The organism is Brevibacillus fluminis (assembly GCF_052072235.1).
GTDB classification, from domain to species: Bacteria; Bacillota; Bacilli; order Brevibacillales; family Brevibacillaceae; genus Brevibacillus_D; species Brevibacillus_D fluminis_A.
Genome location: NZ_CM125436.1, coordinates 2,250,001 through 2,365,343, shown reverse-complemented (window position 1 = coordinate 2,365,343; position 115,343 = coordinate 2,250,001). Strand labels below are relative to the sequence as shown.

Annotated in this window: 105 protein-coding genes, 9 tRNA genes and 1 rRNA gene (2 of these 115 only partly in view); 36 read left to right on the top strand and 79 right to left on the bottom strand. The window is 52.9% G+C overall.

Annotated elements, in window-relative coordinates; all coding sequences use genetic code 11:
- On the top strand, positions 1-265 hold the end of the coding sequence (locus ACTID9_RS11665) for an iron-containing alcohol dehydrogenase (RefSeq protein WP_441071411.1). 917 nt of this gene lie to the left of the window's left edge; only the last 265 of its 1,182 coding nucleotides appear in the window; its start codon lies beyond the left edge, outside the window; it ends in the stop codon at positions 263-265.
- 62 nt (positions 266-327) lie between these two features.
- Here the strand turns inward: ACTID9_RS11665 and ACTID9_RS11660 are convergent, their stop codons facing one another.
- Both ACTID9_RS11660 and ACTID9_RS11655 read right to left on the bottom strand, forming a co-directional pair.
- Positions 328-636 carry a LysM peptidoglycan-binding domain-containing protein gene (locus ACTID9_RS11660; RefSeq protein ID WP_441071410.1) on the bottom strand — a complete coding sequence of 103 codons (309 nt, stop codon included), beginning with the start codon at positions 634-636 and terminating at the stop codon, positions 328-330.
- Positions 637-815: 179 nt separating this feature from the next.
- Positions 816-2,348 (bottom strand): fumarate hydratase, encoded by a 1,533-nt coding sequence (locus tag ACTID9_RS11655; protein WP_441071409.1) that lies wholly within the window; start codon positions 2,346-2,348, stop codon positions 816-818.
- Between the two features lie 171 nt (positions 2,349-2,519).
- On the opposite strand from ACTID9_RS11655, the gene ACTID9_RS11650 reads away from it, so the two are divergent.
- Together ACTID9_RS11650 and ACTID9_RS11645 are read left to right on the top strand one after the other, a co-directional pair.
- The gene (locus ACTID9_RS11650) at positions 2,520-4,517 is read left to right on the top strand and encodes a beta-propeller domain-containing protein (RefSeq protein ID WP_441071408.1); all 1,998 of its coding nucleotides are present in this window, start codon (positions 2,520-2,522) and stop codon (positions 4,515-4,517) included.
- Positions 4,518-4,598: 81 nt separating this feature from the next.
- A complete protein-coding gene (locus ACTID9_RS11645) occupies positions 4,599-5,282 on the top strand; it encodes a tetratricopeptide repeat protein (protein WP_441071407.1) in 684 nt (227 codons plus the stop codon).
- 62 nt (positions 5,283-5,344) lie between these two features.
- Here ACTID9_RS11645 and ACTID9_RS11640 read toward each other — a convergent pair whose 3' ends face one another.
- From ACTID9_RS11640 to ACTID9_RS11630, 3 genes are all read right to left on the bottom strand, one after another.
- Positions 5,345-5,632: a YciI family protein gene (locus tag ACTID9_RS11640; protein ID WP_441071406.1), complete on the bottom strand. Its 288-nt coding sequence runs from the start codon at positions 5,630-5,632 to the stop codon at positions 5,345-5,347.
- Positions 5,633-5,650: 18 nt separating this feature from the next.
- Entirely contained in the window at positions 5,651-6,025 is a 375-nt protein-coding gene (locus ACTID9_RS11635) for a DUF423 domain-containing protein (protein ID WP_441071405.1), read from the bottom strand.
- Between the two features lie 181 nt (positions 6,026-6,206).
- A complete protein-coding gene (locus ACTID9_RS11630) occupies positions 6,207-6,548 on the bottom strand; it encodes a carboxymuconolactone decarboxylase family protein (protein ID WP_441071404.1) in 342 nt (113 codons plus the stop codon).
- 117 nt (positions 6,549-6,665) lie between these two features.
- Between ACTID9_RS11630 and uvsE the strand changes: the two genes are divergently transcribed.
- Positions 6,666-7,577: a UV DNA damage repair endonuclease UvsE gene (gene uvsE, locus ACTID9_RS11625; RefSeq protein ID WP_441071403.1), complete on the top strand. Its 912-nt coding sequence runs from the start codon at positions 6,666-6,668 to the stop codon at positions 7,575-7,577.
- A gap of 323 nt (positions 7,578-7,900) precedes the next feature.
- On the opposite strand, the gene ACTID9_RS11620 is transcribed toward uvsE, so the two are convergent.
- The gene (locus tag ACTID9_RS11620) at positions 7,901-8,185 is read right to left on the bottom strand and encodes a hypothetical protein (protein ID WP_441071402.1); all 285 of its coding nucleotides are present in this window, start codon (positions 8,183-8,185) and stop codon (positions 7,901-7,903) included.
- Positions 8,186-8,530: 345 nt separating this feature from the next.
- Here ACTID9_RS11620 and hutH point away from each other — a divergent pair, with 345 nt between their 5' ends.
- Together hutH and ACTID9_RS11610 are read left to right on the top strand one after the other, a co-directional pair.
- Positions 8,531-10,045: a histidine ammonia-lyase gene (hutH, locus tag ACTID9_RS11615; protein WP_441071401.1), complete on the top strand. Its 1,515-nt coding sequence runs from the start codon at positions 8,531-8,533 to the stop codon at positions 10,043-10,045.
- 80 nt (positions 10,046-10,125) lie between these two features.
- On the top strand, positions 10,126-10,644 hold the full coding sequence (locus ACTID9_RS11610; RefSeq protein WP_441071400.1) for an acyl-CoA thioesterase: 519 nt from the start codon (positions 10,126-10,128) through the stop codon (positions 10,642-10,644).
- Positions 10,645-10,761: 117 nt separating this feature from the next.
- Here the strand turns inward: ACTID9_RS11610 and ACTID9_RS11605 are convergent, their stop codons facing one another.
- From ACTID9_RS11605 to ACTID9_RS11595, 3 genes are read right to left on the bottom strand one after another with little or no spacing between them, the layout of a single operon-like run.
- Complete coding sequence (locus tag ACTID9_RS11605; RefSeq protein ID WP_441071399.1) at positions 10,762-11,544, bottom strand: DUF3109 family protein; 783 nt, start codon at positions 11,542-11,544, stop codon at positions 10,762-10,764.
- The gene (locus ACTID9_RS11600; protein ID WP_441071398.1) at positions 11,541-11,861 is read right to left on the bottom strand and encodes a hypothetical protein; all 321 of its coding nucleotides are present in this window, start codon (positions 11,859-11,861) and stop codon (positions 11,541-11,543) included. The genes ACTID9_RS11605 and ACTID9_RS11600 overlap by 4 nt, the downstream gene beginning before the upstream one ends.
- Before the next feature lie 11 nt (positions 11,862-11,872).
- Positions 11,873-12,457 carry a methyltransferase domain-containing protein gene (locus ACTID9_RS11595; RefSeq protein ID WP_441071397.1) on the bottom strand — a complete coding sequence of 195 codons (585 nt, stop codon included), beginning with the start codon at positions 12,455-12,457 and terminating at the stop codon, positions 11,873-11,875.
- A gap of 210 nt (positions 12,458-12,667) precedes the next feature.
- Between ACTID9_RS11595 and ACTID9_RS11590 the strand changes: the two genes are divergently transcribed.
- A complete protein-coding gene (locus tag ACTID9_RS11590; RefSeq protein ID WP_441071396.1) occupies positions 12,668-13,357 on the top strand; it encodes a sulfite exporter TauE/SafE family protein in 690 nt (229 codons plus the stop codon).
- A 19-nt stretch (positions 13,358-13,376) separates the two neighbouring features.
- Here ACTID9_RS11590 and ACTID9_RS11585 read toward each other — a convergent pair whose 3' ends face one another.
- Complete coding sequence (locus tag ACTID9_RS11585) at positions 13,377-13,781, bottom strand: FixH family protein (protein WP_441071395.1); 405 nt, start codon at positions 13,779-13,781, stop codon at positions 13,377-13,379.
- 122 nt (positions 13,782-13,903) lie between these two features.
- Between ACTID9_RS11585 and ACTID9_RS11580 the strand changes: the two genes are divergently transcribed.
- Both ACTID9_RS11580 and ACTID9_RS11575 read left to right on the top strand, forming a co-directional pair.
- Entirely contained in the window at positions 13,904-16,108 is a 2,205-nt protein-coding gene (locus ACTID9_RS11580; protein ID WP_441071394.1) for a heavy metal translocating P-type ATPase, read from the top strand.
- A gap of 42 nt (positions 16,109-16,150) precedes the next feature.
- Positions 16,151-16,390 (top strand): hypothetical protein, encoded by a 240-nt coding sequence (locus ACTID9_RS11575; protein ID WP_441071393.1) that lies wholly within the window; start codon positions 16,151-16,153, stop codon positions 16,388-16,390.
- Between the two features lie 103 nt (positions 16,391-16,493).
- Here ACTID9_RS11575 and ACTID9_RS11570 read toward each other — a convergent pair whose 3' ends face one another.
- The 4 genes from ACTID9_RS11570 to ACTID9_RS11555 form a co-directional block, all read right to left on the bottom strand.
- Positions 16,494-16,781, bottom strand: coding sequence for a 4a-hydroxytetrahydrobiopterin dehydratase (locus tag ACTID9_RS11570; RefSeq protein ID WP_441071392.1), 288 nt, complete (start codon positions 16,779-16,781; stop codon positions 16,494-16,496).
- 117 nt (positions 16,782-16,898) lie between these two features.
- Complete coding sequence (locus ACTID9_RS11565; protein ID WP_441071391.1) at positions 16,899-17,639, bottom strand: class I SAM-dependent methyltransferase; 741 nt, start codon at positions 17,637-17,639, stop codon at positions 16,899-16,901.
- Between the two features lie 160 nt (positions 17,640-17,799).
- Positions 17,800-18,477, bottom strand: coding sequence for an MgtC/SapB family protein (locus ACTID9_RS11560; protein ID WP_441071390.1), 678 nt, complete (start codon positions 18,475-18,477; stop codon positions 17,800-17,802).
- Positions 18,478-18,755: 278 nt separating this feature from the next.
- A complete protein-coding gene (locus ACTID9_RS11555; protein WP_441071389.1) occupies positions 18,756-20,408 on the bottom strand; it encodes a peptide ABC transporter substrate-binding protein in 1,653 nt (550 codons plus the stop codon).
- 504 nt (positions 20,409-20,912) lie between these two features.
- Between ACTID9_RS11555 and ACTID9_RS11550 the strand changes: the two genes are divergently transcribed.
- On the top strand, positions 20,913-22,670 hold the full coding sequence (locus tag ACTID9_RS11550) for a Rieske (2Fe-2S) protein (protein WP_441071388.1): 1,758 nt from the start codon (positions 20,913-20,915) through the stop codon (positions 22,668-22,670).
- Between the two features lie 64 nt (positions 22,671-22,734).
- Here the strand turns inward: ACTID9_RS11550 and ACTID9_RS11545 are convergent, their stop codons facing one another.
- From ACTID9_RS11545 to ACTID9_RS11515, 7 genes are all read right to left on the bottom strand, one after another.
- Positions 22,735-23,133 (bottom strand): DoxX family protein, encoded by a 399-nt coding sequence (locus tag ACTID9_RS11545; protein ID WP_441071387.1) that lies wholly within the window; start codon positions 23,131-23,133, stop codon positions 22,735-22,737.
- 213 nt (positions 23,134-23,346) lie between these two features.
- Positions 23,347-24,351: an ABC transporter ATP-binding protein gene (locus ACTID9_RS11540; protein WP_441071386.1), complete on the bottom strand. Its 1,005-nt coding sequence runs from the start codon at positions 24,349-24,351 to the stop codon at positions 23,347-23,349.
- Complete coding sequence (locus ACTID9_RS11535) at positions 24,348-25,331, bottom strand: ABC transporter ATP-binding protein (protein ID WP_441071385.1); 984 nt, start codon at positions 25,329-25,331, stop codon at positions 24,348-24,350. The genes ACTID9_RS11540 and ACTID9_RS11535 overlap by 4 nt, the downstream gene beginning before the upstream one ends.
- Before the next feature lie 40 nt (positions 25,332-25,371).
- Complete coding sequence (locus ACTID9_RS11530; RefSeq protein WP_441071384.1) at positions 25,372-26,184, bottom strand: M55 family metallopeptidase; 813 nt, start codon at positions 26,182-26,184, stop codon at positions 25,372-25,374.
- Between the two features lie 23 nt (positions 26,185-26,207).
- Positions 26,208-27,077 carry an ABC transporter permease gene (locus ACTID9_RS11525; RefSeq protein ID WP_441071383.1) on the bottom strand — a complete coding sequence of 290 codons (870 nt, stop codon included), beginning with the start codon at positions 27,075-27,077 and terminating at the stop codon, positions 26,208-26,210.
- A 9-nt stretch (positions 27,078-27,086) separates the two neighbouring features.
- Positions 27,087-28,010 carry an ABC transporter permease gene (locus tag ACTID9_RS11520; protein WP_441071382.1) on the bottom strand — a complete coding sequence of 308 codons (924 nt, stop codon included), beginning with the start codon at positions 28,008-28,010 and terminating at the stop codon, positions 27,087-27,089.
- Between the two features lie 33 nt (positions 28,011-28,043).
- Entirely contained in the window at positions 28,044-29,663 is a 1,620-nt protein-coding gene (locus ACTID9_RS11515; RefSeq protein ID WP_441071381.1) for an ABC transporter substrate-binding protein, read from the bottom strand.
- 285 nt (positions 29,664-29,948) lie between these two features.
- Here ACTID9_RS11515 and ACTID9_RS11510 point away from each other — a divergent pair, with 285 nt between their 5' ends.
- Positions 29,949-31,040, top strand: a complete 1,092-nt coding sequence (locus ACTID9_RS11510) for an ABC transporter substrate-binding protein (protein ID WP_441071380.1) — start codon at positions 29,949-29,951, stop codon at positions 31,038-31,040.
- A gap of 206 nt (positions 31,041-31,246) precedes the next feature.
- On the opposite strand, the gene ACTID9_RS11505 is transcribed toward ACTID9_RS11510, so the two are convergent.
- The 8 genes from ACTID9_RS11505 to ACTID9_RS11470 form a co-directional block, all read right to left on the bottom strand.
- Entirely contained in the window at positions 31,247-32,698 is a 1,452-nt protein-coding gene (locus ACTID9_RS11505) for an IS1182 family transposase (protein WP_441071379.1), read from the bottom strand.
- Between the two features lie 229 nt (positions 32,699-32,927).
- Entirely contained in the window at positions 32,928-33,455 is a 528-nt protein-coding gene (locus tag ACTID9_RS11500; RefSeq protein WP_441071378.1) for a CPBP family glutamic-type intramembrane protease, read from the bottom strand.
- 398 nt (positions 33,456-33,853) lie between these two features.
- Complete coding sequence (locus ACTID9_RS11495) at positions 33,854-34,522, bottom strand: hypothetical protein (RefSeq protein WP_441071377.1); 669 nt, start codon at positions 34,520-34,522, stop codon at positions 33,854-33,856.
- 11 nt (positions 34,523-34,533) lie between these two features.
- Entirely contained in the window at positions 34,534-35,445 is a 912-nt protein-coding gene (locus ACTID9_RS11490) for a DUF4367 domain-containing protein (RefSeq protein WP_441071376.1), read from the bottom strand.
- Positions 35,446-35,447: 2 nt separating this feature from the next.
- Complete coding sequence (locus ACTID9_RS11485) at positions 35,448-36,026, bottom strand: sigma-70 family RNA polymerase sigma factor (protein ID WP_441071375.1); 579 nt, start codon at positions 36,024-36,026, stop codon at positions 35,448-35,450.
- Between the two features lie 440 nt (positions 36,027-36,466).
- Positions 36,467-36,922: a CoxG family protein gene (locus ACTID9_RS11480; protein ID WP_441071374.1), complete on the bottom strand. Its 456-nt coding sequence runs from the start codon at positions 36,920-36,922 to the stop codon at positions 36,467-36,469.
- Between the two features lie 128 nt (positions 36,923-37,050).
- Entirely contained in the window at positions 37,051-37,845 is a 795-nt protein-coding gene (locus tag ACTID9_RS11475) for an HAD family hydrolase (protein WP_441071373.1), read from the bottom strand.
- A 194-nt stretch (positions 37,846-38,039) separates the two neighbouring features.
- Entirely contained in the window at positions 38,040-39,095 is a 1,056-nt protein-coding gene (locus ACTID9_RS11470; protein ID WP_441071372.1) for an alpha/beta fold hydrolase, read from the bottom strand.
- 192 nt (positions 39,096-39,287) lie between these two features.
- On the opposite strand from ACTID9_RS11470, the gene ACTID9_RS11465 reads away from it, so the two are divergent.
- Positions 39,288-40,094 carry a putative protein N(5)-glutamine methyltransferase gene (locus ACTID9_RS11465; RefSeq protein WP_441071371.1) on the top strand — a complete coding sequence of 269 codons (807 nt, stop codon included), beginning with the start codon at positions 39,288-39,290 and terminating at the stop codon, positions 40,092-40,094.
- Positions 40,095-40,259: 165 nt separating this feature from the next.
- Here the strand turns inward: ACTID9_RS11465 and tyrS are convergent, their stop codons facing one another.
- The 5 genes from tyrS to ACTID9_RS11440 form a co-directional block, all read right to left on the bottom strand.
- A complete protein-coding gene (gene tyrS / locus ACTID9_RS11460; RefSeq protein ID WP_441071370.1) occupies positions 40,260-41,519 on the bottom strand; it encodes a tyrosine--tRNA ligase in 1,260 nt (419 codons plus the stop codon).
- A gap of 381 nt (positions 41,520-41,900) precedes the next feature.
- Positions 41,901-42,023, bottom strand: a complete 123-nt coding sequence (locus ACTID9_RS11455) for a hypothetical protein (protein WP_441072557.1) — start codon at positions 42,021-42,023, stop codon at positions 41,901-41,903.
- Between the two features lie 22 nt (positions 42,024-42,045).
- Positions 42,046-42,837, bottom strand: a complete 792-nt coding sequence (locus ACTID9_RS11450) for a hypothetical protein (protein ID WP_441071369.1) — start codon at positions 42,835-42,837, stop codon at positions 42,046-42,048.
- A gap of 94 nt (positions 42,838-42,931) precedes the next feature.
- Positions 42,932-43,498 carry an SLOG family protein gene (locus ACTID9_RS11445; protein WP_441071368.1) on the bottom strand — a complete coding sequence of 189 codons (567 nt, stop codon included), beginning with the start codon at positions 43,496-43,498 and terminating at the stop codon, positions 42,932-42,934.
- 92 nt (positions 43,499-43,590) lie between these two features.
- Positions 43,591-44,442: a helix-turn-helix transcriptional regulator gene (locus tag ACTID9_RS11440; RefSeq protein ID WP_441071367.1), complete on the bottom strand. Its 852-nt coding sequence runs from the start codon at positions 44,440-44,442 to the stop codon at positions 43,591-43,593.
- Positions 44,443-44,648: 206 nt separating this feature from the next.
- On the opposite strand from ACTID9_RS11440, the gene fabF reads away from it, so the two are divergent.
- Positions 44,649-45,890, top strand: a complete 1,242-nt coding sequence (fabF, locus tag ACTID9_RS11435) for a beta-ketoacyl-ACP synthase II (RefSeq protein ID WP_441071366.1) — start codon at positions 44,649-44,651, stop codon at positions 45,888-45,890.
- An 85-nt stretch (positions 45,891-45,975) separates the two neighbouring features.
- Here fabF and ACTID9_RS11430 read toward each other — a convergent pair whose 3' ends face one another.
- The 4 genes from ACTID9_RS11430 to ACTID9_RS11415 are packed head-to-tail and all read right to left on the bottom strand — an operon-like array spanning position 45,976 to position 51,573.
- Complete coding sequence (locus ACTID9_RS11430) at positions 45,976-46,830, bottom strand: ATP-binding cassette domain-containing protein (protein ID WP_441071365.1); 855 nt, start codon at positions 46,828-46,830, stop codon at positions 45,976-45,978.
- A gap of 2 nt (positions 46,831-46,832) precedes the next feature.
- Entirely contained in the window at positions 46,833-49,712 is a 2,880-nt protein-coding gene (locus ACTID9_RS11425; protein WP_441071364.1) for an ABC transporter permease, read from the bottom strand.
- A gap of 12 nt (positions 49,713-49,724) precedes the next feature.
- Positions 49,725-50,888 carry an efflux RND transporter periplasmic adaptor subunit gene (locus tag ACTID9_RS11420; RefSeq protein WP_441071363.1) on the bottom strand — a complete coding sequence of 388 codons (1,164 nt, stop codon included), beginning with the start codon at positions 50,886-50,888 and terminating at the stop codon, positions 49,725-49,727.
- The gene (locus ACTID9_RS11415; protein WP_441071362.1) at positions 50,872-51,573 is read right to left on the bottom strand and encodes an ABC transporter ATP-binding protein; all 702 of its coding nucleotides are present in this window, start codon (positions 51,571-51,573) and stop codon (positions 50,872-50,874) included. The genes ACTID9_RS11420 and ACTID9_RS11415 overlap by 17 nt, the downstream gene beginning before the upstream one ends.
- A 339-nt stretch (positions 51,574-51,912) precedes the next feature.
- Here ACTID9_RS11415 and ACTID9_RS11410 point away from each other — a divergent pair, with 339 nt between their 5' ends.
- From ACTID9_RS11410 to ACTID9_RS11400, 3 genes are read left to right on the top strand one after another with little or no spacing between them, the layout of a single operon-like run.
- Entirely contained in the window at positions 51,913-52,992 is a 1,080-nt protein-coding gene (locus ACTID9_RS11410) for a hypothetical protein (protein WP_441071361.1), read from the top strand.
- A gap of 11 nt (positions 52,993-53,003) precedes the next feature.
- Positions 53,004-55,007 carry an McrB family protein gene (locus ACTID9_RS11405; protein ID WP_441071360.1) on the top strand — a complete coding sequence of 668 codons (2,004 nt, stop codon included), beginning with the start codon at positions 53,004-53,006 and terminating at the stop codon, positions 55,005-55,007.
- Positions 54,991-56,805, top strand: a complete 1,815-nt coding sequence (locus ACTID9_RS11400) for a DUF2357 domain-containing protein (RefSeq protein WP_441071359.1) — start codon at positions 54,991-54,993, stop codon at positions 56,803-56,805. The genes ACTID9_RS11405 and ACTID9_RS11400 overlap by 17 nt, the downstream gene beginning before the upstream one ends.
- Before the next feature lie 121 nt (positions 56,806-56,926).
- On the opposite strand, the gene ACTID9_RS11395 is transcribed toward ACTID9_RS11400, so the two are convergent.
- The 3 genes from ACTID9_RS11395 to ACTID9_RS11385 all read right to left on the bottom strand — a co-directional run bounded on the left by ACTID9_RS11395 (position 56,927) and on the right by ACTID9_RS11385 (position 58,961).
- A complete protein-coding gene (locus ACTID9_RS11395; RefSeq protein WP_441071358.1) occupies positions 56,927-57,538 on the bottom strand; it encodes a hypothetical protein in 612 nt (203 codons plus the stop codon).
- A gap of 89 nt (positions 57,539-57,627) precedes the next feature.
- Positions 57,628-58,320 (bottom strand): deoxynucleoside kinase, encoded by a 693-nt coding sequence (locus ACTID9_RS11390; RefSeq protein WP_441071357.1) that lies wholly within the window; start codon positions 58,318-58,320, stop codon positions 57,628-57,630.
- A gap of 8 nt (positions 58,321-58,328) precedes the next feature.
- Positions 58,329-58,961 (bottom strand): deoxynucleoside kinase, encoded by a 633-nt coding sequence (locus ACTID9_RS11385; RefSeq protein ID WP_441071356.1) that lies wholly within the window; start codon positions 58,959-58,961, stop codon positions 58,329-58,331.
- Between the two features lie 165 nt (positions 58,962-59,126).
- Between ACTID9_RS11385 and cysK the strand changes: the two genes are divergently transcribed.
- Complete coding sequence (cysK, locus tag ACTID9_RS11380) at positions 59,127-60,047, top strand: cysteine synthase A (protein WP_441071355.1); 921 nt, start codon at positions 59,127-59,129, stop codon at positions 60,045-60,047.
- On the opposite strand, the gene dpsA is transcribed toward cysK, so the two are convergent.
- The 3 genes from dpsA to ACTID9_RS11365 are packed head-to-tail and all read right to left on the bottom strand — an operon-like array spanning position 60,040 to position 61,937.
- On the bottom strand, positions 60,040-60,579 hold the full coding sequence (gene dpsA, locus ACTID9_RS11375) for a DNA starvation/stationary phase protection protein DpsA (RefSeq protein WP_441071354.1): 540 nt from the start codon (positions 60,577-60,579) through the stop codon (positions 60,040-60,042). The two genes, cysK and dpsA, sit on opposite strands and share 8 nt — an antisense overlap.
- 45 nt (positions 60,580-60,624) lie before the next feature.
- The gene (splB, locus tag ACTID9_RS11370; protein ID WP_441071353.1) at positions 60,625-61,692 is read right to left on the bottom strand and encodes a spore photoproduct lyase; all 1,068 of its coding nucleotides are present in this window, start codon (positions 61,690-61,692) and stop codon (positions 60,625-60,627) included.
- A gap of 38 nt (positions 61,693-61,730) precedes the next feature.
- Positions 61,731-61,937 (bottom strand): hypothetical protein, encoded by a 207-nt coding sequence (locus ACTID9_RS11365; protein WP_441071352.1) that lies wholly within the window; start codon positions 61,935-61,937, stop codon positions 61,731-61,733.
- A 138-nt stretch (positions 61,938-62,075) separates the two neighbouring features.
- On the opposite strand from ACTID9_RS11365, the gene ACTID9_RS11360 reads away from it, so the two are divergent.
- Positions 62,076-62,888 carry a sensor histidine kinase gene (locus ACTID9_RS11360; protein ID WP_441071351.1) on the top strand — a complete coding sequence of 271 codons (813 nt, stop codon included), beginning with the start codon at positions 62,076-62,078 and terminating at the stop codon, positions 62,886-62,888.
- Entirely contained in the window at positions 62,885-63,529 is a 645-nt protein-coding gene (locus ACTID9_RS11355) for a response regulator (protein WP_441071350.1), read from the top strand. The genes ACTID9_RS11360 and ACTID9_RS11355 overlap by 4 nt, the downstream gene beginning before the upstream one ends.
- A gap of 6 nt (positions 63,530-63,535) precedes the next feature.
- Here ACTID9_RS11355 and ACTID9_RS11350 read toward each other — a convergent pair whose 3' ends face one another.
- Together ACTID9_RS11350 and ACTID9_RS11345 are read right to left on the bottom strand one after the other, a co-directional pair.
- Complete coding sequence (locus ACTID9_RS11350) at positions 63,536-64,873, bottom strand: APC family permease (protein WP_441071349.1); 1,338 nt, start codon at positions 64,871-64,873, stop codon at positions 63,536-63,538.
- A gap of 25 nt (positions 64,874-64,898) precedes the next feature.
- On the bottom strand, positions 64,899-66,023 hold the full coding sequence (locus ACTID9_RS11345) for an aromatic ring-hydroxylating oxygenase subunit alpha (protein ID WP_441071348.1): 1,125 nt from the start codon (positions 66,021-66,023) through the stop codon (positions 64,899-64,901).
- A 234-nt stretch (positions 66,024-66,257) separates the two neighbouring features.
- Between ACTID9_RS11345 and ACTID9_RS11340 the strand changes: the two genes are divergently transcribed.
- Genes ACTID9_RS11340 through ACTID9_RS11330 form a run of 3 tightly spaced genes read left to right on the top strand, consistent with a single transcriptional unit; the run spans position 66,258 to position 68,193 of the window.
- Positions 66,258-66,821 carry a TetR/AcrR family transcriptional regulator gene (locus tag ACTID9_RS11340; RefSeq protein ID WP_441071347.1) on the top strand — a complete coding sequence of 188 codons (564 nt, stop codon included), beginning with the start codon at positions 66,258-66,260 and terminating at the stop codon, positions 66,819-66,821.
- A complete protein-coding gene (locus ACTID9_RS11335; RefSeq protein ID WP_441071346.1) occupies positions 66,818-67,159 on the top strand; it encodes a DMT family transporter in 342 nt (113 codons plus the stop codon). The genes ACTID9_RS11340 and ACTID9_RS11335 overlap by 4 nt, the downstream gene beginning before the upstream one ends.
- A gap of 35 nt (positions 67,160-67,194) precedes the next feature.
- Positions 67,195-68,193, top strand: coding sequence for a sigma-54 interaction domain-containing protein (locus tag ACTID9_RS11330; protein WP_441071345.1), 999 nt, complete (start codon positions 67,195-67,197; stop codon positions 68,191-68,193).
- Between the two features lie 76 nt (positions 68,194-68,269).
- Here the strand turns inward: ACTID9_RS11330 and ACTID9_RS11325 are convergent, their stop codons facing one another.
- Entirely contained in the window at positions 68,270-69,574 is a 1,305-nt protein-coding gene (locus ACTID9_RS11325) for a protoglobin domain-containing protein (protein WP_441071344.1), read from the bottom strand.
- A gap of 205 nt (positions 69,575-69,779) precedes the next feature.
- On the opposite strand from ACTID9_RS11325, the gene ACTID9_RS11320 reads away from it, so the two are divergent.
- Both ACTID9_RS11320 and ACTID9_RS11315 read left to right on the top strand, forming a co-directional pair.
- Positions 69,780-70,673 carry a MerR family transcriptional regulator gene (locus ACTID9_RS11320; protein WP_441071343.1) on the top strand — a complete coding sequence of 298 codons (894 nt, stop codon included), beginning with the start codon at positions 69,780-69,782 and terminating at the stop codon, positions 70,671-70,673.
- Between the two features lie 44 nt (positions 70,674-70,717).
- Entirely contained in the window at positions 70,718-71,737 is a 1,020-nt protein-coding gene (locus ACTID9_RS11315) for an EAL domain-containing protein (RefSeq protein WP_441071342.1), read from the top strand.
- An 89-nt stretch (positions 71,738-71,826) separates the two neighbouring features.
- On the opposite strand, the gene acsA (ACTID9_RS11310) is transcribed toward ACTID9_RS11315, so the two are convergent.
- Positions 71,827-73,542, bottom strand: a complete 1,716-nt coding sequence (gene acsA, locus ACTID9_RS11310) for an acetate--CoA ligase (protein ID WP_441071341.1) — start codon at positions 73,540-73,542, stop codon at positions 71,827-71,829.
- A gap of 199 nt (positions 73,543-73,741) precedes the next feature.
- Positions 73,742-75,379, bottom strand: coding sequence for an acetate--CoA ligase (gene acsA, locus ACTID9_RS11305; protein ID WP_441071340.1), 1,638 nt, complete (start codon positions 75,377-75,379; stop codon positions 73,742-73,744).
- A 167-nt stretch (positions 75,380-75,546) separates the two neighbouring features.
- Between acsA (ACTID9_RS11305) and ACTID9_RS11300 the strand changes: the two genes are divergently transcribed.
- From ACTID9_RS11300 to ACTID9_RS11290, 3 genes are all read left to right on the top strand, one after another.
- Positions 75,547-76,368: a metallophosphoesterase gene (locus tag ACTID9_RS11300; RefSeq protein ID WP_441071339.1), complete on the top strand. Its 822-nt coding sequence runs from the start codon at positions 75,547-75,549 to the stop codon at positions 76,366-76,368.
- 72 nt (positions 76,369-76,440) lie between these two features.
- Positions 76,441-77,469: a PucR family transcriptional regulator gene (locus tag ACTID9_RS11295; RefSeq protein WP_441071338.1), complete on the top strand. Its 1,029-nt coding sequence runs from the start codon at positions 76,441-76,443 to the stop codon at positions 77,467-77,469.
- Positions 77,470-77,604: 135 nt separating this feature from the next.
- Positions 77,605-78,720 carry an ABC transporter ATP-binding protein gene (locus ACTID9_RS11290; RefSeq protein ID WP_441071337.1) on the top strand — a complete coding sequence of 372 codons (1,116 nt, stop codon included), beginning with the start codon at positions 77,605-77,607 and terminating at the stop codon, positions 78,718-78,720.
- A gap of 104 nt (positions 78,721-78,824) precedes the next feature.
- Here the strand turns inward: ACTID9_RS11290 and ACTID9_RS11285 are convergent, their stop codons facing one another.
- Entirely contained in the window at positions 78,825-80,828 is a 2,004-nt protein-coding gene (locus ACTID9_RS11285; RefSeq protein ID WP_441071336.1) for a c-type cytochrome, read from the bottom strand.
- A gap of 31 nt (positions 80,829-80,859) precedes the next feature.
- A complete protein-coding gene (locus ACTID9_RS11280; RefSeq protein WP_441072555.1) occupies positions 80,860-82,932 on the bottom strand; it encodes a hypothetical protein in 2,073 nt (690 codons plus the stop codon).
- A 253-nt stretch (positions 82,933-83,185) separates the two neighbouring features.
- Here ACTID9_RS11280 and ACTID9_RS11275 point away from each other — a divergent pair, with 253 nt between their 5' ends.
- The gene (locus tag ACTID9_RS11275; RefSeq protein WP_441071335.1) at positions 83,186-84,601 is read left to right on the top strand and encodes a S8 family peptidase; all 1,416 of its coding nucleotides are present in this window, start codon (positions 83,186-83,188) and stop codon (positions 84,599-84,601) included.
- 26 nt (positions 84,602-84,627) lie between these two features.
- Positions 84,628-85,224, top strand: a complete 597-nt coding sequence (locus tag ACTID9_RS11270; protein WP_441071334.1) for an NAD(P)H-dependent oxidoreductase — start codon at positions 84,628-84,630, stop codon at positions 85,222-85,224.
- Positions 85,225-85,299: 75 nt separating this feature from the next.
- On the opposite strand, the gene ACTID9_RS11265 is transcribed toward ACTID9_RS11270, so the two are convergent.
- The 4 genes from ACTID9_RS11265 to ACTID9_RS11250 form a co-directional block, all read right to left on the bottom strand.
- Entirely contained in the window at positions 85,300-85,809 is a 510-nt protein-coding gene (locus ACTID9_RS11265) for a DUF3907 family protein (protein ID WP_441071333.1), read from the bottom strand.
- Between the two features lie 198 nt (positions 85,810-86,007).
- Positions 86,008-87,201, bottom strand: coding sequence for an ABC transporter permease (locus ACTID9_RS11260; RefSeq protein ID WP_441071332.1), 1,194 nt, complete (start codon positions 87,199-87,201; stop codon positions 86,008-86,010).
- A complete protein-coding gene (locus ACTID9_RS11255) occupies positions 87,198-88,391 on the bottom strand; it encodes an HlyD family secretion protein (RefSeq protein ID WP_441071331.1) in 1,194 nt (397 codons plus the stop codon). The genes ACTID9_RS11260 and ACTID9_RS11255 overlap by 4 nt, the downstream gene beginning before the upstream one ends.
- 30 nt (positions 88,392-88,421) lie before the next feature.
- Entirely contained in the window at positions 88,422-88,997 is a 576-nt protein-coding gene (locus ACTID9_RS11250) for a TetR/AcrR family transcriptional regulator (RefSeq protein ID WP_441071330.1), read from the bottom strand.
- A 151-nt stretch (positions 88,998-89,148) separates the two neighbouring features.
- Here ACTID9_RS11250 and ACTID9_RS11245 point away from each other — a divergent pair, with 151 nt between their 5' ends.
- A complete protein-coding gene (locus ACTID9_RS11245) occupies positions 89,149-89,520 on the top strand; it encodes a cupin domain-containing protein (protein ID WP_441071329.1) in 372 nt (123 codons plus the stop codon).
- A gap of 67 nt (positions 89,521-89,587) precedes the next feature.
- On the opposite strand, the gene ACTID9_RS11240 is transcribed toward ACTID9_RS11245, so the two are convergent.
- From ACTID9_RS11240 to ACTID9_RS11230, 3 genes are all read right to left on the bottom strand, one after another.
- Positions 89,588-92,809 carry a BTAD domain-containing putative transcriptional regulator gene (locus ACTID9_RS11240; RefSeq protein WP_441071328.1) on the bottom strand — a complete coding sequence of 1,074 codons (3,222 nt, stop codon included), beginning with the start codon at positions 92,807-92,809 and terminating at the stop codon, positions 89,588-89,590.
- Between the two features lie 131 nt (positions 92,810-92,940).
- Positions 92,941-93,561 (bottom strand): sporulation protein, encoded by a 621-nt coding sequence (locus ACTID9_RS11235; protein ID WP_441071327.1) that lies wholly within the window; start codon positions 93,559-93,561, stop codon positions 92,941-92,943.
- A gap of 73 nt (positions 93,562-93,634) precedes the next feature.
- Complete coding sequence (locus ACTID9_RS11230) at positions 93,635-94,717, bottom strand: HD-GYP domain-containing protein (protein WP_441071326.1); 1,083 nt, start codon at positions 94,715-94,717, stop codon at positions 93,635-93,637.
- A gap of 292 nt (positions 94,718-95,009) precedes the next feature.
- Between ACTID9_RS11230 and ACTID9_RS11225 the strand changes: the two genes are divergently transcribed.
- From ACTID9_RS11225 to ACTID9_RS11210, 4 genes are all read left to right on the top strand, one after another.
- The gene (locus ACTID9_RS11225) at positions 95,010-96,197 is read left to right on the top strand and encodes a CaiB/BaiF CoA transferase family protein (protein WP_441071325.1); all 1,188 of its coding nucleotides are present in this window, start codon (positions 95,010-95,012) and stop codon (positions 96,195-96,197) included.
- 16 nt (positions 96,198-96,213) lie between these two features.
- Positions 96,214-97,407, top strand: a complete 1,194-nt coding sequence (locus ACTID9_RS11220; RefSeq protein WP_441072553.1) for an acyl-CoA dehydrogenase family protein — start codon at positions 96,214-96,216, stop codon at positions 97,405-97,407.
- A gap of 365 nt (positions 97,408-97,772) precedes the next feature.
- The gene (locus ACTID9_RS11215) at positions 97,773-99,800 is read left to right on the top strand and encodes an exo-beta-N-acetylmuramidase NamZ domain-containing protein (protein WP_441071324.1); all 2,028 of its coding nucleotides are present in this window, start codon (positions 97,773-97,775) and stop codon (positions 99,798-99,800) included.
- 198 nt (positions 99,801-99,998) lie between these two features.
- A complete protein-coding gene (locus tag ACTID9_RS11210; RefSeq protein WP_441071323.1) occupies positions 99,999-100,523 on the top strand; it encodes a DinB family protein in 525 nt (174 codons plus the stop codon).
- Positions 100,524-100,619: 96 nt separating this feature from the next.
- On the opposite strand, the gene ACTID9_RS11205 is transcribed toward ACTID9_RS11210, so the two are convergent.
- The 7 genes from ACTID9_RS11205 to ACTID9_RS11175 all read right to left on the bottom strand — a co-directional run bounded on the left by ACTID9_RS11205 (position 100,620) and on the right by ACTID9_RS11175 (position 105,610).
- The gene (locus tag ACTID9_RS11205; protein WP_441071322.1) at positions 100,620-100,796 is read right to left on the bottom strand and encodes a hypothetical protein; all 177 of its coding nucleotides are present in this window, start codon (positions 100,794-100,796) and stop codon (positions 100,620-100,622) included.
- 225 nt (positions 100,797-101,021) lie between these two features.
- Positions 101,022-101,204: a hypothetical protein gene (locus ACTID9_RS11200; RefSeq protein WP_441071321.1), complete on the bottom strand. Its 183-nt coding sequence runs from the start codon at positions 101,202-101,204 to the stop codon at positions 101,022-101,024.
- A gap of 150 nt (positions 101,205-101,354) precedes the next feature.
- A tRNA-Ser gene (locus ACTID9_RS11195) sits at positions 101,355-101,443 on the bottom strand.
- Between the two features lie 125 nt (positions 101,444-101,568).
- Positions 101,569-102,852: a peptidase gene (locus ACTID9_RS11190; RefSeq protein ID WP_441071320.1), complete on the bottom strand. Its 1,284-nt coding sequence runs from the start codon at positions 102,850-102,852 to the stop codon at positions 101,569-101,571.
- A 21-nt stretch (positions 102,853-102,873) separates the two neighbouring features.
- Positions 102,874-103,551, bottom strand: a complete 678-nt coding sequence (locus ACTID9_RS11185; RefSeq protein WP_441071319.1) for a 3-oxoacid CoA-transferase subunit B — start codon at positions 103,549-103,551, stop codon at positions 102,874-102,876.
- A complete protein-coding gene (locus ACTID9_RS11180) occupies positions 103,533-104,234 on the bottom strand; it encodes a CoA transferase subunit A (protein ID WP_441071318.1) in 702 nt (233 codons plus the stop codon). The genes ACTID9_RS11185 and ACTID9_RS11180 overlap by 19 nt, the downstream gene beginning before the upstream one ends.
- A 23-nt stretch (positions 104,235-104,257) precedes the next feature.
- Positions 104,258-105,610: an aspartate aminotransferase family protein gene (locus tag ACTID9_RS11175; RefSeq protein WP_441071317.1), complete on the bottom strand. Its 1,353-nt coding sequence runs from the start codon at positions 105,608-105,610 to the stop codon at positions 104,258-104,260.
- Between the two features lie 151 nt (positions 105,611-105,761).
- Between ACTID9_RS11175 and ACTID9_RS11170 the strand changes: the two genes are divergently transcribed.
- Positions 105,762-107,309 (top strand): PucR family transcriptional regulator, encoded by a 1,548-nt coding sequence (locus ACTID9_RS11170; protein WP_441071316.1) that lies wholly within the window; start codon positions 105,762-105,764, stop codon positions 107,307-107,309.
- Between the two features lie 11 nt (positions 107,310-107,320).
- Here the strand turns inward: ACTID9_RS11170 and ablB are convergent, their stop codons facing one another.
- Positions 107,321-108,139, bottom strand: coding sequence for a putative beta-lysine N-acetyltransferase (gene ablB, locus ACTID9_RS11165; protein ID WP_441071315.1), 819 nt, complete (start codon positions 108,137-108,139; stop codon positions 107,321-107,323).
- A 145-nt stretch (positions 108,140-108,284) separates the two neighbouring features.
- Here ablB and ACTID9_RS11160 point away from each other — a divergent pair, with 145 nt between their 5' ends.
- A complete protein-coding gene (locus ACTID9_RS11160) occupies positions 108,285-109,016 on the top strand; it encodes a glycerophosphodiester phosphodiesterase (protein WP_441071314.1) in 732 nt (243 codons plus the stop codon).
- Positions 109,017-109,093: 77 nt separating this feature from the next.
- On the opposite strand, the gene ACTID9_RS11155 is transcribed toward ACTID9_RS11160, so the two are convergent.
- The 13 genes from ACTID9_RS11155 to ACTID9_RS11095 form a co-directional block, all read right to left on the bottom strand.
- Positions 109,094-110,053, bottom strand: a complete 960-nt coding sequence (locus ACTID9_RS11155) for a TIGR01212 family radical SAM protein (RefSeq protein ID WP_441071313.1) — start codon at positions 110,051-110,053, stop codon at positions 109,094-109,096.
- Between the two features lie 406 nt (positions 110,054-110,459).
- Positions 110,460-111,689 (bottom strand): glycosyltransferase family 2 protein, encoded by a 1,230-nt coding sequence (locus tag ACTID9_RS11150; protein ID WP_441071312.1) that lies wholly within the window; start codon positions 111,687-111,689, stop codon positions 110,460-110,462.
- Positions 111,690-112,035: 346 nt separating this feature from the next.
- Positions 112,036-112,227 carry a hypothetical protein gene (locus ACTID9_RS11145; RefSeq protein WP_441071311.1) on the bottom strand — a complete coding sequence of 64 codons (192 nt, stop codon included), beginning with the start codon at positions 112,225-112,227 and terminating at the stop codon, positions 112,036-112,038.
- A gap of 542 nt (positions 112,228-112,769) precedes the next feature.
- A tRNA-Leu gene (locus tag ACTID9_RS11140) sits at positions 112,770-112,851 on the bottom strand.
- 818 nt (positions 112,852-113,669) lie between these two features.
- Entirely contained in the window at positions 113,670-113,894 is a 225-nt protein-coding gene (locus ACTID9_RS11135) for an MFS transporter (RefSeq protein ID WP_441071310.1), read from the bottom strand.
- Positions 113,895-114,136: 242 nt separating this feature from the next.
- Positions 114,137-114,213: transfer RNA gene (locus ACTID9_RS11130), tRNA-Arg, on the bottom strand.
- Positions 114,214-114,222: 9 nt separating this feature from the next.
- Positions 114,223-114,296, bottom strand: a tRNA-Cys gene (locus ACTID9_RS11125).
- 3 nt (positions 114,297-114,299) lie between these two features.
- Positions 114,300-114,375: transfer RNA gene (locus tag ACTID9_RS11120), tRNA-His, on the bottom strand.
- A gap of 43 nt (positions 114,376-114,418) precedes the next feature.
- Positions 114,419-114,492 (bottom strand) — tRNA-Trp (locus tag ACTID9_RS11115).
- Between the two features lies 1 nt (position 114,493).
- Positions 114,494-114,570: transfer RNA gene (locus ACTID9_RS11110), tRNA-Met, on the bottom strand.
- 14 nt (positions 114,571-114,584) lie between these two features.
- A tRNA-Ser gene (locus tag ACTID9_RS11105) sits at positions 114,585-114,675 on the bottom strand.
- Between the two features lie 5 nt (positions 114,676-114,680).
- Positions 114,681-114,755, bottom strand: a tRNA-Asn gene (locus ACTID9_RS11100).
- Positions 114,756-114,817: 62 nt separating this feature from the next.
- Positions 114,818-115,343 (bottom strand): 23S ribosomal RNA (locus ACTID9_RS11095); it runs 2,494 nt beyond the window's last position.

Genomic DNA, 115,343 nt, shown 5'->3' with positions numbered 1-115,343 from the left:
TGCGCTTGGCGGCAATTCAGCTTATGTATCGGAAGAAGACGCCTCCATTCGCTGTATTGAAGCCATCAAGCGGCTTGTCGCGGAGGTCGGCATCCCGACTACGTTACAACAGTTTGGTATTCCTGAATCAGCGCTTGATGCGCTCACCGATGACGGCGTTCTGCAGAAACGGCTGCTCGCCCGCAGTCCAATGCCGCTTGCACGCGAGGACATCCGTGCCATTTATCAAGCTGCTTTCGACGGTGTCATCGCAGAGGCGCCATAGGTGCCGGTTTTCCCAAAAAAACACGCCATCCACACGTTTTGCGCGGATCGCGTGTTTTTTTCTTATCGGCTTTCCAGACGGGTGACGCGGCGCTCCAGACGATCCATGCGATTCGTCAATCGGTCGACTCTGTTTTCCAGGCGATCGAGGCGGCGCTCGACGCTTCCAGGTCCTGGTCCCGGCCCCGGCCCCGGCCCTGGTGCTGGCCCTGGCCCCGGTGCTGGTCCCGAAACCGGGATGTAGAGGGTTTGCCCGACATAAATGTAATAAGGCGGCGCGATCCGGTTGACGCGAATCAGCTCCTGCACCGGAATCCCGAAACGGGCGGCGATGCTGTTCAGCGTATCGCCAGGTCGAACGGTATAGTTCACTTCCACCACTCCTTTTCTGAGCACTCGATACTAACCTATGCCCGGATGAGGGCTGATGGCATGCGTCACTTGCCCATTTTTGCAGAAAATCGCGCCGCTTCCGCGATTACACACGAAAAAAGGGGCTGTCCCCCGTCTTTCCAGACGTGCGGGACACCCCTTTTCATTTTTGTTTCACCTTATTTAAAAACAGGTTCAGCAAACTCAGCCAAACGCTCTTTGGAGCTTTTTTCTACATCGGCATGCAGGCTGTTGCCGTGCGAATCCATCGTCACGATCGCCGCGAAGCCTTTGACGCGCAGATGCCACATGGCTTCCGGAATGCCGAACTCCATGAAGTCAACGCCTTCGACTTTTTCCATGCATCGCGCATAGTATTGCGCTGCGCCGCCGATCGCGTTCAAGTATACCGCACCGTGCTCACCGAGCGCTTTCAACGTTTTCGCACCCATGCCGCCTTTACCGATCACCGCGCGGATGCCGAACTTTTTGATAATATCGCCTTGGTACGGCTCCTCGCGAATGCTCGTGGTCGGACCTGCCGCTTTCACGTGCCACTCGCCTTCCTGGTCTTTGAGCATAACCGGTCCGCAATGATAGATGATGCCGCCGTTCAAATCAACCGGGCAATCGTGATCCATCAAATATTTGTGCAGCGCATCGCGGCCTGTGTGCATTTCGCCGTTGATGATGACCACATCGCCGACTTTCAGGCTGCGGATTTGCTCTTCGCTGATCGGTGCTTGCAGCACGATCTCGCGGCGCTCTTCACCCTCGGCAGCCGCAACCGGCGCTGCTTGATCCATTTTCACTTCTTCATCTTTATACACGTATTTGATGATTTCGCCGGTATTGACATCCACTTGCACGCCTTGGCGACGGAACGCCCAGCAGTTGTACGCAACGGAAACGAAGAAACTCGCTGGCAGGCGATTTTCCACGCCGATCTTACAGCCGAGCAGCGTCGTGTTGCCGCCGAAGCCCATCGTACCGATCCCGAGCTTGTTGGCGTTTTCCATAATGTATGCTTCCAGCTTGGCCAAATCTTCGTTCGGATTCACATCGTCGACGCGGCGGAACAGCTGATGCTTCGCCAGCGCGTAGCCGGATGTGCGATCGCCGCCGATACCGACGCCGATGAAGCCTGCGCTGCAGCCCTGGCCTTGCGCTTGGTATACCGCATGCAGGATGCATTTGCGAATGCCGTCCAGATCGCGGCCCGCTTTGCCCAAGCCTTCCAGTTCGGTTGGCAGCGAATACTGGATGTTCTTGTTTTCACAACCGCCGCCTTTGAGAATCAGCTTCACTTCCGCATAGTCGTTTTCCCATTGCTCGAAGTGAATGACCGGTGTTCCTGCTCCCAGATTGTTGCCGGAGTTTTCGCCTGTGAGCGAATCAACCGAATTGGGGCGCAATTTACCGGTTTTGGTCGCTTCCACGACCGCTTCGAGAATCGCTTTTTTCATCTCGATTTGGTTTGCGCCTACTGGCGTCTTGATTTCAAAAGTCGGCATTCCTGTATCCTGGCAGATTGGGGATACGTTTTCTTCCGCCATCACGATGTTTTCCGCGATCGTCGCCAAAGACAGCGCAGAACGGGTGCCCGCATCCTCATTTTGTTTGGCAGCGTTGATCGCGACGCGCACGTCAGGTGGCAAATACGTAGACGTTTCGGTGATCAGCGCAAGCATGCTCTCTTTAAACTTTTCCATCTATGTCGCCTCTTTCAATCTAGTAAGTGTAAAGTCTCACGAAACGTCTACTATTATAGCACACCTGCACGTTTGGTGAGCGCCAAGTTTTTTTACAGGGTGGCGGAAACAAAAAGGAGGATGTGCCGTCAAAGAAGTAGAAAACCTTGCCAATCGGAAAGGAAGGTCCCCATGAAAAAATTACGTTGGCTAACCGGCACGCTCAGCGCCTTGATGATCACCGCTGCCGCTTTTCTCTTTTTTCCCCCGGATTCGTTTGCTACCGATGTATCCAACGCAAAGAGCACGGTATCTCCCCCTTCAACCGAGCCTCTTCCCGTCATCGGAACCGAAGAAAAACTGCGGCAATTGCTGAAAAAAGCGAGCGAGCAGCAACAGGCATTCGGCCGCGGTGTCATGGTGTTTGAGCAGGCGACAGCCGCTCCTGCTGCAAAAGCTGAGGCGCCCGCAATGGCCGAACAGCGCGACTACTCGGCAACAAATGTGCAGGTCCAAGGCGTGGACGAGGGCGATGTGATCAAAACGGACGGAACCTATCTGTACCAAGCGTCCGGTGAAAACGTAGTCATTACCCGCGCTTATCCTGCAACAGACATGAAAATTGTGAAGACGCTCCGTTTCGATGGCGGCACGTTTATGCCAAGCGAGCTGTACGTGGATGACAGCCACCTGGTCGTCATCGGCACCTCGTCCACGAGAACGATTCCATCCAAAAAAGCATCCGCTGCTGAAATCGCCCAGCCCACCTATTCGCCGACGGTGCACGCCTATGTGTACGATATTCGCGACAAGGCCCACATCGCCAAAGTACGCGAGCTGGAGCTTGACGGCAGCTATGTCTCGTCACGCAAGATCGGTTCGTCGCTGTATCTGGTCAGCAGCAAATATTTGGACTACTACCCGTTTGTGGAGCGCAAAGAGCCGATGGAAATGCCGGTCTTTCGCGACAGCAAGCAATCGGAAGAGTATCAGTCCATCAGTCTGAAGGACACCCGCTATTTTCCTGATCGCGTCGAGCCCAACTATTTGCTGATCGGTGCGGTCAATCTGGATGCGAACAAGGAGATGAAGGTGTCCTCCTATCTTGGCTCCGGCGAAAATGTGTACGCCTCTACCGACCATCTCTATGTCACATTGACCCAATGGGAGCAAGCGCCTGTCCAGCCGATGGCGAAAATGGCGGGGGATTCGTTCTTCCGCGTGATGCCGCCCTCGAATCAAACAAGCAGCATTTACAAATTTGCCTTGAAAGCCGATGCCGTCTCCTATGAAGGGAAGGGGGAGGTTCCCGGCACGATCCTGAACCAGTTTTCGCTCGATGAGCACAATGGCTACCTGCGCATCGCCACCACCAATGGCGACTTGTTCCGGACTGACGAGCATACGTCCAAAAACAACATCTACGTGCTCGATGAAAAGCTGACGATCGCGGGAAAGCTTGAAGGAATTGCGCCCGGCGAAAAAATTTATTCCGCCCGCTTCATGGGAGACCGCGCCTATATGGTCACCTTCAAAAAAGTCGATCCGCTGTTTGTCATCGATCTGAAACAGCCGCGTGCGCCCAAAATACTCGGCGCGCTGAAAATCCCAGGCTACAGCGATTACCTGCATCCGTACGATGAAAACCATGTCATCGGCTTCGGCAAAGACACGATTGAGGCGATGGACAGCAAGCGCAATTTCGCCTGGTACCAAGGGATGAAGATCGCGCTGTTCGATGTCACCGATGTCACGCATCCGGTTGAACAATTCAAAGAGATCATCGGCGACCGCGGTACCGATTCCGAGCTGTTGCGCGACCATCGCGCATTGCTGTTCTCCCGCGAGAAAAACTTGCTTGCCTTCCCCGTCACCGTCATGACGCTCAAACCGGAGGACAAAGAGAAAAATACCGCTTCAACCGACTTTCCAGCCTACGGGGAGTTTTCGTTCCAAGGGGCCTATGTTTATTCGCTCGATCTGAAAAACGGCTTCCAGCTGCGCAAAAAAATTACCCACCTCGCCCCCGATGCAGCGCAAAAGGCGGGTGCCAACTGGTATGACAGCAACGACAACATCCAGCGAATCTTGTATATCGATGATGCGCTCTATACCGTCAGTCCAACGAAAATCAAAGCGTTCTCCATGACGACGCTCGCCCAGCAAGGAGAACTCGATCTCGCAAAATAGCCCGGTTCGCGCCTCTGTTCGCCTTGTGCAAACTGTGCTACTATGGTACCAATTGCTTCAACGTGAGAGGATGTTGCCGACGTGGGCCTGCTACAACTGAATTGGATTTCCGTCGTTTCCGGTTTGGCGGCTGTCCTGGTTGCCGTCTTCATTCGGCTGCATTGGCCATTCCGCTTTCAATACATGGGGGCGCTGTTCAAGCGGCCGGAGCGAATCATGCGGCTGCTGGAAGCTTCTTATCGGCGAAACGGCTCGCGCATGGTCGCCATCCTGGACAAATCCAGCCGGGAAATCATGTCGGGCAACTATGACGGCGCCGAGCATTTTATCGCCAAAGGGTTGACCCTTTGCAAACATACGCCATCGCTTTTCAATCAAGCGATGGCACAATACTTGTTCTGCAATTTGTCGGCCATTTATTATTTTCGCGGCAACTATGCGGAAGCGCTCGATCTTGCTGTACGCGTCTACGAGCGCGACCCTTCCTCCATCAACGCGCTGACCGTCATCGTCTGCTCGCAAGCCCGGCTTGGGGATTTGCAGGGAGCAGTTGAGGCGTATGGCCTGCTCAAGAAGAAGGCACGCAGCGAAGTCCACCTCTTTTGCCAAGCCGAGATTGAGGCTTGCAAAGGGAATTTTTCCACCGCTCTCGCCCATCTTCACCGCTTGACGTGCCTGCGCTACTTTTACACCATGCACGTCGGCCGTGTCGAACTGGAGAAACGGCGCGAAGAATGGTCAAAAGCAGCGAGTCATACCGGCTGACCTCCCTGTGCGGTCACATAAAACAGCCCCAGCTACGAACGCGCTGGGGCTGTTTTTGTGCCTTATGCAAGAAAGCTGGCAAACCGCTCATCATACTTGGATGGGGTAAACTCGATCAATTCATACGCGGCAATTTCGTGCTTTTGGAAGGGGTCATCCTGCAAAATACGCAGTACCTCTTCCCGCGAAGTGCTGTTGACCAAAATGACGCCGCCGACCCGCGGATTGCGCCGTCCGGAGAAGATGAATTTTTTCGCCGCATACTGCGCGTCCAGAAAGCAGATATGCTCCTCCAAATGCTTCTCGACTTCCTCAATCGGTTTTTGATACGTAAGCACAACGAAAAACATGGCAAACTCTCCTCTTCCCTAGCGCCGTTTCAGCGCAAATACAAACAGCATCAGCCAGCCGTACAAAAAGCTCACGCCACCAAGCGGCGTGATCGCGCCGAGGACTTTGATCCCGGTGACAGCCAGCACGTACAAGCTGCCTGAAAACAGGATAATCCCGATGAACAGCGCCCAGCCTGCCTGTACAAGCTGCTTGCTTGTGCCGAATTTTTCCGCAAGAATCGCGATCAGCAAAATGCCGAGCGCATGCATCATATGATAATGGACGCCGGTTTCAAAAACCGCCATCATCTCAGCCGACAGATGCGGCTTGAGCACATGCGCGCCAAAAGCGCCGAGGGCCACCGCCAAAAAGGCGCAGATGCTACCAATCATAATGAAACGTCGGAACATGAAGGAATGCTCCCCTTTCCTGCTAGCGTGATCGATAACGAATCTCTTCCATTTAACTGTACAATAGCTGCCCGCCTGCCATCAAAAAAAGAAGTGAACGAACGATGACATTTTTCAAAAAACACCGCTGCCAACAGCAAACACCCCCGCCACTCCGACGGGGGCCGCTTGCGCCGCGTGATCATTGCAAAGCGTTTTTATTCATCACTTCATTGATGAGAATGACCCCGTGCGACAGCGTGGTACCTCCCCCGTAGGCGCCGGCGACCGCCACCGTCTCCGCCAGCTGCTGGTGGCTGACACCTTCCCTGCGCAACGCCTCAAGATGATAAACGATGCAATGCTCATTGCCGGCGAACAGCGATATTCCAAGAGCGATCAAATGCTTTTCCTTTGTGCTGAGGTCCCCGGGAGCGAAGCATTTCGTTGTAAACAGGTTATAGGCGTCCATGACACCCGGCATGACTTGTCCAAACGCGCGCAATCCATCCAAATATTGTGCGGCTAATTCATGCGTAGCCATCTGATCCTCCTTGCAATTCCTGCGTTTCCTCTATCTTCCCACGAAATCCCGCCCTTCATGCAGCGCCAAAACGCGGGTTTGGGGCAATACTAGCTATGAGTGAAAGGAGGCGTGTGGATGATTCGTTTGGGCTATGCATGTATCAGTATGGCGACTCCCAACAACCCTAACAAAAAGACGACCATCGCCCAGTTGAACAAGCTGGATCAAGCGGGCCAGCTGAAAAAATTGCGGCAAATCCTGCAGACCAATTTTTTCAACCTGATGGATCTTCTTGAATATAATGCAAAGCATCAAATCTTTCTATACCGCCTGCCCTCCGAGTTTGTGCCGTTCGCTACCCATGACATTGCAAAAGAATGGGACTGGGCCAAGGAATTCGTCTGGGACTTTGAAAAGGCGGGCGATTATATCCGAAAAACAGGCATGCGCCTTACCTCGCACCCCGGGCATTACAGCATCCTTAATACACCCAAGCCCAATGTGCTGGAAGCCACGATCAAAGATTTTGATTACCATGCCAAAGTGTTTGACCTGATGGGGCTTGACCACAATTCGGTGCTGGTTACGCATGTCGGTGGCTTATACGATGACAAGGAAACGTCGCTGGAGCGGTTCGCCGCCCATTTTGACTTGCTTCCTGACCATGTGAAAGCGCGCCTGGTCGTGGAGAACGACGACACCTCCTTCACCATGGTCGATGTGCTCGGGTTATGTGAGAAGCTCGGCATTCCGATGGTGCTCGACGTCCACCACCATCACTGTGTAAACAACGGGGAAAACTGGGTGGATTATCTTCCGCGAGTCATCAAGACGTGGGGGGAGCGCACGCCGAAATTGCATTTTTCCTCGCCCAAATCGGACAGCGAGTTCCGCAGCCATGCGGATGAGATCGTGTTGGAAGATTTTGAGCGGTTTGCGGCGGCTCTCGCCGATTATGACATCGATGTCATGCTGGAATGCAAAAAGAAAGACGAAGCGCTGCTGAATTTGCGCAAAAAATGGGCCGATGCGTCGGTTCGTCCGTAAACGATTGACACATCGGCGCTGGGCACGCCCTTTAAGATGAGGACGATCCGCTGCATCGCCCACCGCAACCGCAGCCGCAAGAGCTTTCCGCCATTGTGCTGGTGCTGCCGAAGCAAGAGCTTGATTCCATCATGTGGTGATGGTGATGCATGTGCGGTCCGCACAATCCGTGATAGTGCTGCATGCGGCTTTTGTGGAACATGTAATGGCGGTAATATTTGCGATACCGCTTGCGATTGCCGTAATGCTGGTCACACTTATGTCTGTAGTAACGCATGCGCTCCATATGGAACTGGAATTTGAAAATATAGATCTGTATGGATTCATGTTTCGGCGCTGGCTGCGGAATCGGCAACGGCATTGGCATTGGACGTTCTTTTGGTTTTACGAATACCGGCGGCCGCGGATGTTCTTTTTTCGGCATCATGGGCCGGTTCGGTGACGGCATCATGGGCGATGGTCGGTTCGGCGACGGCATCATGGGCGACGGCCGGTTCGGCGACGGCATTATGGGCGATGGCATCATGGGTGACGGCCGGTTCGGTGATGGCATCATGGGTGATGGCATGACATGCGGATGTCTTCTTTCCTTTTCCAAGTACACTCACGTCCTCTCTTTCGTTACAAGACACAGTACATGGTATGACATTCACCCGCCAAGAGAGACGACGCTTGCCTAGATTGGGCCTGTGAAAGGCGCCCGATTTTTAGGTACCTGTCTAAATTCGCAAGCAGCGTCACATTGTCGTTGACTCCGGGCCAAAAACAGCTACAATAAAGTTGAATACCATTTCAGCTGTTGAAGCGGAGTGTACACATATGAGCGGATTCGGATGCAAGCGGCATGTAAGCGGTGCCATGATAACGATAAAAGGATACGGTGCAAGGGGCTAGGAAAATTTTCCTGGCCCCTTTCCTTTTGCGCTCTTTGCTATGCTAAAGGAGGAAACGATATGGAAAAAACAGCAATGATGCAAACTGTATTTTTAAACGGTGAGCAATTGACCATCGAGCAAGTGACAGAGGTAGCGCGGAACGTGGGCGCAACCATCGACTTGACGGAAGAAGCACGCGAGCGCGTGAAAGTGTCTCGCAGCATGGTCGAAAAGATGGTGGAGGAGCAGCGGGTCGTGTATGGCATCACAACCGGCTTCGGGAAGTTTTCCGATGTCGTGATTTCCAAAGAAGATGTCAGCGATTTGCAGGAAAATTTGATTATCAGCCATGCGTGCGGCATGGGTCAACCTTATCCGCAGGAAGTTGTCCGCGCCATGATGGTGCTGCGTATCAATGCGCTGTCCAAAGGCTTTTCCGGCATTCGTCCCGAGACGCTTGAGCTTCTGCTCGCGATGGTCAACAAAGGTGTGCATCCGATCATTCCGCAGCAAGGCTCGCTCGGCGCAAGCGGCGATTTGGCACCGCTTGCCCACATGGTTCTGGTTATGCTGGGCAGAGGCGAGGCAGAATACAAAGGACAGCGTCTCCCCGGCAAGGACGCGCTGCAAGCAGCAGGTCTTTCCCCGATTCGCCTGCAGGCGAAGGAAGGCTTGGCGCTGATCAACGGGACACAGGCGATGACCGCGCTGTTGTGCCTCGCCCTCTATGATGCCCGCATCGCGATGGAAAGCGCCGAGGTCATTGCCGCGATGACCGTCGAGGCGCTGCGCGGAATCCCGAAAGCATTCGATCCGCAGCTGCACGCCGTGCGTCCGCATCCGGGCCAGCAGGAGTCAGCCCGCATCCTGCTTTCCCATCTTGAAGGCAGCGAACGCACGACCGCACAAGGCCAGCTGCGCGTGCAAGATCCGTACAGCCTGCGCTGCCTGCCGCAAGTGCATGGTGCTACGCGCGACACGCTCAACTATGTGTGGCAAACGGTCAGCCGTGAATGCAACAGCGTCACCGACAATCCGATCCTGTTTCCGGAAACGGGCGATGTGATTTCCGGCGGCAATTTCCACGGCCAGCCGATGGCGTTGGTCGCAGACTTTCTCGCAATTGCGATGGCGGAGCTGGCCAACATTTCCGAGCGGCGCACCGAACGGCTGGTGAATCCGCAGCTGAGCGGGCTGCCTGCTTTCCTGACGCCAAATGGCGGCCTGCATTCCGGCTTTATGATCACCCAGTATGTGGCGGCTTCGATTGTCTCGGAGAACAAAGTGCTCTGCCACCCGGCATCCGTCGACTCGATTCCATCGTCCGCCAACCAGGAAGACCATGTCAGCATGGGCACAACCGCTGCCCGCAAGCTGCGCTCGGTGATCGACAACGTGTGCAAGGTGCTTGGCATCGAGTATTTGGCAGCCGCACAAGCGATCGATTTCGGCACAGGCGCATTGGGCAAAGGAACGGCAAAAGCGTATGAGAAGCTGCGCCAAGTCATCCCTCGCCTGGTGGAGGACCGTGAAATGCATCTCGACATGGCGAAAGCGGAGCAGCTGATCAAAGATGGCGTTTTGGTGAGATAGTTGTGGCACGGAATGCTTTGCGTTACAATAAGATTCGTTTCAAGGTCGCATTTAACGCAAATGAAGGATGGGAGTTACCTATGCAAGCCAAACCGATGAGCGCTTCACGAACATACATGACAGACATTGTGCTTCCTCCTGATACCAATTTTCACGGCACGATTTTCGGCGGCAAAGTGATGGCCTACATCGACAAGGTGGCCAGCGTGACGGCGATGCGGCACGCCCGCGCGATGGTGGTCACCGCTTCGACAGACAGCCTTGATTTCCTCAAACCGATCCGGGTCGGGCAGGCGATCTGCCTGGAGGCCTATGTGACGTGGACGCATAAGACATCCATGGAAGTGTTCGTACAGGTGGAAGCGGAAGATTTAACGACAGGGGAGCGCCATTTGACCGGCACGTCTTACCTGACCTTTGTCGCGGTCGATGATAATGGCAAAGCGATCCCGGTACCGCCGGTGTATCCGGAAACCGAGGAAGAGAAGTTCCATTTCAACAGCGCTCATGACCGTTACCGGATTCGCAAGGAACGCCGCGAGCACCGGCAAAATTTCCAGGAATTTTATGAAGCGCAGCAAGGCGAACCCGTATCTTGATGCTCCTTTGAGCGGAACATACGGCTTGGTACAAGAGGCGGTCCGTTGTGCGGAACCGCCTCTTGTTGCGTTTTGAAAACCTGGCTGCCCTACTACTGGAAAAAACGACCGCCTCCCTTACATCGGGATGCGGTCGTCTTCTTCCATTTTCATTTGTTCGACAAGCGTCCGGATCGCGTGTACAACCTCTGCTCCGAATGCATGGTGGATGATGAATTCGTTCCATTCGTATGCCGGCCGGTAGCCTTCCGGCGAAAACAGCGAATGATCGAGATGTTTGGCGAGCTTGCGCCGATCCAGGCTTGCACAGTAAAACTGTTCCAAATAATCAAAGCCCCAGCGTGAAAAATGCGCTGTCTCCTCCGTCAGAGCCGTGATCAAGACGGTATCGCCCATCTCGATCAGCTCCAGCGGATAAAGCATGCAGCTGAATGGCTTCAGCTGGTACACCTCTTTACCCTCGTGTTCCGCAAAAGCATGGATCGCGCAGCAGTTGCGCCCGTTGATTTCTTTAAAAAACACGCAGTTGCCATGCTGGCTGCGCAGCGAGCCGACCGTATTGAACGTGTCCCAGATGCCGTGCCGCACGACGCTTTCTTTCGCCTGCTGCGGGAAATACCGCTCCACGATCTCGCCTGCTGCCGCATCGAGAATCGGCTTTTGCCAGTCAGCGACCGCATACGGCTGTCCATTTTCACAGCAAGTCTCGCGATGCGCCTTTCTGCATTGCCAGCAGTCCAAGTGAAACGGGCGCATCAGTGCCGGCATATCGAGCAAAAACCGCCCATAGACGTACAGATTCGCTTTCTGCCGCTTTACGTACCGGTCGCATTGGTACGCTTCCTTGCCCGACATCGGGTCGGTCGTTCCGTAATAGCGGTATGATTCCAGTTTGCTCATTTCTGCAGCACGAGTTCCGCTTCCGTTCCGTAAAGGGACAGGCGTCCGTCCGCAAAAGAACCGAGATCTTCCTCGACGCCAGGCAGTTCCATCAAAAGCTCCAGCTCTTCGCCCGCTTCGTTTTCCAGCGCAAGCAGCAAGTCTTTTTCTTCAAACTCGTTGTCGGACAACGATACTTTTACCAGGCGCGCCGCAAAGGTGCTCTCCTCTTCGTCTTCTCCGTCGGTATCCCATTGGGTGAAGATGAACTGTGCTTGCACTCCCACGAATTCGCTCTCCAAAATGCGGAGTAGCTCCGCATGCGTCTGAATGTCCACGAATAATCCTCCTATTTGACCGCGGTCAAACTGATGTATTTTTCTCCACCGGCTGTCTGTGCCCGATCGATCGTCCGGAATCCGGCTTGGCGGTACATGCTGTCCAGCTCTTCCACGCTATAGCGGCGGAAGTATAGCGAGTCGAGCGTATAGTCGCCTTCCCCTTGTAAAAACGAGGCGAAAAACACGCCGGACGGCTTTAGTATGCGCACAACCTCGGACAATGTTTTGCCCAAATCTTCCGGCGTGACATAAAACAGCGTCCCATTCGCCCATACGCCGTCAAAACTGTTGTCTTCAAACGGCAGCTCGCGGAAATCGCCCTGCCAAAACGGCACGCCCTCGACGGACCGCTTCGCTTCTGCCAGCATCGCCTCGCTGATGTCAAGCCCTTGCACATCCAGGCGATGGCGCTTGAGCCGCAGGGAATCATGGCCGACCCCGCAGCCCAAATCGAGCACTTTGCCGCCTGCAAGCAGCATTTGGAAGGCAGGAAGCTCCTGTAACGTAATTTTTATCAAATCATCCACGTCTGTCGCCGCGCTTCCCAGCCGGTCAAACGTTTCCTTGTTTTTCGCAACATAATCGTCCATCATTGTCGTTCCCCCTATCGCGTTGCACTTGCCGCCGACTTTTCGCTCAAAAGTCCAAGTGCGCGGCGTCCTTTTCTTACTATATCAATCAACCGGGGATTTTGACAAACGATTATGCAAAAACGAGAGCGCTTCGGCGTGTCCTGCAGACGTAAACCGGCGATTTTCGACATATAGGTTAGGGAGCAGGCACAAAAGGGAGGCGAATTCCCCATGGGCACCGGCATCTACGAGTACGGCATGGTCTTGTTGACCGGCCTTTTGAGCGCGCCCCACTGCATGGGGATGTGCGGCGGCATGATGTCCGCCTGGACGCTCCAGGCAAAAAAAGAACAGGTGCTTCCCGCCATCCTGGCGTATAATGCCGGGCGGATTTGCACCTATATCCTGATCGGCGGCTTTATGGGCTTCATCGGCTCCTTCGTCTCGGCAGCCGGTCAACTGGTCGGCATCCAGGGTGTCGCGAATCTGTTGGGCGGCTCGTTCATCCTGCTGTGGGTGTTCCGCAAATACGCGCTTCCTTTTGCAGCATGGAGCCCGACCCGATTGGCCCCTGTCCAACGCTTCATCACAGCGCATCAGCAAAAAGCAGGCCTGCTCCCCGTCTTTCTGGGCGGCCTGCTGTTTGGTTTCATTCCATGCGGACTTACCTATACGATGCACATGAAGGCCGCGACGACCGGCAGTGCCATGCAAGGCGCGCTCACCTTGCTCAGCTTCGGCATGGGCACGCTGCCCGCACTGCTCGTCATCGGGCTGTTTGCCATCGGCCTTGGCAAAGCGGTTCGCCGACGCGTCCTGTTCGTCGCCAATGGGCTTGCGGTCGCATTCGGCTTGCTCGCCATTTTGCGCGGGATGGTCTTCAACGGCTGGATTCCTGGCATCAGCCCGTGGCTGTGGTAGCAGCCCGGCCGTTGGCTTTTTATCGCACCGCCTCGAAGGGAAACGCTACCTGTTTTTCGCCTTGGTCGCCTGCGATTGTGATATGGGCGATCCATGGCCCCGCCATCGTCGGAATGACCGTCGCCTCGTAGCGCCCTTCCCCCTTGGCCTCTGCCGCAACAGCCTCCTCCCCATGCTCCATTCCGTCCATCCCCAGCTTTACCGAGACCGTTGCATTCCCCCATGCTTGCTGCTGTTCCGCGGTCAGCGCCAGCACCAATTTGTTTTCCTTCAAGCTTACCGCTGGCGCCGGCGTGATCGAAATAGCGAACTCCTTGTTTGGTTGCGCTACTGATGATGCCGGATCTGCTTGTTTCGATGCCGCACATCCGGTCGCAATCAGCAGCAGCAGCATGAAAACCGCAGCAAAAGCGCGATGCAGCATGCGACGCTCCCTCCTCTTCTTTTGCTTAAACGTATTCCTGTCAGGCGGTGTACATTCTATTTCCGCCAAAAAACGCATACACATCCTTTGTGGACACGCTTGCGTATGCGAGGGGGAACAAGATGAAATATCCGACGACAACCTTTCAAATAAAAGGAATGACTTGCGCGGCTTGCGCAAACCGGATCGAAAAAGTGGTGGGCCGCGCAGAAGGTGTGCTCGACGTGCAGGTCAATCTCACGATGGAGCGGGGAAAAGTGACTTACGATCCGGCCAAAATCGACCACAGCCGGATCGCAGAAAAAGTGAATCAGCTGGGGTTCACAGCAGTGATGCAGCGCGAGAATTCGGAAACGCCGCCTGATTCAGGAAGCGAGATTCGCAGGTTAGCGCTAAAAAGCATCACAGCGCTCGTGCTGTCCGTCCCGTTGCTTTGGGCGATGGCGGCACACATCCCGTTTTTATCGTTCGTCTATGTGCCCGCCCTTTTTCTCGATCCGCTGTTTCAGCTGCTCGTTACCTTTCCGATCCAGTTTCTCATCGGCTTCTCGTTTTACCGTGGGGCATGGAACTCGCTGCGGCACCGCTCGGCGAACATGGATGTGCTTGTCGTGCTCAGCACCTCCGCCGCTTTTTTTTACAGCCATTACTTGACGTTTCAATCGTGGCCGGATCGTTCGCTGCACAATCCGCCGCTCTATTATGAATCCAGCGCGCTGATTATCACATTCCTTTGCATCGGCAAGCTTTTGGAAGCCGTTTCCAAAAACAAAACACTGCGGACGCTGGAGCAGCTGTATGAGCTGCAATCAAAGGAAGCAAAGGTCATCCGCCAAGAGCAAACCGTCATCATCCCGATCGAGGGGCTGGTGCGCGGCGATCTCGTGCTCGTTGGGCCTGGAGAGACGATACCTGCGGACGGTGAAATCGTAAGCGGCGCTTCGGTCGTCGACGAATCGGCTTTTACCGGCGAAAGCATTCCTGTCGCAAAGCAGGCGGGCGACCGGGTGATCGGCGCGACCCGCAATATCAGCGGCCCGCTCACCCTCAAAGTGACCAAGATCGGCAGCGAAACCGCGCTCGCCCAAATCATCGCCATCGTCGAGGAGGCGCAGGCGACAAAAGCGCCGATCCAGCGTATCGCGGACGAGCTGACGGAAGTCTTTGTCCCGATCATCGTCACGATCGCCGCCATTACGTTTTTCGCCTGGTACGTCCTGTTCAATCCTGGCGCTCTGGGGACGGCGCTGGAAAAAGCGATCGCCGTCCTGATCGTGGCTTGCCCTTGTGCGCTCGGCCTCGCCACCCCTACCTCTATCCTGGTCGGATCAGGCGTTGCTGCCCGTGAAGGGGTGCTGTTCAAACAGGGAAAAGACTTGGAGCTTTTGCACAAAGCGGATGTGATCGCTTTTGATAAAACCGGAACCATCACCAAAGGGGAGCCGCACGTCTCCGATGTGTGGGTTTTGGTCGGTCAGCAGCAATCGTTTTGGCGCATGCTCGGCAGCGTCGAGCAGCAATCCGAGCATCCGATCGCCCAGACTTTGCTGCGTACGGCTGTACAACAAGCCGGTCCACTCCCCCAGGCTTGCAACCAACGGGAAATCCCGGGCTTTGGGGTCGAAGCGGTCGTGGAAGGAAAGCGCGTGCTTGCGGGCTCGTCCCGCTTTTTGCAGCAGCACGGGATCGATCTGTCGCGGGCCGAGCATATGCTCTCCCATGCGGAGTTGCAAGGCAAAAATGTCGTCATGATGGCAGTCAACGGCACGCTGGCGGGGCTTGTCGCGGTGACGGACACAATCAAGCCAAGCTCGCGCAAAGCGATCATGCGCCTGCATAAAATGGGCAAGGAATTGACGATGATCACAGGCGACAACGAGCGTGCCGCCCAAGCGGTCGCACGCCATGTAGGCATTTCCCGCGTGCATGCCGAGGTGCTGCCGGAGGAAAAAGCACGGATTTTGCGTGCGTACCAGCAAAAAGGCAAGCTCGTCGCAATGGTCGGCGACGGCACGAACGATGCCCCTGCCCTGTCGGTGGCCGATATCGGCGTGGCGGTCGGGACCGGGACAAACGTCGCCATTTCCACCGCCGATGTGGTCATCATGCGCAAAGATTTGGACGGTTTGGTGACTGCCCTGCTGCTCAGCCAGGCCACGATGCGCAATATCAAGCAAAACCTGTTTTGGGCGCTTGCGTACAACTGTATCGGAATTCCGTTGACGATGCTCGGCTTTTTGGCCCCGTGGGTGGCCGCAGCGGCGATGGCGATGAGTTCGATTACGGTGGTTTGGAATGCGTTGAGGTTGAGGAGGGTGAGGTTGTAAAGATTTTGGTTTGGTGGAGGCGAGGGGATTTTCGGAAAAACGTTGCGCGAAAGACTTGTCGATGCCAGCAAGGAGGTCGGGGAGAACGGCGGGAGCAAAAAAACGAAAACCGCGCCCCAAAGCCACACGCTGCGCGGCGGAAGCATCACAAGGAAGCAGATGTGGCGCGAAAGACGTTTTCGTTTTTTTGCCCCCGCCTGGCAGGCACCGCCAAAGCTTTCGCTCCACGTTTTTCCGAAAATCCCTGAGCTGCGGGAAAAAGACAAAATCTTTACAACTTAAAAAATGATAAATAAAAAAGAAAAAAGCCCATTGGTGAGGGACCGTAGTGGGTTCTCGACAATGGGCATTGTTTATGCTTTTGGATGGCATAAATTTAGTGGATTTATCCACTCAATTTCGTAATCGCTTGGGCGATGGCGAAGTCTTTGCCGGTCAATCCGTTGGCCTTTTTGGATGAGAGCACGAATGTGACCCGATCGCCGGCGATTCGGATTTCTGCGTGGTCGTGGTCTTGCCCCAAATAGGAGGCGACCCGATTGACGAACTCCATCGCTTTTGGAAATGGTGTACAGGTAAAGCTTTGCGTCAGCGCGCGCTCGTCATCCGTCAGACTCCAACCCGGCACTTTTCCCAGATTGAATTTGACCTGATCGATGGTGAGCTTGGTCATGGCGGTTCCCTCCCTTGGCCGATGAATGGCCGTGCCTTTTGCTTTCATCATATGAAGGAACCGGCGTAAAAAATCACTGGCTACGCGCCGCCATTCGGCCTAACTTTGACACCGTTTTCAGCCTTTTTTCCGCGCGTAAAAAATCATCCGCTTGGACTGCTCGCTCTCATACGGCTCGCAACTGTACGTGCCGAACGTTTGAATTTCGCTGAAGCCGGCCGCCTTCAGCATCTCGAGCATTTCCCCCTGTTCATACAGACGCACCTGTTCCCAATATTCCCGCGTCCCCGAGGCTTCCGCATCGGTGATGCGGATTCGCTTTTTGACATAGCCTTCCTCGATGGTCCGCTCCTCTTCGATCATCAGCCCCTCGATCTCCCGCTCGGAATGGCGCACCAGATTTGCTTTCAAATACGCGGGGTTCAAATAATCGATGACCACCTCGCCGCCAGGCTTGAGCGCCTTCATCATGTTGGCAATTACCAACCGGTTCTCGTCGTCTGTGGCAAAATAGCCGAAGCTGGTGAACAGGTTAAAGACGATATCGAATTCTTGCTCAAAGGGGATGTCCCGCATATCGTATTGAAAATAATGAAGATTGTCGTATGTATTTTGCTCTTCGGCCAAAGCCAGAAACACGTCAGACAGGTCCACGCCGACCACTTCATAGCCGCGCGCTGCCAACGCCCGCGAATGCCGTCCGCTGCCACAGCACAAATCGAGAACGCGGCCCTGGCGCTTGATCGGCAGGTGGGTTAATAACTCATTTACTTCCTGATTGGCAGAGCTTTCGTCGCGATGCCGGTACACCAGCAAATAATCTTCCCGAAAGCTGCGTTCAAACCAAGGTTCGGTCATAGATCGATGTCTCCTTTTCCTTCTTGCACTTTGCAAATTATATCACACTGTCTATGCGCTTGTTACCCTTTCAGCCGATTGCGACGCATGACCGGGAGCAGTTGGCGTACCGGACAGCGCGAAAGCCGCCCTGCCAGAGTGCAGAGGCGGCTTTCGTTGTTCATCGGCTCTCCACATCGACAGACAAGACATGGTGCACGTTTTTGATTAACGTATAAACATCGGTCGTATAAATTTTTTCCGGGGCCAAAATCAGCATTTCCAGCCGCTGGTGGCCATTATCCAAATCTCGGACCTTCACCCGCTTGATCGTCATATCCAGATGCTTGATTTCTTTGAAAAGAGCATTCAGATCATGGTTCTCCTCCACCTCAATCCGAATCGACAAGTCTCGTTTCCGCAGCGAGCTGGGACCGATCATCTTGATAAAGAACGGCAGCACATTGATCGCAAAAATGATCATCAGGCTGGCCGTGATCGCCTCATAATAAAAGCCGGCGCCGACAGCGATTCCGAGGCCGGATGCCGCCCACACCATCGATGCGGTAGTCAGCCCCGAGATCACGTCATTGCTCCGGCGCAAGATCACCCCGGCACCAAGAAAACCAACCCCGCTGACGACCTGGGCCGCCAGCCGCATCGGGTCCATATTCGTATGGCCGGGCACCGAATAGCGGTGGACCGCTTCAATCGAAACGAGCGTCACCAGACAGCTTGCCACAGAAATCACCATGCTTGTTTTTACCCCGAGCGGTTTGCTCTTCAGTTGCCTGTCGATGCCGATCAAAAGCCCCAAAAACAAAGAAATACTCAACTTGATCATGAAGTCGTATGCCATCGTGTCGTCTCTCCTCTAGTCTCCGTCGCCGCTTTGCCAATGCAAGAACGTTGCGCTGCAAATAGTTGGAATAATGACAAAATATAGTAACAGAAGTGTAAGCGCAAAGGCTCCGACGGTCAAGCTATTTCTTAGTGTCGTTCGCAAACGGCCAAATTATGTTAGATAAAGAATACGCAGCAAATCAAGAGGAAATGCTTGCTTGTAAAAAAATGCAGCGCGGCGCGGAAACGAAAAAACAGCCGCTCCCTTTTGCAAGAGAAGCGGCCGTCTGCTGTTTAGTTGGCGATATAGGCGTATTTGAAGTAAGCTCCGCCCAGCGGGAAGATGATGAAATCTTTGACCCGATCGTTTTTCACGTACGGATTTCCACGGAAGTTGATGGGGGCAAGCGGCATTTCATCCATGAGGATCGTTTCCGCATCGAGCAAAATTTGCTTCCGCTTTGCCGGATCGGTTTCTTGGTAGCTCTTGTCAATCAGCTCTTTAAATTTGGCGTTTTCCCATTTCGGATTGTTGTTGCCGCCCGTTTTGTCGCGGAACATTTCCAGGAAGTTGATCGGATCGTTGAAGTCCGCACCCCACATAAAGCGGCCGAGATCATAATTGGCACTGTGCACATTGTCGTTGTACACTTTCCACTCGGTATTGTAGAGCTTGACGTTTACGCCCAGGTTTTTGCGCCATTGGTCCTGCAGCGCTTCCGCCATCTTTTTGTAAATATCCGATGTATTATAGGAATAGGTGACTTCCGGGAACTCTTTCAGCCCCAACTCCTTCATCCCTTCCGCAAGCAGCTCCTTGGCTTTGGCAGGATCTTCTTTGAAGTATCCGTCCGGCTTCAGACCCATCGATGTCGGCACCCAGCCATAGGCGGCAGGGACTCCTGTCTGCAAAATATTGTCGATGATTTCCTGACGGTTGATTGCATAGGAGAACGCCTGGCGAATTTTCTTGTTGTTGAACGGCGGCTTGGTGGTATTGAAAATGACCGACTGTGTACCAGGGTTGTCGGCGACCATCAGCTTGCCTTCTTCCTTGATCTTGGGAATCGCGTCCGCCGGCAAGCCTGTCGCCGGATAGCCGCCCCAGTCTGTCTCGCCGCCTTCGAACATCGACAGCGCGGTATTGTTGTCTTCAATCATGGAAATCTCGATGCGGTCGAGCTTCACATGATCTTTGTCCCAGTACGTCGGGCTTTTCGTAAAGACCATTTTGGTCTTATGCTCCCATGTATCGAGCACAAACGGTCCGTTCCCGATCAGCGTCTTTGGGTCCGACGCCCAATTCGGGTTGCTTTCCACCGTTTTTTGATGCAGCGGGAAAAGCGTTGTAAACTGCGTCAGCTCGCGGAAAAACGGTGTCGGTGATTTCAGCGTGAATTCCAGCGTATAGTCGTCAACCGCCTTGACGCCGACATCCTCCGCCTTGCCTTTCCCTGTGTTGTACTCTTCTCCGCCCTTGAGGTAATAAAGCTGATACGCATAGCCGGATGCCGTTTTCGGATCGAGATTGCGTTTCAGCGCGTATTCGAAATCGTGTGCCGTTACAGGATCGCCGTTTTGCCATTTCGCGTCCTTGCGAATTTTGAAAGTGAACTTGGTGTAATCCGGTGAATTGGTGAAGCTCTCCGCCACGGCATTGTCCAGCTGACCGTTCAAATCATAGCTGGTCAAGCCCTCAAAACAGGCGTTGATCATGTCCATGGAATCCGATTCGGTTGCAATCCCCGGGTCCATCGTCGGCGGTTCGCCGCTGATCGTCCAGCGCAGCACCATCGGCCCGCTTTTTGCCGGCTCTGTCGATTGCGTATTGCTTGGCGTGGTATTCGTGGTCGTTGTCTGTGCGGTGTCTGTTGGCGTGGAGCTGCAGCCGGTCGCTACACCAAGCAGCAGCGTTGCCCCTGTAACCATGGTGAGCCACTTTTTCATAATGATTCTCCCCCTTTTGGCGAAAGCATTCGGTTGATGAAAAAAGGCAGACTGCTGAATCAGGACTTTAGCTCATTACTAGACAAAAGTATAAGTGCATGAAATCCCCTGGCTCAGCGCCGTCTCCAATCGTTCACTCACCATCTTTTTTATTTTTGTAAATTTTCAGTCATATGAGAAGGATAATGGAAACAAGTGGGATTGTCACTAAGCAAACTGTATGGAAAACCGTTCATCACAGCCATGTATTCACCCGTTTTTTATACTTTTTGTACAATGACACCTAATTATTGTAAAATTCCCTCCTGTATGATCGCTTCTCCCCTCTCAAGCGCCCGCGAAACGCTGCCCTATCTTTCAAGAAGTATGGAAATTCGGCACCGATTTGGAAGACCAAGCGAAACAGTGATATTACCATACATTACAAATGAAAAAGTTGACAAAGTGGAAAGGCAATGGTAAATTTGTGTAAAAATACGTAAATCCGATGGAGGGATCATCAGCATGCACAAAGCCGAAAGCCAGCCCTGGATCAATGCGGGTACACTGTCGTCGCTCCAAGAGAAGGGCCACAAGTTCATTCATGGCGGGATCGCTGTGTTTTATCATGAGGAGAAGGTTTATGCGGTAGACAATCGCTGTCCGCACATGGGATTTCCGCTGCATATGGGCAGCTTGTGCGACGGGATCCTCACCTGCCATTGGCACCATGCGCGCTTTGACGTCTGCAGCGGTGGAACGTTGGACCCGTGGGCGGACGATGTGCCGTCGCATGAAGTGAAAATTGAAAATGGAGTCGTTTGGGTAAATCCGCATCCTAAACAGACGAACAGCATAGAGAAATACAAACTTCGGTTGCGAGAAGGTCTGGAACAAAATCTCGGTCTCGTGATCGCCAAAGCTGTTGTCGGATTGGTGGAAGCCGGTGTTCCGGCAGCGGAAATCGTGGAGGTCGGCATCCATTTCGGCACCGTCTATGGGAGAGGCTGGAATTCGGGCCTCACCATCCTTACCGCGATGGCCAATGTGCTGCCGAAGCTGGATAAAGCAGGAACGATCCTCGCGCTTTATCAAGGGCTGCGCCATGTGGCCCGCAACAGCTCCGGTGCGGCGGCTCGGCATCTGCTAAAGCCGCTGCCGGGAGCAGACGTGCCGTTCGAGCGGCTGACGGAATGGTACCGCAGCTGTATCGAGGTCCGCGACACACAAGGGGCTGAAAGAGTGCTGCTCACGGCGATCCGTCAGGGGGCTTCCCTGGAGCTGCTTTCGGAGATGATGCTGGTGGCGGCGACGGACCACTTTTATTTGGACGGCGGTCATACGTTCGATTTCCATAATAAAGCCTTTGAAGCGATTGGCCTGATCGGCGAAGAGCACACCGCGCAGACGCTGACCTCACTGGTTCGGCTCCTCGCCAATCCGACCCGGAGCGAGGAACTTCATCAGTGGCAGTCGCCAGTGAATCTGGTCGTTCCGCTGAAGGAAGCATTCGCGCAGTTGGATCGCCTCCCTCTGAGCGAGCCCTATACCGATATTTCCGCAGCAGATGAGGAGAAACTCGTGGAACAGCTGTTGCGTGACGAACCACTAGAAACAGTGAACCTTGTCACAACGCTCTTGCAATCCGGCGCACATCCGGCCCGACTGGCCCAACTGGTTGCTTTGGCTGCGGCGGAACGGATCGTCCGCTTCCATACCCAGAACGATTTCGGCGATTGGATCTCTGTTTTGCATACCTTTACCTATGCGCATGCCGTGCATGAGCGTTTGCGCCGCTCTGCCCATCCTCTGCTCATCCGGGCGATCTACCACGGGATCATCAGCATTTATTTGGATCGTTTTTTAAATATCCCGGCGGCAAAACGGCCGGATGGCTCGGCCGTCCCCGCCGTCGATACTGCCAATCCGGAACGGCTGCTGCAAATTTTGGATCAACGCCAGCAAGTGAACGAAGCAGCGCGCTGGACAGCCGGCTACCTGCATAACGGCGGCGACCCTGACGCCCTGCTTGCTACGTTAGGCCATGCGCTCTTGCGCGAAGACGCCGAATTCCATTCGTTTCAAATGTACGAAGCGGCGGTCGCCGAATATGAGCGCTGGACAACGCGCAACGACGCCTTCGCCGCTCGCGCTGGTGAAACGATGCTTCTCGCGGCAACCCGCTATTTGGCGGCCCACGCGCCCACCCCACGCGAACAGCCGCATATCGCCCACATTGCCACACGGCTGCACCGGGGCGAGCGGCTATTTGAAGAGGCGTAATGCCAGACGGCTACCGAAACATCCGGTAGCCGTCTTTTTTTGATGATGTCTCCCAGCGCGTTCCTCACTTTTGCCGCTGCACAGGGAGCAGATTGCGAACCCGCTCATCCCGCAGCCAAAGCCCGCCCCATGCAAGAATGGCCAAATAGACGGAAAACAGCACATGGGTAAATAACGGTGCATCCATGCGAATCTGCGTTGCAATGACACCGCCGAAATAGCCGGTTAACAACAAGGCGCCCAAGACGGCCGTGCGCGGCACCGCATAGAAGATCGTAGAGACAAGTCCGAGAATGCCGAGCACGGCAATATGGTGCTGCGCAAAGCCCAGCTCCAGTGTTCCTTCCACCACAGGGGCAGGTTGAAAAAATTTCATCACGCTGTCAAAAAGCATAAAAAGAATAACGATTCCGCTCATGATTCGCGCCACCCACAGGCGGCTTTTGGATATGTTGTTGCTCATCGTTTGCGATTCCACCTTTCCGATCCATCCGTTTTTCCTCTGCTTCTCACCCATGACCACATCATAGCATAGTCAGGAAGACTATATTTCTTTTGCATTGCGGTCTTTCCCCTGGAAAAACGAATGCAGGCACGCCCGAACAAAAAAGGACCGGTTGATGATTCCGGTCCTTTCGCTTGTGTTCGATGTTGCGCTTGGCACCTGTACGATCTGTCAGGAAAATGAAGGTTGGCAGCCTTGATCAGCCATAAGATGACAGCTTACCCGATGTGTCTCCCCTGCTTCATAAACCGGGGGCGATTCGGTTTCGCAGCGCTGCATCCGCTTGGGACAGCGGGTCACAAACGGGCAACCGGCATGCTGCATATAGGGACTGGGCGGATCGCCTGCAAGACCGATCGACTCTTGCCTGATTTGGTCCAGCCGTGGCACAGCGGAAAGCAGTGCTTGCGTATACGGATGGGCAGGCCGCCGGAAAATTTCTTCTGTCGTACCGATCTCCACAATCCGCCCCAAATACATCACCGCAACGCGATCCGAAATGTATTTCACCACCGAGAGATCGTGGGAAATGAAGATGAGCGAGAGCGCGAACTCTTTCTTCAACTCTTCCAGCAGGTTCAAGATATGGGCCTGAACCGATACGTCAAGCGCACTGACCGGCTCGTCGGCAATCAACAGCTTGGGCTTGACGGCGATCGCACGGGCGATCCCGATTCGCTGCCTCTGCCCGCCGCTGAAGGCTTTCGGGTACTTGTCCGCATCTTTGGCATGCAAGCCGACCCGCTCCAGCAAAAAGTCGATGTATTCGTTTTGTTCCTGCTCGTTGCTGCATAGTTGGTGGAAGCGGATCGTCTCTGCGAGCATCTCTCGTACCGTCATGCGCGGGTTGAGCGATGAGTACGGGTCTTGAAACACCATCTGCATGTTTTTGCGTACTTTTCGCAGCGCTTTTTCATCGCTTCGCGTGATGTCTTGCCCCAAAAAGGTGATGGTCCCATCTGTCGGTTCATACAGCCGCATGAGCGTGCGGCTGACCGTGCTTTTTCCGCAGCCGCTCTCCCCGACGAGCCCCAATGTCTCCCCCGCTTCCAGCGAAAAGGTGACCCCATCCACCGCATACAGCACCGTGCCACTGTGCTTGAACCATTTATCCAGCAAACCGCTTTTTTTGCGGAATTCCTTGCGCAGACGTTCCACTTGTAAAATTGTCGTCATGTCTGTGCGCACACCCTTTCGTGCCAATAACATGCCGACCAATGCCCTGGGGCGATCTCCCGCAATTGCGTATGCTCCTGTTTGGTGCATTCCACCGTGGCCAGCGAGCAGCGGGCATGGAACGGACACCCTTCCAGCGGTTGCGACATATCTGGCAAGGAACCCGGGATTCCCTGGAGCTTTTCGTCCGACTCGATTCGCGGCACGGATCGAATCAGCCCTACCGTATAGGCGTGGCGCGGCTTGCGGAACAAGTCAGCCGTCACGGCTGTTTCCATTACTTTTCCCGCATACAAGACGACGACGCGGTCACACATCTGGGCAACGACACCAAGATTGTGGGTCACGATCAAAATCCCCATCCCCAGGCGTTGTTGAAGTTCTTTCATTAGCGTCAGCACCTGTTCCTGAACAGTCACATCGAGCGCTGTCGTCGGTTCATCAGCCAGCAACAGCTGCGGATCGCAGCAGATCGCCAGCGCAATCATCACCCGTTGTCGCATCCCGCCGCTCATCTGGTGCGGGTAATGGTAGATGCGCCGTTCCGGTGAAGAAATTCCTACCAATCGGAGCAATTCAATCGCCTTGTTCCATGCCTCTTTTTTACTCATCGCTCGATGGGTCCGCAACGTTTCGACAATCTGATCGCCGATCCGGTACACCGGATCAAGCGAACTCATCGGGTCCTGCATCACCATGCCGATCTTTTGGCCGCGGATTTGCTGCATCTGCTTTTTCGAATAGCGCAGCAGCTCGTTTCCTTCAAACCGGATGGCTCCTTTTGTTACTTTTCCTTGTGGTGACGGCAGCAGCTGCAGGATGGAGCGGCAGGTGATGCTTTTGCCGCTGCCGCTTTCTCCGACAAGTCCGACCGTTTCACCATGGTTGATATGAAACGTGACATCATGTACGGCATGCACGGTGCGTGCCTTCGTTTCGAGAATGACTTCCAGGTTCTCGACTTCCAGCAATGGCCTCAACGCGATCCTCCCCCTGTTCCATTCGGGCCATGTCAGCCGGTCAGCTTGCTGACAAGAGCAGCATCGCTAACAGGACCGGCATCATTTTACGCATGTCATCGGTTTGGTAGCGGACGGTTCTGCCGTCGATCAGCTCGACGCCCGGCATGTAGCTGACGAGCTTGGCGCTGTTGGTCGACTTGAACTCCAGATCGAGCGTGTACGATGCCAATTTCGGCAGCGGCTGGACGTTTTTGTGATTTTCGACCGCTTCCTTCGCCTTTGCCCGAATCATCTCCCGCGTGACGCTTGGGTGCAGGCAGCGCCCGGTATGAATGCCTTTCCCTTCTTTGACGGCCACCGTGTAGACGCCCGGAATGTCTTTTTCCACCTCCGCCGCCGTCTGCGTATCGCCAGTGACCAAAACGACCGGAACGCCAAAGGCTGCAGCGGCGGCGGCATTCAAACCGGCCTCGCCCACTTCCTCGCCATTCAGGAACAGCCGCTGAATCCGTCCGCTCAGCGTATGATTCAAAATCCCGTCTTTCGTCCCCGCCTTGCCGTGGTACCCGATAAAGAAAGCTGCGGCAAACGAGTCGTCAAGCCCTTCGACCATCAGCATCGGCTTTTTGAAGCCGCTGATCAATTCCGCTTTTGGATTCAGGTCATCCCAGAGCACATTTTTCATCGTATCGTGCGAATCGTTGACGAGGATCTCCGTCGCTCCGGCATCAAGCGCACCCGCGATCGCTGCGTTCAAATCTTGCGTCAGCAGCTTGCGAAAATACTCGTAATTTTTTTTGCCGACATCCACATCGTCGTCGTCAATGACGCCGGAAATGCCTTCCATATCGACTGAAATAAAAACTTTCACCGTGTTCCCCTCCATCAAAAAAGTTAGTGCTGTTCGATTTTTTCTGCCAAGCCATCACCGAGCAAACTGAAGCCAAGCCCGGTCACCACGATCGCCAGACCCGGGAAAGTAGCCATCCACCATGCATTGATGATGTAATTGCGCCCCTCGGAGATCATCGAGCCCCATTCTGCGGCAGGCGGCTGAACGCCCAATCCCAGGAAGCTGAGCGATGCGCCGAGCAAGATGCACAGCACGACGTCGGACATCGCAAACACGATCGCAGACGAGATCACGTTCGGCAAAATGTGGCGCAGCATGATCCGCCCATGGCCGTATCCGATGCTTCTGGCCGCCAAAATGTACTCCTGCTGCTTGACCACCAGCACCTCGCCGCGCACGATCCGCGCATAGGCGCTCCAGCCGACAATAAAAATGGCGATATACATATTCATCAAGCCCGGTCCGAGAATGGAAATGATGGCGATGATCAGCACCATGAATGGAAAGCTGATGACGACATCGACCAGCCGCATCATCACCGTATTGAACCAACCGCCAAAATAACCGGATAAAAGCCCGATCAGCGTACCGGTAAGAAAAGGGACAATCACCGCGATCACCCCGATTTGCAGATCGACCCGGCCGGCATACAGCATGCGGGTAAAAATATCGCGGCCGAAATTGTCTGTGCCGAACCAATGGGCAGCGCCCGGTTTTTGCAGCGCGTTGGCCAGGTCGTTGGCGTTCGGGTCATAGGGCGACAGCCATGGCGCGCAGATGGACAGCACGATGACGAAACATACCACCGCAAGCCCCCATGCGATCTTGGCGTTGACCGGTATGCGGGAAAAAAACCGCGGGCGGATCGTCCTGATTGGTGTTTTGGATGCCGTATGCTGTACTTGTGCCATGTTCTCCCCCTATTCCAGATCGACGCGCGGATCGAGTATCGTGTAGCACAGGTCCGTCAGCAAATTGACCGCAACGACCAATATCGCGAATACGAGCACCAGCCCCTGAATGACCGGATAGTCCCTGGCCAGGATCGAATTGATCAAAAGCTGTCCCAAACCCGGTACGGAGAAGACGGTTTCAATGACGACGGAACCACCGAGCAGCCAGCCGATATTCACGCCGAGAATGGTAATCGTGCCATTGATTGCATTGCGCAGGACGTGTTTGATGACAACCGCTCGCTCCTTCAGCCCTCTCGCCCGCGCTGCTTCGATGTACTCGGAGGAAAAGACGCTGATGATTTTGCTGCGCAGCGGCCGCATCAGCACCGGCGCCAGGCCGAAGGTAATCGTCAAGGCCGGCAAAAACAAATAGTAGATGTGGCCCCCAAAATTTTTGCCGTAGCCCGATACCGGAAACAGCTTCAGCTTGATGCTCAGCAGCAGCATGAGGAGAATCCCGATCCAAAAGGATGGCATCGCCAGACCGACGATCGAAATGGCACGGAACCCGCCGTCAATCAGCGAGCCTTTTTTCATCGCAGACCATAATGCGAGCGGGATGCTGATCAAAAGGCTGAGCAAGGAAGCGTAAATCACCAGGAAAAATGTCGTGCCCAGCCGCTCGCCAATCAGCTTGTTGACCGATTGCTTCATCAGGATCGAATTCCCCAATTCACCTTGGAACAAATTTTGAATAAAAATGAGATATTGATCATACAGCGGCTTGTCCAACCCCATTTGTACGGTCAGCTGCCGCACCGTTTCCGGTGTTGCCCGGGGACCGAGCATGATCGTGGCAGGGTCCCCGGGAATCAGATGGATGATGAGAAACGAAACGACCGATATGCCGAAAATGACCGGAATGAGCTGGATCAGACGTTGGAGCACAAAGTGTAGGCGTACGATGCTGCATCACCTTCTTTACTTGGTCAGCCATACGTCCTCAAGGCGGTAATTGCCTGTGGACATGACCTGAAAACCTTTTACATAGCTCTGCACGGCATACGTTGCCGGTTTATAGTACAGGAAAACAAAAGGCGCATCTTCGCTGACGAGCCGTTGAATTTCAAAATACATGTCTTTGCGTTTTGCTTCATCCAGCTCCCCGCGCGCCTTGTCGGACAGCTCGTCCACTTTCGGGTTTTTATAGCCGGTGTGGTACGAATTCGTGCCGCCAGTGGAAACGACCTCAAAGCTGGTCAATTCATCCGGGTCGATGATGTCTGTCGTGAAGTAGGTAGACGCCAAATCGTACTTCATCGCATTGATCGCCTCATCCGCCGCACCTGGCTCCATCAGCTGGATGTCGAGATCGATCCCGATCGCGGCAAGCTGCTCCTTGACGATGACGCCGATTTGGCGCTCCGTCTCGTTGCCGGAGCTGATCAGCAAACTCGTTTTGAACCCATGCGGTTTCGACGATTCCGCCATCAGCTGCTTGGCTTTGTCCAGATCGTATTTGTACCCTTTGAGCTGGTCGTTGAAAAATTTCATTTTTGGCAAATAGGATGTGGCCATCTCGCCATTCCCCAGCAGTACCGTCTTGATGATCGCATCTTTGTCGATCGCATAGTTGATCGCCTGGCGTACCTTCACATCCTGGAACGGCTCGCGCGTATTATTGATCGTCAGCACATCGATTCGCGATTGCTGGACTGCCATGACATTCAGGTTCGGATCTGTTTTCAGCTCTTCGAGCGAGTTGAACGGGACGTTTGACGCAATATCGATTTCACCTGCGCGCAATTGCAGCATCCGCGTCGTATCTTCCGGCACTTGCACCAGCTCGACCCCGTCCAAATACGGCTTGCCTTGCTGCCAATAATCCGGATTTTTCGCCAACGCCACCTTTTGCCCGCGCTGCCATTCCGCCAAACGGAACGGACCCGTGCCCATCTCGTTGCTGCTGAGGTAATCCTTGCCTTTCTCCTTCACGGCCTTCTCGGATACGATGGAACTGCTGAACAACGCCAGGGACGAAAGCAACGGCGCATACGGCGTTTTCGTCTTGATCGTCACGACATCATCCGCAGTAGCCTCTACCGAATCGATTCCCGTGTAGATCCAGCTCCAGCTCGACTCCTTGCCGCGCGCCCGATCAAGCGAAAATTTGACATCCGCTGCCGTCATCGGCGAGCCATCGTGGAATTTGACGCCTTTGCGCAGCGTAAAGGTGTAGGTTTTGCCATCGTCGGAGACTTTCCATTCCGTCGCCAGCGCCGGTTCAATCCCATTTCCGTCTGGCGAAACGCGAACCAACTGATCGTACATCAGCAACAGCGTCCAAATCGACATGTTATCTCCCGGAACGATGGGGTCCAAATTCGATACATCTTGCGCCCGAGCCAGCTTCAAGACGCCACCAGGCTTGGGCGTTTCTCCTCCGGAACCGCTGGCAGCAGCTTGCGAATCTCCCGCTTGGGCATTGTTTGCAGCCGGCGCACTTTCCGGCGCGGATGAACAGGCAACGGTCCCCACAGCAAAAAGTACAGCAATGAGACTCATGAGCCCGTTTTTGACGATTCGTTTTGTGTGTTTCATTGCGCCCTCCCTTATCATCGTCTTTACTATTGTAAATATTCTGCCTATTTATAATAGTGGATGGAAGGAAATCGACACCAATTGAAATTCTTTATAGCCCTTATGCAAAATTTCAATGGCTGTCCGAAAAATCGCGCTCCTGCATCCTTGTTTTTCCGGAAAATTGTCTCCAAAAATTGGGTATTTCGTGCTGGTGTTATGGTAAAATGGACGTACTTGCATTGCGATTTTGTCAGCAAAAGCGTCTCAACAAATGCACCAACAAGCATGAACGGGGGGCAAAAGATGAGAAAATGGAGAACATGGCTGGTAGGTTCGGTCACGGCGGTGCTGGCGACGGGGAGCTTGCTTGCAGGCTGCAGCACGAGCCAGGAGGCGGCAGGCAATCCTCCCGCCGCAAACCAAGGGGAAAAGCTGGATGCGGAGCTGAATGTGTTCAACTGGACCGAATACTTGCCGCAATCCATCATTGACAAGTTCGAGCAGCAATACGGCGTCAAAGTGAACTACAGCACCTATTCGTCCAATGAAGAAATGCTGGCGAAACTAAGTGTCGGTTCGTCCGGGTATGACCTGTCTGTCGCATCGGAGTACATGGTTGAGATGATGCGGAATCTCGGCGTGATTCAGGAGATCAATTATGAGAATATTCCGAACTTCAAGAACATCCGGGACGATTTCAAAAACCTCTCTTTTGACCCAGGCAACAAATTTTCCATCCCTTACATGTGGGGGGACGCGATCATCGCCGTCAATACCGACAAAATCAAAGACAAGATTACGGGATACAAAGATTTATGGAATCCGAAATATAAAAACTCCATGGTCGTGTTGGATGACCAGCGGGCGATCATCGGCATTACGCTGAAGAAAATGGGCTATTCGCTTAATGAAAAAGACGAGAAAATCTTGCAGCAGGCAAAGGACGAACTGAAAAAGCTGCTGCCCAACATCAAAGCGTTTGACAGCGACAGCCCCAAAACGATGCTGATCAACGGCGAGGCATCCATCGGTTTCGTCTGGGGTGCGGAAGCGGCTCTGGCGCGCAAGGAAAATCCGGCCATCCACTATGTTTTGCCGGAAGAGGGCTTGTACTTGTGGCAAGATAATTTTGTCATTCCGAAAGACGCCCCTCACAAGAAAACAGCCGAGGCGTTCATCAATTTTCTGTTGCAGCCGGAAATCAGTGCGGAAATCTCCAAAGACTTCCCGTACGCCAATCCGAATCAGGAAGCGTTGAAGCTGATCGACAAGGCTGTAACGGAAGACATCGCCGTTTACCCGCCGAAGGAAGCGCTGCAAAAAGGCGAGCATCTGCAATTCCTTGGCGATGTGACGAAAATCTATGACCGGATTTGGTCGGAAGTGAAGCAGTAAGCGAATAGGGTCAAGCGATTGCCCCTCTTGCCGATATCTCATACAAGTTTTCGGAGAACAGCCCCTGGCTATTTTTTTGAGGCCACTGAAAAACTTACGCTTTTTCGAAGTACGAAAAAGCGATTGAACAAAAAAGACGACTATCCCCCATTTATTGGATGAATAGTCGTCTTTTCATTTGTTTCATCTTGTTTTAGCCTCGTAATTTACTCTGTCAGCTTCAATATTCGCTTCAGATTAACGGCGAATATCGCCATAGCACCTTGCATTTGCATCCCTAACAGACCCGAGGACGACGCTACGTCGTACCCGTGTCGGTGTTTTAGTTCACTGTTCTTTGCTTCAATTTTGTAACGTTCTTTCGCCTTGGCTTTAAAGTACTCGCTTTCCTGAAATGCTGCTTGTTCTGAGTGCTCGTCCGACTTCATTGTTACAGCGTACGTCTTGCTGGCTCCACCGTTGTAACACCCTTCCTTAAAGGGGCAACTCTTGCACTTTTCTACATCAAAGTAGTATATTGTCCTTTGGTTTTTCCCGCCTTCTTTCCTCCTAGCTTGCTTTGCTTTCCGAATCGCCATATGGCCGGCCTTACATACGTACATTCCTGCATCTTTGTTAAACTCGAATTCATCTTCTTTCTTACGTCCGCCTTGGGTGATCTGCGGATTCAACTTCGCAATCAACTCAATATCATTGTTTTTGCTATACGCGATGTTGTCTTTTTCTGAATATGCCGTATCGCCAATCACCGTCTTCACGTCCATGCCCGCCGCTTTGCTTTTCTCTACGAGCGTCTGTAGCTGCTTGCCGTCGTTCTTCTCTCCAGTCGTGACAATGGCAGCTGTAACGATTCGTTCTTCGGTCATTGCGAGGTGCGTTTTGTAGCCAAAGAACGACGAGTCCGCGCTCTTGTGACCGACACGCGCATCCCGATCTTGCGAGATGCGCAGTTGCTCCACGTCATCTTCAACGGTCTCTTTGAGCAGATTCAGCGGTTCTGTGATTTTTGGCAATAGGGCGAGTCCAAGTTGCTTCTCGACAGCTTGTACAAGTTTCTCACAATATTCGATCTCCGCTTCAAGCGTATCTACTACGTTCTTGGCGGGAAGTTTCTCTTTCAGAGATTCATCTACAGAATAAATCGCTTTTCGTAACTTACGGGAACGATCTTGCAAGATCTCTCTCGGAGATTTCTGATTGTAACGGGCCTTCGTATGCGTCGCGTCCACAATAATAGCCGTGCTCTTTAGGATGCCCTGGTCAATGGCTAGTTCGACAGTCTTGCCAATCAGCAAATCCAGTAAGTTCAGGTCTTTAAGTCGTAGCTTGCGGAACTTGGTGAGCGAACTCGGATCAATGACAGACTCTTCCGGTGCCATTTGAAGAAAGAATTTGAACGACATGTCGTATCGGGAACGCTCGACCACATCCACATCCGATAGCTCGAAAATGGCTTTAAGGAGCAAATATTTAAACATCCGCAAGGGGTCGATAGCGTTGCGGCCGTTGTCCAGACAATAGTTTGCTTTCAATTCGCCGTAGACGAAGGAGAAGTCCACCAGCTCGTTAATCTGGCGCAGCATGTTATCCTTTGGCACAATAAGGTCGTATAGTGCCGTATAAGGACTGAACGCAAATGAGATTTGGGGCTGGAACAATGGGCTTCACGCCTTTCGCTATAATACATTAATTATACAGCAAAGAAGGTACTGCTCCCTCAATGTATTTGAGGAAAGGTACCTTCTTTGCTTAAAGGACTTTTTCAGTGGCCTCTATTTTTTTACTGGGGGCTGTTTCTTTGCATGATACTGAGAAAACAGAAGAAACGAGAGGCTCTTTCACGTCCAATCATGAAAGAAAAAGAGCTTTATTTCTCATTGCAGGACCTTACATGTAATGGATAAACATGGCTGGTTTCCAACTCGCATCGATATTGATGATAATTAAGTCTGGCGGCATGATTGCTGCCGGCCAAACGCTATTAGACGATACTCGGACATATCCAAAAATCACACCGATGAACACTAAGGTGATGACAAACATCGGAATGACGAACCAGGGATTACCTTCATCGTGATAGCTGCCAGTGAAAAAAAGCAGAAAATGAAAAAGGGCGTGGATCACCCCCGACAAAATAAAAGCCTTGTTCCATCCCAACTCCGCTAGCTTTGGCAACAAGTATCCCCGCCACCCTATTTCTTCACCCAATGAACTTGTTATCGTGTAGTAAATCACCAAAAACAACAGCTTAAGCGGGAGCAGCAATGCCACTGTGCCAGTCAAAACATGGTTCCTCACCGATGCATAAGGAGTCGCCCAGAGTACCAGATAAGCAGTTGACATGACAACAATGGGAATGACGATCGCGAATGGCCACTTTTTGAGCCCAAGCCGATGCAGTCCAACTTCATGCAATCCCGCTCGTTTGAAGCATCCCCCGTAATGAGCAACATGACCGCAACGGCGATCATAGGTGCAAACATATAAACTTCATTTGGCACGTTACATACGATCCCCATCATAGTTGCAATTGCCATGACGATGATCGTGAATAAAACTGCCTTACCTGAATTCTTCATCTTACATCCATCTTTCAATCTGATTTCCTGCCCTAATCGTATAAAAAATAAGTCATAAGGTGGAAGTGACTTTCAGGTAATACAAAGTCACAAAAATGAATCGTTATCCGCTTTAACGCACAAAAAGGCGATCGTTTCGGTAACGACGCCTCTGTTGTATTGGCAACCTTCTTTTACTGCTGTTTGTCTTATGAGGCCCTCGTCACGAGTGGCTTGTTCTTGTCCTATCAATCTCTACGGGGATTTGTAACCCGACGCAAGCGATATCAAGTCCTGTTCCGATAGGTTCCCGATGATTTGCAGACGAATTACCTTACTCTGCGGATCGAGAATTTGTACGGAAAGTCGCTTCATTTCACTGTTCGCAAAAGGAGTGAGCAACGCCACATTATCGCTTCCCGGGACTTGTAGCACCTTCATATACCAAGGGTATGCATCGCGTACCGTTTCTTTTCGATTTAAAAGATCCCTCGTAAATGTATCAATATCCTGTATGACGACTGCCCACTCCCCTCCTTTCTGGAAGATGTCCCAGTGAGCGAACTTCAGTACGGGATCTCCCATTTTTCCTTCTTTTAGCGTAAAAAACTGCTGGTACAATCCGTTGGAAGCAACGAGGGGAATTTTGAAGGGAACTGGGCGATATAGCGGCGCTCCAAACACTTTTTGTGCTTCGTGTGTAGTGATGACCTTCCCGCCTTTGCTAACTCTCTTATAGTCTTCTATGGAAGCCGTAACCTCATCAGGTTTTTCTGCATCCATAGGCTTCTTGATTGTGATTTCGATGTTATGCCATAACCACTTTTGTGAGGCGTTCTCTAATGCTCGAACAGGAGTTTGGAATCCTAAGGTAATTGTCATAAGAATCGTCGCAAGTAGGTACAGCATTTTTATTCCCATCATAAAATCTCCTCTCACTGTAACTGGTTCGCGATTTTCAATAAGTCTGCCTTGGTGATGGCTTCATCCGTTCCATTGATGGAAAGCGACCAACCTTCATCCATCCATCTGAGTTCTCTTCGAGGCTTTCCGAACGGATCCAGTCTCTCCGTGTACAATCCCTCAACGTCGCCAATTCGAACCTGTTCCACCTTTTGATGTTCACCTGGCACCATCATTTTGCTTTTCCCCGTCCAGAACTGTTTCAAAAAGTTGATCCGGAACTGCTTACCAGATGGGTTTTGATAGGTAACCGACACGTGTGAAATGGATGGCAGTGATCGAATCGGGTGAATAATCAGGTCGCGGTTGGTTTCTCTCGCCGTTTGTTTTAATTGCTCGTGAAGTGCTTCATCCTTTTCGTATTCGTAGCTTAATGACGCTTCGACAAATGTGTAGCCACCTGCGATCTGATCAGGATACTGCGGCAGGTCTTTCGTAAGGGCACGCAAGTCTACGAGCTTGGTAAGTATGAGGGGACGATCCAAGAAGGAAAAATCCTCCTGCCCATCCTCCTTAATCTGATAGACGGCAGCGGCAGTCCCCGGCTCCAACCTGCTTTGAATCTGTTCAAAGCTTTTTTGCATCCGCTGCATCTCCAACAATTTATCTTTTGAAAGTGAGGGAGCCGCCTGATACTCCTGTACAATCTGCCCTTCTTTATTGCGAATTTCGTACCAGGTGATCGAAGCGAACCCTGTGGAAAATACGAAGAGCAGAGCAGCGACCAGCAGTCCTCTTGTTTTCCTTCCATGCTTACCGACATGTTCCGCCTGCTTTACCTTTTGGGCAGAGGAAAGAATTCGGTCTCGTAACGATGGCGATAGTTGAAATTGTTCATTCTTTTTCTGTAACGTGTCCATTGCGTTTTTGATTCGCTCTTCCATGCTCACCGCTCCCTTCCCAACGATAAAGTCTGCTTGCCAATCATTACTCGAGCCTTCGCCAATGCATGGTGCAGCCGTGACTTCACGGTACCAACAGGGAGCTGCAGAATCTCCGCAATTTCATCCTGAGAGCATCCATGCAGATATTTCAAGACCAGTACACTGCGGAATTTAAACGGCAACTTCTCGATCTTTTCCATGAGATGCTGCTGCTCCAGCTGTTCGACCACCGCTCTGGAGAAATCCGGTGCCGTCTGCGAATACGTAAGCATGTGCACTTTCTTGAACAACCGAGTGACCTTCCAGTTTCGCCGACGGTAGTTCTGGATTTGTCGAATGGCTACCCCGGTTAGCCACGATGAAAACGAACGGGAATGATCGTAGTTTCTCAACGACTTGAACACCTCCAGATAAATGTCATGAATCACATCCTCAGCGTCTTGGCTGCTGTCCAACAAAAACAAGACAGTCTTCTTAACATCGTGAATCGTCCGATCATACAATTCGCCGAATGCCTCCATATCCCCAACGAGACATCGCTGGATGCATTCATGCAGTTTCTCCTCGACTGCAACATCCACGAAACCACCCTCTTTGCTTTGCTTTGATTTACACCACATATTGGTCACTCACTTCCTATTCGTTCAAAAAAAGAAAGAAAAGTCCTCCTCGGATGTTTAGGAGTGTCTTTTGACTGCTAGGATACGATGAAGTTGAGTAGCATTTAACGTTAGTCGGATTTTTGGGGAAAATGGTTACAAACTTATTTGTGAACCGAGTTAGACTGAATCCCCTTTTATCAACAAAAAAGGCAGTGGCACTCTCGGACATCTCTTCTCGTCCGACCTATGCCACTGCCTTTTCTTTTTAGCGAGCCCTCTGATTTGATCGATTGGTTTTCGATGGATCGCCCTTTTGATTCGTTTCTGCTATCCGTATCTTTCGAAAAAATGTGTTACGTAACGTCAAGCAAGGCTTTCACGTGTTTTGTCCCACAGCTCCACTGCCGGGCTCACACCCGCTATCTCGGTATGCCTGCAGCTTCACACATACGATTGGCGATCGCTTCCGCCAGGTCGGCCGTCAGCTGCGGCACATGCGTTTTCAGCACTGAATTGACCATCGGCGCCTTCAAGCCTTTTGCCGTAATATCGAGAAATCCGGTCATCCGCGTCTTAACGGGCCCGAGTTCCTGCGCCTTGAAGAACCCTTCTCCCGTAAAATTCCCACTCGTCCCGTTCAGGTTGAATCGCACCGACGTCGGCTCGGTCCATTCGATGATGTCCACTTGCAGGTTGATCGTTTTCTTCAGAATGCCGATGTCCCCTACAAACGACCAGGTCACCTGGCGATCGTTGATGATTTCGTGGTTCACATAACCGGGCACCAAGGGAATCCAGTTCTCCAGCACACTGACAAACTTCCAGATCGTCGAGATGGACAAATCAAGCTCGATATTGTGGATGCCTTGTGGCATGGCTGCTCATTCCTTTCCCGCTGCTTTTTTCATCCTGTTATATCTATGGCTGCGCGATGCGGGATATTTCGGGAATTTTGATGCAAGCGTTTCGATTATGCAAAAAACCTGGGCAAAGGTATAGCTACTTATTCCAGCGAATCGATGATCGTTTGAATGTCGCGCAAACTGGTGATTTCATGTGCCGGCACGATATCGGTTGCTTGCGGCAGCCCGTGACGGTTGATCCACATATTGCGCATGCCGACCGTGTTTGCGCCCAAGATGTCTGTGGTCAGCTTGTCACCGATCATGACGCCTTCTTCCGCCGTGATGTCCAGCAAGCTCATGGCATGTTCAAAAATCGATGCATCCGGTTTGCCGCGGCCGAAATCACCCGAGATGATGATATGATCGAAATACCCCGCGAGGCTTGGCACCCCGGCCAGCTTTTCCTGCTGCAGATCAGGCGATCCGTTGGTGAGCAGCAAAAGCTTGTATTTCCCTTTCAGCTGATCCAAGACCTCGAACGTTTCTTCATAGACGATCGGGCGGCTTCTCCGCTCCGCCGCAAACAGTTCGCCCAGCTTGGCGCCAAGCGCTTCATCTTCAACGCCGAGCGCACGCAAGCCGCGTGTCCACGATTCTTTCCGGTAGGACGGGGCGAGCGACTGGAGTTTGCGGAACTCCTCCTGTTTGCCTTCCTTGAAGTGAGCCCACAACCCTTCAAACGGATTAATTCCGATCATTTTTGTGAATGGGAATGTTTCGAAAGATTCGTACATGGCTCGTGCTTCGCGTCGAACCGCCTCTTCCAGCTGTTCCGTGTCTACCTCGTAATGCTTGGCCGCCTCGGCGCAAGTCGCCTGGAACGCTTCCTTGACACTGCGCTCGTCCCACAACAGCGTATCATCCAAATCAAATAAAATCGCTTTGATTGCCATTTCTTGAATCCCTCTTTCTTTCTGTTTCTCTCCCTGTTTCAACTCTTTTGCCCCGCAAAGCTTTGCAGCGGCAGCTAGTCGAACATGCAATCCATTTTATCATCCTACCATATCGGTAGCCATACAGGAGAGGGCAAATCAGAAAAAGTCATAGAGAATTCACGCCGCGTCTATCGAACCTACGGCGTCACTTTTCACATATTGCCTCGGGACGTCAGCTCGCTCCACGTTTGGACGAGCCATTTGGCAAACGCCTCTTTTTCCTCGAACTGCGGATAATGCGCTGATTTGGGGAACACGACAAATTGTTTTTGTGGTGCAACCAGCTCTTCGAAGTAGGCTTTTGCCGCATGCACGGAGGTCATGTAATCGTATTGGCCCATCACAAAATAAGCCGGAATGTCCAATTTTTTCACGATTTGCGGCAGGTCCGCGTGCGCTTCCTCTTCCAGCAGCGGGCGTTGTGACACCGCTACGCCTCTCACATAACGGATGACATCGAGCAAATTGTATTCAGGATGAAAGAGAAAGCCCGTATAGTAATCCAGATTTTCGTCAATCAATCTCGCCGCACCGCCATATTTTCGGATCAGCGCACGCGGCGTGGATGCTTTTTCGTGCAAGATCGATGCCCGCAGCTGTTCTGCCTGCCTGGCATCATCCAGGTTGCCTGCGCGATTCGCCTGGTCGATCACAAAATTCAAGCTGTCGGTTTCGCTCATCACATGATCGCTGACCTGCCCGATGCCAATATACGCTGCATATTTGCCCGGCGCTTTCGCCGCCGCCTTCATGCCGATGTAGGTGCCAAACGAATGGCCGATCAACAGCACTTTTTGCTGCCCTAGCTCCTCTTCCACATAATCGGTCAATGCCAGCAAATCATCGACGAGCACATCGGTAGACAGATGGGAATAATCTTCAAAAAAATGATAGGATTTACCGCTGCCGCGCTGGTCATAATGAACGATCGTAAAATGCTGCTCGAGCAGATCCTGGTATTTCGTGACATACGGGATTTCGGAACAGCCCGGTCCCCCATGGACAAAAATCACAACCGGATTGCGGCGGTCGACGCCGCGAATCATCACTTCGTGGCCTGTACCGTTGATCATGACCTGCCGCAACGAGCTGATGCTGTTTTTGCCTTCGATCTGTGGTGTCCATGTCGGAACAATCAATCCGATCGCGATCCATACAAGAATCAGGCGGATGCTTATTTTTAGAACTCGCAATGCTTTTCTTTTCAATCGAAAGGCCCCTGACGTGACGTTTTTTCCTTCATTTTACATGATTCCGGGCCGCGATCGTGTCCTTTTTTCGCAGTTGTCTTCTTGCCAGATTCGGATTGTTCCCTGCGTAATCGCTTGTGAAGATGCAAAGGGACACGTACAATCAACGGTAAGACGCGAAATGATCATTCGATCGAAATGAGGGCCTATATGGACACAAGGAAACGATGGACGGAATGCGAAACAACCATTTCCACTGTTGTCACCAGACTTCGGCATGCCGGCTGCGTGTTCGCCGAGGAGGAAGCACGGCTGCTCGCAGCTGCGGCGCAGAGTCCTGTCGAGCTGGAGGCGATGGTGGAGCAGCGCGTCATGGGCTTCCCGCTGGAACACATCACGGGGTGGGCCGCTTTTTGCGGCGTAAAGATCATGGTGGAAAAAGGCGTCTTTGTGCCGCGCCACCGCACCGAATTTCTCGTCCGACAGGCCGCCGCTCGGCTGCGAAAAGGGGCGATCGTGGTTGACTTGTGCTGCGGTTCGGGTGCAATCGGCACCGTTCTGGCAGCACGCATGGACCAAATCGAGCTGCATGCCGCCGACATCGATCCTGCCGCGGTGACATGCGCCAGACGCAATGTCACCGCTTATGGTGGAACCGTGTATGAAGGAGATTTGTACAAGCCGCTTCCTCCCCAACTGCGCGGCCGTATCAACATTTTGGTAGCAAATGCGCCCTATGTCCCCACGGGCGCGATCGGGACGATGCCGCCAGAAGCCCGTTTGCATGAGGCTCCGGTGGCGCTTGACGGCGGTGCGGACGGTCTGGACATCCAGCGGCGGATCGCGTCCGAGGCAGCGCTCTGGCTGGCCCCGGGGGGAGAGCTGCTGGTCGAGACGAGCGAGCGGCAGACGCTTCAGACCGTCCGCATTTTTGAGCAGAACGGGCTGTTCTCCCGCGTCACCCGCTGTGACGACCTCGACGCCACCGTCGTCATCGGGACGAAGCCTGATCGCTGACATCCCCGTCCGTGCTTTGAGAGACGGTTTCGCTTTCGGCGTCATCGAAAACTTCCCCTTCTTCTGTCGTCGGATAGGCCAAGCCTCTGCCCAAACCGGTCACGATTTCCTCCGCAGAAAAAAGCCTCCCTGATCGATTCAAGGAGGCTTCTGTCATGCCAGCGTCTAGGACAGTTTCACCAGGCTGTAGTTTTTCTTCCCTTTGCGGATGATGATGAAGCGGCCGCCGATGGCTTGGTCCGCGTTTACTTCCAGCTCCAGGTCGCTGATGCGCTCGCCGTTCATCGAGATCGCGCCTTTTGTAATATCCTCGCGCGCTTGACGCTTGGACGGCTCGATGCCCAGCTCCACGAGCCAGTCGACGATATTTTTCGCTTCCTTCGTCGCCTCGAATGTCGGCATGTCTTTGAAGCCTTGCTCGATCTCGTCTGCCGACAGCGATTTGATGTCGCCGCTGAACAATGCCGCCGTGATGCGTTTCGCCTGCTCCAACTTTTCCTCGCCATGCACGAAGCGGGTCATTTCCTCTGCGAGCATTTTTTGCGCTTCGCGCTTATGCGGCTCGGTCTGCACCTTTTCCGCCAGCTCGTCAATTTGCTCCTTGGAGAGGAACGTGAAGTATTTCAAGTATTTCACAACGTCGCGGTCGTCCGTATTCGCCCAGAACTGGTAAAATTCGAATGGCGTCGTTTTGTTCGGATCGAGCCAGATTGCGCCGCCAGCCGTTTTCCCGAACTTGGTGCCGTCCGCTTTCAGCATCAGCGGAATCGTGAGGCCGAACGCTTTTGCCTCTGGCCCGACTTTTTTGCGGATCAGGTCGAGACCGCTCGTGATGTTGCCCCATTGGTCGGAGCCGCCGATTTGCAGCTGTACATCTTCATGCTGGTACAGATGCAGGTAGTCGAGCGACTGCAGGATTTGGTACGAGAATTCCGTAAAGGAAATGCCGCTTTCGAGCCTGCTCGCGACGACATCTTTGGCAAGCATCGTATTGATGCTGAAGTTTTTCCCGTAATCGCGCAAAAATTCAATGACGTTGATTTTATGCGTCCAGTCGTAATTGTTGACCAGGCGGATTTGGTTGTCGCCTTCGGTCACGAACAGCTTTTTCATCTGTTCGGTGAGCGCCTCGACGTTTGCTTGCACCTCTTCGAGCGTCTGCAGCGAGCGCTCGGTTTGGCGGCCGCTCGGGTCGCCGATCGTACCGGTTGCCCCGCCGATCAAAATGACCGGTCGATGGCCGGCAAGCTGGAATCGTTTCAGCACCATGAAAGGAATCAGGTGCCCGATATGCATGCTGTCACCCGTCGGGTCCACACCGCAGTAGACCGAAATCGCTTTTTGCGAGGTCAATTCCCGCAGACCATCCGCATCCGTCTGTTGATTGATGGCTTCGCGCCATTCCAATTCGTCGATAATGTTCACTGCCAAACACTCCCTTGCGTCATCGTATCCTATAACGAAGCATCATTGCGGTTTAAAAACAAAAATCGCCCCTTGTCTATTGTAGACACAGGGACGATTGTATAACCGTGTTACCACCCAGATTGCACCAATGGCCCATGCGCTTGCGCACGCCATTCATGCCGCTCTCAGCGAGTTATCGTTCGCCATTCCGCTCAGCATTACCCGAGATACTCCAGAGTGTAATTCGCTGGCTTGGTGTGTACCGGGTTCCATCACCCCCCCGGCTTTCTTGAACAGGGACCAAGCTGCTACTGGGCTCTTTCAACGTATGTCGCATATAAGATTACAAACAGTATAGTGAAATACTGGATGTGTGTCAACTGGGTTTCAATCCAATCTTCATCTCTCGCCACCGCGATCAACCGTTATCACAACATTTCCTTTTTTCCGCCCCGTCCCTACATATCGATGGGCAACAGCAATATCTGCAAGCGGATAACGACCATCGATCGCCGCTTTCAGCCTCTTTGGAGCTTTCTCCTTATCAAGGAACCGATTTTTTTACTAATGATTGTAAGGCATCTTCTATCGGTTCAAAAACAGTCTGTTCGTGTCTTTGCAACGAGTAACCAGGATGATAGGTTCGGTAGGTATGAAAAGGTAAGACTGGATGAGCGATACGAATCAGTTCATTTTCTCTGAATCCAGAAATCGGCTCGAAAACAAGATTGTCTCCTAATCTCCCAACATTCCGAAACGTTTCCCTGAGTCGATCATCGTAATAGGGCCCGGTCAAAAAAACAATAACATCAGGTGATAAAGCCGCAATCTCCATGGGCAATATGTTATATTCTCGTTGGAGCAGGTTCTCAATATGATGAGGTGGTCGCTTATTGCCCACGTCAAAACGTACTAATTGAGTGTGCAAAAATCCATCGTCGCCTTCTCCTGGTGAAATCGCTTGAAAAAGCCTTCGAACCCCTTTCCAGAAGGGCGTGTGATCCCACTTCCGATGGTATCGCAAGTCTTCGTACATCCATTGTAGATATTCAATGATGCCCTCCCGGTTATTTTCTTCGCTCTCTCGATTGAAGGTTACCAATGTTTGCTCGAAGGAATCCCAGCCGTTCGTTTCCTGTCCAACAAACAACACCTTTTTCTTTGCCTTTCGATAGCAAGGAAGGGGTTTAACCAGAAAAGGATTCGATAGCGATAAAAGCTCATCTTCGGTTAAGGAAGGAATCGCATGCAATAACCGCTGCCAACACTCCCGATACGCGTTTTTCAGATGAGCCTCCATATTTGATTCGGCCCGATAACTCTGAATGCTCTGCATTCTTTCCTCTCCCCCTTTCAAACATTCATACAAGCATACGTATGCTGCCGGATAAAAGTTTCAACACAGCGTTTCATCGCTGGTTTCCCTTTAGTTAGAAATCGCCATTGTACAATTCTTGCTGCTGTTCCTCCGCAATGGTCTGCAAGTCATACGCGTTAATGCGAACTAACTGATATTCGCCCATTTCCGCTTTTCTTGCGGCGAGCTTACTTAAAAATTTCGGGGAGCCTTCGTTTTCTTCATCGTACACTAACAAGATCCCGTCTGAATGAGATAGCAAAAATTTGTCTTTCTCTTTAAGCTGCCATACTCCCTCGTACGGTGTTTGATAGACACTATTGAGATAGTCGGCTTGCATCACAATCGTCCTATAGTAATCCTGGGTCTCTTCTTTCCACTTTTCCTCTTGATTCAAAAATGGAGTAATGACCGCCAGTTTTAGATGGGGATACTCCTTTTTTAATTCCAGAACCGTTTCGGCTGCCCACATTTCTACCCCGAGTTGACCTGATATGATGACCCATTCCAATTCTTCCTCGAGGAGTCTTATGAGTTCCCTTTTCAGTGCTTTCTTAATAATGGCTAACCCCGGATTTTTTTCATTGAATATGCCAAGCTCGTGAGCCTTGTATCCTGAAACAAATAAACGTTTTACCATGATGCCACCTCTCGTGTAAAAGAGTTCCAGCAGAAAATCGATCGGTCATTTGACCGATTCCCCGATGGGTCTGGCGCTGCAAAGCTTGCCCCTTACTCCCCATTCCGCTCCATCAGCTGCCGCAGTTTCGTCTCTGTCGACGTTTCTGCCGCAGGCGTATACACGCTCAAGCGCAAATCCGCGCTTCCCTGCACCTGCAGCGAGGTCAGCTCGAACAGCATTTTTCCGCCGCGCGAATGCCGGAATTCGATCAAGACTTCCGGGGCGGTGCTGACCCGGCTTTGCTCCCACAGCCGATCGAACTCGGGGTACTCCTCCTTCATCTCGCCAAGAAACAGATCGTACCACTCATCCTCCAAATACTGCCCGTAATAGGCGCGAAAAATCGAAAGGAATCCTTTGACGAAATGCTCCCAGTTGACGGCGAGCCGGCGCAGCTCCTTGCGGGAAAATACCAGCCGGATCAGATTGCGCTCGTCGACCGGAACGGTCTGGAAGTCCAGAAACACGTGTGCCGCAGCTTGATTCCAGCCGACGATCTGGCAGCGGCGATCCGTAATGATCGTCGGGCAAAAGCGCAGCTCCTGCAAAATCCGCTGCAGGGCCGGACTGATCTGCGGCTCTTCCTCCTGCTTCCCGACCAGTCCTGCTCCCGCGCCTCCTTCCGATGCCAGCGCGTGCAAATATTTCCGTTCGTCGATGGTGAGCTGCAATGCCGTCGCGATCGCATCCAGGACGGATTTGGACGCCTGGATGTCCCGTCCCTGCTCCAGCCAGGTGTACCAGGTCAAGCTGACACCTGCCAGCTGGGCGACCTCTTCCCTGCGCAGCCCTGGCGTGCGCCTGCGCGTCCCGGGGGCAAGTCCTACCGACTGCGGAAGAATTTTGGCCCGCTGGGTTTTCAGAAAGACGGACAATTCTTGCCGTCTCGTATGATGATTCATGCCGATGCGCTCCTTTTTTGGCACAGATAAGAATTTAGAAAATTCTTATCCAGTATAAGTGCAACCGCGGCTCCGCCAAAAAGCTTGGCGTAGCCAGGTTTTCTAACTAAGGTAGTACCTATTATACTAGGATAAACAGCAACTTGTAATAGGATAAACGCTATGTAAAGATACAAGTATCCCACCGCTAGCAAAGGAGGATTACGATGGAAAGAGTCGTGATTACAGGGGCAGGCGTCATCTCGCCTCTGGGAAATGATGTGGAACAGTTTTGGAATCGCTTGGTCCGAGGCGAATCGGCCATTTCGACGATCGATACATTTGACGTAACCCGATATAAAACCAGGATCGCGGGGCTTGTCCGCGACTTCGATCCGGAAGCGCTGTTGGGCCGAAAGGAAGCGCGGCGGATGGATCGCTTTTGTCAATTTGCCATGGCGGCGGCCAATCAGGCGCTGGCAGATGCCCAGCTTGTAAGCGATGAGCTTGACCGCGAGCGGGTGGCCGTCTACGTCGGTTCCGGCATCGGGGGCATCCAGACCTTGCTCGAACAGGAAGCTGTCTTGCACAAGCGTGGACCGGAGCGCATCAGCCCGACATTGGTGCCGATGATGATCGCCAACATGGCGGCTGCGATGATCAGCATCACGCACGGCTTCACAGGGCCGACGATGGCGCCGGTCACCGCCTGCTCGATCGGGAACACGGCGATCGGCGAAGCGCTGCGGCTGATCCGCACGAATGGGGCCGATGTGGTAATTGCTGGCGGGACGGAAGCGGCGATCACCGAGATTTCGCTTGGCAGCTTTTCCAATGCAACCGCCTTGTCCAGCCGCAATGACGAACCGACTCGCGCCAGCCGTCCGTTTGATCGGGATCGCGACGGCTTTGTGATGGCCGAAGGAGCCGGCATCCTGGTGCTTGAATCGCTCTCCCATGCCAAAAAGCGGAATGCGCGCATCTACGCCGAGGTGATCGGATACGGCGCGACATCCGATGCGTACCATATCGTCGCGACACATCCGGAAGGGCGCGGCGCCTATCAGGCGATGAAGCTGGCCTTGCAAGATGCCGGCCTTGCGCCAACAGACGTGGATATGATCAGCGCGCATGCAACCAGCACAGGTGTAGGTGACCTCTCGGAAACGGTGGCGATCAAAAAGCTGTTTGGCGAGCATGCCTACCGCGTTCCCGTCACCGCCAACAAGTCGATGACCGGCCATCTGCTCGGAGCCGCCAGCGCGGTAGAAGCAATCGCACTGGTCAAAAGCTTGCAGACGGGCATCATCCCGCCGACCATCAATCTGGACAATCCGGACCCGGCATGCGATCTCGACTATGTGCCGCATGTCGCGCGCGAGGCCAAGCTTGCGATCGGGCTGTCCAACTCATTCGGTTTTGGCGGTCACAATGCGGTGATCGTGTGCAAAACATTCGAAGAATCGTAATACCCCGGCATGTGTGTTCGCAAATCGCAAAAAGCCTGGAATCAGCCAGCCACGTGGCGGCTCTTCCAGGCTCTTTTTTTGCTCGTTACCGCGGCGGAAGCAGAACAATGCGCCCGTCCGCAAGCTCGATGCGCAGCTTGTTGTCGCCTTCCTCAAGTCCGATCGCCTGCAAATACTCGCGCGGAATCTGCATACGGCCAGCCCGGTCGAGCACCGCCAGCTCTTCGTGAACGACTCCTTCCTCGCTTTGCTCGGTCGCCGATTCTCGCCGGAGAATCTCACTCGATGTTTTGCCGTCCCGAATCGAGACGACGCGGTCGACCTGACGGGCAAGCTGCACATCATGTGTCACGATGACCACCGTCAAGCCAAGCGAACGGTTCAACTCCTGAAAAATGTCCAGGATGATCGATGCCGTCCGCGTGTCCACACTTCCTGTCGGCTCATCGGCCAGCAGCAACTTGGGCCGGTTTGCCAGCGCGATGGCGATCGCGACACGCTGCTGCTCGCCGCCAGACAGCTGGTGCAATTGATTATGTTTGCGATGGCCAAGGCCAACCATGTCCAACAGCTCCAGCGCCCACTTGCGATCGCGCTTGCCCGCAAGCAGCATCGGCATCTCGACATTTTGCAGCGCGGTGAGATACGGGATCAGGTTGCGGGCATTGTTTTGCCAGACGAACCCGACCGTGGCGAGCTTGTAAGCTACGAGCTGGGCATTGGTCATGCGGAACAAATCTTGCCCGTCGACGAACAGCTTGCCTGCCGACGGCCGGTCGAGCCCGCCCAGCATGTTGAGCAGCGTCGATTTGCCGCTGCCGCTGTTCCCGATGATGCCCATCAGCTCGCCCGCTTCGACCGTCATGTCCAGCCCTTGCAAGGCCACCACCTCGAGGTCGGCAACCTTGTAAATTTTCACCAAATTTTCGCAAACAATCATCCTTAATCCTCCCCGAGCTTGACCGCTTGGTGAATCTGCAGCCGCGAAAGCAGCATGGCCAAAATACCGAGGCCGATGAAGAGCGTCAACGCGATGAAGCCGTAAATCAGCAGTTCATCGATTGTGCGCGAGGCGATGGCAAACGGCGGCACCTGCGCCTGCGCGTTCACGTAAATCGCAAGCGCTGGCAAAAACAGCGTGTTGCACAGCTTTCCGATCCCGATGCCGAGCAAAAAGGCGACGCCAAACGTCAGCACTTGCTCGATGGCAAGCATCCAGACCAACTCCCCGAAGGACAGACCCATCGCGCGAAATACGCCGTACTGCAGCTTTCTTGCACCCAATGTCAAAATCCAGTAAATCAAATATCCGGTGAACGTCACGAGCATGGACAGCAAAAAGCCGAGCGTAAGCGAGCCGTTCATGCCAAGGTAAAAAGCCGATGTCTTGGTTTTGATCAGCTCCTGATTGACATTCAACAGCTGGGTCACCGGAATGTTTTGTGCCGCAATCGCTTGGTACAGCGACTGGGTCGACGCTTGCGGTTCCAGTTTTACCCATACCTCATACGGTTCGAGCCACATTTTGTCCTGAATTTGCGGCAAGTTCGCGATGACCAGATACGATTCGGTCACATTGCCATAGTCATCCTTGCTCGGCTGCGGATTCCACGACGGCCAATAGTCCACGATGCCGTACACGGTGAAATCGCCGGGCCGCCCGCCTTTCCACGACAGCCGGATCGAGTCTCCCGGCTTCAGCGCCAGCTTGTCCGCGAGCGAACGGGAGATGAGCACAGCGCTCGGTTCACCCGCCAGCAAATTCAAATAATCATTGAGGTGATGCGGCATCAAGCCTGTTTTGAACCATACCGTCTCGCCGAATTCCTTCGGGTCGATCCCCATGATCTTGACGTGCTCGACCTGATCGGCGGCATGCTGTGCCACCCCCATGTCTTTTACGAACACCCGCGCAGCATGGGAGACGCCCGGCAGCTTTGTAAACGGTGCGAAAGGCGGCTCTTCGTACTTGACCACGGTTTGCTTCTCGGGCTGCACCGCATCCTCGCCCTGTCCGCCGGCGTTCGGACCGCGCACGATCAGGCGCACCGGCTGGTTGTCCCGCCAGTCCACCTTCATCCGGATGTCCGCGCCATTGCGGTACCGCAAAAGCTCCTCCATGTTTTGATTCAGCGTACGCGCCATGCTCGCGCTGTACAGCCCGACCGCAACCGTCATCACGATGAACATCATCATGAACTGATACTGCCGTGTCGAGCGCCCCACCTGCACCAATGTGGTATAGACCGCAGGCGGCCAGATTCGCTTGCCAAGCCAGAAAATGCACGTGAGCAGCCATGGGTACAGACGCAAACACAACAGGCCCGTCCCCAGTACAAACAGGACCGGAACAAAAAAGAGCAGCGCATCCACGCTTCCGGTATGCGCAGCCACGCCGTCTGCTGCCTGCTCGGGGCTGATCGCGCGCTGGTACGAGTACCAGCCATACCCGGCCACCAGCAGCAAAAACACATCGAGAAAAAATCGGTGCCAGACCGGCTGCCCTTGGGCACGAGCCACGGCTAGCTTGTGGCTGATGATATTTTGCCGCGTCGCAAGCGCCACGGGAACAAGCAAGATCACGACGCAGGCGAGAATCGTCCAAAGCGCATACAGGAAAATGTCGCCGGATAATGTCACCCGCAAGCCGGACCGGTCCACGAATTCGAGAAACCCGTTGGAGACGCCCAGCATGCGGCCGAGCTGTACACCCAAAAACGGACCGACGAGATACGCCACGCTGCCAAGCAAAACAATTTCCCACAAATAAATCGCAAAAATCTGTCGCGGACTGCCCCCGCGGCTCGCCAGCACGGCGATTTCCGTCCGCTGCCGATCGATGATCAGACGCACGACCATGACCAAATACAGCCCCAGCATGACGAAAACGGGGACGTACAGCGACCAGAGCACAAGCTCATACTGCGCCCGTTTGGCATCGTACTGCGTGATGACGCCGGATACGGGAAAACGGAAGCCAAACTCTGACTTGTCCACCCCCAGCGAAAGCGCGTCCTGCTTCATCGCCTGTTCCAGCCCTGCCAGCGCCTCCTTTTGCCCGACATCGATCTGATGATAATCGAACGCCCAGTAATACTTGACGGTGGACAAAATCGGATGTTCGGCGAGAATCCCGTCCTTGAGCGACGGATACGGCAGAAAAAAACTCGAGACAAACGTGCTCACATCCGTGAACCAGTATGGGTCGTTTCCCCCTTTTTCGTTAAACACGCCGACGATTCGGACGCGGATCTCTTTTTTCTCCGGCGTGGTCAAGACGAACTCATTGCCGAGCACCAGATTGCGTTTCTTGAGCGCAGTTTCCGTGACCAACGCTTCATAGACGCCATCCTTTGGCTGCGGTTCCGGCAGCCTGCCATCGATCAGAGCAAGGTGCTTGTCCATGTCGCGAAAAGAGGTGAGCGCCACGCTCGCGTGGGTTTCCCCTTCCTGCCGCTTCTGGTTCCGGATGAGCTGGCTTGTGAGCGGGATCGTCTGCAGCATGTCCACCTGGCTGATCGCAGGCAAATCCAGACCATCCAGATGCTCTTGCTGCGCTTTTCGTCCGAAGCTTTCGGCGAATGCGCGATTTTCCGGTTTCGCCTTGTTGAAATGCAAGGTCAGTTCGAGCCCGCCCGGATATTGCATGCTTTGCTCCTGATACGCTTCCAAATCTTTCACCAACAGCTGCTGCAACATGCCAGAGGTGAATGCCGGAATGCTTGAAACCAGCGATACCGCAATGATCATGCCCAGGAGCAGGCTTGCTGCCAGCCAGCGGTTGGCAGCCATTTTGCGGACGATCATAAACAAAAATGCCATGCGCCGCCCCTCCTATTCCATGATCACCGTTTGGCCCTCTTGCAGCCCTTTGACAATTTCCACTTTGAGCGCATTTTGTATGCCTGTCTCCACGTCGATCTCGCGTTTGCTCTTCCCATCCAGAACTTGCACAAAATGGCGACCATCGAATTCGTGCAGCGCTTTTAGCGGAATCGTCAGCGCGCCCTCATGCCGGGCCAGCTTGATTTCCAGGTCGACCGGTGTCCCCATCTCCACCTTGTCTGGCAACTTGTCGGCCGCGATGACCAGGCTGTCGCCATGCTCCTTGAACTGGGCTTCCGTCAAATCGGCGGGAATGCCGTTTGGCGCCTGGACGACCCGTCCATCCAGCTTTGTGTTGTCCTTGAGCGTTAACGATACGCGCATGCCCACCTCGATTTCCTTGAGGTACTCGGCATCCGGCGCCTTGTAGAGGACGAACAGCTTCGCAGGGTCCGCGACGGTCACGAGCGGCTGCAAGGCTTGCGGCTTATCGCCCACCGCTTCGTTGCTCACGAACGTGACCTCCCCGTCGATCGGTGAGACGAGACGGGTATCTTCATATTTCTTCTTCAATGTTTGCAACCGCATTTGTTTTTCGCTCACATTCATCTGCGCGACTTCGATCTCGTAGCGCTTTTTCTGTGTATCCTGCAGCTCGGCGACGCGGAGCTTGGCTTTCGCGACATCGAGCGCAGCCAGCTTCGTCTCGTCGACCTTGGCGTACAGCTCCGCGCGGGCCAGTTCAAGCTTTGCGCCTTCCAGCGTATACGGATCGTTCATTTGCGCCGCTTTCAGCTCGAGCTGCGCTTTTTTCAGCTCGAACTCAGCCGTTTGAATATCAAGCTCAATATCACCTGCGTCGAGGGTAGCCACAACCTGCCCCTTTTTCACATGATCGCCCACCTTCACATCGAACGATTGCAAAGGCTCGGTCGGATCGCGGAAATACAGCTCGTGCTTGACCAGGGACGTGAAGGTGCTGCTGCCTTTTATCGATTTTGCGATGGTTTCCCGCTCTACCTTTGCCACCTCGTAGCTGACAGGCGCCGGTTCCACCAGCGGAGGGGCGAGCACCGCCTCTTCCTTCGGAAAAAGCGCGCAGCCCGAAAGCAAGAGGCTGGCCGCTGCAACCGGAAGCAGCCAGCGCGCGAACCGCTCAGCGTTTGGCTTCATCGATGTTCCCTCCCTTGATCCGACCGTCTTCCAGCTCGTACACATCATCTGCCGCTTCCATGATCGCCGGGTCATGGGTCGTCATCAAAATCGTCACGCCTTCTTTGGCGATCCATTCGCGAAAAAGCGCCACGATTTTACTCCCCGTCCTGGTGTCCAGCTCCGCTGTCGGCTCATCCGCCAAAATCAGCGGCGGACGAGCAGCAAGCGCACGGGCGATCGCGCAGCGCTGCTGTTCGCCCCCTGACATCTCAAAGGGACGATGGCTGCCCCGCTTGCCGAGACCGACCAATTCCAGCGCTTCCGCCGTACGGCTCTGCCATTCGCTGCGGGCAACTCCCGCGAGCCGCAGGCCGAACTCTACATTTTCCGCTGCCGATAACAGCGGTACCAGCCCGAATGACTGAAAAATAAAGCCGATGCGCCGCCGCCGAAGCTCGGTACGTGCCGTCTCGGACATGTTTGAAAGCACTTTCTGTTCAAAATAAACCTCCCCTTCTGTCGGCCGGTCCAGACCGCCAAGCAAATTCAGCAAGGTTGTCTTGCCTGAACCTGACCTTCCCTTCAATACGAGCAGCCGGCCTTTTGGCACCTTGATACTGACATCCTGCAATGCGGTGACCGCGCCGCTGCCATTCCCGAAAACCCGCTTCACCTGCTTCGTCTCTAGCAAAAACGTCTCCATTACGATGAATCCTCCAAAAACTTTTTCTAAAAGTGTAAATATTCTTTTATTGTAAAATTAATTTTCAAGAAATTGTATAAAATATAATAAAAAATGATAAACAACAAAAAGCCATAAGGGTAGAAAGTCTCGCTTTCGGTTCCCAATTTCTTTTTATCTGCTGTACTTAAAAAATATTTCACGATCGAAAAGAAGTTGGTAGTCTGGCTAAACAGAAGTTATAATACAATTTGGAAAGATAAACGATTCATTTGGTAAAGGAAGTTGAAATTATGAAATTTGACCTATGAAATCCAAATGCTTATGATTCCATTTTAGATGAATTGCGGAGGGTAGCTTGTGGATAAGGATCTCTTTCGAAAAACATTGGAAATCTCGTCAAATGAAGATCTGTTTCAATTTGCCAAACTACTTAATCTCAGGGTCCCAGGGTTTCGAACTGTTACATTGGACACCATGAGGTTGCAGCGACCGAAACTGTTACAAGCCTTGCTTGCACCCAGAAATTTTGTGACTTACATGGAAAAAGTCAAGGAGCACGCCGAAGGCAATTCTACATACCAGGAGTATACGGCTGAGCAATTGACCGCGCAGATTCGAAACCGCTCCGATTACTTGCTACGAGTCATTGCTGTTCTGATCGCATCGAATGATCATTCGCTTCTCCAAAAAGCGCATGACATTTTTAATGAGATCGAAAAATCACCCTCCGAACGCGGGAATGAAGAGCCAAGCACGCTGGCAGTAACCGAATCTTCCAAAAATATCAATGAAGAATTGCAGCAACTCAATCTCCTCTTGTCCCAGGAACGAAAAAAATTAAAACTAGCCCAGGACAAAAACGACGAGTACAAACAAAAATTGAAAGAATTACAGAAAGAATTGGAAGACACAAAATCAAAGGCAAGACTAGACAAGAAAGAAAGCGACAAGCGGTGCAGAGACTTGGAATCGGCCCTCAAGCAGAGTGAGCAAAACAAAGAGAAGGTCATGGACGAGTTAAACCGCGCTCAACAACTGCTTAAAGAAAACGCGGCAGAAATATCACGCTTGCATGCGCTTTGCATGACGATAAAAGAGAAACCGACCGCCTCTCATCCAAATCATGACGCATTGGAAACCCGTCAAAAGGAAGCTGCTTCCCTCTCAAATGAAGCCCCGCAAAAAACAAAAGTCTTAATGATTGGAAATCCGCAAAATACCAGTATTAGGAATTGGACACGTTTTGATGTGGTGATCATTGAAAATCGTGACATTGAAACGAAATTAAATGAAGAAAGTCTGCAAGGAATCGATCAAGTCTGGCTTTTGTCCTATAAGGTGCCTGCCAGACAACAATCATTTGTGCAAAATGTTGTCCCGAAAGAGCAATTGCACACGTTCTCGAATTTTATCGAAATTCAAAAATACGTAAACTAGGAGGGCTATTCGTGACAATAAAAAACTGGGATATCGATTTGGTAGGAGTTTTGGCAGATAACGATTATGTAAGTGAAACAACCGGCAAACCATTTGCAGTGTTCGTCAATCGACAAAACAGTATCCAATTTCTAATAAAGGTCATCTCCCAAACTCCTGAGACCTTTCCGGATGTTCGCTTATTTACCTGCTATGCCTCTGAGCTTCATCGGTACGGATTTGAAGATCAGTACAACAAGAGCGATGATGAGCGTGAAGAAGCTTTACGTGATTTTTTGCGTGACAATTTATTGATTTTTCGTCCAACGCGAAAGGTGAACCTGGGCCAAAATGAAGTTTACCTGGCGAAAGAAGCTCGCTTAATTCCAAAATGGGACAGTTATCATGATAAAATCACGCTCATGCCCGTTCCTATCTTCAGTACAAAACACCACAAGCTTTCTTTCGAGGACTTCCAGACACGCTTACTGACCAAAAAATTCGTCGGTAAAATAGACTATATCTCTACAGAACCGGATGACACACCTTCTTTTGTTTTATGGAAGCATGATGATACCCGTTTTGAAGTAATAGGAGAGTTTGATAAACACCAATATGCATTTGGTGGATTTTGCTTTTCATACAAAGAGCCTTTGAAAAACATATCCGTCAGCAGCGAGTGGTTTGATAATTGCCACGAGGAGAAAGACATTATGTTTATCGAGTTGAACACATACACGCGAATATCCTCTGAACTGCACCAGGCTGGGGTTTTACAGGATACAGAAATCGGGTCAACCACTTCGGCAGCCGTTGAAATCGCCGCCACCACGATGGAATTATCTGATCCCGTGACAGAAGAAGCTGCCCAACCGCTTGCCCAGGAAGCACCGGAACCGGCAGTTCCTGCATCTGATCACCTGTCCAGCTCGGAAGAAACCAGATTTTTGGAATTATTTTATTCGATTACGCGCGATATGGGCTTGCAGTACCAGAAAAGAGACCTATTAAATTTTCACACCTCGCTTAAATCCAGTACACTGACGATTCTTGCCGGGATGAGTGGAACCGGAAAATCAAAGCTTGTGCAAGCATATAGCAGAGCATTAGGAATGGATGATTCGCAATTGAACATCATTCCCGTGCGGCCATCATGGAGCGACGACGCTGATTTGGTCGGATTTGTCGATTCATTGCATATGGTGTACCGGCCTGGTGATTCCGGCATGATCAATACGTTAATAAACGCCAAAAATGATGAAAACAAAAACAACAAGCTGTACATCATTTGCTTTGATGAAATGAATTTGGCCCGCGTCGAACACTACTTTTCACAATTTTTATCGGTTCTTGAACTGGAGCCGAGCCGCCGGATTCTCCGGCTCTATAATGACGACCTTGAAGCCAAGTTATACAATTCTGCGCAATACCCACCAACGATTCCAATCGGGGACAACGTTATCTTCGTCGGTACGGTGAACCTGGATGAAAGTACGTACCATTTCAGCGACAAAGTGTTGGACCGAGCCAATGTGATTTCGCTCGAGATTATGCCGTTTATCGGGTTAAAGGAGTTAAAGGACGAAAAGAAAAATCAGAAACGGGAGCCATATTCCCTAGACGTCTTCCGAAGCTTTAAAAGCACAGAAAACGGTTTTTCCCTCTCCGATCAGGAGGTACATCTGTTTTGGGATATTCATCAAGCCTTTCAGACAGTTAATACGAATTTGGGCGTTGGCCCAAGAATTGTAAAACAAATTGACAACTACATGAAAAACTTGCCCAAAACCTCTTATTTTACGTCAAGCGACGCACTAGACAAGCAAATCGTACAACGAATTCTCACGAAACTTAGAGGATCGGAAGAACAGCTTCAGGCATTGCTCGGCACAATCGATTTACATACTGGCAAAGTAACCGGAGGGTCACTTTTAGAAATTCTTGATCGTTATCACGATTTATCCCCTTTTACCGAGTCAAGAAAAATCATTGATCAAAAGACAAGAGAGTTGAAAATCAATGGCTATACCGTCTAGTCTCGTGCCCTTTCGTTTAGCATTTGAACAAGATCATCAGTCCGCTGAAGTACCCTTCTTTTTTGAGAATGAAAGCGGCGCCTGTCAGCAAGACGACCATTCTTTTGTCACTGTCGTAGAAAACAAGCGTTTGTATGTCCATTTTCAAGCAACCGATGTAAACGCGAAAATGTATATGGACGGGCTAGAAGTATTACCGGAAAGGTCTGTAGAATTGGATGAAAAAGGGGGAGTTTTTCTCCCTCCATCTCCTGAGCCTATTCTGCTGTTTGACTATAACGACTTTTATCCGCTCATTCCAGGAAAGTACATGATTAAGGTTCAGGTTGACTCCCGGCTTTACTATACGATTCTGATTGTACATCCAAAACAGATTAACACCTCGCAATGGGAACTGATGCGGAATGAAGTGGAAAATGAATTGCGTGGTCTTGCTCAAGATTTTATTCGCAAGAACTTGGGGATCGGATCGTCCTACATGGAAAAATTACCACCCAGGCTACTCATGCAGTTTATCTTGATAAAGAGAGCCTTTCCCGCTTTCATGGGTGCACTGTCGGACCTTTATATGAAGGTAAATTATCGGATTAAGAAGGAATATCGCTTTGTGCCTACCGAGCGGGCTAAAATGGTGGACGAGGAAACCATTCGCAATCGTTTGCGTCATCCCCAATATTTGGAATCACTCAAAGTTCCCACCCGTCAAATGAACTACGATTTACCAGAAAATCGTTGGGTAAAATACATGACACGATATATTGAACAAATCGTGAATGAATTTATGTTGTCACTAGAAAATTATCTTGCTGAATTGAAAGAAGAGATTACTAGCTTGGAACAATATGACTTTCAGGAAAACACAAAAGCTGTGATCCGTGTAAAGAAGCAGGTGAGTTCCGAATTATCCCGCTTTGTCGAGTTGGCAAAAAAAATGAAAACCGGACTATCGATGATTAAATCAGCTCCATGGTACGATCTGGTATCCAATCGAAAACCTCACTCGATTCCACACGTATTATCGAGTGACCATCGCTATCGCTCGCTGTTTTTATTATATAGAGAACTGCGCTATGAAAAATTTGAAGTTGCTCTGGATAGCTCATTTTCTTATCAATGGAAACGAACGGATAAATTGTATGAAATCTGGAGCTTTTTGCAAATCATTAAGGTCCTGACTCGAGGGCTAAATTACGAAGCCGTCTGCGGCTGGATATTCGATCTGGATTTCAGTAGCCAACGCCTGCTGATTCCCACTCTGCCCAGCGATACAAAAATTGTGTGTCGAAACGGTGATATCACATTGCATCTTGTTTACGATAGCGAAATGCCCAAGCAAAGCCATCTCACTACGATCGACAGGCATCCCTTGTATACAACCGCACTAAACAATCGGCCAGATGGACGAATTGATGTTTTTCGAGAAGAAATTTATATAGGGAGCATCATACTGGAGTTCAAATACCGGGCTCGTCGATGGATCTGGAATGACGCGAGCGTTAATGCGAAAACACGTTCGAATACGATGAGTCAACTCATTGCATACGGCAACAACTGCCGTTCTCCCTTTCTCTTTGGGGCAAGTGCCAATCCTCATTTTCACAAATATGTGAATCCGGTATCTGAAGTTTGGGTATCGTATCCTACCGAGTATGAAACGGAGAAACCCATCGCTTTTGAAGGCGACTTTCAAATACGTTTTGTCAATATTAGCCCGGGACACAGCACGGCACATATGGACAAGGAACTGTTGAATGCGATAAACAATATTATGGACCGCTACACGAACATGAACCGCTAAAGCTGAAGTAAGCTCCTCCAATCAATGAAAAACCGTGAAAAGCACCTGTTAACCGCAGCCATCGGTATACGTTAGGGACCGATCTGATGGGATTAACAGGTGCATTTTCATTTATTCAGCCCTAACTCTCGCTGGAATCCACCAACCGCACGCCACAAGGATCAACCCCGCTCACCGCTTCCGCTCCCGAAAGCATTACCTCAATAATTCCCGTCTGCCCGGACGTTACGAACGAAAGCTGTTCCAGCGGATCATCGAGCAGCTGACGCAAACGATCCGGCACGTCGACTTCTTTATGCCCCATCACCATTTGCGCGATTTCCGTTCCATCGGCCGCATCGACAGCGTCTGGACGCGTTTGCAGCTCGACCTTGAACCGATACGGGGTGTAGACGAACGTTCTGCGCTCCCCCCGCTCAACCTCCCATCCCCATGCTTCCGCCCGCGCACAAATTGCAGCGCGCGCTCCCTCGGTTACGAGAAACCCGATATGGTCAAACCGATTCTTTTTGCCAAAACCGAACGTCACATTGATCTGCCCTCTGACCATTTCAATGATGCGAAACATGACCCCTTGCTCGCGAAAATCCGCCCACGCAAGCGGCGGGTCAAAACGCTGGAAAGCGCCGTTTGCTTTTCCGGTGCGCAGTGTCACATGGAACCCACGGTCCCGGTAAAAGTTTTCCGTCTCCTCCACAGCAGGTGTCCAATGGTGATAATGGAACAATTTCACAGCCATCCCTTCCTTTCTGCAGCTCGTTACATGCCAAAAAAAGCTTCCCCTTGTATTCGCCGCAAGAAGAAGCTTTCCCTTCACCATCATTACCCGTTCCGGCGAACCGCGCGAAGCTGCTTGATCTTTTCCGCTGCGCGCTCCAGAACGACCTCGACGGAGCCACTATTATTCAAAATATCATATTCATGAATGCTGATTCGCAGAACCGGACAAGCCGTGAAGGAGTCGATCCATTTGTCGTACCGGCTGAACAAATCTTGCCAATATTGCGTTGGCGTCTGCTGCTCCATCGGACGGCCACGCTCATGGACGCGATCGATGATTTCGTCAAAGCTGCCTTCCAAATAAATCAACAGATCAGGATGCGGGAAGTATGGCGTCATCACCATCGCCTCGAACAGCTGGGTATACGTCTGATAGTCATCCTCGCTCATCCGGCCTTGCTCATACAGCATTTTGGCAAAAATCCCGGTATCCTCATAAATCGAGCGATCCTGGACGAAGCCACCGCCATATTCAAACATGCGCTTCTGCTCCTTGAAGCGTTCCGCCAGAAAATAGATTTGCAAATGAAAGCTCCAACGGGCAAAATCGTCATAGAAGCGTTCCAAATACGGATTCCCGTCTACTTTTTCCACAGAGACGCGGAAGCCGAGCAGATCGGCCAAAGCGCGGGTGAAAGTGGATTTGCCCACCCCCACCGTACCGCCGACGGTGATGACGGCATCATGAGGAATTCCGTACTTTTCACGAATAAGACTTTTTTGAAACGTTGCCATAACAGTCACTAACCCCTTATCAGCTGAAGTTGTTCCTTCATTTTTCCCATTACGTGGGCAAGGTCTTGCGGGCGGTGCACGTAATCAAGCGCATCGCAATCGATTGTCAATACCGGCGTGTCGGGATGGCGCAGCTGGAACTCGCGGAAAAACTCATCATAATCGGCAATGAGCTGCTCCATGTATTCACGCTTGATGTTGCGCTCGATATCGCGGCCGCGCATGGCGATCCGATTCATCACCGTATCAATGCTGGCAGACAAATAGACGACCAGATGGGATTGCGGCATGTCCTGTGTCAGAATATCATAGATTTGCAAAAACTTCGGCAGGTTTCGGTTGCCAAGCGTCCGTTTGGCAAAAATCGTATTCTTGAAAATGTTGTAATCAGAGACGACAGAGATTCCTTTGTGCAAGTATTGCTCATGGATGTCCTGCAGCTGTTTGTACCGGTTGCACAAGAAAAACATTTCCAGCTGGAAGCTCCATTCCGCAATATTTTCGTAAAACTTGCCAAGAAACGGATTTTCGTAGACAATTTCCTCCAGAAGTTGAAATCCGCACTCCTGGCTGATCGCATGCGACAACGAAGTTTTGCCGACCCCGATCGGCCCTTCGACGGTGATGAAAACGGAATCCATGTACCTTGTGTTCCCCCTCTATTCGTAACAAAAACCGAAGTATTATTGTACCACGCTTGTATTTTTTTGTCGAAACCGTCTTAATTCTTAAATTCCGATGTGTTATTATGGGATTATGACTTTTCACACAAACGCGACTACATATCGAGGAAGGAGTGGTTGGACATGCATATCGTTTCAAATATGGGCGAATTGATCGGGCAAACCCCTGTCGTTCGGCTGCAGCGTGTCGTTACCGAAGAGATGGCGGACGTCTATGTAAAATTGGAAAAATATAACCCGAGCGGCAGTGTGAAGGATCGGGCCGCCTATGAAATGATTCGCCAGGCGGAGGCGTTGGGGGAATTGAAGCCGGGGGCGACGATCATCGAGCCGACCAGCGGAAACACCGGAATCGGTTTGGCGATGACCGCTGCCGTGAAGGGGTACAAAGCCATCATTGTCATGCCGGACACGATGACGAAAGAGCGGATTCATATTTTGCAGGCGTACGGAGCGGAAGTCGTGCTGACGCCTGGCGACCAGAAGATGCCGGGCTCGATCCGCAAAGCGCAAGAGCTGCTGGCGCAAATCCCGAACAGCTTCATGCCGATGCAGTTCCGCAACCGCTTCAATCCGGACGCACACCGCCGTTCCACCGCACTGGAAATTTTGCAGCAGATGGATGGAGCGCTCGACGGATTTGTCGCGACGGCCGGCACAGGCGGCACGATCACCGGTACGGGCGAAGCGCTGCGCGAGCATTTGCCGAATTTGTTTATCGCAGTCGTCGAGCCTGCGAGTTCTCCTGTTCTGTCCGGCGGCGAGCCTGGCCCGCACAAAGTGGTCGGCACGAGCCCCGGTTTCATTCCGGAAATTTTGAACGTAAACATTTACGACGAAATCATCCAGATTACCGATGAGCAAGCATTGGAAACGACGCGCGAGCTTGCCCGCAAGGAAGCGATTCTGGTCGGACCTTCTTCCGGTGCGTCGGTCTATGCGGCGATGCTGCTTGCAGCCAAAATGGGGCCGGGCAAAAAAGTGCTCGCCGTGTGCGCAGACTCCGGCGAGCGGTACCTTTCCATGGGCGGCTTGTTCAATTAAGCATAAGCGTGTCCTCTCCCAACACATGCTCGATATGGTGGACATCGAATTCGAGCTGTTGAAGCTGTTCTTTCAGCATGTGTTCGCTGCCGAAATCGCCCACCTGCATGGCGAGCCGGATGACATCGCGATAGCGGGCGATAATCTCCTGATAGGCGCGCATGTCACCCATCAGCATCGTGCGCAAATCAAACATGCCTTCTTCCTCCACTGGAAACAACGCCATCTCCTGCTGCTTGCGCGGCGTGGAGATGGGGTATGCGGCCAGTACCGTCACCCGTTCCGCGAGCTGGTCGCCGTGCGCGAGCAAATGCGCGGCAAGCTCATCGAGCAATAGATGCAGGTCGCGGAAATCGGGTCCCTCTACCACCCAATGATGCTTTTTCACTTGATGAAACAGCGTATACACGCTGGCGAGCAGCACATTGAGCGCATCGCTCACCTGCTTCGCGTACATCGGTTCGATCCGCACCGGATTTTCCTTGATCTCACCCAGCTTGTGCAAGAGCATCGGCTTGTGCACCGTTCTCATTTTCACCATATCCTTTCCGTGAATCGTTCTTGCTGTAGTGTTGACTCAAGTGAAATATTCGATGCGCGCCTCGGGAAACAGCCGCCCGATCTCGCCTCGCAGATGCGCGTGCAGCGCCTTGGCTTGTCCATCCGGATACACGTACTTGCCCTTCCCGTACTTGCCCCATTTGTATTTTCGCTCTTCCTCGTTCATCACAAGCTTCGTTTTCGGATACCGCTCGAGGATCACCTTTTTGGCGATCTTGGTAAACCGATGCTGGATCAACTCAAATGTCAAATCGTTCGTCCCTGCCGTATCCAGCTGGTTTTTGAGCCGCTCCAGCAAGTCCGTATACCCTTTTTCCCAGCCTTCAAACCAATACAGCGGCGCCACGATGAATCCGAGCGGATACCCTGCCCGTGCGACTTTTCCCGCAGCCTCGATCCGCTGGTCAAAAGTCGATGTGCCCGGCTCAAAGTTTTTGATCACATAATCGGCGTTCACGCTGAAGCGAAACCGGGTATGTCCGTTATGCTTCGCATCCAGAAGCGAATCCACATGGTGAAACTTGGTGACGAACCGCAGCCGGCCATGCTCTTGACCACCCATGAATTCGATCGTTCGCTTCAAATTGCCGGTGATGTGCTCGATCCCGACCGGATCGGACGTGCAGGCCGCTTCAAACCGGGTGATTTCCGGCAGCCGTTCCTCGATGTACGCGCGGGCTTGGGCAAAAATTTCGTCCGTGTTGACATATACGCGTAGATAAGGCTTGCTTCCGATATTCGTATTCAAATAACAGTAATGGCAATGGGCGGCGCATCCGGTCGCAAGCGGAATCGCATACTCGGCCGATGGCTTGGATTGCTCGAATTTCATCGTTTTGCGCACGCCCACGACCAATGTTCGCTTGGCATTGCGGTATTTCTCCAAATCGGTCTCGCCAGGAATGCCGCGCACCTGGTTGTGGCTCGTCGTCATGCTGATCGGCAAGCCTTCCGCCTGGTATCGGGCATACAGCTCCTTTCCCAGCGGATAATTGAGTGCATCCGGCTCGAAAAAAACAGAGTCCGGCACGAACATGCGATCGTTTGCCAGCACGCTTGGTCGCTCCAACACCGTCGTTGTCATCGCCATCCCTCCTGCCGCTAGTATGGGCGTCCGGGCGGTCACAGATTCTTGCGGAAGCGTGTCAAGAGTTCCCTTGCCGCACCCTCTTGCGTCTTGGGGACCTGCAGCAAGTAATAGGCGGATGTTTGCTTGCGGCTTCGCTGCAAGCGGACGCGAATGCCGTTATTCTCCAGATAGGTGCGGCAATCTTGTGCCACGCGCGGCAGTCCAAACGATTCGTGAATGGTCACCCAATTTGTCCACAATCCTCCTCCATCCCTTCTGCACAATTGTCACCATATCGTAAGCAATCAAGGGCGGAAAGGTTCTTCCGAAAACGGGCCGATGCGGTATACTATCCTATGAATAAGCCCATTTTTTCGGGCGGAAAGGCGGAATCGCACGTGACGTATCGCATCCTGCAATTATTTACGATTTTGCTGCCGACCATGCTGATCGGGGGTTTTGAGTATATTCGCCACGAGCTTTTGATGCCTTATATGTCGATGGAAACCGGCAACCTGCTCATCACGCTTTTGACATTCGTACTTTCCTTTCTGTTTTCGCTGGTCGTTTTCAAAACAATCCGCAAAATGAACGATCGCCTGGTTGCGGAACGCTCGCATCGCGCGGTCTATGAGGAGCGGGAGCGGCTGGCCCGCGAGCTGCACGACGGCATGGCCCAAACGCTGTTTTACCTCAACATCACCATCAAGCGCAACCAGCTTGACGAGGCGCGCGAAGCGGTCGCAGCGCTGGACAATCATGTCCGCCAGGCGATTTTCAACCTGCGGACATTGCCGGAGGAAGGCACTACCCTGCGCAACCGGCTGGAAATCTGGCTCGCACAATGGAGCACGCTGACCGGCCTTGGCGTCTCAAGCAGATTCGACATGCCGGATTCGCTGTTTACGCCGCGTGAAGAAATCCAGCTGTTTGCCATCATTCAGGAGGCGTTCACCAACATCCGCAAGCATGCGCAGGCAAACCGCGTCTCGCTGCAAATTGACGAAGGGCCAACGCCCGGGAGCTGGCAGCTGACCATCGAGGACGATGGCATCGGAATCATCGATACCGTGCCGCAGCCTGGCCATTACGGACTGAAAATGATGCAGGAGCGCGCCGCCGAAATTCGCGCCGCCTTCTCCATCACCCGCCATGAGCGAGGCACGCGTCTGACGCTTGTATCCAACGGAACTGGAGGGAACCGAAAATGACGACAACCTACCGCGTCGTGATCGCCGACGATCATCCGATGGCGCGCCTTGCCATCCGCAGCCTGCTCGCCGATGATGACGCTTTCGAACTGATCGGCGAGGCGGCCGACGGCGAGGAAGCCTACCATCTGTGCGGAAACCTGCAGCCTGACCTGGTTCTGCTCGACATCAACATGCCCAAGTGGAACGGCCTCATCGCAACCCGTGAAATCAAGAAAAACTACCCGCATATCAAGGTAGTCATCCTGAGTGTGTCCGACGATGTCGGCGATTTGTTTACCGCCATCCAATACGGCGCACAAGGCTATTTGTTGAAAAATCTGGAGCCGGACGATTGGGTCAGCTACCTGCACGCCCTGCTTGAGGAAGACTCGGAGGTGTCGCGCGAAATGGCTTCCCGCTTGATGAACCATTTCCGCAAAGAGCCTGTTCCCGACGAACCGACCCCAGGGGTGCTGACGCCGCGCGAGCGTGAAATCGTCATCCGTGTCGGCCTTGGCGATACGAACCGTGAAATCAGCGAGCATCTGTTTATCGCAGAAAACACCGTCAAAAACCATTTAAAAAATATTCTCGACAAACTTGGCCTGGCCAACCGTGTGCAATTGGCCGCGTATGCGACCCGCCATCAGTTGAAGTAGCCGCAATTAACCGCTTACATTTTCATCAAAATGAAATTGCGGCGGTTTTTGACGGAAAAACTTGGTCAAATAAGCGAGGTACCCGATCCCGACGACGTTCCAAACCAGCCCCAGCATCAGTGCGTGCATGTCCATATTGGCCCACAGCAGCATGAGAAAGCACAGCGCGATCAGCGGACTGACCAAATACATCAGTATCCCTTTGAACGTATTCATTTTGCGCTGACGGTAGTAATAGACGATCACGGACAAATTCACGAAGCTAAACGCGATGTATGCCCCAAAGCTGAAGAACGAAATCGCGGTCTCATAGGAAAGAAAGACGGCCGTCAGCGAAAAGAGACCGGTCAGAAGCACATTCCAAACGGGCACGCCCGTACGCGGATGCACATAGCCAAAGATTCGCTTCGGAATCACATCGTCGCGCCCCATCGCAAACAACAGACGCGAGGTGCTAAGCTGGGCAGCGATTCCCCCCACGAGATTGCCCGTAACCGTGATGGCGATAAAAATGGAGGCGAACAGCATCCCGCCCAGCTTTTGGGCGATTTCGGACGACGCGGCATCCGGATCGTTGAAAACCGAGACGTCCGGGAAAAGCAGCTGCATGAAATACGTGATCGTGGTGTACAGCAAGCCGAGAAAAATCGTCTGGATGATCATCGCGCGCGGAATCGTCCTGGTCGGCTGTATCGCTTCCTCAGACAGCGTGCTGAGCGCGTCAAAGCCGATCAGCGTGTAACAAAGGATGATCGAACCGGACAAGATAGAATTCATCGTGAGATTGGCCGAATAAAACGGCGCGAGCGAAAAGCTGGTGGAGCCCCCTGCCAGCTCGCGGATCAGCAAAGCGACGAACACGACGCAAATGATCATTTGAAAGACCACGAAAATGGCGTTAAAGGAAATCGTCACTTTGACAGAAAAAATGTTGGCGATCGTAAAAAATGCAATCGACAGGACGATCCACAGCCAGCCCGGCACGTCCGGAAAAAACGAGGACAAGTAAATTTCCGCAGCCAATGCATACAGCATCGGCAAAAACAAATAATCGCAAAGCGCTGCCCAGCCGACGATGAAGCCGACGCCCGGATTAAATGTTTGCTGGGCATACGTGTACGCCGAGCCGGCGCGCGGAAACACTTTGACCATATGCGTATAGCTGAACACCGTGAACAAGATCGCGCACATGCTAAACAGGTAGGAAATCGGCACATGTCCCCCGGTTGCGCCGGAAGCGATCCCGTACGTATCAAAAACCGTGGTGGGGACCATCAGCGACAGCCCCAACGCGAATACGTGCCACAGCTTTAGTTTTCTTTGCAATCCCGTTTGATTGTCCAAATTCTCTCACCCCCGGCCGTCTCGTTTACAAAGCCCCGAGTGCTTTTAGCACCAGGCCGTGGAAATGATGCACGCCATGCTCGCTGATGGAGCTGCGCAGCTGATCGACCACGTACCGTCCATCCACATAGCCGCGCGAATGGAGCCCCCGCTGTACGCTTTCCACCAGCTCGATATCTTCAGGGGTCAAAATTTTATCCTGGTACTCGATATTCGCCCAGCCCTCTTCCGTCGGTTCTTTTTGCAAATAATAAAATTCCAGATGCTCGATCGTTTGTTCCGGTCCATCCGGAATCATATACATCATGATCAAGCCCGGTTCACCCGGCATGATGTCGAGGGCGAGCGTCGGCCACAGCCAATACGAGGCATACGTCTCCACCGCATCCTTCCCTTCCCCCACCGCCAGATCGCAGCCGAGCCGCTGTTTGCCTGTTCCGGTCTGCTTAATGTGGTAATCGAACGTCTCCACACGGTAGTTGGACATGTCGACCAGTTCCACCAGCTGCGGATGAGCGATGACGCAGTGGTGGCATTCCAGGTAATTGTCAACGACATTTTTCCAGTTCGCCTTGATGGTGTACGAGGTGCGGTGCGCAAGCGTCAGCCGGTCGAGTTCAGGCACGCGACCGCGAATCTCTTCTTCGAGACCGGGCATCATCTGGCGCAGCGGTACTGCGTGCGGGTCCAGATTGATAAACAGGAAGTTGAAGAATACTTCTAGTTTCACCGGACGCAAGCATGCTTCCTGCTCATTGAAATTTTTCAATTGGCGGACAGCGCGGCCGTTGTGGAACTTGCCGTCGAGCTGGAACGTCCACGCATGGTACGGACAGGAAAAAATCGCCTTGTTCCCTTCTCCGCTCGCCAGCTCATGACCGCGATGCGGACACACGTTATAAAACGCGCGGATGACATCATCCTTGCCTTTTGCGATCAAAATGCTCTGATCCAAAATCATCGTCGTAAAGTAATCGCCTGGCTTCGCTACTTTTTCCTGATGCCCGACACAGATCCAGTTTTTGAAAAAAATCGCCTCGCGTTCCTCCGCCAATACGTCCGGGCTCGTGTAATACATATTGGGTAACGTATACGAACGCTCGACATCCTCCTGATAGCGATGAGCCCATTTTGTGTTCTGGCTTGTCATACTCCTCATCTCCTCGTCTTGGTTTCGCTGCTCACGAGAAGCAAAGTGCAAAAACAATGCCAAAGATTCAGGCACGATTTTTTTCATTTGGAGGGATGTTTTGCAGCCCCTCCATCGAGTCACGACAGACTCACCCGAGTTACCGCAGACTCATGTCCAGCAAATTGACAACTGTACTGTCCAGACGGTATACTTCATTTACGAACAATTTGGAAAATGAAGGACTGAAGGCTCATGAAGGCATCCCCCAAATCAACGGTTCCTACACGACAGGCCATTCTCGAAGCGGCCTATCTTCTGGTGCAGACGGAAGGGATCGGCCGTTTGACGCTGGATGCTGTCGCGGCATATGCATCCGTCAGCAAAGGCGGTCTGTTGTACCACTTCCCGTCGAAAGAAGCATTGATCAAAGGCATGATCGATCATTTATTCGATCGCTATCATTGTGAAATGGAAGCCGGCGTTCCGGCGGAAGGAGATTCACCGGGGCAATGGTCGCGCTCGTATGTCCGGGCGACGTTTCGCAGTGAGGAGCAAGAATTGAAAATCAGCGCCGGCTTGCTTGCAGCACTCGTCAACAATCCGGTTTTGCTGCAGCCTGTACGCGATTATTATCAAGAGTGGCAGTCGCGGATGGAAAACGACGGCATCGACCCTGCCATCGCCACCATTTGCCGGCTTGCTGCGGATGGGTTATGGTTCGCCGAAATGTTCGGGCTCGCTCCACTGGAAAAAAATGAGCTGCGCGAACGCGTGGAACAAACGCTGCTTCGCCTGTCTACGGAGGGAAAACCATGAATTATCTCTTTTTGCTGCTGGCGATCTTGACAGAGATTGTAGCGACGACTTCCTTGAAGCTGTCGGATGGCTTTACCCGTTTGGCCCCGAGCATCGTGGTCGTCATCGGGTACGCAGTCTCGTTCTATCTGCTATCGCTGTCGCTTCGCGGCTTGCCGCTCGGCACCGCCTATGCGATCTGGTCGGGGCTCGGAACCGCCTTGACCGTGGTCGTAGGCATCATTTTATGGCAGGAGTCGATCAGCCCGCTTCGCATCATCGGCATCCTGACGATCATCGCGGGTGTCGTGCTGCTGAAGCTGGCCGACAGCCCTGCGTCCCAAACCATGTCACAATAATGGCTGCACGAATTGCGGGGGGGGGAATTGCCGTCATGGATTTGTCAAAACATCTGCTCACTTCCGATTCCTGTCCCGAGCCTGGCAGATCAGGGATGGTCATGCACAGCTCTGCCATGAAGCAAGTTTTGCGGCTTTGTGAAAAAATCGCCTCGTATGATTCGACCGTGCTTTTGCAAGGTGAGACCGGCACCGGCAAAAGCGCGCTGGCCGGTCTGATCCACGGCATGAGCCGACGGTCCCGGCAGCCGTTTCTTACGATCAATTGCGCCTCCATTCCGGAAAATTTGCTGGAAGCGGAGCTTTTCGGGTATTCGCCCGGCGCGTTCACCGGCGCGTTGAAGCAAGGAAAAATCGGTCTGATTGAGGCCGCGCATCAGGGGACGCTGTTTCTCGATGAGATCGGGGAAATGCCCTTGCATATGCAGGCGAAGCTTTTGCACGTCATACAGGATCAGGAGTTTTTGCCGTTGGGGCAAGTGGAAAGCAAGAAAGTGGACGTTCGGATCATTGCCGCCACCAACTGCAATTTGCAAAAGATGGTCCAGCAAAAGAAATTTCGCGAAGATTTGTATTATCGTCTCCATGTGATCGACCTGAAAGTGCCGCCGCTGCGCGAGCGTATGGACGACATCGAGCCGCTTGTCGCACATTTCATCCGAAAGCACAACGAACGGCTGGGCGGCAGCCATCGCGTTGCACCGGACGCCTTGCAACTGCTGAAGCGATACCGTTGGCCAGGAAACATCCGCCAGCTGGAAAACGTGCTGGAAAAGTTGATCATCACGACCGACGGCCTGATTACCGCTGCCGACCTGCCTGACGAGATTCGCCTCGGCGCGAGTGCAGCGCAGCCCCCTTCCCCGCTTCCTTCTCTTTCCGTCGCATTGGAGGAGCTGGAAAAGCAGTTGATCAGCCAATCCTACGATCGGTTCAAAAGTTCGCGCAAAGTGGCTGAATATTTAAAAATCAGTCAATCCAAAGCGTCCCGTCTGATCCGAAAATATTGCGATGTGATTGCGGATGAGGCGTAACCCCCAAAAAAAGCAGCGATCGCGCCATGTTGCAAGCAATCGCTGCTTCTTCTCGTTCAATCAGATTCTGGTCTGTTCATCGCTGGACCGTGTTTTCATGCAATTCGCTTGCGAGGGTTGAAAGCGATCCTATGGTCGAGGCGATTTCCTGTATGGCGTTAAGAATGACATCGAGATCATGTTTATTTGCTGCAAACATGTCCATGTAGTTATCCATTTCCATGCTCGTTGCTGTCAGACCCGTTTTTACTTCATTCACCTCCTGGGTTGTTTCCAGCGTTGCCTGCTTCATTGTTGACAGGTTGTCCACGATTTCATCCATGGTCGCCGAGCTTTCCCCGATCAGCAACTTGATGTCATGGTTCGTTTTCTTCGTTTCCTCCGCCAGCTTGCGCACCTCTGTCGCAACCACCGAAAACCCTCTTCCGTGCTCCCCTGCCCGCGCTGCTTCAATGGAAGCGTTCAGCGCAAGCAAGTTCGTTTGGTTGGCAATCGTCTCAATATCTTTTGACATCGTAATGACCCTGGCCATTACCTGTGAAAGCTCATTCACCTTTTCCACGGATTTCTTTACATTTTCCTTTAATGCCACCATCTTTTGTTCCATTACTTTAATTTTGTCCAGGCTGTATGCCGTGAGGTTGCGTAAGTTTTTGCTGCTTTTCATTGTCATTTCGGTATCTGTGATCAGTTTCAACGTTTTTTCTGTCGTGGCTTCAGACGCCGATTCGGTATGCTGAACGGCTGATTTGATCTGTTGGCTGATACTGATCAGTTCTTTTTGAACGGACAGCTGTTTTTCATGCATCTCTTCAATCCTTTGAATGCGTTCCTGTAAATATTGTGAAATGACGATTTGAGCGTCCAGATTACAAAACCCCGTCACAGCTAAGAGTACCGATTCCAGTCGTTCGGGCTGATTCGCCAACTGCTTAACAAGCATCGGGATTACATAAGAAAAGATGGTTTGATACGTTGCCAAAAACCACTCAACAGGCAACGATGCTTGATTGTGTGTACGCCCGATTCTTTTACGAAATTCCAAATAATCCTGATCCAGCGATCCAGTAAACAAGGAATCGACGTATTGCAGAAAGACTCCCTTCAACCGCTCCCTCGAAGAATGAGCGGTTGCAATTTTCTTGAGCGTATCTGTCTGGTAAAGACGATTGAGAATGGAATCGAAAATCTCGTCAGCGGCCTCCATCACTTGTGGCTTCACCATTTGCAAAGACTTCTGATGGGATTCGTCGATTTGCATAAAGGCGAGAATCTCCGCCAGCTTCTTGTCAGCGAGCTTCAGTTCGGCACCATGTTCCATCCGAGGTTCCTGTACAACCTCTGTCGAATTTTTCCGAAATAGCGATAAAAACGTGCTCATGCTTCATCCCCCATGTTATGCTCGGTTATGTAATCGATTTCGAGATTATACTGGAAAATATTTGATCGTTCTGGTATTCTCAAAATAACACCTTGTATAATCTTTGTCAATTTTTTGTATAACGTTTGAATGACATTCGTTGCTGTTCATTTTTCCGGGTTGTCTGAATAATGTTTGTATCATATTTTGGGGGAACGTCGTGCTGATGAATCCAATTGGAAAGTTTACGATCCGCCAGGTTGCCGAAATGACAAAGCTCACCACGCAAGTCATTCGGAAATGGGAAGAGCGGTACGACCTGGTTAAACCGGAAAGGCTTGAAAATGGCTACCGGGTTTATACGCAGCAGGATATTGACACCATCTTGAAAGTCAAATCGATGGTTGAACAAAACTTCTCGCTGCAAACGGCGATTTTAACGGTGAGAGAAACAGAGGCGATCCAACAGAAACCGAGAGCTTTCATTGCGAACGAAGAGTTGGCTGAGGAGTATGTGGTCAAGATGCTTGAATCGGGGGCGCATTGTGATGAAGGTGAACTGATGAGGCTGCTGCAACGTGCCAATTTGGATTTTCCTTTGCCCGCTTTCCTGCAGATGATCGTACGGCCTTTTTTGCGAAGGATCGGTTCTTTCTGGGAGTCAGGAGTATGGCCTGAATACCAGGAACATATCGCAAGCCAAGTTGTCCGCGATTATATCGCCCAACTGCGCAGATCGATTTTAACAGATTCGAAAATGCCATTGATCTTGGGATCATGCCTGCCGTTCGAGCAGCATGAAATTCCTACGCAAATCATTCTGCTTCAGGCGGCGCAAAAGGGATGGCGCACCATGTTTTTATGTCCGACACCGGCTAGCGGCGCAATTGAGCAAGCCACGCTGCGGTTGCAACCGCATACGGTCATCTTGTCAGCCATGACCTCCCATCCGTTCCAGCAGGATGATCAGCTGCTGGTGCGATTGGATCGATTTGCTGCTGAGCATCCGCATATCCGCTTTTTCCTAGGGGGTGCTGGCGCGCTGGGGACAGCCACGGGCAAAAAACTGAACGCTATCATTGTCACCGAAGACATCGATATGGTGCTTGCGTTTACCTAGCAAGGGGAAACCAACATGTTCATTTATTTATTGGGGGGACCGCCATGACATGTGAAAGCTGCATTCCGCATCAGCTCCGCTTCGAACTGTTGTTCGAGGGGGCAGACAACAAAGCGATGGTTCCATTGCTGCTTCAGCATATGAAGCGGCAGAACGGCTGGTACGACCATCGGGAAAACGTCGTCATTGTCGAGGAAGCATTCATTCATGATTTGCTCGATTTTTGTCGGGACCATATGAATGCAACAAACATTTATTATCGACTAGGAAGACAAGATTGGCAGGAGTTTCATACGATCTCATCGGTGTTGGAAGCAAGCTGGATCGACCAGCTGATCGCCGAAAAGCGTATCACTCCTTATTATCAACCCATCGTGGATCGCGAGCAAACGCTATTTGCCCACGAGGTCTTGTCCCGATCGTTCCGGGAGGATGGGTCCCTGATCCCTCCTGGCGAGTTTTTCAACTCTGCCAAGAAGCGAAATCGCCTATTTGCTTTGGATAAACTGTGCAGATTAACCGCTGTTGCTCACTCCTCGGTCCTGCACAACCAAAAGGTGTTTATCAACTTTTTGCCTACTTCCATTTACTCCCCTGAGCATTGCCTTCAGACTACATTGGAGTTGGCTCATCGTATGCAGGCAAACCCTTCCAGCTTTGTTTTTGAAGTGGTGGAATCGGAGAAGGTCGACGATCTGGAGCATCTCAAAACCATTCTACGCTATTATCGGCAGCACGGTTTCGAATACGCGCTGGATGATGTGGGGGCAGGCTATAGCACAATTGAACTTTTGCGAGAATTACAGCCAACCTATATGAAACTCGACATGAAGTACGTGCGAGGAGTCGCTGACAATCCGTATCATCAGGAGATGGCAGCTAACATGCTGGAGGCAGCTCTGGAAATTGGCTCGATCCCTTTGGCCGAAGGGATCGAAGAAGAGCGTGATTTTCATTTCCTCAAACGACTTGGCTTCCAGCTCTTTCAAGGATATTTATTCGGGAAACCGGCACCTTCCCCCATCTGTCGTACCGGCCCTCTCACAGAAAAAAAACATAACTGACAAACAGGAAACCCCTCCTGTCACCAAAGGGAATGTCGTTTCGTTTACGATCATGCCTTCGGCCCAGCGAGGGGTTGTGTATTCTGTTATTAATCTTCCATGGTGGACAAATCGCCTGTCGGCAAGCCCAGCTCCCATGCTTTCAGCACGCGGCGCATGATTTTACCGGAACGGGTTTTCGGCAGCTTGTCGCGGAATTCGATTTCACGCGGCGCTGCATGTGCTGCCAAGCCTTCTTTGACGAAGCGTCTGATTTCTTCCATCAGCTGTTCGCTTGGCTCATAGCCTGCACGGAGCGCGATGAACGCTTTGATGATTTCGCCGCGAACCGGGTCTGGTTTGCCGATGACGCCAGCTTCTGCAACAGCCGGATGCTCGACCAGCTTGCTCTCGACTTCAAATGGGCCGACGCGCTCGCCAGCTGTATTGATCACGTCGTCGATACGGCCTTGGAACCAGAAGTAGCCTTCTTCATCCTTGTACGCCGAGTCGCCGGATACGTACCAGCCTTTAAAGCGGAAATACTCTTCGTATTTCGCTGGATTTTTCCAGATTTGACGCATCATGGACGGCCAGCCGACGCGAATCGCCAGGTTGCCCATGCGGTTTGGCGGCAGCTCGTTGCCTTGGTCATCGATGATCGCGGCATGGATGCCTGGGAACGGTTTGCCCATCGAACCAGGCTTGATCGCCATCGATTTGTAGTTGGAGATCAATTGTCCGCCGGTTTCGGTCATCCACCAGTTGTCATGGATGCGTTGGTTGAACGCTTTCAAGCCCCAGTATACGACTTCCGGATTCAGCGGCTCACCCACGCTCAGCACATGGCGCAAGGACGAGAGGTCAAACTGCTTGACGAACTCATCGCCAGCACCCATCAGCATACGGAACGAGGTTGGCGCGCTGTACCATACGGTTACTTTGTTGTCTTGCAGCGTTTTGTACCAGTCTTCCGGCTTGAAGCGGCCGCCGCGAATGACGCTTGTCGCACCGTTCAGCCAAGGCGCGAAAATGCCGTAGGACGTACCTGTCACCCAGCCTGGGTCAGCTGTGCACCAGTAGATGTCGTCCTCTTGCAAATCGAGAACCCATTTTCCGGTCTGATAATGCTGAATCATGGCATTGTGAACGTGCAGTACGCCTTTTGGCTTGCCGGTGGAACCGGATGTGTAATGAAGAATCATGCCGTCTTCGCGATCCACCCACGTGATTTCCAATTCTTCCGATGCGGCATCCATCGCTTTTTGATAGTCAACCTGCCCGTTTGCAAGCTCGCCTTCGGCGCCGACCAAAATCACATGCTTCAAAGCAGGAAGCTCAGCAACCGGCACGCGCGGCAGAAGTGCAGCGGTGGTAACAATCGCTACCGCTTCGCTGTCTTCCAGACGGTCGCGGACAGCGCCTTCCATGAACGCTTCAAACAGCGGGCCGACGATTGCGCCCACTTTGAGCGTCCCTAAAACGCTTACATACAATTCCGGAGAACGAGGCATGAACACGAAAACCCGATCGCCTTTGTTGATTTCCAAGCTTTTCAGCACATTTCCGAATTTGTTGGACAAGCGGCTGAGATCAGCAAACGTGTAGGACTCATCGCGCGTTGCGTCGCTGTATTTCAGCGCTACTTTATCTTTACGCGGTGTCGACAGATGGCGGTCGATGGCTTCATACGCCATGTTGACCTTGCCTGTCTCATACCAGCTGAACGCTTTCTCTACCTCTGCCCAGTCAAAATTTGCGTACGCTTGCTCGTAATCTTGCAGATTGAATGTTCCTTCGGTTGCCGGGATTTTTTCTACTTTCATTACGTTCTCACACCCCTTGGAAATTCTTTTATGAATATTGTAACCAATTTCATATTCTCTCACAATTATTAAAATCCTCTTATTTAGGCATTTCATGCCGGGATTTGCGCATGTAAGACGAATCTGTCGCAATCCTTGCTCCTTATGCACACGCACATAAATGGTGATTCGCGCTAGTTTTTACGCTTTTGTGCGGGCTTTATTCCTCCAATGTCGATAAATCTCCGGTCGGCAAGCCCAGCTCCCACGCTTTCAAAACGCGCCGCATAATTTTGCCGCTTCTCGTCTTCGGCAAGCCGGAACGGAATTCGATCTCGCGCGGTGCCGCGTGCGCTGCCAGCTTTTCCTTGACGAACAGCTTGATCTGCGCTGCCAGTTCGTCGCTTGGCGAATATCCTTGGCGCAGCGTCACGAACGCCTTGATGATCTCGCCGCGCAGCGGGTCCGGGATGCCGATCACACCCGCTTCCGCGACAGCCGGGTGCTCGACCAGCTTGCTTTCCACCTCGAACGGCCCGACCCGCTCTCCCGATGTGTTGATCACATCGTCGATCCGGCCCTGAAACCAAAAATACCCGTCTTCATCGCGGTACGCCGAATCGCCGGAAATATACCACCCATTGCGAAAATACGACCGATACTTCTCCTCATTGCCCCAAATGGCGCGCATCATCGCCGGCCATGGCGGCAAAATGGCCAAATCGCCCATCGTGTTCGGCGGCAGCTCATTGCCTTTGCTGTCAACGATGGCGAGATGAATCCCTGGAAGCGGTTTGCCCATCGAGCCGAGCCGGATCGGAATGTCGGGACGGTTCGCGCAAATCGTGGAGCCGGTCTCCGTCATCCACCAGTTGTCATGGATGCGTCTTTGCAGCACTTGCTCGCCCCAGCGGATGACTTCCGGATTCAGCGGCTCGCCGGCCGACAAGACGTGCCGCAATTTCGAAAAGTCAAACCGCTTCGGCACTTCATCGCCTGCCGCCATCAGCATCCGGAATGCGGTCGGCGCACTGAACCAGACCGTCACACCGTATGTTTCAAGCGTTGCATACCAATCCTCCGCCCGAAACCGGCCGCCCCTCACAACGATGGAAACGCCGTGGAGCCATGGAGCAAAAATCCCGGCCGATGTGCCTGTAATCCACCCTGGATCTGCCGTGCACCAATAAATGTCCCCCGGGCGGAAATCGTATACGACCGCACCGGATACATATTGGTGCAAAAGCCCCGCATGGGCGTGAAGCACACCTTTTGGCTTGCCGGTCGAGCCTGACGTGTAATGCAGATAGAGTCCATCCTCGCCGCTCACCTCTTGGATGAACGGGTCATCCGGCTGCTTCATCACCTGCTCGAACGCATGCAGCGGCGCAGCCAGCTCTTCTTTTGCCCCTGCCACGATCACGTGCGCAAGCTCCGGAAGGTCGCTTTGCGGGATGCGCGGCAACAGCGCAGGGGTCGTCACGATTGCCCGTGCGCCGCTATCTAGCAGCCGATCGCGAACGGCAGACTCCATGAACGCCTCAAACAGCGGACCGGCAATCGCCCCCATGCGAATGATGCCGATCAGCGCGATGTACAGCTCCGGGCTTCGCGGCATAAACAAGAAAACCCGATCGCCTTGCCGAATGCCCAATTGCAGCAGCCCGCGGGCAAATTGGCAGGATTTGCGCTGAATCTCGGCAAATGTGAGCGACTGCTCCTGTTCGCCATCCGAATAGTAGAGCGCCACCGTATCGCCAGCCCCGCCCTCTACGTGCCGATCGATCGCTTCATAGACGATGTTGCCTTTTCCTTCCTTTACCCATGGAAAAACTTTTTCCGCTTCGACAAAATTCATCAGGCCACCCCCGAAACTTTGCTCGTAAAGAAAAAGACTATTGCAACTTTATTCGGTCAAGCGAATCGTAATTCCTCCCAGTAACTCCTAATGCCTTTGCCGGGCAGGCTTAGTATAATGTTGAAGGTATTCAACTGGAGTAAACAAAAAGGAGAGGTGATCAGGCTATGCTTTGGAGCTTCCTTGCATTCATTGTCATTATTACTTTCGTCAAAGCGCACCGGAACACCTTCCTGCTCACGACCAATGAAATTGAAGTGAAAGTAAACACGAATGAACCAAAAAACAAGCCGGACAATGGCGCGCTGCGCATCCTCCATCTGTCCGATTTGCATATGGAAAATTTGTCGATCACAGCGGAGCACATCGTGAAAACCAATCAAGGTGAAGCGTTCGATCTCATCGCAATCACCGGCGACCTGCTCGATCGCAAGCGCAGCATCCCGCATGCCGTGCGCTATATCGAAACGCTGTGGAAGCTTGCGCCGACGCTCGGCATTTACGTCGTTTTCGGCAACCACGATTATGTGCTGCCAGCCGACAAGCTGGTACACCTGCGCTCGGAGCTGGAACGGATCGGCTGCCGCGTGCTTTGCAACGAAACGGATACGGTGGATTCTGCGCTCGGCAAGCTGCACATCATCGGCATTGACGACTATGCCACGCGCCGCAGCGATCTGGCCAAAACATTCGCAACCGTTACGGAAGACGGCATTCGCCTCGTGCTGACACATGACCCGAACGTTGTGCTCTGCATGAAAGAATATCACTACGACTACTTGCTTGCCGGTCATTTTCACGGCGGGCAAATTCATTGGCCAAAACCGTACCATCTCGTCAAAATGGGCAAGCTGCCGCGCATGAACATCGTGCAAGGGCTGCACTATCACGATGACCGACCGTTCTATATCAGTGAAGGGCTGGGCCAAACCGGGCTGAACATCCGCTTGCGCTCGCGTCCGGAGATGACGATTCATACCTTGGCCTAGTCGCGATTCCCCTCTTTTTGCCAAGTGCGCTATACTGGTACCAAGAGTCTACTTACGAAAAGGTGAATCGCGATGTACGACATTTGGAGAGAAGAAACAGCGCGCATCCGTGCTGCGACAGGCTGCCGGATCGCCGTGGAGCAGGCGGCGCGAAACGAGTGGCCAGCCGTTCGCCAGCAGTTTGAACAGAACGGCGGCGAGGTGCTTCGCTGGCAGGTCGAACGGGAACGGGTCAGCTATGTCGGCATTTACACAGCGGAATGGTCTGCTTCCGCCCGCGCGCTGCTTTCTTTGCTCGTCAGCGCACCGCTTGAAGAACCATCGCTTGCGCACCAGCTGACAAATTGGCTCGTTGCCAGTCAGGCGGAACCGCTCCCTTTGCCCGCCAAGCTGGAAAGCCGGCTGGCATGGAAAGAGCGCCGGGCGTTGTTTCTGCTCCAGCGAACGAGTGAGTCACAGGCGGATTGGACAGGTATTCCTCCGCTCCTCGCATCGTTTTTCAATGATCCCAAGCAACAGCAATGCCTCTATTTGCCCGTAAACGAGCGGGATTTGTTCCTGTTGGTGCCGTTATCCCTTTTCCCCGACATCGACCTGGACCGATCAGCACAGGAAATCGAACAAGCGCTTCTGGAGTGGGCGGCGGGCATTCACGAGCTGTTCGCCGTCGAAGCGCTGGAGGAAATGCGGGTCATCGTAAATTCTCCGCTGCAGCGTGTCCACGAGCTTGCCGAACATGCGAAAGGCTTGACCGCGCTTGCTTCCGCCCTGGCCCGCTTCCGCCCGCGCACGCTGGTTGCCGGAGCATGGCAATTTTCGCTGGAAAAATGGTTCGGCTCCCTTCCTGCCTCACTGTCCGGCAGCTTTCAGCGCGCGTTTTCCGAACGCTTCCCGCAGCCGCTTACAAGCGAGCAGTGCGACACGCTCGACGCGCTGTTTACCAACAATCTGAACATCAGCGAGGCTGCACGGAGCCTGTTCTTGCATCGCAATACATTGCTGTATCGCCTGGACAAAATCAAGGAGCAGACAGGACTTGACCCGCGTCTTTTCGCCGATGCCTTGCTTTTGCGCCTTGCCGTCCTGTTTCAGCACGCCTGATGGTCGCTGTACAAAATGACCGAATATTTTTGTGCATCGTGCCTAATCGATTTCAGTCCGTCCCCTGTTTACAATGTGAGTAGTGAAACAAGCGTGACGAGGAAGAAATGACTGACTATTCGAGGGGGATGTTCGATGGCTCGCGTAACGTTAAACCATGTGTACAAACGCTATACGAATCATATGACGGCTGTTCACGATTTCAACCTGGATATCAATGACCGTGAGTTTCTTGTGCTCGTCGGACCGTCCGGTTGTGGCAAATCGACGACGCTGCGGATGATCGCGGGGCTGGAGGAAATTTCCGATGGCGACCTGTTCATCGGCGAACGCCGCGTCAACGATGTGGCACCGAAAGATCGCGACATTGCGATGGTATTCCAAAGCTATGCGCTCTATCCGCACATGAACGTGTATGAAAATATGGCATTCGGGCTGAAGCTGCGCAAGTTTTCCAAAGCGGAAATCGACAAGCGCATCCAGGAAGCTGCGCGCATCCTCGATATTAGCCACCTGCTCGATCGCAAACCGAAAGCGCTCTCAGGCGGTCAGCGCCAACGCGTGGCGCTCGGCCGTGCGATCGTTCGCGAGCCGCAAGTGTTCCTGATGGACGAACCGTTGTCCAACCTGGACGCCAAGCTGCGCGTGCAGATGCGCACGGAGATTTCCAAGCTGCATCAGCGTCTGGAAACGACCATCATCTATGTAACGCATGACCAGACGGAAGCCATGACCATGGGCGACCGGATCGTCGTCATGAAGGACGGCCACATCCAGCAGGTAGGAACGCCAACTGAAATTTACAACCACCCGGCGAATAAATTCGTTGCGGGCTTCATCGGCTCGCCATCGATGAATTTTCTGGAAGGCAAGCTGAAGGAAGAAGGCGGCAGCGTCTTTTTCGCAACGACAGGCTTGCAGCTGCAACTGCCGGAAGACAAGGCGAAAACGCTGCGCAGCCTCGGCTATATCGGCAAAGATGTCGTCTTCGGCATTCGTCCGGAAGATTTGTACAGCGACAACCAGTTTATCGAAGCCAACCCGTTCAAAAGCAAATTCGAGGCGGAAGTCGATGTCGTGGAAAACCTTGGCTCCGAGCTGTACGTATACTTCACCAACATCGGCGGCGTGCAGATGACTGCCCGTGTCGATGCCCGCGAAGGATTGAAGCCAAAAATGAAAGCGTCACTCGCGATGGATTTGGCAAAGTGCCATGTCTTTGATCAAGAAACCGAGAAGTCGCTCTTTTAAAAAAACAACAAATGTGTTGAAAAAGACGCGCTGGATCGTAATCCAGGCGTCTTTTTTGCATAAAAGGCAGCCTCTCAACCGAGTGGAGGCTGCCTTCATCCTGTTTATTCAATCGATAGCACGTACTCTGCGAGCGCATCGATTTCTTTGTCAGTCAAACCTTTGACATTGCCATGTTTGTTTTGCGTATTGCGGGCGACCAAAACATCGCGGATCGTTTTGGCGCTGCCGTCATGCAAGTAAGGCGCTGTCGCCCAGACGCCGCGCAATGTCGGCGTATCATACAGATTGGCCGGCCGGCCGTTTTTATGGGCGCCGCGCGGATCACCATCCGGAGAACCGATGTCGATGGCTGTCGCGGTTCCCACATCATGCAGCTTGGTCATGTTGTCCGTCGTCAGCTTTCCTTGCGCATTGACCGCCTGGTCGCTATCTGTAAAGTTGACGCCGGCATGGCATGTGATGCATCCCGCCTTGCCTTGGAACAATTCCTGCCCCAGCTGCGCAGACGCTGTCAGGCTGCCATCCGGATTCCGGTACGGGCTTTTCGGCACCGGATATGAGTCTGGCTGATCCAGATAGGTGAAAATTTGCGCGTACATTTTCTTCACGTCCGCAGGCAATGGCTTTGCCGGATCGTAGGCAAGCATCCCGCCCATCTCGTTTTGCACCGTGAGCAAATAATCCTCGAACTCGTCACGGCTGCCATCCCATGTGAACAAACCCGTCTTGGTTGTCAGCACGTTGCTCGGCGTATTGCGCGGTCCTTTTGGCGTTTTCATCGTGATGCCGTTGATCTCACCGTCAAAATGACAGGAAGCGCAGCTCATCCAGTTTTTCCCCGTTATGTCGGCGGCGAACTTGTCGCTGTTGGCGGAGTAAAACATCACTTTCCCTGCCCGCACATCTGGCGGCAGCGGATCTTTTGCGATAAGCTTCAGATTGCTGCCGACCACTTTGGCTTTTTTGTACGCATCGCTTCCGCCCGTTTCAATCGTCGCCAAATCATGGCTCATCGCGTTGTGCACATACAATGTCTTGCCATCCTGGGTCAGGCTCAGGCCGCGCGGGTTATCTCCCGGTATGCGGCGAAGCAGCTGGGTTGCCTTGCCGCCGCGCTTCAAGTCGATCGTGACCAAATCTTCACTCCCGCCCATCAAAACAAAAGCTTTGCTGCCATCTGGCAGGAACCCGATATCGGATGGATTGGAAAATACTTCCGGCTGGTTTTTCACGTTTACAATGTTCATCTGTTTGAACAAATGCTTCCGTTCGTTTGTCAGCTCTTCGAGCTTCGGAATATCGATAATGGAGACAACCGGGAAGATCGTGGACTCAAACTGAATCGGCACGTTGACGTTCGTCAAGATGTGCGGCAGCCACAGCTGCTTGCCATCCGGCGAGATCGTCATATTTTCCACCATGCCTGGCAGCCCTTGGCTGACCTTGCCGTCATGTGACGCTGGCGCCGGTGTTTCCGCCAACGGAATCACCTTTTTGACCGCAAGCGAATCCGTATCGATGACGGATACCGCCCCATGGACAAAATGGCTGACAAACAGCTCTTTTCCATCCGCAGTCAGCGCGAGGCCGCGCGGCTCATTTTCAACTCGAATCTGTTTGATCAGTTTGTAGCTTGCAGGGTCGATCACATCGACGGCATTGCTGCGGTACGCTGTCACGAACAGCTTGCTTCCGTCCTGGCTTGATAGAACCGCGAACGGCTCCTCTTTGACGTTGATTTTGCCGACCGTTTTCTGTTTTTCCAGGTCGACGACATACACCGCGTTTTCTCTCATGGCCGTCACGTAAGCGGTTTTCTCATCCGGCGACAGCGCCACATTGCGCGGTTCGCTGCCGACAGGGATCTCCGACGTTACTTTTTTCGTCTTCGGATCGACGATGCTGATGGTCGGTACATCAATGTTGGCCGTGATCAGCGCGCTGCCATCCTGCTTCATGACGATCGAGCGGCTCTCCACCGCATTCGTCCTCACCACTGACTTGGCTCCGATTGCGGATTCGTATCCACAAGCAGAGAGGGCTGCAACAATCAGCCCGATTGCCAGCCCTGCCAGTTTCTTTCCATGGCGATATGGTTTTTTCATGGAATTCCTCTCCCCTGCGTGACACGTTGCCTTATTGCTTTGTTATGGTTACAGGTACAAGAACCGGCGCTACGCCGTATTGTCCATGCGCTACCTGGATTTGCGGAACGGTATCGTTATCCGTATTGCCGTTGTTTTTGCCTTTGTCCAGATAGTAGTCGCCTGTATCCCAGAATTCGCTCGTCTGCATCCCTTCCTCAAGCGTCGGTCCGTTGATTACATTGCGGAAATAACGCGTATACAGATCGGTGAGATGGCTCAATTCGAGCGAGTCGTATTTTACTTTGTCGGAATCGGTATTGACCAGGTTCAGCATGCCGAGACGTTGCACAGCCGAGATCGCACCTGCAAGGTACGGATCATACTCATACTTGTTGTCTTGCCCGATTGCCGTCCGGTAAGCCGTCGCTTGCTCATCCCAGAACGCTTTTTCGGTTTTGTCAAACAGCGCGCGTGCGGCATCGCGGTATTTGGCATCGTCGGTCGCCAGGAACGCTGCGGTCAACCCGCGAATCGCGCCAAGCTGGGCTTGCAATGTTTTCGCACCTGTGTCGACGCCTTTGCCGATGGTGTAACCATTTGCCACAAGGCCGTCCTTGCTGTCCAACAGTTTGTTTACGATAAAGTCAGCCTGCGCCGCAATCATTTCTTTGGCGCGCTTGCCCTCTGCTGTTTCCAATCCTTTTGCAGCCTCACCGCTTGCATAGCCGAGCGGCAGGCCATCGACGGCACGAACGAACAGACGCAACGATTCCATCGCGTAGCCGGTATCAAACGTATCGACATGTGTGCCCTGGCCGTTCAGGTCGCCGGCGTTTTCCTGTACAAGCGTTTTCTCTGCTTTGTTCCAGTGCATCGCTTCCATATTGGCGAACAGCGTCATCAGCAGGTTGCGGTTCAATGTGTACGGATCATCCGATTCCACATCGTTTTTCGGGTCCGCATCCAGGTTTTCTTTCGGTGCCGACGGGAACGGCTTGCCATCGAACAAGGCCAGGAATGCCGGGTTTTTGTTCGGGTTGGCTGGTCGTTGGTCCGTCGTGCCGTAAAATTCGGAAGACGCCCACATCATCATCCATTGATCCCGCAGCAGGCTGCGCTTGTCCGTGATTTTCAAATCTTTCACATCCGGGAAGGCGGCGTCGCCGTTTTCTTCCACCGTCACTTCATGCGGCAAGTAAACCAGGCCGTTTGCCGGGTTGTAAGCTGCGGTTGGTTTTGCGCCCAATTTGCCATCTTTTGAAGAGAGGAACAGCTTGTCGTTCATGAAAGCCAGCTTGTTCCATACGCCTTCTGTCAAGAAAACGCCTTGCAAGCCGTCTTTGGAGCTTACCCCCAGGCGAATGTTCGGATCTTTGTCCTGGTCAGGCGATGTGCCTTCCAGCTCTTCGTCTTTATCAACGGTATGTACGCCGCCCATGAAGTCACCCAGCCACAGCGCCTGCTTCAAATACGTTCCGCCAAGCGCAGCCGGCGTCAATGTTTTGTTCATTTTGCTGCGATCCCAACGCAAACTGTCGAAATCGACCTGGTATTTCGGAATATAGCGCCCATTCTCGCCGTCGGCAAATTTGCTGATGTCCACCTGCTTGATGTAGTGCGGATCACCGCTGGCATATTCGATCGCGGTCGGGAACATGTTTTGGAAAATATCTTCCGGTTTGTTGCCCGTCGCTTCAGCCAGCTCCATGTAGCGTTGAGCGAGCGCAACGCGCGGATCGCCGCTGTTTGCCCGCTTTTTGTTGATCGGGCCATTGACCAGGTGAATCCCCATGCCGGATTTCTCCAGCACTTCATACATGGCTTCCTCGGAATATTCATAGGATTCAATTCCTGCCGCATAGTCAAACTTGGTAGGCGAATCGACTTTTCCCGCATCCAGCAGATCGAGATCAAGACCGAGCGATTCGGCGAGAGGCTCACCGGACAATTCGAATTCCGCATAGGCAAACATGTTCGCTGCCGTGTCGAACTGATAATTTTTTTTCTCGACCTTCACTTTTCCGGCTGCTGCTGTCGCGTTGGCTGCCGGGGCCGCACCTGGGGCGGCAGTCGATTTCGTCGTACAACCTGCGAGCATCGAGGTTGCTGTCAGCGTCGCCATGATTGTCAAAACATATTTATTCGCAAACACGTGATTTCCCCCTACGATTGTCAAATCGATCCACTGATAGTGATAAGCATTTTCAATGAGAACACTTATCATTATAGAGGGATATGAAGTGCTTGTAAATAACCATTGGAAAATTGTTTTCCCGATGCTTGCGCCAATCGTCTACCACACAGATTTTACCGTCATAATCCAACGCTTCCTATCGCACGATAAATGTAATCGCAACATACAGGGAGTGAGTGCGTTGAAAACGGTCTCCTATACGATTGCGATCGCTGTGGCTTTGGTCGCAGTGGTTGCGATCCCCATCCAGATCCACCGGCAGGAGTGGCGCGAGCCTCATCCTTCCATCACTTCGGTGAACGCCAGCATTCCAAAGATCAACTATGTGGAGCAGGTCAGAGACATCCGGCGCACGATGGAAAGCCATCCATCCATCAAAACGATCAGCCATAACAACCGGGACAAAAGCCATTATGTGGAGCACGAGGTTGTCGTCCGCTTTTCACCGCGCCCTTCGGATGAAGTGATCCAGAAAATGCTCAAGCAGGTTGACGGCAAAATCAAGCGCGACGATGGCCGAGGGATGATCATCAAGTCAAACACGTTGACCACCCACCAGCTGATGCAGCATTTTGCCGCACATCCCGACTCCATTTATGCGGAGCCGAACTATTTGCTTTTGCCCAATCGCAGGCCGAACGACTCGCTCTATCAGCCTTATCAATGGAACATGAAAATGATTGGCATGGAAAAAGGCTGGGACATTACGGAAGGAAACAGCAGCGTCATCGTCGCAGTCGTTGACACGGGTATCGATCTGGATCATCCGGAATTCAAAGGCAAACTGGTGAAAGGCCATAATTTCATCGACAATAGCGACACGCCACAAGATGATAACGGACACGGCACCCACGTCTCCGGGGTGATCGCTGCCAAAACGAACAACGGCACCGGCGTGGCCGGGATGTCGTGGAAAAGCAAAATCATGCCGGTAAAAGCGATCGGCGCTGACGGGTCCGGTTCTGCTTACGACATCGCCCAAGGCATCTACTGGGCGACCGACCACGGAGCCGACGTCATCAACCTGAGCGTAGGCAACTACACCTCGTCCGCCGCCCTGAAGGAAGCGTGCAAATATGCGTACGACAAAAACGTGGTGCTGGTCGCAGCCTCAGGCAATGACGCCAGCAGCCAGCCGAGCTATCCGGCCGCATACCCGGAGGTCATGTCCGTTGCGGCAGTGGATCATAACCGGAAGCAAGCGGATTTTTCCAACTACGGCGATTACGTCGATGTGGCGGCACCCGGCGTGGATATTCCAAGCACCTACATTTACAGCGATTATGCGGCCTTGTCCGGTACGTCCATGGCTTGTCCGCACGTTGCTGCGATGGCATCCCTCATCCGCTCGGTTAACCCCGATATGAAAAACTCGGAAGTGATCAAGCTGATTCAAAAGACAGCCGTCGATTTGGGCGCTCCCGGCAAGGATGAGGCGTACGGGTACGGCCTGATCAATGTGAACGCCGCTTTGAGCAAAATCAAGACGGAAGCAGGCACAGCCCCAGCTCCTGCACAAACCGGCGCCGTTGCCCCGAAACATACGTTGGGCGGTCTGTGGCACAAATTTTTAATGAAGCTGCAGTTCGGCTTCTAACTTGCGATTGATTGGAGGGATCTGCTATGAAAGCCTACATCGTGTTCGCCCATCCCGGTGAGTCGAGCTTCAACCATAGCATCTTGCAAAAAGTCACATCATACATGGACAAGGAAGGAATCGACTACCGTGTCAACGATTTGTACAAAACCAACTTTCAGCCTGTCTTCTCCGAAAGCGATATGCACAATATCGCCGAAGGGCGCGTCAGCGGTGACATCGAAGAGGAACAGCAGCAGGTGACGGACGCCGATCTTCTGGTCATGATCTATCCGGTCTACTGGTGGTCGCAGCCCGCGATTTTAAAGGGCTGGATCGACCGCGTATTCACGCACAAGTTCGCCTTCCGTTACGAAGCGGATGGACCCGTCGGCCTGTTAACCGGAAAACGCGCCATCGTGATCACGACAACGCGCGAATCGGAAGAAGAGATGCAGCGCAGCGGCATGGATGAAGTGCTGGAAAAGCAGATCGCAGACGGCGTACTCTCTTTCGTTGGCTGCAAGCCGGTGGCTTATCGCAATTTTTCAGCTGTCTCGCATGTGGATGACAGCGACCGTGCAGAGATGGAGCGGGGAGTGGAACAACTGTTTGAATCGGTTCTCAAGCCGGTCCTTCTCTAATCCATTTATATAGAAGAAACAGGCACGTCCTTTTCCGGAGCGTGCCTGTTCCCTTTTTGCGTTCCTTGCTCATCGTTACGGTTTGACCGCTTGCTGCATGCGCTTTTTCGTAATGTAATCTGTTTCGTAATATTGCAGATCTTCACGCATTTGCTCAAAAATTTTGGAAAGCGACAGCGTCAGATTGCGAAGCGCAGGCGTTACCTCTTTGCGAAACAAAATCGCGTCTTGCCCCGTATAGGAGTAGCGACCATCTTCATCGTATACTTCGCCTTTTGGATAATAAAAATTGTTCACACAGGAGTGATACACTTGAAACAACGCTTCTTCAGCAAACTCTTCGTTGAAGCGGGCGCGACGCAAACAAATGCCCAATTTTTCATAGGCATTCTCTGAATAGACAAACAAATGGCGTAAATCCGACAAATAGTTCCGATAGTACGCTTCGTAGTCTTCTGGATCACCCGATTCTTGAATCAGGCTGGTCAATGTGACCTGGTTCAAATATCTCTCCAACTCCATGCTTACCTTTTTCAAACGGTGGTATGTGTCCTCGCAGAGCTGCTTCAAGTGTGTTCCAGACATGAGTACCTCCTCGGGGCGTAAAAAGGATGATAAGTTCTTCTTTCCATTGTAAAAAATTCGTGAAATATTCACAAGTGCTTTTTCTTTGCCAGCGTGCAGCTTCACCCCGCCCATTGTATTCATTTTGCCCCGGTGCGGGAACGATTTGAGACGTTCCCCAAAAGAAAAAAACCTCCGTGTGCAGGAGGTTTTCTCTTCTCACGCCTGTGGAACGGCAACACTGGTCTCCTCGGCACCCGCCTTGGCAGCGATTTTTCGCGATTGCAGCAGATAGGCCAAATATGCGAGGAACAAACCGATTACGGCCATGAGCATCAGCACAGCCAAGTCCGTGCGTATCGCCTCCATCCCGTGGCCTTTGGTCAGCACTTCGCGGACCGCGTGCAAAAAGTAGGTGAGCGGAAGCGACTTGCCGATGCCCGCAATCACCGCAGGCATTGACATCAGCGGCCAGGTGAAGCCTGACAGCATGAAGGATGGGACCGCGATCAGCATCGCAAGCTGTGTCGCCTGAAGCTGGTCCTTGGTAACATAGGAAATCGCGAAGCCGATGGACAGGACGGCAATGTTAAACAGCGTACCTGCCAGAATCAAATAGGCAGGGTTCCCGTAATACGGCACCTCAAACCATTTGAGCACCATGGTGAACGTCACGATCAGGTTGAATGTCGACAAGATGAAATAAGGCGTCAGTTTTCCCAAGACCAATTGGAAAAAGCGATACGATCGGACGGTCTGCTGCCATGTGCCCAAGTCTTTCTCACGCGCGACAGCCAGTGACACGCCAAGGAACAGCACTTGCTGCAGCACCGTTCCGCCCAAGCCGAAAACCATAAAGGACAAATAGCTGAACGTTGGATTGTACAAGACGCGGTAACGATAGTCGATTCCCGTGAAGAAGTTTTTCCCGTCTTCACCCCACTCGCCTTTTGCCTCCAGCTTTTTCAGGGTGACTCCGGCCGAAATCGATTTGATCAGCGTATTGGCTGCCCGCACGGCCGTATTGGAGATCATCATGTTGCTGCCATCGATGATGGTCAAAACTTCCGCTTCCTTGCCGCTCTTTGCTTTTTCCGCCAAGCCGGCCGGAATGATCAGACCGACATAAGCAGCGCCCTTGTCGATGGTCTTCATCGCTTCGTCTTCGCTTGGCACAATCGCGCTGACCGCAAAAGTGGCATCGACATCAAACGCGCGGATCAGCTCCCGGCTGATTTCCGAATGATCGCTGTCAACGACGACAACCGGGATTTCCATCACTTTCTTTTCACTGTACAGATTGCCGAACAGCGTAAAATACAAGATCGGCACGACCAGAAGCACGGAAATCATCGATGGGTTTTTGAAAATGGACTGCCATTCGCGAAAGAATAGCTCGTTGATCTTGCTCACTTGCGGCCAACCCCTTCAAGCTGCCATTCGATGGACAGCCCTGGTCGGAGCTGTTGGTTGGATACATCCACCTTCACCATAAATGCGCGCACATCGCGGTCACCCAGCTCGGTTGTCGCTTTCTTGACAGCAAAATCAGCCGCAGGGGCGATCATCGTAATTTTTCCGTTCACCTCTTTATCGAGGGAAGGCACATACAATTTGGTTTCCTGGCCGACAGCAAGCGAACCGATTTTGTTTTCATCCAGATAAAATTTCGCAAACTGCTCATCCTGCGCCTGGATCGTAATGACGGTCAGCCCTTGTGCCACCAGCTCCCCTTTTTGCACGGAAACCGATTTGACGACGCCGTTTACCGGTGCCAAAAGCTTTGTATTTTTCAAATAGGCGTCGATTTCATCCAGCGCGCCTTTTGCCTGCTGGACGCCCGCTTGCGCCGATTTGGCATCCAATTGCTTGATGCCGACCTGCCCTTTTGCCGCAACCGCTTGCTCGTACGCAGCGGTCGCCTGTGCGACCTGTGCGCGGGAAGCATCGATTTGCTCCTGGCGTGCACCGCTTTGCGCCATTTTCAGCTGTTCCTGCACGGCTGCCAGCTCAGCGGAAGCCTGCTCGAACTGCATGGTCGCCTGCTCAACGGTTACTTTCGGCACCGCGCCCTGCGCATAGAGCTGTTCCATCCGCTCTTTTTGCTTTTTCGCCGTATCGTAGCCGTTTTGCGTTGCCACCAGCTTCGCTTTCAGCTGGGCGACTTCCTCAGGCCGCGCCCCGTTTTTGTTCGCCTGCAGCTGGGCGGTTGCCGCCGAAACGGTTGCCTGTGCCTGGCTGACCTGCGCATTGCTCGTTTCTGCCGTGACGGCCACACCTTTGTTCGCCTGCTCCACTTTCACCTGTGCCAGCTGATAGGCTGCCGCTGCCTGCTCCCGTTTCGCCAAAAGCTCATCGCTCGAAAGCTGCGCCACGAGATCGCCCGCTTTCACCTGGTCGCCTTCTTTTACATGGATCGCCTCGATCGAGCCCGCCATTTTGAACGCGAGGTCCACTTCGTTTCCTTCTACCACGCTGACGGTGGCGCCCAATTGGCTGCCCAACGCCGTCCCCTGTCCTCCCGGCGCAAGCAGATAGCTGCCTAAAGCAACGATGCATGCGACGAAACCGGTAATGCCAATGATCGAACGTGCCTTGCTCATGTTACGTTTCTCCCCTGTTCCTTTTCTCTCTTATGATTGTAAGCCCAATGCGCCTTTGCACAGGGCGATCAAGGTGTTGCGCGTCTCATCGGTGTAGATCGCTTCCCCCCGGTACATTTGCCGCAGCGCGGTGAAGCCAACCATGCCGAAAAGCGCCGACGCCAATGTGTGCACATCCAGCTCCGCATTGATGATGCCTTGCTCCTGCAGCGTGCGGAGGAATTTTTCCATGGTGGCAAAATATTCGCCAAGCAAGGAGCCGATCATCGAATCGCGCTCCTGGTCCCCTGAGCTGAATTGCAGCAGCAAAATGCACAAATCTTTGTGATCGGCGAAAAAGCGCAGATGCTCATCAAAGACGGCCAGCATGCGCTCTGCCACACTGCGTCCCTCGTCCTGCATGGCGTGGGTTACCGTCTGCACGAGGAGGTCGACTCCTTTTCGGTTGACGTAATAAAACAGCTCTTCCTTTGTTTTAAAGTGGTAGTACAGCGTACCTTTCGCCACGTTGGCCACGTCTGCGATCGCATCCATCGTCGTTTCCGCATAGCCGTTTTGGGCAAAAGCCCGCAGCGCGCCTTCGGTAATCAAATCCTTTTTCGACATCACACTCAGCCTCTCGTTTTTATTAAACTGACTGGTCAGTACAAAAAGAGTTTACTCCTCTCCTTTTCAAACGTCAAGGAGGATTTGGCAACTTTGGTTCAGAATTCTCCTTTGTATACCGTTTCCTAGGAAATAAAGGAGGATGCACGCTTTGCAGCTTTTTCGCTTTGATCCCGCAGTCATGCGCCCCATTGAGATGTACGGAAGCAAACAGGTCGGGATTTCCCCGATTATCCGCGTGGAAGGCCGCGCGCACATCGGCTGCCTGCATTTTGCCGAAAACAGCTTGGTCGGTTTTCATCCGGCTGTCGGCAAGCAGCTATTTTTGGTTGTACAGGGGGAAGGTTGGGTGCGTGCCGAGGGCACGGAGGTTGTTCGTTTGCGCGCCGGGGAAGCGGCCTTTTGGGAGGATGGAGAAGGGCATGAGTCCGGCTCCGATGCCGGTATGACCGTAATCGTCGTCGAAGGGCCCGATTTGAACCCCGCTGCGTTAATGCGTTCGCTTGGGCTGGAACAGGCGTAAGCGATTCGGTTTTTTCACAAAAAAAAGCTCCCTTCTCAACACCGGAAGGGAGTTCTTCGTCTTCAAGCTAGTCTTGATCCATAATCAGTTGCAGCGTGTCGCGGGTCGACGGAAGCGGCGACACTCCCATCTGTTCCTTCAGCTTTGCCACGCATTTTTCATACCATTTCAATGATAGCGAGCGGTTATTTTGCCGATGATAGCAAATCATCAACAGCCGGTACGCTTCTTCCCAGCAATCATCGATTTGCAAAATCTTCTCGCACCAGCGAATCGATGCTTCATACTGCTCCAGCGCCAGGTAGGCTTGCGCAAGCTTTTCCGCCCCGCGCAAATACAAGACGCCAAGCCGCTCCCGCTCTTCAATACACCAATCCTCATAGCGGCAGTCAGGCAAATATTCGCCTTGATAATACGCCAAGCCTTTTTCCAAAAGCGCGGTCGCTTGCTTGTGATCCGCCTCTGCCAGCCCGGAGACAACCAGTCGTTCGAACTCCTCCGCATCAAGCTGATAGCCTGAGGCCAGATTAAAGCCGTACGATGAGCCGTGGCGTTGGATAAAAAACGCGGTTGCACGCGCTTCCCGATTCGGTTCCAGCGCTTTGTTCAAGGCGTTGAGCGCTACCTTGAAATCGCGCTGGGCCGCCTCTTCGTCCTGTTCCGCCCAAAGCAGGTCGATGATCTCCTCACGCGCCAACAAATTGTGCCTCCGCGTCAGCAGCAGCTGGAACAACAGCTTTGCTTTGCCGCGCTGCCAGGCCCGCTCGCCAAGCTCTCGCTGATCGAGCCAAATCCGGAAACTCCCCAGCGTCGTGATCCGCAGCGTATAACCGGGGTGAAACGCGACGTTTTGCAGCCCCAGCTCTGTCAGCAGCTGCGAGACGTAATTCGGCTGAACTTGCCGCTTTTGCGCTTCGATGAGAATCGGCAGCAGCTTCTGCACACCTGTTGGCGTAAACATCGTCGGACGCTGCAGCAAAAACTGGTACTCCCCCGCCTGAATCGCGGTGAGCGCAGCGGAAACCGTCGGAACGAAGCTGTTCCAGTCTTCCCGTTTGTAAGCCAGGTAGCTGAGCCAAAGCCTGCAGATCGCCAGGTTGAAAATGTCTCCGCACTGGCTGAATCGTTCGACACATTGCAAAAACACAGGCTCTGCCAACGCATATTCGTCGCAGTTCGCATATGCGATGCCCATCCCCAGCCGTATCAAGGCATCGACCCAGTCATCCTGGATGACGGCGGTTTCCTGCAGTCCCCGCTCGGCGCAAGCCAACGCCGCATCGAGCGATTTTTCCGTGGCATACAGCAAGGTGAGGCCCATCAGCGTTTCTGCTTTCCCCCGATTGGAATTGATCTCTTCGAGGATCGCCAGTCCCCCCTGATACAAGGCGCGAATCTCTTCAACTGACTTTTCCTTGTGCAGCAAGGCGGAATGGGCCTTGCGAATATAACCGTACGCCTCGACAAACGGCGAATTGGCGGCTTTGCCCAGTTCGATTGCCTTTTCGGAAACGATGATGCCTTTTTCCCGTTCACCCGTCATGGCATAGACAAAAGCCAGTACGAGGGACGTTTCCCGGTACGAGCGGGTCAGCGCGACCGTTCCCTCCTGTTTGTCAGGTTGCCACGCCTTTTCCAGCAGTTGAATCGCCGCCTGCATGCGGCCCGTGCGGAACAGGAGGCGGGCCTCGCCTTCCAGCTCGGCTTTTTGCTCCAGCTCGCGGGTGCGCTCGATCCAGTGGCTGGCGAGACCCGTATTCCCCCGGTTCGTATACACCTCAGCGAGCAGACTGTACAAGCGTGCTGCAAGAATGTCATCGTCCCCCGGATTCAGCATCGAGACCGCCCGTTTGAGCAAAAGCTCCGCCTTCAAGCCTTGGACACTGTCCAAATGCACGCGCGCTTGCCCTTCCAAGCCCCGGCAAATGCCGATGTTGTCATGCGCCTCCTCGCAGCGTTCGATATAGCGCCCATAGGAGGAAAGCGCTTGCGGGTAGACGCAGCGCGAACGTTCAATTTCGCCTTGGTAATACCACAGCAGCGGGAAACGTTCTTTCGATTCAACAGGCAGCGCCAGAATCCAATTGTAAAGCGGATCAAGCTGGCCGGTCTGCAGCATTTCATTGCCGCAATCCGCAAGCAGCTCGCCAATCTCCTCCCACGCCTCGACGCGCCGCAAATGCTCGAGGGCATCAAGCGTTCTGCCGGCTTGCGCCTCGAACCGGGCAATCCGCATCGAGAGCTGCTGAAAATGTTCGGGCTGTGCCATCAGCTTTTGCATCAACACCTGGCGCAAAAGCGGATGATACGTCCACTCCTGCTCTCGCGTATCGGCAAACAGCAGGCGCCTGCGCTTCGCCTCTTCAAACAAGCGGTCAAACGATTCCGTTTGCCGGAAAAGGTGCATCCATTTTTGCTTTGTCAACACATCGCAAACCGCCCCGTCGAGCAGAAACGACCGCATGTCCTCCGATAATGGCAGCACGACCTCCGAATCCCAGTAGCACAGCAATTCTTTGCGCACAACCGAGTGCTCGCCAAGAAGCTCCGGTATCGTTTGCCCTTCCATCACATGCTCAGCCAAATAGCGCAAGCCGACGATCCACCCTGCCGTCCATTGCTCCAGCAGCGCCAGATCTTCTTCCGCGATCTCATAGCTATAGTCTCCCTGAAGCCATTCGCGCATGTCTTCTTTTGTGAACCGCAAATCGGCTTCCGTGATTTCCCCTGCTTCTCCACGCAGCCTGCTTGCCGCAAACCAGCTCCAATTCGGAGCGACACGGGAAATCACGACGATCCGGGCATTCGCCGGCAGATGCAAAAGCACCTGCTGCATCCACGAATCCACAGCACTCACCGTGAGCGCGTGATGGTATTGATCCACTACAAGCAGAAGGTCGTCTCCCAGCTTGGCAGCATCATTGCAGAACAGGGCCGCACATTCACGAACAAATGCCTCTGCAGGCACCTGACCGCGCTGTTCCTCGATATGCTGCTTAAGCGATGCCCCGAATTCCGGAAACCGCACTCGCACGGCTTCCACAAGATAAGCAATAAAAACAGGAAGGTCGGTATCTTCCTGATCGATTCGATACCAGCAGGCTGGAATGTGCTGATCGGCGACATACGTTGCCATCGCTGCAGTTTTGCCAAAACCCGCGCCCGCTGCGACAAGCGACACCGGATTGGCTAAAAGGCCACGAATTTTCCGGGCCAATCGTGGACGTCGCCAGATATGGACCTGAATGCGTGGCAAGGTCAGCTTTGAAAGCATCATGGTAGGCTTCATCCGCTCGCTCACTCTCCTCATTACCTTACCTACCATATTCCCTTTTTCCCCGGGAATTCCTGCAAACGCTTTACATGCAAAAACGACCAGTCCCGATCGAAAAGCTCGATGGTAATGGCCGCTTGCCTTTGTCAATCCACCAGATTGTAGCCTCTGGTAACGTAGCCCATATCATTCAACAGGGAAATGAACTCATCATCGGTCAGCTTTTCACCCCGATGGATGCGTTGGTGCAAATCGCTGATCCGCTCGTACATTGCCGGCTGCGTGGCGATATAAATGTTGTTGTAGCGGGATTCCGCCTGCAGTCGAGGGCGCAGGACGCGGATGATGTCCTTGTGGAAGCCGTCTGTCGTCTCATTCATGCGCGTGGCAGAAGTCCTCCGCTTGTCCGGGTGAGGGTGGGCCGTATTGCGCATATCTGTATGATTCCGACCGTCCGTCAGCACGCCGACGATCAGGTTGTCCAAATACGCGACTATTTTGATGTCGAGCACACCTGGCAATGACTCCGCCCGTTTCTCCAGCTGATCGATCAATCCCGGCTCCATCCGTTTCCTCGACTCCTGCATGTACAGATGGGCTACCCCTTTATCCACACCCAAACCGGAACCGTTATAGTTGTACCCGTACGTTTCAAATTTTGACTTAGGGAGTTGCTGCGGCCCCCGTGCCCCTTCCTTGTCCGGATAGAAAATGGCCACAGAGGTAATGGTAAGTGCGAGCAGCAATGCAATGACGATGCCCCTCATCGAAAGTCACCTCCTCACCAGTAGGATGGTGCTTGTGCGGTGACTTTAGCCGAGTTAAGATTCTCCTCTTTGCCTACTCACATGAAGCGATCATGATATGCAGGTTTTTCGCCAGATCCAGCTCATACGGCTCGATCGCCTGACCGTCCGGCCCCTTGTAGATCCGAAGCAGCGGCCGGCTCGACAGCTCTGCCCGGTTATTGATCACGACGCCCGTTTCGCCTGTGGTCAGCACCACGCTGATGCCGAGCGGATAAAGCGCGACCGTGCCTTTGAAATCTTCGACCAGCTCCTTGGAAAAGTTGGTGCCCACCCCCGCGTACAAAACTTCGATCGCTTCATGCGGAAGCATGGCGTTTCGGTAAGTCCGGTTGCTGGTCAGCGCATCATAAACATCGCAGATCGCGATGATTTTTGCATACGGATGGATTTCAAGGTCTGTCAGGTTGCGCGGATACCCGCTGCCGTCAAAGCGCTCATGATGCTGAAAGGCGCAATGGGCGGTCAAGAGCGACAAATTATCTTGCCTGCGCAAAATTTCAAAACCGTATTCAGCATGTTTTTTCATCAGGAAAAACTCTTCTTCGGTCAGCCGACCGGGTTTGGACAAAATTTCATACGGCACCATCATTTTGCCGATGTCGTGCAAAATGGCGCCAAGGCCGATTTCCATCAATTCCTTCTGATTGAACCCTTTTCGCAATGCGACCGTGATCGCATAGAGCGTTACCTGAAATGAGTGTGTAAACACGTAATGATCAAATCCGCAAACACTGCCCAGCAGCGAAAGCGCTGTTTCGTTATGCTTCAGCTCGTCGATCAGGGAACCCATCACATTGCGAAACGCGCGGCCCAGATCGGTTTGGATCGGTTTGCAGTAAGAAGTGGCAGGCTGTGTCTGAAAGGCCTGGAACGTTTGGAGAATCGTCCCCATGGCTTCGCGGCGTGTCTGTTCGCTGACAACCTCGGGGATAACCAGATCTTCAAAGCGCTTGTCCTTGATATATACATGCGTTATGTTCGCCAATTTTAAGCGGTCAATCATCCGCTGGGTCAAATGCACGCCCTCACCGATCAACGTAATTCCCGACGCGCTGTAAATCGGTTTTGCGATTTGTTCGCCAACGATGACTTTGTGGATAGATGTTAGTCGCATGGTGCAACCTCGGTCTTCATAAGAATAATCTATATTGTAAAATGTTTTCTGCATTTCCGCAATTGGATGGCAATACTCTTGAAAATTCTGCCAAAGAAAAACGATCGGGCGTGTTGACATCTTTCCCCGGATTGTACATAATGATGGTATGTTCTGAATTATTCAAATTAACTGCCTACTTTCGCTTGATCTTTCTGCTCGAAAGACAGTCCGCGAATGACAGCCAGTTCGACCGTGGTTTGACGACCTCGGTTTGACTGGCTTTTTGTTTTTTCCAAAAGGAGGGATGCTCGTGGCAGGCGCGTTGGAGGGTATCACCATTCTTGATTTGTCCAGAGTGTTGGCTGGCCCGTTTTGCACGATGATGCTGGGCGATCTGGGTGCGGAAGTCATCAAGGTGGAGGGACCACGCTCCCCCGATGAAACCCGCACCTGGGGGCCGCCGTTTACCGGTGGCGAGAGCGCCTACTACCTTTGCGCCAATCGCAACAAGCGTGCCTTGACGCTCGATTTGAAGAGCGAGCAGGGCCGGGACGTTTTGAAACGGCTGGCCCTGCGCAGCGATGTGCTGGTGCAAAACTTCAAGAGCGGCACCCTTGAGAAATGGGGGCTAGGCTTTGACGTGCTGCACAAGGAAAACCCGCAGCTCATCATGGCCTCCATCACCGGATTTGGTCAAAACGGCCCGTACAAAGAAGCGCCGGGCTACGACTTCATGATCCAGGCGATGGCGGGACTGATGAGCATCACCGGCGAGCCAGAGGGCGCTCCGATGAAAACAGGGGTTGCCATCGCCGATATTTTGACCGGCTTGCATACGGCTGTCGCCATCCTTGCAGCCCTGCATGACCGCGACCGGACGGGACTGGGGCAAAGCCTCGACATCTCCCTGTTTGATTCGCAAATCGCCGCGCTGGTCAATGTGGCCAGCAACTATCTGATCTCCGGCCAAGTGCCGAAGCGGCTGGGCAACCAGCATCCGAACATCGTCCCGTACCAAGTATTCCCCACCCAGGATCGCGACATCGTCGTCGCGGTCGGCAATGATCGCCAGTTTGCCCGTTTTGCCGAAATCATCGGCATGCCGCAGCTGGCCAGCGATGAACGATTTGCCGCCAATGCCGACCGGGTGCGCAATCGCGGCGAGCTGATTCCGCTCATCACCCGGCAGCTGTGCAGACGCCCTGCCGCAGAGTGGCTTGCAGCGCTCGATCGGGCCGACATTCCAAACGGGCCGATCCATACGCTCGACACCTTGTTTGCCGATCCGCAGGTAGCGGCGCGCGAGATGGTGGTTGAAATGGCACACCCGACCGCAGAGCACATCCGGCTGGTCGGAAGCCCGTTCAAGCTTTCCCGTACACCGGTCGAAATGCGGCGGCATCCTCCCCTCCATGGTGAGCACACCGACAGCATCATGCGCGAGCTTGGCTATTCCGAACGGCAGATTGATGAAATGAAACGCAATCAAATCATTTAGGAGGAATCGTGACATGCTGAATTTTTCCCTGTCCCCTGAACAAGCAGAAGTGAAAAAAATGGTGCGCACCTTTGTCGATCGGGAAATCATCCCGTACATTCAAAAATGGGACGCCGACGGCCATTTTGAGCCGAGTGTCCTGAAGCGACTGGCAGACCTGTCTCTGATGGGCTCCTGCATCCCTGAGCAATATGGCGGCGCAGGCATGGATTACAATACGCTCGCCATCATTTGCGCGGAGCTGGAACGCGGCGACACCGCGTTTCGTACGGCCGTCTCGGTCCATACAGGGCTTAACAGCATGACGCTTTTGCAGTGGGGCACGGAAGCCCAGAAGCAAAAGTATCTGGTCCCACAGGCAAAAGGCGAAAAGCTCGGCGCATTCGGCCTGACAGAGCCGAATGCTGGGTCCGATGTCGCCGCCATGCTGACAACCGCACGCCGCGACGGTGACAGTTATGTGCTGAACGGGTCGAAAACGTGGATTTCCCTTTGCGATGTAGCCGACAATTTCCTGATTTTCGCCAAGACCGATCCTGATTTGAAGCATCATGGAATCAGCTGCTTTATCGTCGAGCGCACCTTCCCCGGCGTCACAACGAAAGCGATCAAGGGCAAGCTCGGCATTCGCGCGGGCAATACGGGCGAAGTATTTCTGGAGGACGTCCGGGTGCCGAAAGAAAACTTGCTCGGCCAGGAAGGCGAAGGCTTCAAAATCGCCATGGCTGCATTGGATAACGGACGCTTCACCGTCGCGGCGGGCGCATGCGGACTGATCGATGCGTGCCTCGAGGCAAGCGTGAAATACTGCCATGAACGCAAAACATTCGGCAAGGAAATCGGCAAGCACCAGCTCGTCCAGCAAATGATCGCCAAAATGGCCGCCAATCTCGAAATTGCGCAGCTGCTCGTGTACCGTGCAGGCTGGCTCAAAAACGAAGGCAAGCGCAATACGCAGGAAACGTCTCTGGCCAAATGGATCGCCTGTGACGCTGCCTTTGAAGCAGCCAACGATGCCGTCCAAATCCATGGTGCATACGGCTACTCCAACGAATACCCGGTTGAGCGCTTTTTGCGCAACTCCAAGGCGCCGGTCATTTACGAGGGCACGCGCGAAATCCATACGATCATGCAAGCCGAATATGCCTTGGGCTACCGAAGCGACAAACCGCTTTCCAAAATGCTCCCCGCTTGGCCGTTCGAAGAATAAGCTGCGTGTTTTTCAATAAAAATACGTTTACGGCATTTTTTCTCTTTTTGCCGTAAACGTATTTTTTGTGCGTATCAAAAGAAATTGCCGATGAGCGATTCTCACCGGCGGAAGAAAAAGATCGTTTCAAGTGGCATGATGGCGGAAGACGCACCTGGCTCTTCCGGGTGTCTGACTTGATTGACTCCATTACAGAGTATAGGAGGATCAAAGCCTTTTGGCAAGACAGGAATGGGCATTCGAGCCCAAATAGGTCTTTTCACCTTTTTTTGCGAAAAGAGCCGTTTTCGTCCCCATTTTTCGTCAAAACGGATTACAATTAAGAGACAGAAAGCGACAGATTTTTAGGGGAAGAGGACATGCTTATGATTAAGAAATTATTGGTGTTTTTCATGCTGGTCGCCATTCTGGCAACGATTCCTCCAAATGGCGGGTTTGCAAATTCCGCCTCGATCAAACTGGGCAATGAAGTGCTGCAAAATCACTTCATGCAGCTGCTCCAAGGAAAGCGCATTGGCCTCCTGACCAATCAGACCGGTGTCGACAGCACGGGTGCCAGCACCATTGACCTGATGCGGCAGATTCCCTCCGTTTCCTTGCATGCTTTATTCGCCCCTGCATACGGTTTGGATGGAAAAACCACAGCGAATCAGGAAAAAGCGTCCTATACGCATCCTGCGCTCCACATTCCCGTCTACTCCCTGAATGCAAAAACCGCAGCGCCTGCCAAAGCGATGTTTGGCAATATCGACGTGTTCCTGGTAGACTTGCAGGATTCCGGATCACGTACTTCTCCTTATCTCGCCAGTTTGTACATCTACCTGCAGGCAGCGCGGGACGCCGGCAAACCGGTCATCGTTCTGGACCGCCCCAACCCGCTCGGCGGAATCACGATGGAGGGGCCTGTCCTTGAAGACCCTTACCGATCCGCAATCGGCATCGACAACCTGCCGCTTGCGCACGGCATGACCATCGGCGAGCTGGCCCAGTTTTTCAACCGCGAAATCGGCGCCCACCTCATCGTCATCCCGATGGAAGGATATACGCGCAGCAAGCAATTTGCCGACACCGGTTTGGCGTGGGTGCCAAGTACGCCTGACCTGCCCGACCTGCAGGCAGTCATCGGCAGCATGGCCGCTGGCCTGACAGCTGGGCTTGCCATGACCCAAGAGGATCATTACGCCTGGATCGGTGGTCCCGGTATCGATTCCCAGCAGTTTGCTAACCTTTTGAATTTTGCGGGACTTCCCGGCGTCGTATTCGTTCCGGAGACCCACGGTACTTCCGGCGGCGTACGGCTGAACATTTTTGACGCCCGCCTGTTCAATCCGGCGAAAACAGGGTTGTACGCCATCGCGTATGCCCATTCGCTCGCACATTTCACGCTGCCGAAAAGCAACGGTGCCCCCACCCCGTTTGACTTGGCAATGGGGACGAACAAGATTGCCGCGCTGCTGGAGCAAAACGCCAGCCCTGAACAAATCGTCAAATCGTATGCGCCGCAGCTCGCCGCTTTTGCAGAGTTGCGCAAAAAGTACCTGATCTACAGCGACACACCGTATGTCGTCATGGCGCCTGTCTACAACAAACCGGTCGTTGCGGCACCGGCAAAGCTGTTCCGTCCGTATCAGCAGCCGAAGCCAGCCGCGCCGGGCAATCCGGGGACAGCCACGACGCCCGGCACCAGCGCCCCGGCGACAAAACCGCCTGCAGCGACTGCTCCGCAGACAAAACCTGCCGGAAAAGTGGCGTATCTGACCTTTGACGACGGACCGTCTCCCGTAACGACGAAAATCCTTGACATTTTAAAGAAGGATAACATCAAAGCGACTTTCTTCGTCGTCGGACGGAACGTGAAGGGAAGAGAGCAAATCTTGCAGCGCGCGCTCGCGGAAGGCCACACAATCGGCGGCCATACCTATTCGCATAACTACCAGACGATCTACAAAAGTCCGGACGCGTTCCTGAAAGACCTGGAACTCGGCAACAAGATGATCAAAAACGCCATCGGGATCGAGCCTACGGTGTTCCGCTATCCGGGTGGCAGCACGAACACGGTCAGCCTGAAATATCAAGATCCTGCGCACTATAGCAAAGCCAAACCGGTCATGGGCGCCATCAAAGCGGAGATGAACCAAAAAGGTTATCATTTCATCGACTGGAACGTCAGCAACGGCGATGCCTCGACCAATCATTACACGGCCGCCTCCGCCCTTCTGCAGGTGAAGCAGCAGGTCAAGAAAAAGCAGCAGGTCGTGATTTTGATGCATGATGCCACGCCGAAAATGCCGACGGTTGAAGCGCTCCCCGCTGTCATCGCGTTTTTGAAGCAGCAAGGCTATACGTTCCAAACGTTGAGCGCGGACGTCCCTACCGTAGCGCACGTCAAGTAAACGTTCTTAACTACCCGCATAATCGAACCGGCTGTTTGGAGGATGCTTCTCGCACAGCCGGTTTTTTCATGGAAACGGGTTCGCTCTCCAGGCAGGTTTTGTCGAAAACTTTTTCCCTATCCCCAATCACTACTGACATACTGTTGTCAGTAGCAGTCTGCTACGATGAAGACAAACGAGCGAAGGAGTGCTGTGATTATGGATACGAAAACGATCTTGCACCATTTTGAAGAGACTGCTGCCTTTTATATGAAAGAGCTGGACCGCTATTCAGCAGAAGCGCTGGCGAAAAAACCTACCGATGACGAATGGTCGATTGGGCAAATGTACGATCATCTGCTGCACAGCGCGAACCACATGCAGCTGAAAGCAGTCGAAGCCTGTGCCCTTGGACAAGGAACGGTCGGAGCGGAAAAATCGGAAGCGGGTGCGCATATTTTTGCCTTGGGGCAATTCCCGCCGATCCAGATCAAAGTGCCTGCCTCCGCCCAGTACGCCCCGTCCAATGAGCATACGCCGGAAGAGCTGAAGCAGCGCCTGCAAGCGCTCGTGGAAAAAATGCGCGAGGTGGAGCCGACACTGTCTGCCATTTCGCCGGAGCAGCGCTTTTCACATCCGCGTTTAGGCCATTTAAGCGCCGTTGAATGGTATCAATTGGTCGCTATGCATTTCAATCATCACCTCCGCCAAAAAGAGCGGCTGGATCAATTCGTTGGGGCTTAGGCTTCCCGTGCTGTGACGTAAAAAGCCCAGAAATCGCCTTCTTCTCAACGGAACGCGATTCCTGGGCCACTCATCTGCTTACCATACAGCCTGATTTTACCGTCTTTCAATTTTTTTCACATCGCCATAAATCACATAAACCGGATTCCCGCCGTTATTGAGCCACAGCGCAAATATTTTCCCGCCAAAGTATTTGACTTCCTCAAATATTCCTTCAATTTTACGACCGTTCGTATACGTAATAAGATAACGATTTCCTTTGATCAGTTTCATCTTACGCACCTACTATGTTTGGTTTGTCGTATGGGGTTGGAAAACCTGGCTACGCCATGCTTTTTGGCGGGGCCGCGGTTGCGCTTATACTGGATAAGAATTTATAAAATTCTTATCTGTAGAACGAAAAACAGGCACGCTTCCGAGTAAAATAATGGAAAGCGCTTGTCCTCTTCCCATTATATCGGGTTGTGCCTGTTTATTCAAAATGTAATTGGGTGCAGATTACTTGTTTATGTTGGCGATCAGCTTGTCTGCGCTCGTCTCATCATTGTCAAACAGGACAAGGTCTTTCAATTCAACCTCGTCGACGGTTTGGATGACGCTTGAAAACTTATCGGTCAATTGTTGCATGTCTACTTTTTTGTCCATTTCCACGTCGAGTACCAAAACCAGTTTCTTTTTCACGCTCTTGCCACCTCATCCTCATGATCAATCTGTTCTATCGTAACACGTTTGCTTGCCAACGGAAACCGCGTTTTGGCCCTCATCATTTCGCAAAAACAAAAAAGGCTTACTGCTGAAAACTCATCAGTAAAACCTCTCGTAAACGTAGTATGGCGGAGGGAGCAGGATTCGAACCCGCGTGAGCTTGCACTCTAACGGTTTTCAAGACCGCCCCGTTATGACCACTTCGGTATCCCTCCGTATGCGTTTCACAAGTGATACTATAGCATGAAATCATGTACTGATGCAAGGTTTTTTTCGTGTTTTTTACATGAAAAAGGCCTGATCCATGCCCAGGCCTTTTCCTCTATGGCTCACTCATTTTTTACTCTTCGTACCCGCACCATTCCATGAGCGTCAGCGCATAGATCGCCGCGCATTCGAACACGGTGTCCAGCTCGATGTATTCGTTCGGGTAATGGCCCAGCTGTGTGATGCCTGGCCCGAATACGATCGCCGGCGTATCAGCCAGCTTGGTCAACAGGCCGCCGTCCGTTCCCCAAGGGGATGCTTCGATGACAGGTTTTTCCCCTTTTACTTCTTCAAAGGTTGTCATCAGCGCTTGCATGAGCGGATGCTCCTCTTCCACGGCTCCTGGCACCCAGCGTGCGCCATACCACTCCAGCTCCACCGGATGGTCAGCAAACCACGGGTCGATCGCGGCAAGGCCTGCCAGCGCCTCTTCCATCTCGCGCTTGGCATCTTCCATCTCTTCCTCAGGCGCTACGCCCATCCGGCCTTCCAGCTTAACCAGATCGGCTACGGACGATGGCCATTTTCCGCCTTCGATCACACCGATATTGATCGGAATCGGAATCGGCAGCTTGGCATAAAGCGGATCGGTGATCCGGTCGTTGCGGCGTTTTTCCAGCGCCCCGATCGCCTGCACGACCGCGAGGCTTTTTTCGATTGCGCTGACGCCTTCATAGCGGGTGCCGCCATGGGCAGAACGGCCGATCACTTTCAGACGGAACCACATGGAACCTTGCTGTTTCGGCATGATTTTCATTTGTGTAAGCTCCGGCACAATTGCGGCATCCGCTTTGTACCCGCGCAAAATCGTCGCCAGCGTGCCTGCTCCGCCGCTCTCTTCTTCTACAACGCTTTCAAAAATAACGTCGCCCTTCAGCTTGACCCCCAGCTTTTGCAGCGCCTCAACCGCGATCAGCGCAGCGAGGTTGCCGCCTTTCATGTCGGTTGCGCCACGGCCGTACAGCTTGCCGTCCTCCACATCGCCGCTGAACGGATCGCGCTCCCATTGCGTCTCATCCCCAGGCGGAACCACGTCCACATGGCCGTTCAAGATGATCGAACGGCCGCCGCCTGTACCGCGAAGCACGCCTACGACGTTGGGGCTTCCTTCAAAGCTCGTACGCGGAGAAACGAAATAAGGGTGCGACAGCAGCTCCTCGCCGCCCATTACCCACTTGTCGACTTCAAAGCCCATTTCCGCAAGCTTGCTCGCGACCAGCTCCTGCACGCCCGCTTCCCGCCCTTGTACGCTCGCCTCGCGCACCCAGCTTTGCAAAAGACGGACCGAGTTGTCCCGGTCCTTCTGCAACTGCTCCTTCACTTTTTCTTTCCACACCGCCACATTCGCTTTTGCCATGACGAAACTCCCCCAGTTCGGTTATTGAAACACGCCGACATCTCCGTCGATTTTGAGTTCTGCTTCCGTCGCACCGATCACATCGGCGACGCTGTACGGATACATGACTTCCACCAGATACAAGCCATCCGGACGCACTTCCATCACGGCCATATCGGTGATGATCATGTGTGCTGCATTCCGCGCCGTAAGCGGCAGCGAGCATTCGCGCACAATTTTGGAGCGCCCGTTTTTGTCCAGGTGGGTCGTCACGACCATCACGCGGTTTGCTTTTTGCGCCAGCTCCATCGCTCCGCCCATGCCTGGCACGCGTTTGCCCGGCACGATCCAGTTGGCGATATCGCCCGTCTGGCTTACTTCCAGCACGCCCAAAATCGTCATATCGAGCAAGCCGCGGCGGATGATTGCAAACGCCGTCGCGCTGTCAAAAAACGACGCGCCTGTCGCCAGCGTGACGGGAAATCCGCCCGCATTGCACAGCATCGCGTTTTCTTCACCTTTTGCCGGACTCGGTCCTGTGCCCAAAATTCCGTTCTCCGCATGGAAAAATACGCGTTTGTCCGGAGGGATAAAATCTGCGACCAGCGTAGGAATACCGATACCCAGATTGATGATCATGCCGTCCGCCACTTCCTGCGCCGCGCGACGGGCAATTCGTTCACGATAGCTTTCTTGCTCTTTTACTTCTCCCACGCCCATGTCCAGTTCACCCCTTTGCTTTGTACGATCATATTGACGAAGACGCCAGGCGTCACGATTTCTTCCGGATTGATGTCGCCGGTTTCCACGATTTCATCCGCCTCGACGATGGTGAATTCGCCTGCCATTGCCACAAGCGGGTTGAAGTTGCGCGCGCTCGTATCGAACACCAGATTGCCGTAGCGATCCGCTTTCTTGGCGTGCACGATCGCCACCTCGGCAGTCAGCGGCGTTTCCAGCAAAAACTGCTTGTCGCCGACCTGCACGATTTGCTTGCCTTTTTCCGCGATCGTTCCGATCCCGATGTCGGACAAGATGCCGCCCAAACCGACGCCTCCCGCCCGCACGCGCTCCGCCAAAATGCCTTGCGGGCAAAACTCGACCTCAAGCTCGCCTGCGGTCATTTGCGCGCCAGCATTCGGGTTGGAACCGATATGAGAGGCGATCACCTTTTTCACGCGCTTTTGCGTGACCAGTTGCCCCACGCCGATATGCGGGAACGCCGTATCGTTGGAAATCAGCGTAATGTCTTTTACCCCTTTGTCCAAAATCCCTTGGATCAGCGTCGGCGGGTTTCCTACCCCGCCGAAGCCGCCCGTCATCAGGGTCATCCCATCGTGAAAGTGCGCAAGCGCCTCCTCGATGGTTACCACTTTATCAAACGGATTGCGTTTTTCGCTCATGTCGTCACCTCTATTTATTCTTGCTACGCAAGCTGTCCTTCCGCTTTCAGCTCCGCCTGCACTTCCTCGATTGCCGCGCGCAGAATGCCGAGCAACCGGTCGATCTCCTCGCGGGTAATGGTCAACGGCGGCGCCACGATGATGGAATCGCTCACCAGGCCATCAGCTCCGCTCATCGCAGGGTAAATGATCAAACCTTTGGCATATGCTCGCTGCAGCACGCGGGTGCCAGCCGCGACCGATGCCGGGAACGATTCTTTCGTTTCTTTGTTTTTCACAAATTCCAGGCCGGTCAGCATCCCCAGACCGCGCGCATCGCCGACCATTTCGTAGTCCGCAACGATTTGCTTCAATTGAGCCAGCAAATACTCGCCTTGCACGGCTGCTTTTTCAACCAGGTTGTGCGCTTCCATGTAGCGTACGACTGCCAGCGAGGTCGCTGCCGACTGCGGGTTGGCGCTGTACGTGTGTCCCGCCATGATCAGCCCCGAGCCTTTGGCAATCGTCTCGATGATCTCATCGGTAGCCATTGCGGCTGCCATCGGCGTGTAGCCGGCGCTCATCCCTTTGCCGAGCGCCATCAAGTCCGGCACGACGTTCCAATGGTTAATCCCGAACGGTTTACCGGTACGGCCCATTCCGGTCATGACTTCATCGGCGATAAACAAGATTTCATTTTTGTCACAAATTTCGCGGATACGTTCGAAATATCCTGCTGGCGCGACCAATGCCCCGCCCGATGCACCGATGACCGGCTCCGCGATAAACGCAGCGATGTTTTCCTTGCCGATGCGGCGAATCGCCACTTCCAGCTCGTCCGCGCATTTGTGCGCATATTCCTCGATGCTCAGCTCTTCCGGCTTGCGGTACACGTATGGCGCACTGATCGCCGGATAATCGGCCAGAAGCGGAGTAAAGCGTTTGCGGCGCAGCACGTGGCCCGACATCGATAGCGCGCCCATCGTGATGCCGTGATAGCTCATCCAGCGGGAGATGATGCGGTTTTTGCGCTCATAGCCTTTTTCTTGCCAATATTGGATCGCGATTTTTTGCGCAGTCTCCGTCGCTTCCGAACCGCTGCTCACAAAAAATGTCCAGTTGAGGCTGCCCGGCGCCCATTCTGCCAGCTTGGCACCCAGCTGTTCAACCGCGTCGCTGGAAAAATGGGAGCGGTAGGCAAACGATACTTGCCGCGCCTGCTCCACCATGGCGTCCGCAATTTCCTGTACACCATGACCAATGCTTGCGGTTACAGCTCCGCCGCAGCCGTCGATGTACTCCTTGCCGTCCTGATCATATAAGTAAATGCCTTTCCCGTGCGAAATCTTCGGGTATGCTTTGCCCAACTCCGGTTTGATTACATAACTTCTTTCCATTGTCGTCACCTCTTTGGCTCGCTTTCTTACTTTTCATGCTACAGCAATGACAGCCGGAAACCATTCTCCCCTCTGGCAAAAAAAGCTGGCGCAGCGACAGAATGTTTTGTACATTGTGTATAATGGACAATTGCTTTTGGAGGTGCAGCCCATGACGATTACAATTCGCGAAGCACTCCAGCTTCCGGATATGGTGCATACGCGGCTGGTTGCGGGACAGCAAGGCATGAGCAACCAGATTCGCTGGGTCACCATCGTGGAGCTTTTAGAAGATACGAGCAGGCTGCAGGAAGGCGAATTTTTGATCACAACCGGCTTTGGCCTGGCGAGCGACAGCAAGCGGATCGAGCAATTCATTCCCTCTCTTGCGGAACGCAAGCTAAGCGGCGTCGCCATCCATACCGGATTTTATTTGCGCGAAATTCCCCCGGTATTTCTTGCGGAAGCCGACCGCTACGGACTGCCCTTGATCGAGATCCCGAGCGGCATCAATTTCTCCACCGTGACCAAAGCGATTTTGCAGCCGATCATCAACCGGCAGTTCGAGACGCTCGCCTACTCGCAGGCGATCCATGAGCAAATGCTGGATGTCGCCTTCTCCAAAGGCGGGCTGCCGGCCATCGCCAGCGAATTGGCCAATTTGACCAAAGGGAGCGTGCGGCTGGTCGATTCATTCGGTTATGAAGTCGTCAGCGTGTCCTCGCCACAGTGTGACCCGCTGTGCACAGAACCGCATGCGACACATATGCTGCCGGTCGGGTCGACTCGCGAATCGTTTGGCACGCTATCGCTGTCCAAGCCAAAGACCGAGTGGCAGGAGCTGGACCATGTGGCACTCAAGCATGCAGCTACCCTGTGCACCTTTGAATACGTGAAGGAACGTGCGGTCGCCGCAACCGAATGGCGCTTGATGGGCGATTTCGCCGAGGAGTTGCTCAGCGGACAAGCCATGGATCAAGCGGAACTCGACACGCGCAGCCGCAAGCTCGGCTATCCGCTGAATGGCAGCCACTTGATCGCCGCATTCTCGATTTTGCAGGAGAGAAAGGAAGTCGACCGCGCTTCTCTGTATGTGCAGCTGCGCAGCCTGATCAAGCGGCTGGCGGATCAGTACGGCTGTGTCTACCTCCTGCGTGAACGATCGCAGTATTTGCTGATGATTATCCCGGAACGCGAAAAAAGCGATGCCTTGTTGAAGCGCATCGCGATTGAATGGCAGCGGCTTTATCCGGCCACACAGATTCAGTTGGGCGTGGCCGACGCCAAGGAGCAAGTCAGCCAATTTCGGGAAGCGGCGGATGAGGCTGTTTTCACGCTGCTGGCCTATCCGCTGCTGGCCCAGTCACCTGACCCGCTGCACTACAGCCGGATGAACGGCTATCAGTTCCTGTTCCCGTACTACCGTGATCCCGTCGCCTTGAACAAGCTGTGGCAGCCGCTGCTCGCCCGCTTGATCGCCTATGACACCAAGCATGGGCAGCAATTGGCGGAAACGTTGGAAAAATACTTGCAGCATAACTTAAATGGCATCAAGGCAGCTCAAACCTTGTTTATCCATCGTCATACGCTGAAATACCGGCTGCAGCAGATTGCGGAAAAAACAGGTCTCGATCTGGATGACGCGACCCACCGTTGGCAGCTGCAGCTGGCGCTGATGGCCTACAAGCTGGCGAGCCTGCTCTATCCCGCTTCCGTGTAAAGGGACGTTCATCAGTCGTGCGTTTCGCGCAGCGGCTTGACCCAGATGTTCATATCTTCATATCCGCTGACGATCGTACAGTTGTTGATCAAACGACCGCGATAGCGATACCCTTGCTTGGCCGCTGTGATGTTCATACCCGCCGACTGTGCACGCGTCAATGTATACAGGTAGTAGATGCCCATCGCTTCCATCTTTTGTTCCAGCGCGATCATGACCGGCTGCAGCAAGCCTTTGCCCAAGTAATCCGGGTGGGTTGCGCAGTCGGTCATTTCGGCTGAGCCGAATTGCGGGTCCACTTCCGCAGAAGCCGCGCAAACAATCTTGCCCTCCGCCCGAATGACACAGTAATAGGTGCTCGCCTGCATCGTCTTTTTAATATAGGCGGGATCGTTCATCGGCGTCGGGTAGACCGGAAACACGATGCCATACAGCTCCGCCAATTCCTCCGCATCCGCTTCGGTCGCCTCCGTCAGCACATAGCCTGCCGGCAGCTCTTTGGCTTGTGCGCTTTCAGCGCTTTGCCGCGCCAGGCTTGCCGCAACAATCTCATCCGCCACTTGCGGCTCGGCGGACGTAGCGCGCTCCTGTGTCGTGTAGCGGCACAGCATATGCGCATTCTCTCCGTTATAAAAGCCGTCGATCGTTCCCTCCTGCTGGTAGCCCAATGCCGTAAATGCCGGAATATCCGCTTTTTTCGCATAAATGATCAGCTTGGTCGCATCCGTATCTTTCGCCAGCTGCTCCAGCTCCGCGACCAGCTCTGCAATTTTTTCCGATTCATATGCCATCAGTTTGACCCGCTTGTTTTGTTCATCGGTTAGCAACACGCTCGAAAACCCCCTCGTTCTTTTCCTGCCTTCATTGTAAAACGCCGTGTCCCTTCCGTCATTCGTCACAATGTACAAAACTTTGGATAGGAAACCATGCCTGATCGTGCGCATACATTGGATAAGGAGGAAAGGAGGAAGCCCCATGCCTCTCATCTTTGCTCATCGCGGGTCCTCTGGGCTTTATCCTGAAAACACGATGGAGGCTTTTGCTTGCGCGCTGCGCCACAAGGCGGACGGGATCGAGCTTGATGTGCAGCTGACGCGCGATGGCGAGGTTGTCGTCATCCACGACCATCGGCTGGAACGCACGACGAACGGGTCGGGCCTCGTGCAGCAGCACACGCTTGCTGAACTGCGCCAGCTGAATGCGGGCCGCTGGTTCCACCCCCGCTTCAAGACATCGCGCATCCCGACGCTCGCCGAGGTTTTCACCTTCGTGAAGCCGACGCGGCTAATGGTCATCCTTGAATTGAAAAACTTGCTGGTTCCACAACCGCACCTGGAGGAAAAAGTGTGTCAGCTGATTGACGACTTTGAACTCGGGGAACGAGTCATTCTGTCGTCCTTCAACTTCAACAGCCTGCGAAAAATCAAAGAGTTGAACAATCGTCTGCAGACCGGCATGCTGTATGTCGGACATCTGCTGGAACCGTGGAAAACCGGGCTCACCTATGGCGTTGATCAGCTGCATGCCCCCGTCGATGAGGTCTCGCTTTCCGTTGTAAAAGAATCGCACAAAAACGGACTTACTGTTCTCGCCTGGACCGTCGATCAAAAAAAAGCCGTCAGGCGCATGCTCGCCATGAAAGTCGACGGTTTGATTACGAATTATCCCGAGCAAGCCCGCAAGCTGATGCAGATTCAACCGATGTAACCGCCTTTTTTCGCAAAAACAACAAACGGAGCCTTTTGCGTCTGCAAAAAAGCTCCGTTTTTGTTTGGGTTCGATTATTACGGCGTCCAGAATTTTCCTTGCCATGTGTTGCGGCGCACCAGCTCTGCGTCGATGCCGTTCAGCACTTCCCATTTTTTCCGGCTCCACATCGGTCCGATCAAAATATCAGGCGGCCCGTCGCCGGTCACCCGATGTACGATCATCTCCGGCGGCAAAATCTCCAGCGTGTCTGCGACCAGCTTGGTGTATTCTTCCTGGGACAAAAATTCGAGCAGCCCTTGCTCATACTGTTTGACCATCGGCGTGCCGCGCAAAAGGTGGAGCAGATGGATTTTGATCCCTTGCACATCCATCTTGGCGACACCGCGAGCCGTTTCCATCATGTCGTCATAGTTTTCGCCAGGCAGACCGTAGATGATGTGGGAGCATACGCGAATGTTATGCTTGCGCAGCTTCTCCACGCCATCGAGGTAGCACTGCAGGTCATGTCCGCGTCTGACGAGCAGCTGGGTACGCTCATGGACGGTTTGCAGGCCAAGCTCGACCCACAGGTAGGTGCGCTCGTTCAACTCCGCCAAATATTCAACCACATCGTCCGGCAAACAGTCCGGACGCGTCGCGATGGACAAGCCGACGACCCCTTCCTGCTTCAGGATCAGCTCGAACATTTCGCGCAACTCTTCAACCGGGGCATACGTATTGCTGAACGCTTGGAAAAAGCCGATATATTTTGCTTTTGGCCATTTTTCATGCAGCCTGGTCTTTACATCCACAAACTGCTTTTCCAGCGTCATCCGGCGGTCACCGGCAAAGTCGCCCGACCCCCGTGCACTGCAAAATGTGCAGCCACCCGTCAACACCTTGCCATCGCGGTTGGGGCATGTAAACCCGCCGTCGAGCGGCACCTTGAAAATTTTGTCTTGAAACATCTCCCGCAGGTGATGGTTCCATGTATGATAGCGCTTGTCCCCCCACAAGAGCGGAGACGCATCGTGTGTATCCAGCAAATGTTTCATGTGATTCTCCTTTGGGTATAAATCAACTATAGCCATTGTATCATAAGTAAAACTTCTTTCAGAAGTCATTTCAAGAAGCAGATCCTTCGATCTGTGGAAGTTTTTACCGATGCTTATGCTGGAAGTGACGCTGAGGTACTCCGTCTTCCGTTCCAGAATTTATCAGCGCGCGCACTTATAAATCCTTATACGATAAGAAAAACTTCTTTCAGAAGTTCTTTCAAGAAGCAGGTTCTTCGAGCTATGGAAGTTTTACTTCCGCTCCAGAATTTATAAGCGCGAGCACTTATAAATTCTTACACGATTAGAAAACCCGGCTACGCCATGCTTTTTGGCGATGCCGCGTTATCTGTACAAAAAACCGCCCGACACGTAGTCCAGGCGGTTTCCAATCCAGTTGGTAAGACTACTGCATCTCTTCCAGACGAATCGAACGCGTATGCGCGGTATGGCTCCACTCCTGGTTGTTCTTGGTAAAGAACGCATAGAAGAAGATCGGCAGCCACGTCAGGAAGAAAAACGGCAAAAGCAGTAAACCGAAGTATGCTTTCAGCGGCACTTTTTCCAAATAAAGCGCCAGGACCGGCAGCAGGTAAAACACCGCTGTCGTTGAATACACGAGCCAGCTTGGCAAGAAATGTGCGGCCGGCATGAAGCCGACATCGAAAAAGCGGGTGGCGAACAAGATTGACATAAACGTGACGATCAGCACGTACATCGGCTGGAACAGGTAGAACGCTGCATCCAGCATCCCCAGACGCATCGATTTCAAACCGTTTTTCAGTACCGTTCCGATATAGCGGCCCGCTACGTCATAATGGCCTTGCATCCAGCGCAAACGCTGGCGCATCGACGCTTTCAAATCGATCGGTTTTTCATCATACACTTTTGTGTCATGTGCCCATGTCGGATAGATTCCGCGGGCGATACAGCGAGTGGCGAACTCCAGGTCCTCGGTCAAGCTGGTTGCGCCCCAGCCCATTTCTTTGAGCAGCGCGCTGTCGATGCAAAGCCCTGTGCCGCCAAGCGTGTTTGGCAGCCCCAAATTGTGGCGCGCCAATTGCCACATGCGATTGGTGAACCAATACGTGATGGCATACGATAATGTAATCCACGAATCGAACGGGTTTTTTGAATCCAAATATCCTTGAATTACGCGTGCACCTTTGCACAAGCGATCGTTCATGACGCGCAGGAAGTTTTTCTCTACGAGGTTGTCAGCGTCAAACATGACGATCGCGTCATACTGTTTGGGCATCCCCCACAGATTCTCCAGCATCCATTCGATACCGAAGCCTTTTCCGCGCTTGCTCGAATCGAAACGCTCGCAGGCATACGCGCCGTGCTCCCGGACAATGTCCGCTGTGTTGTCTGTACAGTTGTCGCAAATGACAAAGATGTCGTACATTTCACGCGGGTAGTCCAGTTTTTTCAGGTTTTCGATCAAGGGTGCGATCACCGCACTCTCGTTGTGCGCAGCGACCAATACAGCGAATGTTTTTGTAGGCTCATTGGTCACCGTTTCTTTCTTGCGGAACAATCCGCCACAGGACACCAGTGTCTGATATGTGCTGATTAATCCTGCCGTTGTGCTAAACCCGATGAATAATCCCTCAATGATCTCTTTTAACATCATGAATCTGATCTCCTCGAACATGCCACTCTTTTTCTCTACATGGCCAGATGTAAATTCCTGTAAATCGTCAATAACAAAGCCCTATTTGCGAGTTTACAACAATCCTGCCGAGTCAGCAATCCCTTTTTAGCGGAAAACTTATCGACGCTTTCTGCTACTATTCCCTAACACCTTTCCCTTATTTGACGAATTCTATTCGGTTTTGGTTGCACATAACTTCTCGACAACTGTCGAATAGCTCGTAGGAAGGTGTCTTTTGCTACCAACGATCTAGCAGAGACTAGACCATTTGGATTACTTTTCATGTTATTGAAATTCGACAGATCGTACTGCGGAATTTCCCGGATCAGGCAATCTCTACCTGAATTTCTGCGGCATCATTGCCTTTTTTCTCCGCATGGAAGCCCATGATCAGCACGCCTCTGTCGGCAAGAAGCTGCTGAACGTGTTCCAGTGCTACTTGCTCGTTTTCAACGCGAGGCAAAATTTGTTCAGCCCTTGGTGCTGTCAGCCTTGCCGGCAAAATGATGATCGTCACACCGACGCCGCCCCCCATTAAAAACCGGACCCAATCGTCACACCGACGCCGCCCCCCATTAAAAACCGGACCCAATCGTCATGCCGATGCCTGACGTCGCCCAAATGCCTGCTGCCAGAAACCCGCTCCCGCTTGCCACTTGAGCGGAAATCCGGGACAGATCATGCCAGCCCACTTGCTTCTGACTAAAACCGCTACGACAAAATGAGTACGAATGCCTGCGTCTTTCATCCGGTTTTTCCGCTCATCCCCAATTATGGCTTTCGCAAACGCCGGCAATCACCACGTGTAACAGGTATTCAACCTCCATACCATCACCCCCACGCTCAACGCGATTGGAAATTGTGGTCACAATTTTGTTATATGATACCAAAATGGAACCGGCTGTTGCGGTATGTTTGGTTGTGAGACGTATTTTCACCATCGTGCATGATTCGCATTACGACCATTCGGCGCGCTTGAGACAGGGCATTCATAGGCTTGACTGTTGCGCAAAATAAAAAAGCCCCTGACAAGGGCTTTCATCGCGATATGCTTACAAGTGCGGTCGGCGAGACTCGAACTCGCACGGGTTGCCCCGCCACCCCCTCAAGATGGTGTGTCTGCCAATTCCACCACGACCGCAGGAGTTACTATGCGTTAGGAGAGATCCGAGTTTACAAAGCGACTCCCTACTCTACCTATCGACTTGTTGCTACAAGAGATAGTATACACTATTTTGTGTCGATAGTCAAGAATTCACTTTTACTTAAAATCCATTCGAGCGAGTTTCTTCTATTATATAGGTGTTTTATTTGACTGATAATTCGTTGTTATTTTTCTTCGATGGCTGCTATCGTTCCGTTCCGCAATCCTGTGTTTCCCGTAACGCGATTTCTGATCAAGCGGCCTTTCCGCGGATTGAGCCAGCCTCCCACAACGCGATGTGGCAGACTGGCTTTTTCCTTTTCAACCACTTGGTCGAATGATCAAAAAACTGAGTTTTTCTTCCGTATTGCTGATTGCGGGTTCAACCGGCTGCTTTTCTTTCAATTTTAGTGTCATCAAAAAAGTTAGCAAGAGAATGCTGCCGCCTGCCACAAACGGTGCGAATCGATTCGCATCGTAGAATATCCTCTAGCGTCGGGGCTACAATGTTTCCCATGCTCATATAGGCATTGTTCATCCCCGCCACATATCCTTGTTCATCCCGCTGTTTTCGACTTCTTTTGCTCTTTTGAGAGACTTTCGGGCAAACAAAACAGGGAAACCACCACTCCGATGATCGCAGCGCCCGTTGCTGTATAAAGTGGTCCTTTTCCCCATAACCGGCGAGAAACCCGCGCAGACGGGGCTCAACCACGAACCCGAACGACATCGCTGCGCCTAGCAGCGCATTTCTCCTTTTGCGCGTTCCTCCGTCGTTGTCACGTCAGCCACATAGGCCATCATAGGCGGAACGATCAGCGCGGCTCTGCTACACCTTCCAGCAGCCTGGAGGCATAGAGCATCCACAGAGTGAGTACACCCTGCTGTGCTGCAAACAAACATTTTGCCACAGCATAGACGATGCCACCCCCATCAATGAATGCTTTTTTCCCATAGCGATGATCCGCTAGTTGGCCAGTCAATGGCGAAAGCAGAAACTGTGTAATTCCGTAGGCGGCAACGAGTACGTCGATTGACACTTCTAAATGGAGATGTGTGACGGGTCAATTGCCACAGTCTAACGCTGACCAAAAAATATTGATGATTGCGCTACTGTTTGTAGACATCAAAAAACCTCCTGCAGACGTTTTCTAGTCCGTAGGAGGTTGCCGTATTACTTGTCATGTCGATGGTGGCTCGCATTACACCGTCTTGGCGATCAGATGAACCCATTGCCTCGACGCAGCTGATGAAACCATTCTCTTATGTAAATAAACTGCTATGGCGTCCCAGGAGAGATTCGAACTCCCGACCGACGGCTTAGAAGGCCGTTGCTCTATCCTGCTGAGCTACTGGGACTCGTAAAATTGGAGGGAGTACCCGGATTTGAACCGGGGATAAGGGTTTTGCAGACCCGTGCCTTACCACTTGGCTATACTCCCAAATGGGGCGATCGATGGGACTTGAACCCACGAGTGCCGGAGCCACAATCCGGTGCGTTAACCCCTTCGCCACGACCGCCATGCTTTTATGATTGTTCTCTTGATACGCCTATACGATTAAGTGGCAGGGGCAGTAGGAATCGAACCCACACCAAAGGTTTTGGAGACCTTCGTTCTACCTTTAAACTATGCCCCTATGGTAGCGGCGGAGGGGGTCGAACCCCCGACCTTTCGGGTATGAACCGAACGCTCTAGCCAGCTGAGCTACACCGCCAAAATATAAAAATATGGCGGAGAGTGAGGGATTCGAACCCTCGCTACGCTTGCGCATACTAACGGTTTAGCAAACCGTCCCCTTCGGCCTCTTGGGTAACTCTCCGCATATGGCTCCTCAGGACGGACTCGAACCGCCAGCCTACCGGTTAACAGCCGGTTGCTCCACCATTGAGCTACTGAGGAATATTCAGTTGAAGGACTTGTTCCTTCAAAACCGGATACGCAAATCATTGCTATGGATTGTTGTGGATAAGCCCTCGACCGATTAGTATTCGTCAGCTCCACGCGTTACCGCGCTTCCACACCGAACCTATCAACCTCATCGTCTATGAGGGGTCTTACCAGATTGACTCTGTGGGAAATCTCATCTCAAGGGGGGCTTCACGCTTAGATGCTTTCAGCGCTTATCCCGTCCATACATAGCTACCCAGCTGTGCTCCTGGCGGAACAACTGGTGCACCAGCGGTATGTCCACCCCGGTCCTCTCGTACTAAGGGCAGCTCCTTTCAAATTTCCTACGCCCGCGACAGATAGGGACCGAACTGTCTCACGACGTTCTGAACCCAGCTCGCGTACCGCTTTAATGGGCGAACAGCCCAACCCTTGGGACCTACTTCAGCCCCAGGATGCGATGAGCCGACATCGAGGTGCCAAACCTCCCCGTCGATGTGGACTCTTGGGGGAGATAAGCCTGTTATCCCCAGGGTAGCTTTTATCCGTTGAGCGATGGCCCTTCCATGCGGAACCACCGGATCACTAAGCCCGACTTTC

Excerpts from the sequence above, each read along its gene's own strand:
- ACTID9_RS11655 (WP_441071409.1), bottom strand. The coding sequence starts at position 2,348 with ATGGAAAAGTTTAAAGAGAGCATGCTTGCGCTGATCACCGAAACGTCT.
- ACTID9_RS11650 (WP_441071408.1), top strand. The coding sequence starts at position 2,520 with ATGAAAAAATTACGTTGGCTAACCGGCACGCTCAGCGCCTTGATGATC.
- ACTID9_RS11640 (WP_441071406.1), bottom strand. The coding sequence starts at position 5,632 with ATGTTTTTCGTTGTGCTTACGTATCAAAAACCGATTGAGGAAGTCGAG.
- ACTID9_RS11635 (WP_441071405.1), bottom strand. The coding sequence starts at position 6,025 with ATGTTCCGACGTTTCATTATGATTGGTAGCATCTGCGCCTTTTTGGCG.
- ACTID9_RS11630 (WP_441071404.1), bottom strand. The coding sequence starts at position 6,548 with ATGGCTACGCATGAATTAGCCGCACAATATTTGGATGGATTGCGCGCG.
- uvsE (WP_441071403.1), top strand. The coding sequence starts at position 6,666 with ATGATTCGTTTGGGCTATGCATGTATCAGTATGGCGACTCCCAACAAC.
- hutH (WP_441071401.1), top strand. The coding sequence starts at position 8,531 with ATGGAAAAAACAGCAATGATGCAAACTGTATTTTTAAACGGTGAGCAA.
- ACTID9_RS11610 (WP_441071400.1), top strand. The coding sequence starts at position 10,126 with ATGCAAGCCAAACCGATGAGCGCTTCACGAACATACATGACAGACATT.
- ACTID9_RS11605 (WP_441071399.1), bottom strand. The coding sequence starts at position 11,544 with ATGAGCAAACTGGAATCATACCGCTATTACGGAACGACCGACCCGATG.
- ACTID9_RS11595 (WP_441071397.1), bottom strand. The coding sequence starts at position 12,457 with ATGATGGACGATTATGTTGCGAAAAACAAGGAAACGTTTGACCGGCTG.
- ACTID9_RS11590 (WP_441071396.1), top strand. The coding sequence starts at position 12,668 with ATGGGCACCGGCATCTACGAGTACGGCATGGTCTTGTTGACCGGCCTT.
- ACTID9_RS11585 (WP_441071395.1), bottom strand. The coding sequence starts at position 13,781 with ATGCTGCATCGCGCTTTTGCTGCGGTTTTCATGCTGCTGCTGCTGATT.
- ACTID9_RS11580 (WP_441071394.1), top strand. The coding sequence starts at position 13,904 with ATGAAATATCCGACGACAACCTTTCAAATAAAAGGAATGACTTGCGCG.
- ACTID9_RS11570 (WP_441071392.1), bottom strand. The coding sequence starts at position 16,781 with ATGACCAAGCTCACCATCGATCAGGTCAAATTCAATCTGGGAAAAGTG.
- ACTID9_RS11565 (WP_441071391.1), bottom strand. The coding sequence starts at position 17,639 with ATGACCGAACCTTGGTTTGAACGCAGCTTTCGGGAAGATTATTTGCTG.
- ACTID9_RS11560 (WP_441071390.1), bottom strand. The coding sequence starts at position 18,477 with ATGGCATACGACTTCATGATCAAGTTGAGTATTTCTTTGTTTTTGGGG.
- ACTID9_RS11555 (WP_441071389.1), bottom strand. The coding sequence starts at position 20,408 with ATGAAAAAGTGGCTCACCATGGTTACAGGGGCAACGCTGCTGCTTGGT.
- ACTID9_RS11550 (WP_441071388.1), top strand. The coding sequence starts at position 20,913 with ATGCACAAAGCCGAAAGCCAGCCCTGGATCAATGCGGGTACACTGTCG.
- ACTID9_RS11545 (WP_441071387.1), bottom strand. The coding sequence starts at position 23,133 with ATGAGCAACAACATATCCAAAAGCCGCCTGTGGGTGGCGCGAATCATG.
- ACTID9_RS11540 (WP_441071386.1), bottom strand. The coding sequence starts at position 24,351 with ATGACGACAATTTTACAAGTGGAACGTCTGCGCAAGGAATTCCGCAAA.
- ACTID9_RS11525 (WP_441071383.1), bottom strand. The coding sequence starts at position 27,077 with ATGGCACAAGTACAGCATACGGCATCCAAAACACCAATCAGGACGATC.
- ACTID9_RS11515 (WP_441071381.1), bottom strand. The coding sequence starts at position 29,663 with ATGAAACACACAAAACGAATCGTCAAAAACGGGCTCATGAGTCTCATT.
- ACTID9_RS11510 (WP_441071380.1), top strand. The coding sequence starts at position 29,949 with ATGAGAAAATGGAGAACATGGCTGGTAGGTTCGGTCACGGCGGTGCTG.
- ACTID9_RS11495 (WP_441071377.1), bottom strand. The coding sequence starts at position 34,522 with ATGATGGGAATAAAAATGCTGTACCTACTTGCGACGATTCTTATGACA.
- ACTID9_RS11490 (WP_441071376.1), bottom strand. The coding sequence starts at position 35,445 with ATGGAAGAGCGAATCAAAAACGCAATGGACACGTTACAGAAAAAGAAT.
- ACTID9_RS11480 (WP_441071374.1), bottom strand. The coding sequence starts at position 36,922 with ATGCCACAAGGCATCCACAATATCGAGCTTGATTTGTCCATCTCGACG.
- ACTID9_RS11475 (WP_441071373.1), bottom strand. The coding sequence starts at position 37,845 with ATGGCAATCAAAGCGATTTTATTTGATTTGGATGATACGCTGTTGTGG.
- ACTID9_RS11465 (WP_441071371.1), top strand. The coding sequence starts at position 39,288 with ATGGACACAAGGAAACGATGGACGGAATGCGAAACAACCATTTCCACT.
- ACTID9_RS11450 (WP_441071369.1), bottom strand. The coding sequence starts at position 42,837 with ATGCAGAGCATTCAGAGTTATCGGGCCGAATCAAATATGGAGGCTCAT.
- ACTID9_RS11445 (WP_441071368.1), bottom strand. The coding sequence starts at position 43,498 with ATGGTAAAACGTTTATTTGTTTCAGGATACAAGGCTCACGAGCTTGGC.
- ACTID9_RS11440 (WP_441071367.1), bottom strand. The coding sequence starts at position 44,442 with ATGAATCATCATACGAGACGGCAAGAATTGTCCGTCTTTCTGAAAACC.
- fabF (WP_441071366.1), top strand. The coding sequence starts at position 44,649 with ATGGAAAGAGTCGTGATTACAGGGGCAGGCGTCATCTCGCCTCTGGGA.
- ACTID9_RS11430 (WP_441071365.1), bottom strand. The coding sequence starts at position 46,830 with ATGATTGTTTGCGAAAATTTGGTGAAAATTTACAAGGTTGCCGACCTC.
- ACTID9_RS11425 (WP_441071364.1), bottom strand. The coding sequence starts at position 49,712 with ATGGCATTTTTGTTTATGATCGTCCGCAAAATGGCTGCCAACCGCTGG.
- ACTID9_RS11420 (WP_441071363.1), bottom strand. The coding sequence starts at position 50,888 with ATGAAGCCAAACGCTGAGCGGTTCGCGCGCTGGCTGCTTCCGGTTGCA.
- ACTID9_RS11415 (WP_441071362.1), bottom strand. The coding sequence starts at position 51,573 with ATGGAGACGTTTTTGCTAGAGACGAAGCAGGTGAAGCGGGTTTTCGGG.
- ACTID9_RS11400 (WP_441071359.1), top strand. The coding sequence starts at position 54,991 with ATGGCTATACCGTCTAGTCTCGTGCCCTTTCGTTTAGCATTTGAACAA.
- ACTID9_RS11390 (WP_441071357.1), bottom strand. The coding sequence starts at position 58,320 with ATGGCAACGTTTCAAAAAAGTCTTATTCGTGAAAAGTACGGAATTCCT.
- ACTID9_RS11385 (WP_441071356.1), bottom strand. The coding sequence starts at position 58,961 with ATGGATTCCGTTTTCATCACCGTCGAAGGGCCGATCGGGGTCGGCAAA.
- cysK (WP_441071355.1), top strand. The coding sequence starts at position 59,127 with ATGCATATCGTTTCAAATATGGGCGAATTGATCGGGCAAACCCCTGTC.
- dpsA (WP_441071354.1), bottom strand. The coding sequence starts at position 60,579 with ATGAGAACGGTGCACAAGCCGATGCTCTTGCACAAGCTGGGTGAGATC.
- splB (WP_441071353.1), bottom strand. The coding sequence starts at position 61,692 with ATGACAACGACGGTGTTGGAGCGACCAAGCGTGCTGGCAAACGATCGC.
- ACTID9_RS11355 (WP_441071350.1), top strand. The coding sequence starts at position 62,885 with ATGACGACAACCTACCGCGTCGTGATCGCCGACGATCATCCGATGGCG.
- ACTID9_RS11345 (WP_441071348.1), bottom strand. The coding sequence starts at position 66,023 with ATGACAAGCCAGAACACAAAATGGGCTCATCGCTATCAGGAGGATGTC.
- ACTID9_RS11340 (WP_441071347.1), top strand. The coding sequence starts at position 66,258 with ATGAAGGCATCCCCCAAATCAACGGTTCCTACACGACAGGCCATTCTC.
- ACTID9_RS11335 (WP_441071346.1), top strand. The coding sequence starts at position 66,818 with ATGAATTATCTCTTTTTGCTGCTGGCGATCTTGACAGAGATTGTAGCG.
- ACTID9_RS11330 (WP_441071345.1), top strand. The coding sequence starts at position 67,195 with ATGGATTTGTCAAAACATCTGCTCACTTCCGATTCCTGTCCCGAGCCT.
- ACTID9_RS11325 (WP_441071344.1), bottom strand. The coding sequence starts at position 69,574 with ATGAGCACGTTTTTATCGCTATTTCGGAAAAATTCGACAGAGGTTGTA.
- ACTID9_RS11320 (WP_441071343.1), top strand. The coding sequence starts at position 69,780 with ATGAATCCAATTGGAAAGTTTACGATCCGCCAGGTTGCCGAAATGACA.
- ACTID9_RS11315 (WP_441071342.1), top strand. The coding sequence starts at position 70,718 with ATGACATGTGAAAGCTGCATTCCGCATCAGCTCCGCTTCGAACTGTTG.
- acsA (WP_441071341.1), bottom strand. The coding sequence starts at position 73,542 with ATGAAAGTAGAAAAAATCCCGGCAACCGAAGGAACATTCAATCTGCAA.
- acsA (WP_441071340.1), bottom strand. The coding sequence starts at position 75,379 with ATGAATTTTGTCGAAGCGGAAAAAGTTTTTCCATGGGTAAAGGAAGGA.
- ACTID9_RS11300 (WP_441071339.1), top strand. The coding sequence starts at position 75,547 with ATGCTTTGGAGCTTCCTTGCATTCATTGTCATTATTACTTTCGTCAAA.
- ACTID9_RS11295 (WP_441071338.1), top strand. The coding sequence starts at position 76,441 with ATGTACGACATTTGGAGAGAAGAAACAGCGCGCATCCGTGCTGCGACA.
- ACTID9_RS11290 (WP_441071337.1), top strand. The coding sequence starts at position 77,605 with ATGGCTCGCGTAACGTTAAACCATGTGTACAAACGCTATACGAATCAT.
- ACTID9_RS11285 (WP_441071336.1), bottom strand. The coding sequence starts at position 80,828 with ATGAAAAAACCATATCGCCATGGAAAGAAACTGGCAGGGCTGGCAATC.
- ACTID9_RS11280 (WP_441072555.1), bottom strand. The coding sequence starts at position 82,932 with ATGGCGACGCTGACAGCAACCTCGATGCTCGCAGGTTGTACGACGAAA.
- ACTID9_RS11270 (WP_441071334.1), top strand. The coding sequence starts at position 84,628 with ATGAAAGCCTACATCGTGTTCGCCCATCCCGGTGAGTCGAGCTTCAAC.
- ACTID9_RS11265 (WP_441071333.1), bottom strand. The coding sequence starts at position 85,809 with ATGTCTGGAACACACTTGAAGCAGCTCTGCGAGGACACATACCACCGT.
- ACTID9_RS11255 (WP_441071331.1), bottom strand. The coding sequence starts at position 88,391 with ATGAGCAAGGCACGTTCGATCATTGGCATTACCGGTTTCGTCGCATGC.
- ACTID9_RS11250 (WP_441071330.1), bottom strand. The coding sequence starts at position 88,997 with ATGTCGAAAAAGGATTTGATTACCGAAGGCGCGCTGCGGGCTTTTGCC.
- ACTID9_RS11240 (WP_441071328.1), bottom strand. The coding sequence starts at position 92,809 with ATGAAGCCTACCATGATGCTTTCAAAGCTGACCTTGCCACGCATTCAG.
- ACTID9_RS11235 (WP_441071327.1), bottom strand. The coding sequence starts at position 93,561 with ATGAGGGGCATCGTCATTGCATTGCTGCTCGCACTTACCATTACCTCT.
- ACTID9_RS11230 (WP_441071326.1), bottom strand. The coding sequence starts at position 94,717 with ATGCGACTAACATCTATCCACAAAGTCATCGTTGGCGAACAAATCGCA.
- ACTID9_RS11215 (WP_441071324.1), top strand. The coding sequence starts at position 97,773 with ATGATTAAGAAATTATTGGTGTTTTTCATGCTGGTCGCCATTCTGGCA.
- ACTID9_RS11210 (WP_441071323.1), top strand. The coding sequence starts at position 99,999 with ATGGATACGAAAACGATCTTGCACCATTTTGAAGAGACTGCTGCCTTT.
- ACTID9_RS11205 (WP_441071322.1), bottom strand. The coding sequence starts at position 100,796 with ATGAAACTGATCAAAGGAAATCGTTATCTTATTACGTATACGAACGGT.
- ACTID9_RS11190 (WP_441071320.1), bottom strand. The coding sequence starts at position 102,852 with ATGGCAAAAGCGAATGTGGCGGTGTGGAAAGAAAAAGTGAAGGAGCAG.
- ACTID9_RS11185 (WP_441071319.1), bottom strand. The coding sequence starts at position 103,551 with ATGGGCGTGGGAGAAGTAAAAGAGCAAGAAAGCTATCGTGAACGAATT.
- ACTID9_RS11180 (WP_441071318.1), bottom strand. The coding sequence starts at position 104,234 with ATGAGCGAAAAACGCAATCCGTTTGATAAAGTGGTAACCATCGAGGAG.
- ACTID9_RS11175 (WP_441071317.1), bottom strand. The coding sequence starts at position 105,610 with ATGGAAAGAAGTTATGTAATCAAACCGGAGTTGGGCAAAGCATACCCG.
- ACTID9_RS11170 (WP_441071316.1), top strand. The coding sequence starts at position 105,762 with ATGACGATTACAATTCGCGAAGCACTCCAGCTTCCGGATATGGTGCAT.
- ACTID9_RS11160 (WP_441071314.1), top strand. The coding sequence starts at position 108,285 with ATGCCTCTCATCTTTGCTCATCGCGGGTCCTCTGGGCTTTATCCTGAA.
- ACTID9_RS11155 (WP_441071313.1), bottom strand. The coding sequence starts at position 110,053 with ATGAAACATTTGCTGGATACACACGATGCGTCTCCGCTCTTGTGGGGG.
- ACTID9_RS11150 (WP_441071312.1), bottom strand. The coding sequence starts at position 111,689 with ATGATGTTAAAAGAGATCATTGAGGGATTATTCATCGGGTTTAGCACA.